Consider the following 114,647-nt stretch of genomic DNA (forward strand, 5'->3'; position numbering starts at 1 on the left):
GCGCCGGCAGCAGCGGACGGACAAGTCCCGCCAAAGGCACAAAGCCAGTCAGGGTTAGAGTCACATCTACTGCCACCAGGCATCAGCCCATCACCTTCCGAGCCGACACGGCTAGCCTCACAGTCAGCGTTCGGCGGCCCCCCGGCCCCGGCGCCCGAACGGCAGGACCTCGGCGTCCTGGCCGTGGCTGAGCAGGTAGCCCTCCACGAAGCCGGCGTTGCGGTCGCCGGTGCGCGTCTCGATCTCGGTGAGCCGGGCCACCAGGAACTCGGTGAGCGCGCTGATCCGGTCGTTGAGCCGTTCGTGCAGCTCGGCGACGACGGCCAGGACGACCGCGGTGCCGGCGGTGGTGAGGGCGAGGAGGTTGGCGACCACGGGAAGCTCCCCGTCGCCGACCACGCCGATCACCACGTTGCCGGTCACGGCCGAGGTCAGCGCCACCGCCGCGACCACGACTGCGAACCACTTCAGGGTCATCGACAGACCCCTCCTTCTGTCCCGCAGGGCTGGGTTCGGCCTTGTCCCGTCCCCCCGCCGACGACGAGCCCAAGCAGTACGGATAGGACGCTAGCGTGCCCGTTCCGGCCCCGGAGCGAAACGATTGGGTACGGCTTGCCGTTCTTTCGCCATCTGAGGAACTAGCCCGCCCGATTACCCCTTTTTCGGACATCTACCGGGAGACTTGGGCGATACGCGAGGTATCTAATGGTTTCTCGGATGTGGAACTTCTCCGCGTCGGAGACGTTGGGGTCGACCAGCCGGCGCAGCAGCGCCTCGACGTCCGGGTCCATCGGGGGCGGTGCGGTGGCCGCCCGTGGGGTGGCGGCGCGCTCCCAGCCCAGGGCCGCGAAGGCGGCCGTCGGGTTGAGGCCGAGCCCCTCGCAGAACGCGACCACCCGTTCGGCCTCGGGGTCGCTGGCCCAGTCGCCACGCACCCAGCGGTTGATGGTCTGCCGGGAGACCCCGGTGCGCCGGGAGACCTCGGTGCCGCTCCAGGCGCGCATGGCCCGGGCGTCGTCGAGGGCCCGGCGGACGAAGGCGGCGAAGGCGATCTTCCTGGCGTGAGCGCTCTCGGTCACCCCGTGACGGTACGGCCAGCCGGATCCACTGGGGACGCCGGGCACGCCTATGTCACGTGAATGAGACACGCGTATCTGGCCGTTCGCGGCCCTTCGTGAGGGCGATTTCAAGGCGTATCACCTGCGCAGGATAGGAGCACGTCAGTGGCGGGGTAATCGGACGAAAAGCTGATACTGTCACGCTCATGGGACAGTTTACCGTGTGTCACGTGCACGAGACGACTGGTGCTCGCCTGCGTCCCTTCCCCGTCCTCAGGGGGGCGCGGTGACCGAACTCGCCACCCGTGAGCAGGCGTTCGGCCTGGTCGCGGAGGGAGTTGCCGCGGGGCTGAGCGCCCCCTGGCGGCTCTACCTCGCCCGCGGCTGCCGCTACCTGTCGCTCAACGTGGGCGACCGGGCGGAGTGGGACGCCTGGCGGACCCACCTCAACTGCCCGGAGCTCAGCGTCCGGGTCTACGACGCCGGCGGCGAGATCCGCCGCTGCTCCGTCGCCGAGCTCGTGCTCGACGGCTGCCGGATCAGCGTCGAGCTGGTCGAGGAGGTCAGCACGGACGACCTGGAGCGGCTCCTGGTCGCCGACCCCGCCGGCCCCGGAGTCGACCCCGCCGGCCCCGGAGTCGGCCCCACCAACCCCGGGGCCGGCCCTACCGGCACCGGACCGGAGGAGCGGTGAGCCCCTTCGTCGCGGTCGTCCTCGTCCTCGTCCTCGGCTCGGCCAGCTACGCCGCCGGGCGGCTGCACGGCCAGCTCAGCTACCGCATCGGCTACCGGTTCGGCTACCGGCAGGGCTACTTCGACGGCGACCGGGGCGCCTGGAACCGCCGCCGCCGGGAGGCCCAGGCCGCCATCGCCTCGGCCCTCGCCGGCCCTCCGCCGGCCGTCCGGCGTGGCCCGACCGCGCGGCAGGGCACCACGTACACCGGCTCCGCCTTCGCCGCCTCCGCCGCGCCCGCCGTCTCCGCGGCGCCCGTCCCCGGCCCGCCGGCGCACCCGGCCGGTGCCGTCGCGGTCGCCACCACGGCGACCGCCGCCGTCCGGGCGACGGCCGGGACCACGGCGGCCGTCGGCGGCCGGCACCCCGCCGTCCTGGTCCGGTGGCAGAACTGAGCCGGCCGACGAACCCGGTGCGACGTCCGCGGCGGACGCGCACCGCCGGGGCCACGTCAGACCGGTGACGGTGGTCCCACCGGCCGGGATGCGCGCAGGGGGCATGCATCCCGGCCGGTCCGCCGTGCCTGTTCACCGGTCCGACTCCCGAGATCCACGGGTCAACCCCTAGCCGGGACGCCGTGGCGCGGCTAGCGTCTAGTCATGGCGCGGGATTCCCCCCGGGCCAGCCGGCCAGCCCGGATCTGCGACCTCGCGCACGGGGCCCGCATCCGACCCCGTGTCCCCGGGCACCGGACGAGGCGGAACGCGGATGGCCGGGTGCCCATTCGCCGGAGCAGGCCTGTGACGACTCGCCGTACCCCCGCCGGTGCCGACCAGACCCCGGCCGCGACTGCCACGACCCGCCGCGCCACCCGGAGCCGCCGCGCGGCGACCCCGGTCGAGCCCGAGGAGCCCCGACCAGCCGGCCAGGCGTTCGTCCTGGACACGTCGGTCCTGCTCTCGGACCCGGCGGCCTTCCACCGGTTCGCCGAGCACGAGGTGGTCCTGCCCCTCGTGGTCATCTCCGAGCTGGAGGGCAAGCGGCACCACCCCGAGCTGGGCTGGTTCGCCCGGCAGTCCCTGCGCATGCTGGACGAGCTGCGCGTGCGCCACGGCCGGCTGGACCGGCCGGTGCCCGCCAACGACGCCGGCGGCACCCTGCGGGTGGAGCTGAACCACACCGACGACGGCGTGCTGCCGCCCGGCTTCCGCAACGAGTCCAACGACGCCCGGATCCTCTCGGTGGCGCTCAACCTGGCCGCCGAGGGGCGGGACGTGACCCTGGTGAGCAAGGACATGCCGCTGCGGGTGAAGGCGGCCTCGGTCGGGCTGCGCGCCGACGAGTACCGGCACGGCCAGGCCAGCGACCCGACCTGGACGGGGATGGCCGAGCTGGCGCTGGGCGACGACGAGATCTCCGCGCTCTACGCCGGCGAGACCCTCGACCTGGACGGCGCGGCGGGGCTGCCCTGCCACACCGGCCTGGTGCTGCACTCCGGGCGCGGCTCCGCGCTCGGCAGGGTGCTGCCCGACAAGACGGTCCGGCTGGTCCGCGGCGACCGGGAGGCGTTCGGCGTGCACGGCCGCTCGGCCGAGCAGCGGGTCGCCCTCGACCTGCTGCTGGACGAGTCGATCGGGATCGTCTCGCTGGGCGGCCGGGCCGGCACCGGCAAGTCGGCGCTGGCGCTGTGCGCGGGCCTGGAGGCGGTGATGGAGCGCCGCCGGCACAAGAAGGTGGTCGTCTTCCGCCCGCTGTACGCCGTCGGCGGCCAGGAGCTGGGTTACCTCCCCGGTTCCGAGACGGAGAAGATGTCGCCCTGGGCTCAGGCCGTCTTCGACACCCTCGGCGCGGTGGTGCACGAGAACGTGCTGGAGGAGGTCATGGCGCGGGGGATCCTGGAGGTCCTGCCGCTCACCCACATCCGGGGCCGCAGCCTGCACGACGCCTTCGTCATCGTGGACGAGGCCCAGTCGCTGGAGCGGGGCGTCCTGCTCACCGTGCTCTCCCGGATCGGGCAGGGGTCGCGGGTGGTGCTCACCCACGACGTCGCCCAGCGGGACAACCTGCGGGTGGGCCGGCACGACGGCGTGACCGCGGTGATCGAGACCCTGAAGGGGCATCCCCTGTTCGCGCACGTCACGCTGAACCGGTCCGAGCGGTCGCCGATCGCGGCGATGGTGACGGATCTGTTGGAGGAGATCCCATTCTGACCGAGATCATGCCTGTCTAGTCACCCTTTAGCGTGATTCTGCCTGTGGCCCAGGTCACAATTGGGGCTGGTGGTTTCCCATCAGCCTCACTGTGCGCGATGGTGTCCATCGAGCGTCCACGCACCGCCAAGATCGTCCGTTCTCGTCGGGCACCCGACGGCGAGGAGCGGCGGGGGCGAGTGCGTCGGCTGCGACCGGCAGGGTCGGGGCGCTCACGGCGCGGGCCGGGTCCCTCCTCGGGCCAGGGTCGCGCCGTGTCCTTGCCCCCGACGAAGGGACCACTTCGTGAGTCGGCTGTGGAGCCGGTTCGGTGCCCGTACCGCCGCCGTCGCACTGCTCTCCGTGGGCGTTGCCGGCGGCTTCTATCTGGGCGAAGACCGCGAAACCCAGCAACAGGGCCTGACCGCACAGGTCGGCCTCCAGGTGGACCAGGCCGAGTTCGACTACCAGCGCGAGCGGCAGGCCCAGCACCGGATCGTCTCCGCCGAGACGCGGGCCGCCGAGTACCAGGCCGAGAAGCGGGCCGCCGCGGCGGCCAAGGAGGCCGCCGAGCGGGCCCGCGAGGCCGAGGCGGCGTCCCGCAAGCGCGAGCGCGAGGCGGCGGCGAAGAAGGCCGCCGAGAAGGCGGCCGCCGCCAAGGCGGGCAAGCCGTACGACGGCCCGATCCCCGCCTCGTGCAGCGAGTACGGCGGCAACCGCAAGATCGGCTGCGCGCTGATGATCGACGCCGGCTTCGGCATCGACCAGTTCCCGTGCCTGGACAAGCTCTGGACGAAGGAGAGTGGCTGGAACCCCAAGGCCCACAACTCCTCGTCCGGCGCGCACGGCATCCCGCAGGCCGTGCCGGGCAGCAAGATGGCCTCGGTCGGCGACGACTGGGAGACCAACCCGGCCACCCAGATCAAGTGGGGCCTCGGCTACATCAAGGGCCGCTACAGCTCGCCGTGCTCGGCGTGGAGCCAGTCGCAGAGCGAGGGCTGGTACTGATCCGCTGAGCACCGCATTCCCGAGCACCGCGACGGCGGGGCGGGCGCGTTTCGACGCCCACCCCGCCGTCGTCGTTTCCGCCGACGGCCCCGCCGCCCGGGTGGCGGCCGGGCGGGATTGCTGATAGCTGTTTGGGCATGACCCTGCACGACGGCCCCCCGGGCGGCGACCCGCGACGCTTCGGCACCGAGGCCTTCTACGCCTCGATCGGCCGCGCCTTCGTCGCCATGTGCGCCGTCGTGCCGGTGCTCTTCCTGGTGGAGGCCCTCGACGTCGGCCTCGGCATCGACCTCGACCTGGCCGGCGGCATCATCCCGCGCCACATCGACGGGCTCGACGGGGTGCTCTTCTCGCCGTTCCTGCACGCCGACTTCAACCACCTCTACAGCAACAGCGTGCCGCTGATCCTGCTCGGCACCTTCGTGCTCGCCGCCGGCTTCCGCCGGTTCATGTGGTCCACCCTGGTCATCGTGCTGGTCAGCGGGCTGGGCGTGTGGTTCACCGGCTCACCCAACTCGGTCGTGGTCGGGGCCAGCGGCGTCATCTTCGGCTACCTGGGCGTCCTGCTCACCCGCGGCGTGGTCGAGCGGAGCTGGTGGAACTTCGCCGTCGTGCTGCTGGTCGGCCTGCTCTACGGCTGGCAGCTGCTCGGCATCCTCCCCACCGACGAGCGGATCTCCTGGCAGGGCCACCTGTTCGGGCTGGTCGGCGGCGTGGTCGCCGCGATCCTCTTCCGGCGCCGCCGAATCGAGGACGACCCGTACGACCTGGGCTCCCCGACGCTGCGGGCGTAAGGAAGGGCCCCCTGTTAACGCCTGCGGTAGAGAAGGGCACCCTTCTCACCCGCCCGCCGGGCCGCACGCGGCCCACGCCCGGCCCACGCCCGGCCCACGCCCGGCCCACGCCCGGCCCACGCCCGGCCCACGCCCGGCCCACGCCCGGCCCACGCCCGGCCCACGCCCGGGCCGCGCCCGGGCCGCACTCGGCGTGAGACGGTGCTTGATCCGGACCCGGCGCGCGCCTACCGTCGGCATCAGCACGCGTTGATCCGTGAGCGGAAAGCGACGGTACGCCATGCCCGAGGTCGATGTCGCAGTGATCGGTGCGGGGCCGACGGGGCTCTTCGCCGCGTACTACGCCGGATTCCGGGGGCTCTCCGTGGCCGTGGTCGACGCGCTGCCGGAGGCCGGCGGCCAGATCACCGCCATGTACCCGGAGAAGCTGATCCTCGACGTGGCCGGGTTCCCGGCCGTCAAGGGGCGGGACCTGGTGGCCAACCTGGTCGCCCAGGCCGCGCCGTTCCAGCCGAGATACCTGCTCGGCACCCGGGCCGAGAAGCTGTCGCACACCGACGGGCAGCCGGTGCTCGGCCTCGCCGGTGGCGAGCAGCTCACCTGCGGGGCGGTGGTCGTCACCGGCGGCCTGGGCAGCTTCACCCCGCGCCCGCTGCCGGTCGCCGACAGCTTCACCGGCACGGGGATCGTCTACTTCGTGCCGGAGCCGGCCGCCCTGGCCGACCGGGACGTGCTGATCGTCGGCGGCGGCGACTCCGCGTTCGACTGGGCGCTGGCGCTGGAGCCGCTGGCCCGCTCGGTGACCCTGGTGCACCGGCGGGAGCGGTTCCGCGCCCACGCCGCCACCGTCGCCCGGGTGCAGCGGTCGTCCGTGCGGATCGTCGTCAACGCCGAGGTAACCCGGCTGCACGGCGACAGCGCGGTGACCGGAGCGGAGATCACCGTGAAGGGGGCGGCGCCCGAGACGTTGCCCGTGGACACGGTGGTGGCCGCCCTCGGTTTCACCGCCGACCTCGGCCCGATCGCCGAGTGGGGGCTGCGGCTGGACCGCCGGCACATCCTGGTGGACAGCGCGATGGCGACGAATCTCCCCCGGGTCTTCGCCGCAGGGGACATCACCGAATACCCGGGCAAGGTGCGGCTCATCGCCACGGGATTCGGGGAGGCCGCGACGGCGGTCAACAACGCCGCCGTCGCCATCGACCCGTCCGCCCACCTCTTCCCGGGCCACTCCTCCGACGCCCCCTGACCGCGCCCCGTCAGCGGGGGAGGCCGATGAGGTCGGCCATCAGGTCGGTCTGGTGCGCGAAATACTCGGCGCGGTGCGGCAGGGTGCGGTCGATCCGGCCGAACAGCTCGAAGCTGATCAGCCCGAAGAGCTGCGTCCAGCCGGCCATGCAGCGGGCGAGCAGCGCCTCGGGCAGCCCCGGGGCGAGGGCGGCGGCGATCTCCGCGAGGTCCGCCCGCAGCGGCTCGGGCAGCCCGCCGGGGTCGGGGGCGGCGATGCGGCCGGCGGCCAGCCCGTCGCGGACGATGCCGACCAGCACGGCCGGTGGGCGCATCGCCGGCCCGAGCGTGTCGGCCGGGGCGGCGTAACCGGGGACCGGGCTGCCGTAGAGCAGGGCGTACTCGGCGGGACGGGCCAGGGCCCAGTCCCGGGCCGACCGGCAGGCGGCGTGCCAGCGCCCGCGCGGGTCGAGCCGGTCCGCGCCCGCGTCGGCCGCCTCCACGGCCGCCCCCAACGCGTCGTACGCCTCGACGATCAGCGCGGTGAGCAGGTCGTCGCGGCTCGGGAAGTAGCGGTAGAGGGCCGAAGAGACCATCCCCATGTCCCGGGCGACCGCGCGCAGGCTGAGGTTGGCGCCGTCGGTGGCGAGGTGGCGGCGGGCGACGGCCTTGATCTCGTCGAGCATCTCGGCGCGTACGCGGGCGCGGATCGAGGGGGCTGGCATGCCCCCACTCTGCCACGCGGGAGAGCGCGGATCAAATAAGAGAGCACTGCTCTTGACGCCGCTCCTCTCCGGGCGTCATGCTGGGTGCACCAGATCGAGAGCAGTGCTCTCGTTTCGTACCCCCGATTTGAAGGGTGACCTGTGATGTCGCTGCATGTGATCGTCGGCGCCGGACCCGTCGGCGCCGCCACCGCCCACCTCCTGGCAGCCGCCGGCGAGCGGGTCCGGGTGGTCACCCGGCGCGGCACCGGCCCGGAGCACCCGGCCGTCGAGCGGGTCGCCGCCGACGCCGCCGACCCGGACCGGCTCGCCGCCCTCGCCGACGGCGCGGTCGCGCTCTACAACTGCGCCAACCCGGCCTACCACCGCTGGCCGACTGACTGGCCGCCGCTGGCCGCCGCGCTGCTCACCGCCGCCGGGCGCGCCGGGGCCGTGCTCGCCACGGTCGGCAACCTCTACGGGTACGGGCCGGTCGACGGGCCGATGACCGAGGACACCCCGACGGTGGCGGGTGGCACGAAGGGGCAGGTCCGCAACCGGATGTGGGCCGAGGCGGTCGCCGCCCACCGGGCGGGGCGGGTCCGGGTGACCGAGGTGCGCGGCTCCGACTACCTCGGCGTCGGCGCGCTGTCGCTGCCGATGATGCTGCTGCCCCCGGTGCTCGACGGACGCCGGGCGGTGCTGCCCGTCGACTTCGACGCCCCGCACACCTGGACGTACGTCGACGACGTCGCGCGTACCCTCGTGCGGGCCGCCGCCGACGAACGCGCCTGGGGTCGGGCCTGGCACGTGCCCAGCCCGCCCGCCGTCTCCGCCCGCGAGCTGGCCGTGCGGGCCGCCGCCCTGGCCGGCGCCCCCGCCCCGAGGCTCACCCGGCTGCCGTACCCGGCGCTGTGGCTGGGCGGGCTGGCCAACCCGTTCGCGCGGGAGCTACGCGAGACGGCGTACCAGTTCGACCGGCCCTTCCTGATGGACTCGACCGCGGCCACCGAGACCCTCGGCATCGAGCCGACCCCGCTGGGCAGCGCGCTCGCGCAGACCGTCGCCGCCCTGCGCGCCGCCCCCGGCCCTCGTCGCCCGGTGCGCTGAGCGGGAGCTGCGGTGAGAAGGGTGACCTTCTCTACCGTAGGCGTTAACAGGGGGCCCTTCCTTAACGGCGGGCCGGGGGCCCGAAGGCGGCGAGCAGCGCGGCGAACAGGGTGAGCGCGGCACCCAGCAGCGTGTTCACCCCCGGGTGCGACGCCGTGGTCGGCAGCACCACGTCCAGCAGGGCCGCGCCGACGACCTGCCCGGCGATGGTGGCCAGGCCGAGCAGCAGCACCCCGGTGAAGCGCACGACGGCGGCGGCGACCGCGATGAAGACGATGCCGACCGGGCCGCCCAGGTAGAGCCACGGCTCGGTCGGGAGGCCGCCGCCCGGGCGGCCCCGGACGGCCACCTCCACCACGAACGCGGCGAGCAGCACCCCGGTGCCGACCGCGAAGTTGACCAGCGTCGCGGCCAGGACGCTGCCGGAGGCCACCCGGACCCGCCCGTTCACCGCCTGCTGCCACGCGAGGCCCACCCCGGCCAGCAGCGGCAGCAGCGCCAGGCCCAGCGTGGCCGGGTCGCCGAGCCGGTCGCCGACCGCCAGCAGCACGGCCAGCACGGTCAGCGCCGCGCCCACCAGACGGTTCGGCGTGACCGCCTGCCGGCCGGCGGGGCCGAGCCCCGCCCGGTCGACGAGCAGGCTGCTGCCGGACTGCCCGGCGACCGCCGCCACGGTGAACACCGCCACGCCGAGCGCGCCGATGGTCAGCCCCTGGGCGGCCACGAAGAGCGCCCCGCAGGCACCACCGAGGCACTCCCACGGCCGCAGCGAGCCGCCCGCGAGCGCCGCCCGCAGCGTGGCCAGGCCCCGCCGCCCGCTCGGGGTGGCCGGCACCAGCACCAGCAGCACCAGCAGGCCCAGGCCGAACGAGACCACGGCGGCGGCGATCCCGTCGGCCAGGCGTACGCCCAGCTCGCCGTTGATCCGGGACTGCACGGCCACGGTGACCCCGGAGGCGGTGGCCAGCCCGACGGCCGTGATCCGGCGGGCGACCGGCAGGGTCGGCGGGGACATCGTCCCGGTGGCGGTCACTCCTGCTCGGCGAGAGGGCGGCCGTCGAAGTCGACGGCCGAGTACAGCGCCAGCTTCTCCAGCCGGTGGTACGAGTCGATCACCCGGATCGTGCCGCTCTTCGAGCGCATGACGATCGACTGGGTGTACGCCCCGCCGGCCCGGTAGCTCACGCCCCGCAGCAGGTCGCCGGAGGTGACCCCGGTCGCCACGAAGAAGCAGTTGTCGCCGGTGACCAGGTCGTCGGTGAACAGCACCCGGTCCAGGTCGTGCCCGGCGGCCAGGGCCTTCTCCCGCTCCTGCGCGTCGCGCGGCCAGAGCTTGGCCTGCATGACGCCGCCCATGCACTTGAGGGCGCAGGCGGCGGTGATCCCCTCCGGGGTGCCGCCGATGCCCATCAGCACGTCGACGTCCGACTCGCCCCGGGCGGCGGCGATCGCGCCCGCGATGTCACCGTCGGAGATGAACCGGATGCCCGCCCCCGTGCGGCGGATCTGGGTGACCAGGTCGTCGTGGCGGGACCGGTCCAGCACGCAGACGGTGACCTCGGACACGTCGGTGCCCTTGACCTTGGCGATCCGGCGCAGGTTCTCGGCGACCCCGGCGTTGATGTCGACCACGTCGGCGTACTCCTGGCCGACGGCCAGCTTCTCCATGTAGAACACGGCGCTCGGGTCGAACATCGCCCCCCGCTCGGCCACCGCGAGGACGGCCAGCGCGTTGGGCATGCCCTTGCTCATCAGGGTGGTGCCGTCGATCGGGTCGACCGCGACGTCGACCTCGGGGCCCGTGCCGTCGCCGACCTCCTCGCCGTTGAAGAGCATCGGCGCGTTGTCCTTCTCGCCCTCGCCGATCACCACGACACCCCGCATCGGGATCGAGTTGATCAGCTTGCGCATGGCGTCGACGGCCGCCCCGTCGCCGCCCTCCTTGTCGCCCCGCCCGACCCACCGGCCGGCGGCCATCGCCGCGGCCTCGGTGACCCGGACCAGGTCGAGGGCGAGGTTGCGGTCGAGATCCTGGGGGGTACGCGTCCTCGTGCTCGTCATGACGGCCTCCTCCTCGCGACGTTGCGGGGTCGACCGGCGGCATGCGGCCGTCGCCGCCGCCAGCTTTGTCGCTGATCCTCACACGTTGGTCAACCTATCGTCGGGCCGGGGCGCTGGTGGCCAGCTTCCCGGCAACCGGGCGGTGGGACGTATCACCCCGGTCACTCGCGCGGTGGCGGTTCGTGGCGGGGCGACCCGGGGCTGGAACAATGGTCGGGTGGATCCCGCCCAGCCCGCCGAGCACCGCCCCGCCGAGCCGACTCCGTCGACTCCGTCGACGCCGAGCCCGTTGCCGCCGGGCCCGCCGGGTCGGGAGAAGGCCCGGTCCGAGCGGTCGCCGAAGGACATGGCGATCTCCCTGCTGGTGCTGCTCGTCCCGATCGCCCTGCTGCTCGCCTTCTACCGGGGCTTTCTCGGCGGTGACCAGCCGAGCACCGTCGACCCGGCCCCCGCCGTGGAGCAGGCCCGGGCGGCCAACGCGTTCCCGGTGAGCCAGCCGGCCGGGCTCGACTCCGACTGGCGGACGGTCAGCGCCAGCTACCGCACCGTCGAGGGCGGGTCCAGCCTGCGGATCGGCTACCTGACTCCGGAGGGGCGGGGCGCCCAGCTGGTGCAGAGCAACGTGCCGCCGGAGCGGCTGCTCCCGGCCGAGCTGACGGCCGAGGGGCAGCCCCAGGGCCCCACCGAGGTGGGCGGGCGCAACTGGCAGCGGTACACCGCCCGGGGCAACGAGCAGGCCCTGGTGCTGCTCGAACCTGGCCGCACGGTGATCGTCGTCGGGGACGCCCGCGAGAACGAGCTGCGCCGGCTCGCCGACGCGGTGCGCTAGCCAGCGCCACCGAGCCGCACCGCGCTGCGTCGAACCGCGCTGCGCCGCACCGCCCGCCGTGCGCCACGCGTCGCCGTGCGCCGTGCCGTGCCGCACCGTCCGCGGCCCGCGGCCTGCGGCCCTCTTGGTCCGCCGTGTCGTGCCGCTTCGGTCCACGACAGCGGCCCTCTCGGCTCGACCTGGTCCGCGCCACCACCGAGCGCGAGTCACACGGCGTGACTCTCGCCGCTCGGCGACCCACCTGCCTCGCGCTCCCCTTTGCTCTGCACCCGAATACGCAACGGGCACGCAGCGCGACGCGGGCACCGTCGCTCCCGTTCCGGCCGTCGCGCGTTTTGCCAGCTCTCCTAGGTGTTGCGTGTGTGGGTGCAGAGCAAAGGGGGGTGTGCGGTGTCTGGCGGGGGCGGCGGGGCGCTACGGGGAGTCAGCTCGGCCGCTCACCCCGGGCCACACCGCAGAGGTCACGGAGAGTGGCCAACTCGGGGCGGGGGGCGGGGCCGGCGGGGGACGGCGAGCGTCCGACCTTTCCGTTAGGCTGCCCCGGCTCGACCCCGGCCGCGCGATACGGCCGGGCAGCCTTTCGGAAAGAGAACGACGTGATCATTCGACGGTGGAGCGTCGGCGTCCTCGCCGCCGCCCTTTTCGTCCCCGCCCTGACCGCCTGCAACAACTCGACGGCCGCCGAGCCGGCTGCCGGTGGGGCGTCCGCCGCCCCGGCCGCGCCCGCCGACCCCAAGGAGGCGCTGCTCGCCTCCACCAAGGAGCTCAGCAAGGGCAACTTCACCTTTGCCATCACCGGCGGCGAGTTCAACGGCAGCGGCACGGTGCACATGCCGTCGAAGAGCGCCGAGATGAAGATGACCGGTGGCGACGCCGCCACCGAGGACTTCTCGATGGACATGCACTTCGTCTTCATCGACACCGACAGCTGGGTGAAGCTGGACATCTCCGGCCCGATGGCCGACGCGATCCCCGGGGCCAAGGAGCGCAAGGGCAAGTACCAGCACCTCGACCGCTCGAAGATCAAGGACGCCAAGGACCTCCAGTTCGACTTCGCCGACGTCGACCCGGCCGGCAGCGAGGCGCTGACCAAGGCGATCACCGACGTCAAGAAGACGGGCGAGGGCACGTACGAGGGCACCCTCGACGCGACCAAGGTCACCGACTCGGACGTCCTCGACGCCGACATCGTCAAGGGCATGGCGGACAAGGCCAGCGCCGTGCCGTTCACCGCGAAGCTCGACGCGCAGGGGCGGCTCACGGAGTTCCTCGTCAAGGTGCCGGCCGCCGGCTCCGCCAAGGCGCAGGAACTGAAGGTCACGTACGCCGACTACGGTGCGGCCACCGCCGTGCAGCAGCCGCCGGCGGACAAGGTCGTCGAGGCCTCCGACCAGCTCTACGAGATGTTCAAGAACTGATCCGGGGCAGGTGAGAGGGCGGCGTCCGCCGCCCTCTCACCTGCGGACGGTGGGTCGGATGAACCGCGTGGGGATTGCGGAACCCGGCAACAGGGAACAGAAGTAGGCGTTCCCTCCGGCGCCCATGCGGGCCGGACGACCCACTTGGAGAGGTTCACGTGACCATTCGACGCTTCAGCGCGGCGGTCTTCGCCGCGACGCTGCTCACTCCTGGTCTGGCCGCCTGCAACAGCACCGGGACCGGCGAGGCGGGGGCCTCCGCGTCCCCCACGGTCTCCGGCAGCGCGGCAGCAGGCAGCGCCTCGCCCGGCAGCGCCTCGCCCGGCACCGGCGACGCCAAGCAGGCCCTGCTCAACTCCACGAACGAGATCCGCAACGGCAACTTCCGGTTCACCATGACCGGCGTCGGCACCACCGCCGAGGGGCAGGTGCACCAGCCCAGCCAGAGCGCCCAGATCAAGCTGAGCATCGGCGACGCCTCCTCGGACGTCTCGATGAAGCTCGACCTGGTGCACCTCAAGCCCGACAGCTGGGTCAAGCTCGACCTCGGTGGCCAGGCGGCCAAGCTGCCCGGCGTGCAGGGCCTCAACCTCGGCAAGTACCAGCACCTCGACCAGAGCCGGATCAAGGGCAACCGCAACCTGGGCTTCGACTTCGAGAAGGTCGACCCGGCGGGCAGCGAGGTGCTGACCCAGGGCGTCACCGAGGTGCGGCAGACCGGTGAGGGCGCGTACGCGGGCACCATCGACGTGACGAAGGCCGCCGAGGCCGGCTCGCTGAACGCCGAGCTGATCAAGGCGCTCGGGCAGCAGGCCCAGTCCGTGCCGTTCACCGCCAAGCTGGACCCGCAGGGCCGGCTCAGCGAACTGGTCGTGCAGATCCCGGCGTCCGGGCAGAACAAGGCCCAGGACATCCGGATCACGTACGCCGACTACGGCGCGGCGACCGCCGCCCAGCGCCCGCCGGCCGACCAGGTCGTCGAGGCCCCGAAGGAGCTGTACAACCTGTTCAACTGACGGGTGTGCCGGGGCGGCGGCAGCGCCGCCCCGCAGCCACGTCCGCCTCAGGCGTCCGGCTGCCGCCGGGCCGCGTCGATGCGGGCCCGCGCGCCGTCGAGCCAGTGCTGGCAGACCTCGGCCAGCTTCTCGCCGCGCTCCCACAACGCCAGCGACTCCTCCAGCGAGGTGCCGCCCGTCTCCAGCCGTTCCACCACCGTGGCCAGCTCGGCGCGGGCCTGCTCGTAGCTGAGCCGCTCGTCCGGCCCGGCGTTCTTCTCGTCAGTCATCCGTCCCATCCCAGCACATCCCGCCCCGCGGTCACGCGCGGCTCAGCCGTCGACCGTGGCGGCCAGCTCGCCCTCGGCGAGGCGGACGCGCAGCGCATCGCCCCGGCCCACCTCGCCGGCCGCCCGCACCACCTGGCCGTCGGCGCGCTGGACGATCGCGTAGCCCCGCTCCAGGGTCGCGGCGGGGGACAGGGCGCGCAGCCGGGCCAGGGTGTGCCGCAGCTCGTCCTGGGCCGCGCCGAGCCGGTGGTGCAGGGTGCGCCCCGCCCGCTGGCGCAGCGCGGTCACGTCGGCGGCCCGCTGCTCCACCATCACCTGCGGCCGGGCCAGCACCGGCCGGGACCGCAGCCCGTCGAGGCGGTGCGCCTCCCGGTCGACCAGGTTGCGGACCGCGCGTTCGACCCGCTGCCGGGCCTGCCGGATCAGGCGCAGCTCCTCGGCCAGGTCGGGCACGACCCGCTTCGCGGCGTCCGTCGGGGTGGAGGCCCGCACGTCGGCGACGTAGTCGACCAGCGGCGCGTCCGTCTCGTGGCCGATGGCGCTGACCACCGGCGTACGGCAGGCGAAGACCGCCCGGCACAGCGCCTCGTCGGAGAACGGCAGCAGGTCCTCGATGCCGCCGCCGCCCCGGGCGATGACGATCACGTCGACGGTCGGGTCGGCGTCGAGCACCTTCAGCGCGTCGACGATCTGCGGCACCGCGCCCGGCCCCTGCACGGCCACGTTGACCGTGCGGAACTCGACCGCCGGCCAGCGCCGCCGGGCGTTGGTCAGCACGTCCCGCTCGGCGGCCGAGGCGCGGCCGGTGATCAGCCCGATCCGGCCCGGCAGGAACGGCAGCCGGCGCTTGCGGGCCCGGTCGAACAGCCCCTCGGCGGCCAGCAGCTTCTTGAGCTTCTCCAGCCGGGCCAGCAGCTCGCCGAGGCCCACCTGGCGGATCTCGTCGGCGCGCAGGCTCAGCGTGCCCCGGGCGGCGTAGAACTCGGGCTTGGCGTGCAGCACCACCCGGGCGCCCTCGCGCAGCTCGGGGGCCCCGGCGTCGAGGACGTCCCGGTTGGTGGTGACCGTGAGGCTCAGGTCGGCCGACGGGTCGCGCAGGGTGAGGAAGACCGTGCTCGCCCCGGGGCGGCGGCTGATCTGCGCCACCTGCCCGTCGACCCACACCCAGCCGAGCCGGGCGATCCACGCGCCCACCTTCTGGCTGACGACCCGCACCGGCCACGGCTCGTCGGAGCTGCTGCGTCCGCTCTCATCCGCACTCACGCCCCCACCCTACGGACGCCGGGAGGGCGGCCCGCGCAGCCGGTGCCGCCTGTCGGGGCGGCAGTACGATGGGCGGGTGACTCAGGCTGAGACGACTCCCCGGACCGGCAAGCGCGTGCTCCTGGCCAAGCCCCGCGGCTACTGCGCGGGCGTCGACCGGGCGGTGCAGACCGTCGAGGAGGCGCTCAAGCTCTACGGCGCCCCGATCTACGTGCGCAAGCAGATCGTGCACAACAAGCACGTGGTGCAGACCCTGGAGGCCAAGGGCGCGATCTTCGTGGAGGAGAACGAGGAGGTGCCCGAGGGGGCCACCGTGATCTTCTCTGCCCACGGCGTCGCCCCGGAGGTCTACGAGCAGGCGAAGGCCCGCTCGCTCAAGGCGATCGACGCCACGTGCCCGCTGGTGACGAAGGTGCACCAGGAGGCCAAGCGGTTCGCCGCCGAGGACTACGACATCCTGCTGATCGGCCACGAGGGGCACGAGGAGGTCATCGGCACCGCCGGTGAGGCCCCCGCGCACATCCAGCTCGTCGACGGCCCGGACGACGCCGACAAGGTCACCGTGCGGGACCCGAGCAAGGTGGTGTGGCTCTCCCAGACGACGCTGTCGGTCGACGAGACGCTGGAGACGGTTGCCCGGCTCAAGTCCCGGCTGCCGCTGCTCCAGTCGCCGCCCAGCGACGACATCTGCTACGCCACCTCCAACCGCCAGCACGTGGTGAAGGAGATCGCCCCCGACTGCGACGTGGTGCTCGTCGTCGGCTCGCGCAACTCCTCGAACTCGGTCCGGCTGGTCGAGGTCGCCCTGGACGCCGGGGCCCGCGCCGGCCACCTCGTCGACTTCGCCCACGAGATCGACGACGCCTGGCTGGAGGGGGCCCGCACGGTGGGCCTGACCTCCGGGGCCAGCGTCCCCGACGAGCTGGTCCAGGAGGTCCTGGCGCACCTCGCCGCGCGGGGCTTCACCGACGTCGACGAGGTGGTCACCGCCAACGAGCGGCTGACCTTCTCGCTGCCGCAGGAGCTCAAGCGCGACATGAAGGCCGCCGCCTCGGCCCGCGCCTGACCGGCCCGCGCCGCCAGGGCGGGAACGGATCGGCGGCGGGAAGCGTCTGATCGGTATGAAGACTCCTCGGACCATCGTCGCCGCGCTGGTCACCTGCGCGGCCCTGAGCGCCTGCGGCGGCCAGGGCACCGGTGACGGCAGCGCCGCCCCCAGCCCCTCCGGAGGAGCCGCGGTGACCGACGCGCCCAGCGCCGACCCGGTCGACCCGTCCGCGCCGTCCGGTTCGGTGCCCCCGGGCCGCCCGAGCCTCCCGCCGAAGCCGGGCAACCCCAGCGTCCCGCCGGGCGTCGGGGCCACCACGCTCACCGGCACCGTCGAGGCGGGCGTGGAGCCCGGCTGCCGCCTGCTGGACGGCTACCAGCTCATCGGCGGCCCCGCCGACGTGCTCACCGCCGGCGCCAAGGTCGAGGTCACGGGGCGGGCCAAGCCCGACCTGCTCACCACCTGCCAGCAGGGCATCCCGTTCGTCGTGGAGTCCGCCCGCAAGTCCTGACGGCGGCCGGGCCCGGCCCGGTGCCGGCAGGAGCCCGCCCCCGCGGGGCGGGGACGGGCTCCTGTGGTGAGGCGGAAGGTGGTCAGGCGGCGCGGATCAGTTGACGGCGCCGATCGCGACCGAGCCGCGGCCGACGACCGCGCCCTCGGTGGTGGTGACGGCCAGGTCGCCGTAGAGCGCCCGACCGGCGGCCGGGGCGGACTGGGCGGTCACCGTGCCGGTGAGGGTGGCGGTGGCGCCGTTGGCCAGGGAGAGCGGGGTGGCCGGAGCGGTCAGCGTGCCCAGCGACGCAGCCGAGAACGAGTCCCGGTAGTCGTAGGCGGTGCTGGTGCCCGGCCCGTCGACGGCGTACCCGTCGACCAGGACGCGGTAGGTGCCGGCCGGCGGGTTGGTCAGCGTCACCGCCTCCTCCGAGTCGCCGTCGGCCGAGCGGCCGACCTCGGTGGTGCCCCGGAAGACGAACAGGTCCAGGTCGGCCCCCAGGTCGGCGGTGTTGCCGATGCGGGCCGTGAAGCTGGCCGCGCCGGCCGGCACCTCGACCAGGTATTCCTGCTGCGCGCCCTCGGCGATCGTCGGCCGCTCGGCGTGCACGCTGGCCAGCGGGCCACCCTGACCGGTCACCGAGACCGGGCCGAAGGTGTTGGCCAGGGACCAGGTGACCTCGGTCGGTGCGCCGGCGGTGACCGACGGCAGCTCGACCACGGCCGGCGAGACGGTGACGCCCTGCACCCGCACCTGGAGCTGGTACGGGTTGTCCAGCGCGGGCGAGGTGCGCCGCGACTCCACCTCGAACTCCCAGACCCCGGCGATCGGCTTCTGGTAGTCCCGCTCCTGCGGCTTGCAGGCGGCGGCGTCGGAGAAGTTGGTGTAGCAGGCGGTGCTCGCGGTGCTCTCCACCGGCACGCCGTACGGGTTGATCGCGATGAACCGGGTCTGCGAGCCGGTGGCGATGCCGGACAGGTTGACCTGGATCGCGCCGGCGCCCGCCGGCACCGTCACGAAGTACGAGGTGGAGCTGTTGCGCTCGACCGAGCCACCGGCCGAGAAGGAGTACGCCGGCTTCGCCACGTCGGTGGCGGCCACCACGACGGTGGAGACCTCGAAGTCGACCACCGAGGTGGCCGGATCGTCGATCACCAGGAGCGCGCCGTGCGCCCCGGCGGTCTTCGGCTTGGCCTTCACGGGAATGGTGAGGGTTTTGTTCAGCGGCAGCCACACCTGCTTCTGCGCGCTGAAGGTGCCGTCGTTGCCGCGCAGCGTCACGGTGTGCAGCAGGCTCTTGTTCGGGCCGCTGGTGCGGGTGACCTTCACCTCGTACGTCTTGGACTTCTTCAGCGGCTGCCCGCCCTGCGCCACGGCGCAGCGGTTGTAGACGCCGGTGCCCCGGTGCGGGTTCGGCACGAAGGCGCCGGTGGCCTTGTCGTACCGGGTCAGGTTCGCCGACAGTTCGGTGCAGACGGGCGCGTCGGAGACGTACGACCGGGTCTGCACGCCCTTGGCCAGCAGCGCCCACGCGCCCGGCACGTCGAACATGCCGTAGCCCTGCGCGTACGTCGCGACGCCCGCGATGGGCTTGGCCGAGGTGTAGACGGCCCGGCGCAGCGCGGCCGGGGTGACCCCCTTGTCGGTTGCCTTGGCGGCCGACAGCAGCAGCGCGGCGGCACCGGCGGCCTGCGGGGACGCCATCGAGGTGCCGTTGAGCATCTGGTAGCCCGGCGGCAGCGGGTAGCCGGCCTCGGGGACGGGGTTGCCGGCCTGCCAGGTCGGCGCGGTGGAGATCGCCGAGCCGGGGGCCGCGATGTTCGGCTTGAAGCCGCCGTCCTCACGCGGGCCGCGCGAGGAGAAGTTGAACAGGGCGTTGTCCTTGGCCACGACCGAGCCGTAGTTGCCCAGCCAGGTGTCCTTGCTGATGCTCGCCGCGACGCTGACCACGTTGTCGGCCACCGACGGGTCGCCGACGGTGTTCAGCCCGGGGCCGGAGTTGCCGGCCGAGATGAACAGCTGCACGCCGTACGTGTTGATCAGCTCGTTGTAGAGCTGGGAGCGGGCGTTCGAGCCGTCGTTGAGCGCCGGCAGGCCGCCGATCGACATGTTGACCACGTCGACCCTGCGGTTGATCACCAGGTCGGCCATGCCGGTGGTGAGCGCCGCGGCGGTGCAGCCGCCGCCCCAGGAGCAGGCGCGGGCCGAGACCAGCTTCGCGCCGGGGGCCGCCCCGTCGAACGCGCTGTTGCCCAGCATGTCGTTGGCGGCGGTGATGCCGGCGACGTGCGTGCCGTGGGTCGACTCGACGATGCCGATGTTGACGTAGTCGACCAGGCCGGGGCCGCCGACCGGCGTCGTGTCGACGTCCTCGCGGTATTCGACGACGAACGGGATCTGCTCGCGGACCGCGGTGGCCGGATTGTCCGTGCCGAAGTGCCCGACCTGGAAGTTCTCCTTGTACGGGCGCATCACCGGGTCGTCGGTGAAGTCCCGGTTGCCGTTGGCGTCGACCCGGATGTCGTGGGTCGTGGCGTCGTAGAGGATGCCGAAGGTGTCGGTGGTGTCGCCGTCGCGGTTGACGTCGCCCTCCGGGTCGCTGCCCGCCGTGATCGACTCGCGGAAGAGGTTGAACCGGTAGCTGCCGGCCGGAGCCGTCCACGTCGCGCCGCCCGCGGTGAAGCTCGGGCCGGCGACCTCGGTGATCATCGCGCGCCAGGTGGCGTCCTCCAGCGGGTCCGTGGCGGTCACCCAGTCCACGATCTTGCGCTCGCCGGTGGTGGTGGTCTGGAGCGCCGGGTGGTCGAGGTCCACACCGGAGTCCATGATGCCGATGGTGACGCCGCGGCCGTCCCACGCCGGGTGCGCGGCCTTGAACGCCTCCGCGCCGGTCTCGTTGGTCGGCATGTACGGGTTCACCGCGCCGGTGTCGACGCCCGGCCCGGCGAGGGTCTCGCCCTGCGCGGCGACCTTCGCGCCGGCCGGCGCGGCCTCCGGGGCCGGGTCGGGGAGCTGGATGGTCTCGTCGAGGTCGACCGCGGCGACGCCGGGGAGCGTGGCGGCCTTGAGCACCTTGGCGGTGGGGACCTTCGCCAGGACGTAGCCGATGGAGTCGAAGCGCCGGCTCACCGTGCCGCCGAGCTGCCGCACCGCGTCCGCGACGTCCTTCGCCTCGCCCTTGTCGGTGGCGACGATCAGGGTGACGGTCTTGGCGTGCTTCGCCTCGGCCTCGCTCAGCAGTTTGGCGTCGTGTGCGCCCAGCGTCTCCACGGCGGTGGCCTGCGGAGCCTCCGTGTCGGTGGTGGGGGCGGCGCTCGCGGTCGCGGCGCCACCGACGCCGGTCATGGCGCCGGCGGCCACGACCGACGCGAAGAGCCCGGCGGAGGTGCGCCGGCTCAGGTTTCGGGGTCTGCTCACGTTCTCTTTTCCTCCAGAGAACAGGGCCCTGAAGTCACAGGGCGCGCGTGAGCGAAATCCTTTGTGCTGGCTGTGGCTGGTGTCACTACCGGCCGGTACGTTGTGACCACTTCGTGACATGCATAGGCGCGCATTGTCACATGTGTGCTGCTATCGAGGCCGGGTCGACGGGTCCACTGGGGACGGCCCGGTCAGGCGGTCGAGCCGCAGGTCAGGCCCGTCGGCCCCGCCGAGCAACTCGGGGGACTGCGGCTGCCGAGGTGCCACCTCCACCTGCGGCGGCGCGGCCAGCTCCCGGTCCGACACGCCCAGCTCGGCGAGCTTGCGGGCGCTGACCAGCACCCGTGCCTCCAGCGAGCCGACCGCCCTGTTGTACGCGGTCACCGCCCCGCCCAGCGACGCCCCCAGCTTGCCCACGTGGTCGCCCAGCGTGGACAGCCGCCCGTACAGCTCGCGGGCCAGCGAGTGCACCGCCACCGCGTTGCGGGCCAGCGCCTCCTGTCGCCACGAGTACGCCACCGTGCGCAGCAGCGCCACCAGGGTCGCCGGGGTGGCCAGCACCACGTTGCGGGCGAACGCGTGCTCCAGCAGCGTCGGGTCGCGCTGCAACGCCACGTCGAGGAACGGGTCGGCCGGCACGAATAGCACCACGAACTCCGGGGTCTGGTCGAACGCCGCCCAGTACGTCTTCGCCGCCAACGCGTCGACGTGCGCCCGCAGGTGCCGCGCGTGCGCGTCGAGGTGAGTGTCCCGCCCCCGCTCGTCGCGGGCCTCCATCGCCGTCAGGTACGCGTCGAAGGGCGCCTTCGCGTCCACCACCACCGAGCGGCCACCGTGCAGCCGGACCACCAGGTCGGGGCGTACCCCCTGGTGGTCCGTCGCGGCGGTGACCTGCTCGTCGAAGTCGCAGTGCTCCAGCAGGCCGGCGGCCTCGACGATGCGGCGGAGCTGGTGCTCGCCCCAGCGCCCCCGCACCTGCGGCGCGCGCAGGGCCGCCACGAGCTGCTTGGTCTCGGTGCGCAGCTCGCCGGAGACCGCGCCCATCGCCCGCACCTGCTCGCGCAGCTCGGCGTACGCGTCGACCCGCGCGTGCTCCAGCTCGGCGACCCGGGACTCGTAGCGGCGCAGCGTCTCGTGCAGCGGCGCCACCGCCCGGGCCACCGCCTCCTGCGACTGCGCCGTCGCCTCGTAGCTCAGCGCCCGCATCGACTGCTCCAGCCGCCCCTCGCCCTCCCGGGTCGCGGTCAGGGTGGCCTCCAGCCGGGCGAGGTCGGCCGCCGACCGGGACCGGGCCGCGAACCAACCCAAGGCGCCGCCCGCGCCCAGACAGAGCACCACCACGGCCAGCGTCGAGAAGCTCATCACCAGAGCTTGCCAAACGCGTACGACGGGCGCGCCCCGGGTACTTTTCAAGGCATGGAAATTCTGCTCGCGGTCATCCTCGTGGCGCTGCTCGTCGGCGGTTTCGTCTGGTGGCGCCGGGAGAGCGCGGCCCGTGAGGCGCGCAGCCTGGCCGACGTGCGCGCCGACGCCCAGCGCTGGTACGAGCGCCTCGGCGGCCAGGTGATGAACCTGCACGGCGACTCCCCGGCCGTGCGGCAGGCCCTCGTCGACGCCGGTGAGCGGTACAACGCGGCGGGCAGCCAGCTGGAGCAGGCCCGCACCGTCCACCAGTACCGGCTGGCCCGGGAGACCGCCCTCGAAGGGCTGGCGTACGCCCGCGCGGCCCGTATCGCGCTCGGCATCGACCCCGGGCCCGAGCTGCCGCCGCTGGCCTCCGCCGAGGGCACCGGCCAGCTCACCCGCGAGCGCGAGGTCAACGTGCAGGGGCAGACGTTCCGGGCCGGCCCGCAGCCCGGCCAGGGCACGCCCTACTACTACCCCGGCGGCCGCTACCAGGGCCGCCCCGTGCCGGCCGGCTGGTACTCCACCCCGTGGTGGAAGACGGCGCTCGGCGCGGGCGCGGGGGTGCTCGGCGGCATGCTGATCGCCGACGCGCTGTTCTCCCCGGCGTTCGCCGACCCCGGGTACGAGGCCGGCTACCAGGAGGGCTTCGGCGACGGCGCGGACTTCGGTGGTGACTTCGGCGGCGGCGATTTCGGCACCGCCGGCGACTTCTCGGGCGGTGGTGACTTCGGCGGCGGCGATTTCGGCGGCGGCGATTTCGGTGGCGGCGACTTCGGCGGCGGCGACTTCTGACGCCGCTCCCGAGGGCCCGCTTCCGAGGGGTCGGGCCCGCCTGCCGGCGGGCGTTAAGAAGGGCCCCCTGCTATGCGGAATGCGTTAACAGGGGGCCCTTCCTTACACCTCAGCCGGTGTTGCGCATGCCGGCGGCGATGCCGTTGACCGTGGTGAGCAGCGCCCGCTCCAGCGCCGTGCCGTCGCTCGGGGCCCGCCGCCCGCCCGGGGCCGTGGCCACCGCCCGGCCCGCCGCGCCGGAGTCGCGGTACTGCTGAAGCAGCGCCACCTGGAGGTGGTGCAGCGGCTCCAGGTAGGTGTCGCGCACCGCGAGGGTGCGCTGGAGCACCGGCGAGTTCTCCAGCAGGGCCGGCGAGGCGGTGACCGCCAGCACCTCCCGCTTGGTCAGCTCGTACTCCTGCTCGATCTTGGCGAAGATCGGGTGCAGCTTCTTCGGCACGAGGGTCTCCACGTACCGGCGGGCGATGCTGAGGTCGGTCTTGGTCAGCATCATCTCGACGTTCGACAGGAACGTGCGGAAGAAGTGCCAGTTGCGGTGCATCTCGGCCAGCACGTCCTCCAGCCCGGCCTCGCGCGCCGCCGCCAGCCCCGAGCCGACCCCGAACCAGCCGGGGACGATCTGCCGGGTCTGCGTCCAGCCGAACACCCACGGGATGGCCCGCAGGCCGGACAGGCCGGCCCCGGTGTTGGGCCGCTTCGCCGGGCGGGAGCCGATGTTCAGCGCGCCGAGCAGCTCGGTGGGGGTGGACGCCCAGAAGTACGCCGGCAGGTCCGGGTCCTCCACCAGCGACCGGTACGACCGGAACGCCGCGTCGGAGATCACGTCCATCGACGCGTCCCAGCGCTCCAGCTGTTCGGCCGGCTGCCGGGGCGCGGTGTGCAGCAGGGTCGCCTGGAGCACGGCGGCCATGGTCAGCTCCAGGTTCTCCCGGGCCAGCGCCGGCAGCGTGTACTTGTCGGAGATGACCTCGCCCTGCTCGGTGACCTTGATCGCGCCGTCGAGGGTGCCGTACGGCTGGGCCAGGATCGCCTCGTGGGTGGGGCCGCCGCCGCGCCCGACGGTGCCGCCCCGGCCGTGGAACAGCCGCAGGTGCACGCCGTGCCGGGCGGCCACGTCCCGCAGCGCCCGCTGCGCCCGGTGGATCGACCACTGGCTGGTGGTGATGCCCGCCTCCTTGTTGGAGTCGGAGTAGCCCAGCATCACCTCCTGCACGTCGCCCCGGGCCGCCACCAGCGACCGGTAGGCCGGCAGCGACAGCAGCTCGTCGAGCAGCTCGCCGCCGGCGTTCAGCTCGGCGGGGGTCTCCAGCAGCGGCACGAAGCCGATCCGGGCCCGGCCGCTGTGCACGTCGACCAGCCCGGCCTCGCGGGCCAGCACGACCGCCGCGAGCACGTCGTCGACGCCGAGGGTCATCGAGATGATGTACGACTCGATGACCTCGGAGCCGAACCGGTCCTGCGCCTCGCGGATGGTGGAGAACACGTCGAACGTCTTGCGCGCGCTCTCGGTCAGCGGCGTGTCCAGCGTCGACAGGGGCCGGCGGCCGGTCAGCTCGTCGGCGAGCAGCTTGGTGCGCTCCAGGCGGGTCAGCGAGGGGTAGTCGGACACCTCGCCGACGGCCCCGTAGAGCTGGGTGAGCACCTCGTGGTGCTTCTCGGCGTGCTCCCGCACGTCCATCGTCGCCAGGTGCAGGCCGAACGCCGACACCGTGCGGATGGTGGAGGCGAGCCGGCCCACGGCGGTGAGCTGGCCGGCGTTGCGAGCCAGCGAGGCGCGCAGCAGCTCCAGGTCGGCGATCAGCTCCGCCGCGCCCTGGTAGTCGCGCCCCGGCACGTGCGGGGTGCCCCGGCGCAGCCGCTCCCGGGTGTTGGCCAGCTTCGCCTTCACGCACCGGGCCTTCAGCCGGTAGGGCTCCTCGGCGTTGACCCGGCGGAACCGGGGGGCCACCTCGGGCAGCGCGTCCAGGTCCGCGGCGAGGCTGGCCGACAGGTCCAGCGACACCCCGCGCAGCCGGCGGGACACGGACACCTCGTTGATCAGGTGCTCCATCGCCGCCTCGGTGGCCGCGATGCCGTGCTCGTGCTGGATGCGCAGCACCTCGCCGGTGACCTGCGGGGTGACGAACGGGTTGCCGTCGCGGTCGCCGCCGATCCAGGTGCCGAACGTCAGCGGGCGGGCCGTCGGGGACGTCTCCACGCCGAGGGTGCGCAGCGTGTCGGCGAAGTCGTCGAGCACCTGCGGGGCGGCCTCGGCGTAGAGATCACGCAGGTAGTAGATGGCGTTGCGGGCCTCGTCGGTCGGGTCCGGCCGGTCGAGCCGCAGCTCGTCGGTCTGCCACATCAGGTCCAGCAGCTCGGCCAGGCGGCGGTTGGCCGGCCCCTCGTCGCTGGCTCCGTAGAGGATCGCGTTGGCGGTCTCGGCGTCCAGCTCGTCGGCGACGGCGCGCAGCTTCGACAGGATCGACCGGCGGGCCGCCTCGGTCGGGTGGGCGGTGAAGACCGGGCGTACGGCGAGCCGGCGGGCCGCCGCCGCGATCTCCTCGGCGGGCACCCCGCGCTCGGCGATCATCTTGGCCGCCTGGTCCAGCCAGCCGCCCTGGACCGCCCGGCGGCGGCGCAGGTCGCGGGCCCGGTGCACCTGCTCGGTGATGTTGGCCAGGTGGAAGTAGGTGGAGAAGGCGCGGGCGAGCTTCGTGCCGGTGGTCACGTCGAGCCCACCGAGGCGCTGCGCGGCGGCCGGGGCGTCGGAACGGACCTGGGCCCGGATCTCCTCGACCAGGTCGAGCAGCGGGCGGCCCTCCTGCCGGGCGAGGGTCTGCCCGAGCAGCGTGCCGAGGCGGCGGATGTCGGCCCGCAGTGCGGCGTCCGGGCCGTCGTGGTCGTGCTGGTCGGTCACGGGTGCGCTCCTTACGCCGGGGACGAAGGACAGCGCTGTCCGACTCCCTGGATCGTATCCGCGCCGCCCCCTTCGAAAGGAAGGGCCCCTTGTTATCGCTTTTTGTTGTACAGGGTGCCCCTGCTAACACCTTCACCCGGCGGGGGGCGCATCGTCGCTGGTGGGAGGCGTGTCGGCCGGGTGGCGGGCGGCGGCGCGCCGGCCCCGGACCAGGGCGGCCGTGAGCAATCCCACGACGCCGACCGCCACCCACAGGGCGAGCCCGGCCAGCGGCCAGCCCATCGACCGGCGGTCGAAGTACACCGCCGACTTGATCAGGTCGGTGGTGAGCCCGGGCACGTTCCACCGGTGCATCCCGCGCAGCCAGGTGGGCAGGAACTCGGGGGCGTAGATTCCGCCGGAGCCCGGGTTGCCGAGCACCACCAGCAGCAGGATGACGAGCCCGGTGCCGAGCAGCCCCAGCCAGCCCTGCACGGCGGAGGCGATCATGGCGGCGGCGAAGACGGCCAGCGCGCCGACCGCCGCCACCGCCGGCACGTCGTGGTGCCAGACGTCCAGCACCGGGCCGACGACGAGCGCGCCCGCCACGCCGAGCACCACCGCGTACGCCGCGAACGCGGCGATGCGCAGCCCGGCGCGGGCGAGGCTGCGGGGCGCGGTGCCGGTGCGCAGGCCCAGCGCGGTGGCGGCGAGGTAGCCGCCGAGGACGTACCCGACCGCGAGGTAGAACGGGACGAGACCGCGCGGGTCGCTCTGCTCCACCGGCACCTCGTCGGTGACCGTCAGCGGCAGGTCGCCCCGCCGGGCGGCCTCGGCGAACACCTGGTCGACCACCTCGGTGGCGGCCGGCGCGGCGGCGCTGGCGGTGGTGAGGAGCAGCCCGCCCTCGGGGGTGGAGGTGAGCACGCCGTACACCTCGCGGCCGGTGAGCCCGTCGTCGGCGGCGGCCGGATCGTCGTACTCGACGGGCTCGATCTTGTCGGTCTCGCGGCGCACGGCGGCCATGACCGCCTGGGCGCGCTGGTCGCCGAGGACCACCCCGACCGGCACGTCGCGCGGGGTCGGGTCGTGCAGCGCCCCCACGTAGGCGGCGATGAACCCCGTCGCCAGGACCAGGGTGCCGAGCAGCAGTGCGGCGGCGCGGGGCAGCCACGCGCGCACCGGGATGTCCGGCTCCTCGTCCACACGGCCAGCCTAGGGGCAAGATGCGCGGATTGCGGTGGTTCGCCGTCCCCGCCGTCGCGGAGGCGAAAAGCGGTGGTGGCGGCCGGTAGCGTCCGATCATGGAGTCGCTGCGTTATCCGCCGAAGCCCCGGCCCGGCGACCGGGTCGCGGTCGTGTCGCCCTCCGCCGGGCTGCCGGCGGTCTTCCCCCACGTGTACGAGCTGGGCCTGCGCCGGCTGCGCGAGGAGTTCGGCCTGGAACCGGTCGAGTACCCGACCACCCGAGCACTGGGCGCGGACCCGCGCGATCGGGCCCGGGACGTCACCGCCGCCTTCGCCGACCCGACGGTCACCGCCGTGCTCGCCACGGTCGGCGGGGACGACCTGATCACGGTCACCCCGCACCTGGACGACGCCGTGCTGCGGGCCAACCCGAAGCCGTACTTCGGCTACTCGGACAACACCAACCTGCTCAACCACCTCCACCGGCTCGGGATCGTCGCGTACCACGGCGGGTCCGTGCTGGTGCACCTCGGCCGGCCCGGCGCGCTGCACCCGGTGACGGCCGACTCGCTGCGCGCCGCCCTGTTCACCCCCGGCTGGTACGACCTCGCGCCGGCCCCCGAGTGGGGCGACCAGCCGAACGACTGGCGCGACCCGGCCACCCTCGCCGCCGAGCCGCCCATGTTCCCCGGCGGCGGCTGGCACTGGCAGGGGCCGGCGCGGGTCGTGCGGGGCCGGACCTGGGGCGGCAACCTGGAGATCCTGCACTGGCTGCTGGCCGCCGACCGGGTCGGCCGGGTCGCCGACCACGCGGGCGAGGTGCTGATCGTCGAGACCTCGGAGGAGCTGCCGTCGGCCACCGAGGTGTACCGGATCCTGCGCAACCTGGGGGAGCGGGGGCTGCTCGCGGGCTTCCCGGCGGTGCTCGTCGGCCGGGCCAAGGCGTGGGACTTCGACCGCCCGCACACGGTGGAGGAGCGCCGGGCGTACGCCGATGCGCAGCGGGCGGCGGTGACCCGGGCGCTCGCCGAGTACGCCCCGGACGCGGTGGTCGTCTTCGACGTCGACCTCGGCCACACCGACCCGCAGCAGATCGTCCCGTACGGGGGCGAGGTCGTCGTCGACGCCGTCGAGCGGCGGATCAGCGTGCGCTACTGACCGCCGCTGGCGGGCGGCAGGGCGCGGGCGGGGCGGGGGTGGGTCCTCCGGTGGGGGCGACAGCTCCACGCACCCACCGGAGGACGTCACGGTCAGGCCGGGTCGTCGTCGAGGACGGTCAGCCAGGCGAAGCCGTCGCCGATCACCGCGCCGACCGGGGCCGAGATGGTGATCTTGTAGCGCAGCGAGGCGGTGTTGGCGGCCGTGTTGCCGGCCAGCGGCACCTCGATCGTCGCGCTGGTCGCCCCCTTCGGGATGGTGACCGGGAACGCCAGCGCCGGCACCTGCCCGGCCGACGCCGAGCCGCTCGCCGCCGTCTGCACCTGGACCGTCGCCGCCTGCTTGAGCTTGCCGCCCAGCCTCAGCCGCATGGTCGCGACGCCGGGTCCGTCGCCCTCCGCCACCGTGGCGTCGGCGAGGTCGACCGCCACCGCCGAGGTGGCCACGCCGCCGCCGACCCCGGGGCTGTCCAGCGCGAGGTCGGACAGGTAGACCCCGCCGGTCACGGTCGCCGGCCGCACCGAGACGGTACGGACGCTGTGCAGGTCCACCCCGGTCAGCGCGTCCAGCGGCAGCCGGACGGTACGCAGCCAGGTCTTGCCGAGCCGGCTGATCCCGTTCGTGGTGTTGGCCGACGACGGGAACGGGGTGAGGGCCGGGCTGACGTCGCCGACCCGTACCGTCGCGGTCGCGCCCCTGCGGTCGACCACGGTGACGTCGAGGTCGACGTCGCCGGCCGCGGTCTCGTCGCGCGCCGCCCGGAAGGTGAGCGCGTCGTACTTGGTCACGTTCCCCTCGCCCGGCCCGAGGTCCACCCGCACCTCAGGCGAGACCGAGGCGGCGCTCCACTGCAGGCGCAGCACCGGGCTGATCGGCACCGACGGGGCGAAGGTGGCCGGGGTCCAGTGCGGCACCTTCGACGTGGCGGTGGTCGCCGAGCACGGGGTGTCGCCGGGGCGGACCCGGGCCGCCACGCCGTAGCAGTACGCGCCGAGGTCGAAGCCGGTGACGGAGACGTCGTCGGCCGGGCCCTCCAGCGGGGCGAGGTCGAGCCGGCGTGCGCCCGGCTGCTGGGCCTGCGCGTACACGACGGCGCGACCGGCCGACGGCACGGTGCCGTTGGTGCCGTCGAACAGCGGGAGGAACGCCGTCTCGCCGCCCTGGGCCAGCCGGAAGAACCCGGCCAGGTACGCGGTGCCGACCGCGCGCTGCTCGGCGGCGGTCAACCGGGACGGGCTGGCGCTGCCGCACACCTCGTCGGTGGCCGGCGACCAGTCGTCGTTGGACGGGGCGATCGAGACGCCGGGGGTCCACTCGGTGTTGAAGAAGTTGTGGTTTGCGCCCATGATCATCAGCGAGGTGCGGAGCACGTTGTCCGGCACCGAGTAGCGGGTGTCGTCGTAGAAGTGCTGCCCCTGCTGGTTGGAGACGTCGCCGTCGCAGTACGGCAGCAGCACCGTCATCGGCACCTCGGGCAGCGTCGGGCGGCCGAAGTCGACCGGGGCCAGCGGCAGGACCGCGCGGATGCCGTACGGGTGCTTGGTCTCGCTGTTGAGCAGCGCGGCCTCGACCACGCCCTCGCCGCCCCGGGAGTGCCCCATCAGGCCGACGTTGGACAGGTCGAGCCGGCCGGCGAGGGGATGCCCGGCGGTGCTGTTCCACTTCTTGAGCAGGTCGAGGTGGTCCATGACCAGCTGACCCCGGGCCAAGGCCCCGTTGTCGTCGGTGAAGCTGGCGTCCTTGGCGTTGATGCCGTTGGCGCTGACCGACACCACGACGTAGCCGTGGGTGGCCAAGGCCTCGGCGGTCTCCGTGTAGCCGAGGTAGCTGTCGATCGGGATGAACCCGGACGCGCACGGCCAGTTGGTGTTGTTGGTCTGCCGGGTGGTGGGGTTGTAGCAGGCCGAGTGGCGGCCGTGCAGGAAGACCACCACGGGTCGGGCACCCTTGGCGCCGGCCGGGGCGTAGACCGCGGAGCGGAGCTCGACGGGCAGGTCGCTGAGGCCGGAGAGCGTGACGGCCGTGTCACCGAGGTCGTAGTCGAGCCGCTGCACCGCGTACGGGCCGGGCTGCGCCGGGTCGGTGTAGAGCTGCTTGCGCCGCAGGCCCTTCGGGGTGACCGGCGCGGCTGCCGACTTCGGCGGGGTGGCCGTGGCGCCCGGCACCTGGCCGTTCCAGGCGACGTCGACGCGTTCGGCCCCGGTGACGCTGGTGTCGCTGGTCTCCACGGTGAGACTCAGCCCGTCGGGGGACTCCTTCGCCGGGCCGACGACCCGGCCGTCGACGGCGATCTCCGGCACGGCGTCGCGGACCGGCAGCGGCTCGTCGAGCCGCAGGGTCACCCGCGCGCCACCGTCGGGAAGCGTCTCGACGGTGAACTCTTCTGCATTCATCGATTGGTCGGTAGGTTCGGTGGCGGAGGCGGAGACGGGAACGATGCCGGCGGCGACGATGCAGCCAGTCAGCGCGGCGACCGACAGTGCGGCCGTCAGTCGGACTCGACCCCGAAAGGGCGCGGTACGGAGCATGCGTGACTCTCCTTCGTGCGCCGAGGGCTTCGGCGCACGCGGAAGTTACGAAGAACGTGTTCCAGCAGGTCGCCGACGCGAAAGCGGGCGGGTTACGAGCTGGCACGGAATGGTTTCCGAACATCGCACCGGTCATGGAAAACGAGAATTCCCGGCTGTTCGGATATCCGGTCGATCTTGGTAGATCCCGACCCCCGGAAGGGCCGTTTGGCACCAGGATCTCCCGGTCGGCACCCTATTCGGCGAGAACTCGGTGCCCTATTCGGTGAGGACGGCGAAGGCGCGGACCGGGAACGTGCCCATTCCCGCCACCATCGGCGGGGCGGCCGTGAACCGGAAGCCGGTCGGCGGCAGCGCGTCCAGGCCGGTCAGGTGCTCCACGATCGGGACGCCGGCCGCCAGCAGGCCGCTGTGCGCCGGCCGCTCGCCCCGGGCCGCCGGGCTCATGTCGTCGATGTTGATCGAGTCGATGCCGACGAGGGTCGCCCCGGCCTCGACCAGCCACGCCGCGCCGTCCCCGGTCAGGTACGGCGCGTCGGGGGCGGCGTACCGGTCGGTGCCGAAGTGCGCGGACCAGCCGGTGTGCAGCAGCACCGCCCGCCCCGCCACCTCGTGCGGGGCGAGCAGCGGACGATCCACGGCGCGGGTGCCGGCGGGCACCCGGACCACGATTCCCGGCAGGTCGGCGAGGCGGTCCAGCCCGACGCCGGTGAGATCGGCCCCGTCGGCCCACCGGTGCGCGGGCGTGTCCACGTACGTGCCGGTGTTGGCGATCATCTCGATCCGCCCGACCTGGAACTCCGTGCCCGGGGCGTAGTTCGCCCGGGACGCCTCCCGGGTCAGCCACTCGGTGACCCGGGGCGCCGGCCAGCCGGGCAGCGTGGTCATGCCATCGCTGATCACGTGGCTCAACTCGACCAGCCGCCGCCGTCCCGTCATGCCCCGGACTCGACCACGTGCCCGGGTCGTCGGTCAAGCGGGGATAGGCTGGGGTGCTGTCGACCCCCCGTCCCCGCCGGGCGCGGGGGCTCCGCCGTGTGCCGTCACCGTGCCACTGGGAAGTGATCAGATTGCTCACCGGACTCTTCGCCGCCGCCCTGGCCGACCCCGGGCTGGCCCGGGCGCGTGACCTGGCCCGTTCCGGTGCCGCGCAGGTCGACGGGCTGGACCTGACCGCCCCGGCGGCGCTGCGCCCGTTCGCCGTGGCCGCCGTCGCCGCCGACCCGGGGGCCGCCGGCCGGGGAGCCGCCGCCGAGCCCGCCGGGGGCGCGGGGCGGCCCGTGCTGGCGGTGACCGCCACCAGCCGGGAGGCCGACGACCTGGCCTCGGCGCTGGGCAGCCTGCTGCCGCCCGAGCAGGTCGCCGTCTTCCCGTCCTGGGAGACGCTGCCGCACGAGCGGCTCTCGCCCCGCTCCGACACCGTCGGCCGGCGGCTGGCCGTGCTGCGCCGGCTCGCCCACCCCGACGCCGCCGACGCGCACGGGCGCACCGGGCCGCTGCGGGTGGTCGTCGCGCCGGTGCGGTCGCTGCTCCAGCCTCAGCTCAAGGGCCTCGGCGACCTGGAGCCGGTGCGGCTGGCCGCCGGCGACGAGGCCGACCTGGAGGAGGTCGCCCGCCGGCTCACCGACATGGCGTACGCCCGGGTCGACCTGGTCACCAAGCGCGGCGAGTTCGCGGTGCGCGGCGGCATCCTCGACGTCTTCCCGCCCACCGACGAACACCCGTCCCGGGTCGAGTTCTGGGGCGACGAGGTGGAGGAGATCCGCACCTTCGCCGTGGCCGACCAGCGCACCATCGAGGCCGCCGGGCTGCTGTGGGCCCCGCCCTGCCGGGAGCTGCTGCTCACCCCGGCCGTGCGGCGGCGGGCCGCCGCCCTGGCGGCCGAGCACCCCGAGCTGGCCGAGATCCTCGACAAGCTGGCCGAGGGCATCCCCGTGGAGGGGATGGAGTCGCTGACCCCGGCGCTGCTCGGCGGCGAGAGCCTGGAGCTGCTGCTCGACTGCATGCCTCCCGGCACCCACGTGCTGCTCTGCGACCCGGAGCGCATCCGCACCCGGGCGCACGACCTGGTGCGTACCTCCGAGGAGTTCCTCCAGGCCAGCTGGGCCGCGGCGGCCGTCGGGGGCCAGGCCCCGGTCGACCTCGGGGCCGCTGCCTTCAAGACCCTGGCCGACGTACGCGCGCACGCCCGCGCCCTGCGCCGGCCCTGGTGGACCCTCGCCCCGTTCGGGCTGGCCGACGCCGACGCGGCGGCCCCCGCCCGGCAGCCCTGGGAGGACGCGCCGGACGAGGTCGACGTCACACCCGACGACGCGATCGCGGTGACCCTGGCCGCCCAGCCGGCCCCGCTCTACCACGGCGAGACCGACCGGGTGGCCGAGGACCTCAAGCGTTGGGCCGGCGACGGCTGGTCGGTCGCGCTGGTCTTCGAGGGCCACGGCCCCGCCCAGCGGGCCGTCGAGGTGATCCGCGACGCCGGCCTCGGCGCCCGGTTCGTCGAGCAGGTGCCAGCCGCGCCCGCCCCCGGCGAGGTGCTGGTCACCTGCGGCGGCCTGACCGGCGGCTTCGTCGCCGAGGCGGCGAGGTTCGTGCTGCTCACCGGCAACGACGTCACCGGCGGCCGGGGCACCTCGACACGCGACATGCGCAAGATGCCCAGCCGGCGGCGCAACACCATCGACCCGCTGGAGCTGAAGGCCGGCGACCACGTGGTGCACGAGCAGCACGGCATCGGCCGGTACGTCGAGCTGGTGCAGCGCACCGTCAACGGCGCGAGCCGGGAATACCTGGTCATCGAGTACGCGGCGAGCAAGCGCGGCCAGCCCGGCGACCGGCTGTTCGTCCCCACCGACCAGCTCGACCAGCTCTCCCGGTACGTCGGCGGCGAGCAGCCCACCCTGCACAAGATGGGCGGCGCGGACTGGCAGAAGTCCAAGGCGCGCGCCCGCAAGGCGGTGCGGGAGATCGCCGCCCAGCTCATCCAGCTCTACGCCGCCCGCAAGGCGTCCAAGGGGCACGCGTTCGCCCCGGACTCCCCGTGGCAGCGGGAGCTGGAGGACGCGTTCCCCTGGCAGGAGACCCCGGACCAGCTGGCCGCCATCGAGGAGGTCAAGCGGGACATGGAGCAGACCGTCCCGATGGACCGGCTGATCTGCGGCGACGTCGGGTACGGCAAGACCGAGATCGCGGTGCGGGCGGCGTTCAAGGCGGTGCAGGACGGCAAGCAGGTGGCCGTGCTGGTGCCCACCACCCTGCTCGTGCAGCAGCACTACAACACGTTCGCCGAGCGGATGAGCCAGTTCCCCGTGCAGATCCGGCAGCTCTCCCGCTTCCAGACCCCGAAGGAGTCCGAGCGGACGCTGGAGATGGTCGGCGACGGCACCGTCGACATCGTCATCGGCACCCACCGGCTGCTCCAGACGGCGACCCGGTTCAAGTCCCTCGGCCTGGTCATCGTCGACGAGGAGCAGCGCTTCGGCGTCGAGCACAAGGAGCACCTCAAGACGCTGCGCGCCTCCGTGGACGTGCTGAGCATGTCGGCCACCCCGATCCCGCGCACCCTGGAGATGGCGATCACCGGCATCCGGGAGATGTCGACGATCGCCACCCCGCCGGAGGAGCGGCACCCGGTGCTCACCTTCGTCGGCGCGCACGACGAGCGGCAGGTGGCCGCGTCCATCCACCGCGAGCTGCTCCGCGACGGGCAGGTGTTCTACCTGCACAACCGGGTCGAGTCGATCGAGAAGGCGGCGCGGAGGATCCGGGAGCTGGTGCCGGAGGCCCGGGTCGCGGTGGCGCACGGCCAGATGGGCGAGGAGGCCCTGGAGAAGGTCATGGTCGGCTTCTGGGAGAAGGAGTTCGACGTCCTGGTCTGCACCACGATCGTGGAGTCGGGCATCGACATCCCCAACGCCAACACGCTCATCGTGGAGCGCGCCGACCTGCTTGGCCTGGCCCAGCTGCACCAGATCCGGGGCCGGGTGGGCCGGGGCCGCGAGCGGGCGTACGCGTACTTCCTCTATCCGCCGGAGAAGCCGCTCACCGAGCACGCCCACGAGCGGCTGGCCACCATCGCCCAGCACACCGAGCTGGGCGCGGGCATGTACGTGGCGATGAAGGACCTGGAGATCCGGGGCGCGGGCAACCTGCTCGGCGGCGAGCAGTCCGGCCACATCGAGGGCGTCGGCTTCGACCTGTACGTCCGGATGGTCGGCGAGGCGGTGCAGGCGTTCAAGGGCGAGCGCCCCGAGGAGGAGACCGACGTCAAGATCGACCTCCCGGTGGACGCGCACCTGCCGCACGACTACGTCGGCGTGGAGCGGCTGCGCCTGGAGATGTACCGCAAGCTCGCCGAGGCCCGAGACGCCGACCGGCTGCGCGAGGTCGTCGCCGAGATGACGGACCGCTACGGCGAGCCGCCCGCCCCGGTGCAGAACCTGGTGGCGGTCGCCCGGTTCCGGCTGCTGGCCCGCCGCTACGGCCTCACCGACGTGAGCATGCAGGGCAAGCACCTCCGGTTCGGCCCGCTGCCGCTGCCCGACTCCAAGCAGCTGCGGCTCAAGCGCTACCACCCCGACTCGGTCTACAAGTCGGCGCTCGACCAGGTCAGCGTGCCCCGGCCGAGCACCCGCCGGATCGGCGGCGAGCCGCTGCGCGACCAGGCGCTGCTGGAGTGGTGCGCCCAGCTGTTGAAGGACGTGCTGGGCGACCCGGCCCCGGTGGCCCAGCCGGCCGGGGCGGGCGCCCGGTGAGCGGGGGCGGGGGCAGGGCCGGGCGGCGGGGCCGGGGCGGCACTGCGTGGTGGGCGGCGTCACGGCCGGTGGGGGCGCATGAGAGAGTGACGGTCATGCGTGCTCGCCGTCTCATCGCCGCCGCCAGTGTCGCGGCCCTCGGTGTCCTCTCCCTCGCCGCGTGCGGGAAGGCCGCGCCGGACGTCGCCGCGTACGTCGGCGACGCGAAGTACTCCGTCGACCGGGTGGACGACATCTACGACGAAGCCCAGGCCAAGTACGCCGACGCGATCCGGGCGCAGGCCGGGCAGGGCGGGGCCACCCCGTCGCCGGAGCAGCTGCGCTCCACGGTCACCCGGCAGGACGTGCTCAACCTGCTGGTCAGCATCGAGCTGGGCAAGCGGGTGGTGGCCGAGCAGGGCGTCACGGTGGCCGACGAGGTCAAGCCGGAGCAGCTGGAGCAGCAGCTCCAGATGCCGGCCTCCACCGAGTACGTCCAGCTCTGGGGCGAGTGGGTGGACATCTCCGGCGCGCTCGGCGCGAAGCTGCCCACGGCCGAGGTGAGCGACGAGGCGGTCATGGCCGTCTACCAGGCCATCGCCAAGACCGGGGCGATCCAGCCCGGCCTGACCGTGGCGCAGGTCCGGCAGGCGTTCGGGGAGAGCGGCGGCCCCGGCAGCCAGGGCGGCTTCGTGCGGGCAGCCACCGCGCTCAGCAACGCCCTCCAGCAGGAGGCCGAGAAGGCCGGCGCGTCGATCAACCCCCGGTTCCGGCCGGTCGGCGTCCCGTCGGTGGTCAGCACCGGCCAGTCGCTGGTCTTCTACTCGCTGCCGTACATCAACCAGAACGGCCCGGTGACCGACATCTCCACCCCGCAGGCCCCGGCGGAGTCGAGCGCCCCGGTCGCGCCCGGGGCATGACCGCCCGGATCGTCCTGCTGGTCACCTCGCCCCGGCTCCCGGTCGGGCTGCTGACGGCGGCGGCCTGGGACGTCGTACGCGGCAACCCGGTGCTGGCCGGCGCGGAGAGCGAGCTGACGGCGGCCGTGCGCGCGGCGGGCGCCGAGGTGACCGTGTCCGACGGCCCGGCGGTGCCGGCGCTGCTGCACGCGGCGGCGGCGCACGGCGCGGCGGTCTGGCTGGCCGGGCCCGCCGGCGACGAGTCGCTGGCCCGGGAGCTGGGCCTGCGGCTGGCCCGCGAGCCGGGCCTGGCCGAGCTGGAGCTGATGTACGGCTCGTGGGACCCGCCGGGCGCCCGGCTGCTCGACGCGGTCGAGGTGATGGACCGGCTGGCCTCGCCGGGCGGCGACCCATGGAAGCGGGCGCAGACGCACCGCAGCCTCGCCGGCTACCTGATCGAGGAGTGCTACGAGGCGTACGACGCGATCGGCGCGGACGACACCGACGCGTTGCGCGAGGAGCTGGGCGACGTGCTGCTCCAGGTGCTGCTGCACGCGCGGATGGCCGAGGAGCTGCCCGACGGCGCGCGGTGGACCGTCGACGACGTGGCCGGCGGCCTGGTGGACAAGATGATCCGGCGCAACCCGCACGTCTTCGCCGACGACCGGGCCACGACGCTCGACGAGATCACCGCCAACTGGGAGCGGATCAAGCGGGCGGAGAAGGCCCGCGACTCCGTGCTCGACGGGATCGCGCCGAGCCTGCCCGCCCTCGCCCTGGCCGCCAAGATCCTCGACCGCGCCGGGCGCGCGGGCCTGACGGTCCCGCTGCCGGCCGCCGCCGCGGAGGCGGGGGTCGACGCGGAGGCGCGGCTCGGCGCGGAGCTGCTGGCCGCGGTGGCGGCGGCCCGGGCCGCCGACCTGGACCCGGAGGCGGCGCTGCGCCGCACCACCCTGGCGTACGCCGACGCGATCCGCGCCGCCGAGCGCACCACCCCCCGCCCCTGACCCGCCGCCGTCCCGTCCGGCCGGCTCGGCCCGCTCGCGAATCTTGGTACGAAAGTGCCCCCAGCGGGGCCGTTTCGTACCAAGATCTCGTCGGGAAGCGGGTGTCGGGGGTGGTCGGTAGGGTTCGGGCCATGGAAGCGTTCGTGCCGCTCGCCGAGCGGATCGTCGAGGCGTTGCTGGAGAGCCGGCCCGGGTTGGCCACCTCCGCCGGGGACCACCGCTACGACGACCGCCTGCCCGACCTCTCCGCCGAGGCGGTCGCCGCCGACCAGGCGATGCTGAGGGACGCGGCAGACGTGCTCTCCGAGATCGACCCCGACTCCCTCGACACCGACGAGAGCGTCGACCACGCGCTGCTCACCGCCCTGGTCGACCGGGAGCTGTTCGAGTCCGACGAGATCCGCAGCCACGAGTGGGACCCGCTGCGGCACAACCCGGCTCCGCTGCTGCACGCCCTGCTCGCCCGGCCGTTCGCCCCGGCCGACGTGCGGCTGACCAGCCTGGCGGGGCGGCTCGCCGCCGTACCGGACGCGCTGGCGACCGCGCGCGCGACGCTGCGGGACGTGCCCCGGGTGCACGCCGAGACGGCGGTGGGGCAGTTCACCGGCGCGGCGGCGCTGGTCCGCGACGAGGTGCCCCGGCTGCTCGCCGAGGAGCCGGGGCTGCACGACCGGGTGGAGCCCGCCGCCACGGCCGCGATCGCCGCGCTGGACGAGTTCGTGGCGTGGCTGCGCGCCGGGCTGGCCGCGGACGCCGGCCCGGGGCGGGACCCGAGGCTGGGTCGGCGGCGCTGGGAGGCCCGGCTGTGGCACACCCTCGACACCGAGCTGGGCGCCGCCGAGGTGCAGCGTCGCGCCTGGGCCAACCTCGACCGGGTCACCGCCGAGCTGCGCGAGGCGGCCGTCGAGCTGGTCGGCGGCCCGGCCGACGACGAGACCGTGCGCCGGGCGCTCGACCTGCTGGCCGCCGAGCACCCCGACGACCAGACGATCGTCGACCTCGCCTCGGTCACCCTCGACGAGGCGACGGACTTCGTCCGGGCGCACGACCTGGTGACGCTGGTCGACGACCCGTGTGTGATCCAGGAGATGCCGGAGTTCGCCCGGGGCGTGGCGGTGGCCTACTGCGACTCGCCCGGCCCGCTGGAGATCGCGCCAGTGCCGACGTTCTACTGCATCGCGCCGACCCCGGCCGACTGGTCGGCGGCCCGGGTCGAGTCGTTCTACCGGGAATACAACGACCACATGATCCGCAACCTGACGGTGCACGAGGCGATGCCGGGCCACTTCCTCCAGCTCGCCCACGCCCGCCGGCACGTCGGCCCCACCCGGGTCCGGGCGCTGGCCAGGTCCGGCCCGTTCGTCGAGGGCTGGGCGGTCTACACCGAGGAGCTGATGGCCGGCCTCGGCTACGGCGGGCTGCCGGTGCGGCTGCAGCAGCTCAAGATGCAGCTGCGGATGACCATCAACGCCCTGCTCGACCAGCTCGTGCACTGCGACGACCTGTCCGAGGCCGAGGCGATGGCGCTGATGACGGGCCGGGGCTTCCAGGAGGAGGGCGAGGCGGCCGGCAAGTGGCGGCGGGCGCTGCTCACCTCGACGCAGCTCTCCACCTACTTCGTGGGCTACAGCGAGGTCGCGGAGATCGCCGCCCTGCGCCCGGCCGACGTGTCGGTGCGCGAGTGGCACGACGCGATGCTCGCCCACGACTGCCCGCCCCCACGCCACCTCCGCACTTTGCTGGGCGCGTAAGGAAGGGCCCCCTGTTAACGCATTCTGTTGTACAGGGGACCCCTCCTAACACCCTGCGCCCCATCAGCGGGTGGTGAAGCGACCGGCCCGCCGGTGGGTGCGCCGCCGTCGGGTCGCCTCCGGCGAACGGCGCGGGCCGGGCGGCGCGGGCACTCCGAGCGGGCCGGTCGCGCCGGGGGTCCGCCCCGGCGGTCGGAGCAGGTCCGAGGAGGCGAACAGGGTCCGCTTCGCCAGCTCCACCAGCCCCAGGTACGCCACGGTCAGCGCCGCCACCACCGGCACGAACAGCGGCGGCAGCGGGCCGAACCCGAGCGGCCCGGCGACCGGCAGGTACGGGATGAGCCAGGCGACCGCCACGGCGGCCAGCGCGGCGACCAGCAGCGGTCGGCTGGGCCGGCTGCGCCAGAACGGGCTGGCCCGGGTGCGGATGGCGAAGACGACGAGGGTCTGGGTGGCCAGCGACTCGACGAACCAGCCGGTGCGGAACTCCGTCGGTCCGGCGTGCAGCACCCCGAGCAGCAGCGCGAACGCCAGGAAATCGAACAGCGAGCTGAGCGGCCCGAAGGTCAGCATGAACCGGCGGATCTCCCGCAGGTCCCAGTGGGCGGGGCGGGCGAGCTGGTCGGCGTCCACCCGGTCGGTGGGGATGGCGATCTGGCTCAGGTCGTAGATCAGGTTGTTGAGCAGGATCTGCCCGGGCAGCATCGGCAGGAACGGCAGGAACGCCGACGCCCCGGCCGCGCTGAACATGTTGCCGAAGTTGCTCGACGTGCCCATCAGCACGTACTTGATGGTGTTGGCGAAGATCCGCCGGCCCTCGGTGACGCCGTCGGCGAGCACGTCGAGGTCCTTGTCGAGCAGCAGCACGTCGGCGGCGTCCCGGGCCACGTCGGTGCCGGTGTCGACGGAGATGCCGACGTCGGCGGCGTGCAGGGCGAGCGCGTCGTTGACGCCGTCGCCGAGGAACGCCACGTCCCGGCCGGCCGTGCGCTGGGCCCGCACCAGCCGGGCCTTGTCCTCGGGCGAGACCCGGGCGAACACGCTGGCCCGTTCGATCGCCGCCGGCAGCGCCGCGTCGTCCAGCCGGGCCAGGTCCGCCCCGGTGAGCACCCCGGTCACGGGCAGCCCGAGCTGCTCGCAGACCCGCACCGCGACGGCCGGATGGTCGCCGGTGATCACCTTTACGGTGACGCCGAGGGCGGCGAGCCGGCGTACCGTGCCCGCCGCGTCGGCCTTCGGCGGGTCGCGCAGCACCAGCAGGCCGGCGAGGCGCAGGTCCCGCTCGTCGGCCGGGTCGAGCCCGGCCAGGTCCGGGGCGGGCCGGCTGGCCACCGCGACCACCCGGCCGCCGTCGGCCAGTCGCGCGTCGAGGGCGTCCCGCGCCTGCTGCGGTACGTCCACACAGAGCGCCAGCAGTTCCTCGGCCGCGCCCTTGGTGACGAGGAGCCGCCCGTGCGGCCCGTCGACGAGGACGCTGACCCGGCGGCGCTGGTGGTCGAAGGGGAGCACCGCCACCCGCCGGTACGCGTCGACCGGCTGGGCGGCGGCGGCCGGGGCCTGCCAGAGCGCCCGGTCCAGCGGGTTGCCGTCCGCGCCGTCCGGCCCGGCCTCGTTGGCCAGCAGCCCGGCGAGCAGCGGTCCGGGGCCGGCGGCGTCGGGCGGGCCGGCGGCGTCGGGCGGGTGGGTGGCGTCGCCCGGGTCGGCCGCGTCCGGCGGGCCGGCGGCCCCGGGCGGTGCCGGGGTGCCGACCGGCTGGCCGTCCGGGCCGAGCGCCTCGGCGAGGGTGAGCCGTCCGTCGGTCAGCGTGCCGGTCTTGTCGGTGAACAGCACCTCGACGTTGCCCAGGTCCTCCACGCAGACCAGGCGCTTGACCAGCACCCGCCGGGCGGCCAGCGCGCGGGTGCCGGCGGCCAGGCTGGCGGTGACGATCGCGGGCAGCAGTTGCGGGGTGATGCCGACGGCGATGGCCAGGCTGAACAGCACGGCGTCGATGACCGGCCGGTGCAGCACCAGGTTGATCACGAAGATCAGCGCGGTGAGCACGCCCGCCACCCGGGCCAGCAGCAGCGAGAACCGGCGCAGCCCCTGCTGGAACTCGGTCTCGCCGTGCCGGGTGCCCAGCCCGACGGCGATCCGGCCGAACGCGGTGTGCCCGGCGGTGGCGACGACCAGGCCGACGCCCGAGCCGGCCCGCACCACGGTGCCCATCAGCGCGCAGGAGGCGAGGTCGTCGGGCGGCGTGCCGGCGGGCACCGGCGCGGTGTCCTTGACGGCGGCGGTGGACTCGCCGGTGAGCGCCGACTCGTCGCACTCCAGCCGGTGGGCCTCGATCAGCCGCAGGTCGGCCGGGACGACCTGGCCCAGCCCGATCCGCACCACGTCGCCGGGGACCAGGTCGACGACGTCCACCGTCTCCACCCGGCCGGCGCGCACCACCGACGCGACGTGCCGGACCCGGTCGTGCAGGGCCGCGCCGGCCCGCTCCGCGCGGTACTCGTTGGCGAAGCCGAGGCCGACGCTGACCGCGAGGATCACCCCGATCACCACGGCGTCGGTGCGCTCGCCGACGAAGAACGAGACCGTCGCGGCGGCCAGCAGCAGGCCGAGCAGCGCCGAGCGGAACTGGCGGGCCAGCACGGCGAGCGCGGACACCCGGTGGGTGCGTACCGCGTTCGGGCCGACCCGGTCGCGCCGTCGGCGTACCTCGTCGGGGGTCAGGCCCTGCGGGTCGCCGCCGAGGGCGGCGAGGGTGTCGGCGACGGTCAGCGCCGCCGCGTCGGTCGCCGCGAGCCACCCCTCGTCCCGTGCCGCTCCGGTCGCGCGCACCGCCACCGCCCCCACCTCGTCCTCCCGCCATTGCACACCGTGGGCGGGCCGCCCGGGTCAGCATCCGTCGGGACGGGCCGGCGCGGTCAGGGCCGGACGGCCCCCGGCGCCGGGGCGGTCAGCCCGCGAGGCGGGCGGCGACGTGGTCGACGAGCCAGCGGGAGATGGAGTACGCGGGCGGCAGCTCCGCCGGCAGCCGGTCGAGCGGGAACCAGCGGGCCTCGGTCAGCTCCCGGCCGTCGACGACCGGCTCGGCGGTGGTGTCGGCGGCGGTCGCGGTGAACCCGGCCAGCAGCACGCCCGGCCCGGACAGCGCCCACGGCTGGCTGCCGAAGTAGGTGAGCCGCCCGAGGCCCAGCCCCACCTCCTCGCCGACCTCCCGGCGCGCGGCGTCCTCCAGCGACTCGCCGGCCTCCACGAACCCGGCGACCAGCGCCCACAGCGCCGTCGGCCCGGACGCGTGCCGGACCAGCAGCAGCTCGTCGGGGCCGCCGGTCGGCCCGGGGCGGGTGATGGCGACCAGGACGGCGGCGGAGAGCCGGATCGGCACGTACAGGTCGCAGCCGGGGCAGCGGCGGGACTGCTCGCCCGGCACGTCGGCCAGCTCGGCCCGGCACGCCCCGCACCAGCGGTGGGTGCGGCGGAAGGTGAGCACGGCAAGCGCCCGGCCGGCCAGGTCGGCCAGCGGGGCGGGCAGCGCGGCGGCGAGCGACCGCCAGCTGCGCCACCTGCCCTCCGGCGGCTGGTCGTCGGTGGCGTCCGCGCCCCAGGCGGGCACGCCGTCGAGCGTGCCGAGAGGCACCCAGTCGGTGCCGGCGGGCAGCTCGCCGACGCGCGGGAAGCGGCCGTCGGGGCCGGTCAGCAGCTTCCGCCCAGCGAGCACCAGGGCGAGGTCACCGGGCTGCGGCGGGCCGTCGTGCGGTGCCCCCGCCACGAACGCGCCCGCGGGGTGTTCCGTCACGAGCCGGTGCGGCGGTCCACGACGCCCGCGCCGGCCGGCAGCTCGAAGCTCGCCCCGTCGACCGTGTCGGTGTAGCGGTCGAGCGCCAGCTCCATCGGGGTGCCGTCCACCTCGCCGGTGAAGCTGCCGAGCACGCCCTCGGTGGTCATGCAGGCGGTGAAGTCGCCGGCCGAGCGCTTGACCTGCACGCAGGCGGCGTGGTGCCCGGCGAGGGTGGTGTCGGTCTCCTTGATGACGGCCTGCGGGTCGAGCGCGGCCTCGGTGAGCAGCCCGACCACCACCGGCGGGGTGACCAGGCCCCGCCGCTTGGCCTCGGTGAACAGCTCGACCGACGGCCGGGCGTTCGGCGGGGGCGGGGCGAGCAGCGTGCAGACGGCCTTCCCCGTGCCGGTCTCGCAGCGGGCGGTGGCGTCGACGGTGACGGTCAACTTCCCGCCCGGCCAGGTGTACGCCGACCGGGCCGGGTCCTGCGCCTGGGCGATGGTGGCGGTCCGGCCGCCGGGGAGCTGGTACTCGGCCGAGTAGGTGAGTTCGAGCGCCCGGTCCAGCCGGGCGGCGAAGTCGTTGACCAGGTCCGACCGCCCGACCGCCTGACCGGCGTCGTCGAGGGCCTGACAGCCGGTGACCGAGAGTGACGCGATGGCCGACAGAGCGAGCGCGCGGAACGTGGTCGAGGCGGCGGGCATGGCCACCAGCCTTGTCGATCGGGTCCACGTCGCGCAAACCCGTTGCCGGTTGAGGGCCGAGAATCCGGGAATGTCCGACCCGCACCGTCCCGCCGGAAGCGCCGGGCGACGCGCCGCGCCGCGCTGTCGCCCGATACGCTGCGTTCAACACCTGCCTCAGCCGCACCGTCGCGGCCCATACCGGACCGGAACCACACAAACGAGGAGCGACTCAGTGGCAACCATCGAGGGAATCGTCGCCCGGGAGATTCTCGACTCGCGGGGCAACCCCACGGTCGAGGTCGAGGTCGGGCTCGACGACGGCACGATCGCCCGCGCCGCGGTGCCGTCCGGCGCCTCCACCGGCGCGTTCGAGGCGGTCGAGCTGCGCGACGGTGACAAGGACCGCTACCTGGGCAAGGGTGTCGAGAAGGCCGTCGCCAACATCGAGGACAAGATCGTCGACCAGCTCATCGGCTACGAGGCCAGCGAGCAGCGGCTGATCGACCAGAAGATGATCGACATCGACGGCTCGGACAACAAGGGCGAGCTGGGCGCGAACGCCATCCTCGGCGTGTCCCTGGCCGTGGCCAAGGCCGCCGCCGGCAGCGCCGAGCTGAGCCTGTTCCGCTACCTGGGCGGCCCCAACGCGCACCTGCTCCCGGTGCCGATGATGAACATCCTCAACGGTGGGGCGCACGCCGACTCCAACGTCGACGTCCAGGAGTTCATGATCGCGCCGATCGGCGCGCCCACCTTCCGCGACGCGCTGCGCTCCGGCGCGGAGGTCTACCACGCGCTCAAGTCGGTGCTGAAGAAGAAGGGCCTCTCCACCGGCCTCGGCGACGAGGGCGGCTTCGCCCCCAACCTGCCCACCAACGCCGCCGCGTTGGACCTGATCGCCGAGGCGGTCGAGAAGGCCGGCTACCGGCTCGGCACCGACATCGTCTTCGCCCTGGACGTGGCCGCCACCGAGTTCTTCGACAACGGCACCTACACGTTCGAGGGCGCGGCGAAGTCCGCCGAGGAGATGAGCAACTACTACACCAAGCTCGCGGGCGACTACCCGATCGTGTCCATCGAGGACCCGCTGGCCGAGGACGACTGGAGCGGCTGGGCCACCCTGACCGCGGCGATCGGCGACCGGGTCCAGATCGTCGGCGACGACCTGTTCGTCACCAACCCGCAGCGCATCGCCCGGGGCATCGCCGAGAAGGCCGCGAACGCCGTGCTGGTGAAGGTCAACCAGATCGGCTCGCTGACCGAGACCCTCGACGCGGTCGAGCTGGCCCACCGGGCCGGCTTCCGGTGCATGATGAGCCACCGCTCCGGTGAGACCGAGGACACCACCATCGCCGACCTGGCGGTGGCCACCGGCTGCGGCCAGATCAAGACCGGCGCACCGGCCCGCTCGGACCGGGTGGCCAAGTACAACCAGCTCCTGCGCATCGAGGAGGAGCTGGCCGACGCGGCGCGGTACGCCGGTGCGGGCGCGTTCCCGCGTTACCGTTCGGCCTGAGACACCCAGTGGGCCTCGGGGGAGGGGTGTGACGATGCAGCAGCGCCGCACACCGGGTGGTCAGCGTCCCGTCCGCCGGCCGGGTCAGTCCGGCCGGCCGGGCGGGGCCCGCGCCCGGGCGTCGGTCCGCGACGGCGTCCGCGTGGAGGCACGCGCCGCCGGCCGGTCACCCGGCTCGGCACGCGCCACCGAGTCGGTACGCTCCGCGAACCGTCCCGCCGCCGCGCGGCGCACCGCCGCCGGTGGCACGGTCAAGCGGCTCTCCGCACCCCACCCCCGACGCTTCACCGGCCGGGCCACCGTGCTGTTCGCGGTGCTCATCGCGCTCGCCCTCGCGTACACCTATCCGGTCCGGGTCTATCTGGACCAGCAGGCGGACATCGAGCGGATGGAGGCGGCCCAGGCCGCCCAGCGGCAGCTCATCGCCGAGCGCGCCGCCGAGGCGGCCAAGTGGCGCGACGACGAGTACATCCGCATCCAGGCCCGGGAGCGGTTCTACATGGTCTACCCGGGCGAGGTACCGGTGATCGTGCTCAACGACCCGGCGGGCGCGGCCCGGGACGCGGGCGGCGGGAAGGCCCCCGCCCGGCCGGAGACCCCCGATCCCTGGTACGACACCCTGTGGTCGAGCGTGCGGGCCGCGAACGCCGACCGCCCCGGCCAGTGAGCGCGCCACCTCCCGCACGCAGACGTTCCCGCGCACCGACGAAAGATGGGCACCGTGACTGTCGTACCCCCGCCCGACCCGGCGGCGGACTCCGTACCCCCGCCGAAGCGGGAGCCGGCCACCGAGGCCGACCTGGCGGCGGTGGCCGCCCAGCTCGGGCGCACGCCGCGCGGCACCCGGGCGGTGGCCCACCGCTGCCCCTGCGGCCTGCCCGACGTGGTGGAGACGACCCCGCGCCTGGCCGACGGCACGCCCTTCCCGACGTTGTTCTACCTGACCTGCCCCCGGGCGACGGCCGCGTGCAGCCGGCTGGAGTCGGCCGGGGTGATGAAGGAGATGGCCGAGCGGCTGGCCGCCGACCCGGAGCTGGCCGCCCGCTACCGGGCGGCGCACGAGGACTACCTGGCCCGCCGCGAGGCGATCGGGCACGTGCCGGAGATCGACGGCGTGTCGGCCGGCGGCATGCCCGGCCGGGTCAAGTGCCTGCACGTGCACCTCGGCCACGCGCTCGGCGCGGGCCCGGGGGTCAACCCGTTCGGCGACGAGACCCTCGCGCTGGTGGAGAAGTGGTGGGCGGCCGGGCCGTGCGTGGACGTCCCGGCGGCGGGGTGAGATGACCACCGACACGGTTCTCGTCCGCCGCGCCCGCACCTCCGACGTGCGCGGCATCCGGCGGCTCGTCGACACCTACACCGACGACCGGCGGCTGCTCAGCAAGGCCACGGTCACCCTCTACGAGGACGTGCAGGAGTTCCGGGTCGCGGCCGACGCCGACACCGTCGTCGGCTGCGGCGCGCTGCACGTGATGTGGGAGGACCTCGCCGAGATCCGCACCGTGGCCGTCGACCCGGCGTACCGGGGGCGGCGGATCGGGCACCGCATCGTCGGCGAGCTGATCGACGCGGCCCGGGAGATCGGGGTGGCCCGCATCTTCGTGCTGACCTTCGAGACCCGGTTCTTCGCCTCGTTCGGCTTCCGCGAGATCGACGGCGCGCCGGTGCCGCAGCCGGTGTACGAGCAGCTCCTGCGCTCGTACGACGAGGGTGTCGCCGAGTTCCTGGACCTGGAACGGGTCAAGCCCAACACCCTCGGCAACACCCGCATGCTGCTGCGCCTCTGATCTCTTGATCACGTGGGGCACGCTGGCGGGATGGGGATCGTCCGTCGCGTGTGCGCGGTGTTGCTGACCGCCGCCGCCCTCCTCGGGGTCGCCCGCCTCGTCGTCCCGGCCACCGCCGGCCCGGACGGCGAGCCGCCCGGGGTGGCCCGGCAGCTCGCCTTCCTGCGCGCCGCCCTCGACGACGGCGCGGGCGAGGACGCCCAGGCGCTGTTCCCGGAGGGCTGGTTCTTCGCCCACGCCCTGTACGGGCTGGCCCGCGTCGAGCTGGGCCTACGCAAGCCGGCGGGGCGGCGGGCCGGCGAGCTGCGGGAGGCCCGCTGGGCGCTGGCCCGGCTGGAGTCGCCCGCCGGCACCGCCCCGTTCGATCCCGGCCTCACCCCCGCGTACGGGATCTTCTGGCAGGGCTGGACGAACTGGCTGCGCGGCGGCATCCTCGCCCTGCAACCGGCCGACCGGCGGGACCCGGCGGAGGTGGCCCGGTTCGTCGAGGCGTCCGCCGCGATCGGGGCGGCGTTCGACGCGTCCGGCACGCCGTACCTGGCCGCGTACCCGGGGCAGGCGTGGCCGGTCGACTCGACCGTGGCGGTGGCCTCGCTGCGGCTGCACGACGCGCTGCTGCCCTCCGGTGCGCCGCCGCCCGATCCGTTGCGGCCCGGCGCGCCGTCCACCGAGGTCCCGCCCGGCGCCCCGCCGCCGCCCCGGTTCGCCGGCACGGTGGCCCGCTGGCTGGACGGCGTGCGGCAGCGCCTCGACCCGCGCACCGGCCTGCTGCCGCACCGGGTCGACCCGGCCACCGGGGCGCCGGCCGAGGTGGCCCGCGCCACCTCCCAGAGCGTCATCCAACGGTTCCTGGTGGACGTCGACCCGGCGTTCGCCCGCGCGCAGTACCTGACCTTCCGGGACCGGTTCGTGGCGTCCCCGCTGGGGCTCGGCCCGGCCGTGCGCGAATACCCGGACGGCCTGGCCGGGCCGGCCGACGTGGACTCCGGGCCGCTGGTGCTCGGGGTGAGCCTGTCGGCGACCGTGGTCACCCTCGGCGCGGCCCAGTCCCAGGGCGACGCGGCGCTGGCCGGCGCGCTGGCCAACTACGGCGACCTCGTCGGCCTGCCCGTCGACACCCCGACCACCCGCCGGTACGCGTTCGGCGTCCTGCCGGTCGGCGACGCGTTCCTCGCCTGGTCGAAGACCGCCCGCCCCTGGGTGGCCGACCAACCGGACCCGCCCCCGGTCACCGTGCGCTGGTGGTGGCGGCTGCCCCTGCTGGCGGCGCTGCTGCTGGTCGGCGCGCTCGGCTGGCTGCCCGAGCTGTTCCGCCGCTCCCGCCACGGCTCTCTCCCCGGGCGGCCCACCGGTGACCCCCGTCGTCCCGTCGCTGCGGGCGCGGCGGGGCCGCTGCCGTAGGGTTGCTGCCGTGACGACGCGTGTGGCCGCCATCGACTGCGGGACGAACTCGATCCGACTGCTGGTCGCCGACCTGCCCGACCCGTCCGCCGGGCCGGACGCGCCGCTGGTCGACCTGAGCCGCCGGATGGAGATCGTCCGCCTCGGTCAGGGCGTCGACAAGACGGGTCGGCTCGCCCCCGAGGCGATCGAGCGGACCCGGGTGGCCCTGGCCTCGTACGCCGCCGAGATCGACACGCTCGGCGTCGACCGGGTGCGGATGTGCGCCACCTCGGCGTCCCGGGACGCCTCCAACGCCGGGGACTTCCGGGCGATGGTGGAGCGCACCCTCGGCGTCGCGCCCGAGGTGGTCACCGGCGACGAGGAGGCCCGGCTCTCCTTCACCGGCGCGGTGCGCGGCCTGCCCGCCGACGCCCTGGAGCCGTACCTGGTCATCGACATCGGCGGCGGGTCCACCGAGTTCGTGGTCGGCACCCGGGCCGGCGGCGTCGAGGCCGCGATCTCGATGGACATCGGCTGCGTCCGGATGACCGAGCGGCACCTGCTCGGCGACCCGCCCGGCCTCGACCAGATCGCCGCCGCGCAGGCCGACATCACCGTCGCGGTGGACCGCGCGCTGGAGGCCGTGCCGGGCCGGCAGGCCGCCACCCTGGTCGGGCTCGCCGGGTCGGTCACCACCGTCGTGGCCATCGCCGAGGGCCTCACGGAGTACGAGCCGGAGCGCATCCACCACGCCCGGGTGTCGTACGGCGCGGTGGCGGAGGTGACCGCCGACCTGCTGGCGAAGACCCGCGAGCAGCGGCTGGCGATCCCGGTGATGCACCCGGGCCGGGCCGACGTGATCGGCGCGGGGGCCCTGGTGCTGCGCACGATCATGGAGCGGGCGGGCATGTCGACGGTGGTGGCGAGCGAGCACGACATCCTCGACGGCATCGCCTGGAGCCTGCAGTAACGGGCCGGCGGGCCGGGCTGACGCCCGGCCCGCTCGGGCGGTCATCCGGTCAGGAGCACCGACGCCCCTCGTTCAGGCAGGCCGCGATCCTGCGCATCTGCTTCTCGGAGTTGACGTTGACGAAGTCGTTGTGGTCCGAGAACGGGTTGTGGTTCTCCTCGGGGAACGAGTCCAGCGCGTACTGGCCCCGGAGCTGCACGGCGCGCGGGATGTCGTAGGAGATGCTGATCCGCAGCTGCGGGATCGCCACGAAGCCCTGCGGGCAGGCCCCGGTCGTCGGGTCGGCGAAGGCCAGGTGGGCCCGGTGGTTCTCGCTGTCGGTGTTCCGGCCGTCCCAGCAGCCGGGGAAGTCCTGCACCCGCATGACCTGACTGCCGTCGGGGCAGATCGGGTAGCGGTCGGACAGCCGGTCGGCGAAGCCCGAGCAGGTCCAGGTGGCGCGGGCGTTGGCCGGGCCCCGGCTGGTGGGCTTGGCGTCGCCGGTCAGCGCGCGCAGGAACCTCGGCATCGCCGTGACCTTCGCGCCGGGGTTGCCCCGGTACTCGATCAGCACCTTCGACGGCTGCACGATCCGGCCGGTGTTGTTCGGCAGCTCCAGGTTGGGCCCCTGCGGCTCCGGCAGCGGCTTCTCCCCGCCGTTGTTGTTGCCGCTGCCGTTCCCGCCGTTGTTCCCGTTCCCACCGTTGCCGTTGTTGCCGCCGTTGTTGCCGCCGGGCTGGCCGCCCACGGGGCGTTCGTCGAGCGTGCAGGGGGCGAGCGCCTCAAGCCCCTGCGGCCGGGGCGCGGTGCGGCCGATCGCGATGGCGATCCGGTCGAGGGTGGCGACGCGCTTGGACTGCAACGGTCCCACGATCGCGTTCAGCGCGAAGTTCGGGCCGCCCTGACCCTTCGTGGTGACCAGCCGTTCGTTCGCCTCCGCGAGCTGCTGGTCGAGCAGGTCGAGGTTGCGGTTGACCTCGTCGAGGGCCGACGCCGGCACCCCGGGCAGCTTGTCGCGGACGCTCGGGCACCGCACGCCGGGGCTGGCGCCGCTGGCCGTCGCCGGTGCCGCGCCGTGCGTGGCGTGCAGGCCGTCGTAGCTGACCTCGCAGTCCACGAGCGACACCAGGCCACGGGGACGGCTGCCGGCGCCACTCATCGTCCGGGAGATCCGCTTGATCGTCTCGGCCCGTTCGGCGCGCAGGGCGCCGATCACGGACTGGTTGAGGCGCTGGTCGATCCGGCCCCGGCTGGCGGCCAGCCTGTCGTTGGCCGACGCGAGCTGCCGGTCGAGGGCGGCCAGGTCCCGCCGTACGCTGTCGCGGGCGGACGCGGGCACCGCCGGCAGCCGGTCGGCGACCCGGGGGCAGGAGACCGCCGGTTGCACCGCGCCCAGCGCCTGCGTGTCCAGGTTGGCCCGCACCGCCTTGTCGATCCGCACGACCGGCCAGAAGTACGACGAGCGGTCCCCGTTGCGGCAGGTGGTCCCGGACGCGGCCAGCACCGCGTCGGGGGTGTTGGCGTCGATCGCCAGGTTGCCGACGAAGTCGTGCAGGTGTTCCGCCCCGTTGCGGATTCCGGGCTGGGCGACGGGATTGTCCGGGCTGAACTTGCCGTTGCGGTTGGTCCCGCAGTCCACGGTCAAGACGCCCTTGGACGCGTTCGGGCCCAGCCGCGGTGTCGGCACGTTGACGGCGACCCGCTCGATGGGGACGAAGTCGTTGAGGTTGGCCTCCGCCGAGGCGCTGCCCCGGCCGCCGCCGGAGACGAACGTGACCGTGAGCGCGCCGACCGCCCCGACGGCCGCCACCACCGCCACCACCCGGCTGCCCCGGACCCGTCTCCGCTTTCCGCTGCCCGCCATCGGGTTCCTCCGTCGTGCCGGGCACTTCGCCGTGAAGTGCCGTCCGCCCGGGGGTACGGCCCTACCGGCTCCTCACGATCGACCCGGCCGCGACGCGTAATCGACAGGTAAGAAAGGCGCTCAGGATCGCGCTCGATCCGGGGTCGCTCAATCCGACGCGAGCTCGGGCCGGTGCTGCTTGATCCACGCCTGCACGTCGGCCTTCAACCACACCTTGCCCATCGCCAGGACCGCGACCGGCTCGGGGAAGTTCCGCTGGTTGGCGATCACACTGGCCCGTTGCCGCGACACGTTGCCGAGCATCTCCCGGATCTCCGACACGCCCACCAACTCCATGGGTTGACGATGGCAGCGCCGCAGTCCTCGCTCGGCGACAACGACGCAGAATGTTGACAAAGGCAATAGACGGCGTCAGTATGGGGGTGTGTCGACTTCCAATCGCTCGCCCGTGCACGACCGGCAGGGGCGGGCCGTCCGGCCGCACACGGCGATGCGTCCGCTCTGGCTGTGCCGGGTGTGTGCCGCGCCCTGGCCCTGCCAGCCGGCCCGGCTGCTGCTGCTCATGGAGTACCGCCGCGACCGGGTCGGGCTGTCGGTCTACCTGGCGGGGCAGTTGTTCGAGGCGACCGGCGACCTGGTCCGGCTCAACCCGAACCCGGCCCCCACGCCGCAGGAGTTGTTCGAGCGCTTCATGGCCTGGACGGCCGAGGCCCGGGGCGTCGTGTGAAAGGCACTTCGACCCCTGCTGCCGAATCCGGTTCGGGCGACGAGGGCGTGGTGCGGGTCGCGGGGGTGGAAGGTCGGTTGCCGGCCGCCGCGTTGCCTCAGTGTTCCAGCAGGTCCCGAAGTGTGCGGCGAAGCTGATCGGCCGCACCGGGGCTGACGGGCGCGAGGAGCGCGTTCTCGGCGTCCTGGTACGCGGCCTCTGCGGCGTCGAAGGTTCGCCGGCCCCGATCGGTGAGCTCGACGATGTTGCGGCGTCGGTCGGTCGGGTCCGGTCGTCGTACGACGATGCCCTTGCGTTCGAGATCGTCGAGTACCGCGACCATCGTCGTGCGGTCGACGCTGAGCTTCTGTGCCACCTGTAGTTGCGAAGCTGGTTCGCCGTGGGCCAGCACGCGCAGCGTCCCGAAGTCCTTGCTGTCGATCCCGAGGTGCTCCAGGGCCGCGTCCGTCAGCGCGGTGAGCCGCAGGTGCGCGTGCTTGAAGAGATAGCCGAGGAGGTTGCGCGGATCCGCGGCGGCACTGTTGTCGGTGGACACGGTCCCATGTTACGGCTAACCTGATCGTCAGTAACACTGACGATCAGAGAAGCGACCGGAGTTGTCATGATCCTTATTACCGGAGGCGCCGGCTTCATCGGCTCCCACACCGTCCGCGCCCTCGCCGAAGCCGGCCAGGAGTGCGTCCTGCTGCAGCGCCGGGCTCCCGTGGTGCCCGCTCCGCTCGCCGACCTGCCCGTGCACGCCGTGCAGGCCGACATCGCCGACCTCGACGCCCTGCTCGCAGTCGGCAAGCGGCACCCGATCACCGGGATCGTGCACCTCGCCGTCACCCTGCCGTGGTCGGACGACGACGCCGACCCGATCGACGCGTCGGCGCGGTCGCTGGAGGGATACCTCAACATCGTTCGCGCCGCGCAGGCATGGGGTGTGAACCGCATCGTGGCCGCGAGCACCATCGGCGTCTACGGCTTCGCGAAGGCGGGCGCGCTCGCCGAGGACATGCCGCTGCCGATGGGCCACGTCCACGCCATCCCCACGTTCAAGAAGATCTTCGAGCTGCTCGCCGGCCACCTGTCGGACGCAACCGGAGTCCAGATCGTCAACGCCCGGATCTCCGGCACCTGGGGGCCCGGAGGGCACCTGCCCGACCCGTTCTTCGCCGCGCCGACACTCGCCCACGCCGCAGCTCGGCGCAGCGAGCCCGACCTCTCCGGGCTCATCGCGCCCCCGCACGCCGAGGACGCGCTCGACCTGCTCTATGTCAGGGACACCGGCCGCGCGCTCGCGCTCCTGCAGCTCACCGACGGGCTGCGGCACGCGACCTACAACGTCGCCTCCGGTCACGCCACCAGCAACGCCGAGGTCATCGCCGCGCTGCGGTCCGTCGAGCCCAGCTTCCGGTGCGAGCTTCCCTCGGCTGGCGACCGCCCGCAGACCTGGCTCGACATCACCCGGTTGCGCGAGGACACCGGGTTCGAACCCCGGTACGACGCCGCCACCGCCGCCGCCGACTACATCGCCTGGCTGCGCGCCGGGAACGCCCGGTAACCCCTGCCACGCGGGCGGCGCACGGTCGGACAGCCCGCGCGGCCGGCCCGCTTCTCAGGGGCTGCTCGACATCGCCGCGCCGGCATCGACTCTCGCCGCCTTGCGTAGACCCGTACCCGCGCAGCTGACGCTTTCGTGCTGGCCGCAGCCGGTATGATTGTCCGGCCGGCCACCGTGGTGTTCGGTCAGGAGGCGTATCCCGAGCTGTGGGGCAAGGCCGCCGCGCTGCTGCACTCGATCTGCATGAACCGCGCGCTCATCGACGGCAACAAGCGCCTCGCCTGGGCCGCCGCCCGGGTCTTCCTCGCTCTCAACGATGTGCCGGTGCGAGACGTTGACGTCGATCAGGCCGAGTCGCTGGTCATGGCGGTCGCCAGCGGGGCGATGACGGAGGTTCCGGACATCGCCCGCGAGTTGCGCAAGCTCTATCTCTGACTGGGCCCAGCTGACGCCTTCGTCGGCATGTCGCTGAGGTAGGCGTTCGTGCTGGAGGCGACCGACCGTGACGCCGAGCGGAGCACGGGTTACGCGATGGCGGCGATGTCGCCGTCGTCGAAGTAGATCGCCTGATGCAGACGCCCACCGATGGCGGCGGCGTAGCGCGCGAGAACGTCTTGGCCGGAGATCTTGCCTTGTTCGATCTGTGAGATGCGGCCCTTGGTGACGCCCATACGGTCGGCAACCTGCTGCTGGGTGAGGTTGCGGGCCCGACGTACCTCGGCGAGGCGGTGCCCAACCACGCTGGCGAGCAGTTCCTGCTTGCCGGCCTCGACCGCCTGTTCGCCGCCGGCCCGTTCGACGTGGGCAGCGCGGATGTCCTTCCACCGGACGTAGTTGCTGCTCATGACTGGCGGCCCTCCTCTTCGGCGCGTTCCTTCAGATAGACCTCGTAGCGGTGCTCGGCCAGGGGGATGGCTTCGGCGTACCACTGATTCCATCGTCCGGCCTTGTCTCCGGCGACCAGGAGGATGCTGGAGCGCCACGGGTCGAAGGCGAACAGGATCCGTACGCTGCCAGGTCGTAGCTCCTTGAGGTCAACGAAGTAGATCTGCCACTCCTCCGTGACCACGCAGCGAGTATGGCAATTGGTAAACCCAGGCTGGCCGGGGTTCGGGGTCCGCCGGCGCCGTTGTGCCGTTTGACGGTACTTCGCACTGCGCAGTAGTGTGCGATGCGTGGATACCACGCAGCTCCTGAAAGGCGTGCTGGATCTCGCGGTCCTCGCCGTGCTCCGGGAGGAGGACGGCTACGGCTACGACATCCTGCGCCGCCTCCGCGAGGCCGGCCTGGACGAGGTCGGCGACGCCTCCGTCTACGGCACGCTGCGGCGACTCTTCGCCGCCGGCCTGCTGACCACGTACGTCGTGCCGAGCGAGTCCGGCCCGCACCGCAAGTACTACTCGCTCAACGCCGCCGGCCGGGACCAGCTGACCCGCTCCGGCAAGCTCTGGCGCTCGTTCGCCACCACCATGGACACTCTGCTCGACGATCGGGGGATGGCAGCGTGACTGTCATGGAGCAGGAGATCGCGGACTACGTGACCCGGGTCCGGGCCGCCCTGGCGGACCTGCCGCCCCAGGTCCGCGACGAGTTGACCGAGGACCTTCCGGAGCACCTCGCCGAGGTCGCCGCCGAGGGGGACGGGTCGCTGGTCGACCGGCTGGGCGCGCCCGAGGCGTACGCCATGGAACTGCGCACGGCGGCCGGCGCGGGGGGTCCGGCCGCCGCGCGCAACCTGGACCAGCGGGCGGCCGCCGCCGTGGCCCAGGTCCGCGCCCGGCTGCGCGCGGCCGACGTCCGGGTCGGCCCGATCCTCGGGTACGCCTCGGCGAGCGAGTACCTGCGCCTGCTCCGCCCCGCCTGGTGGGTGCTGCGTGGCTACCTGGCGGCCATGCTGATCACCGTCGTCACGACGGGTGTGCCGTTCGGGCTGCTGCCCAGGCTGGGCGGGAGCACGCTCGCGGCGCTGCTGCTGCTCGGCGTCTGCGTGGTCGCCTCGGTGTGGCTGGGCAGGCGCACCGCCGCGCTGACCCGCTGGCCCCGGATCGCCCTGTGGGCCGGCACGGCGATCCTGGCGGTCTTCGCGTTCGTCGGCTTCGTCGACGCGGACGACCGGCTGGGCTGGAACGAGTCCGGCTACGAGTCCACCTCGGTGGATGCGCCGTACATCGGCGACGTCTTCGTCTACGACAGCGAGGGCCGTCTCGTCGAGAACGCCCGGCTGTTCGACCAGAACGGCAACCCGATCCGGATCGGCTACCCGGAGTGCGAGCGCGCGGGGCTGCCGGAGTCGGGCCCGGCTCTGCCCGTCTACCCGTACTGCCCGGAGAACGCCCCGTTCCAGGCCGGACCGGTCGGGGCGCGCCCGGCACCCGCGGCGCCGCCCATCAACCCGCCGCTGACCACGACGCCGACCGACGGCGCTGCGCCCGCGCCGGTGGCCCCGACGCCGACCGGTGACGGGACGACGGCACCGCCCGCCCCGACGCCGACCGGCGACGCAACGACGGCACCGCCCGCCCCGGTTCCGCCCGGTGAGCCGGCCGGGCGGGCCCCGGCCCCGCCCGGCGAGGCCACGCTCGGGCCACTGCCGACCGCCACACCCACCTCGACGCCCTCCCGCTGACCGCCCGCCAACGTCGACAGCTCCAATTCTTGGACACTCTCCGTTCTCAACGAACACGAAGCGTCCAAGATCCACCGGTTCCCCCGTGCCTCGGGTGCGGGGGAACCGTCGCGGGTGCGCGCGTACGTACGTGCGCGTGCGTGCGCTCGGGCGGGTGCTTCGGCGGCGTGCGGGGCGTTAGGAAGGGGCCCTTCCTATACAGAAAGCGTTAACAGGGTGCCCTTCCTTACAAATGGCTGAACGGACGAGTCGTGCGGGACCACCTTCTCCGATCTTGGTCGCTACGGTGTCGTCTGCTCGTCCAACCCCTCGGAAGGAACTCCCGTGCCAGAGCCGGTCGCCCCGCACCCCGCCGCGCCGCCCGAGGACGCGCCGCGCCCCGCCGACCCGCCTGCGGCCCGGGACCCCGAGCAGTCCGAGCCCGAGCAGCCCAAGTCCGAGCAGGCCGGGAACGGGCCGGCGGCGGCCGAGGCCGCGCAGGTCAAGGGTGAGACCGGGCAGGGCGGGAGCGGAGCTGAGCAGGGTGCGGGCGCGGTGGCGGAGCAGCAGGACGGGCCGGGCGAGGACGGGGGCGGGCCGTCGGAGCCGAGGCGGTCCGTGGCCCGCAAGGTGGTCGGCGTGGTCGCCGCGCTGCTCGCCGTCGGGGTGGTGGCGGCGCTGAAGTTCGGCCTCGGCGGTGCCGTGGCCGCCGCCCTGGACGAGGACGCGACCGCGAAGGCGAAGGCCGGTGACTGCCTCGCCGAGCTGCCGGACGTGGCCGAGGGCGAGCGGAAGGACGCCCGCGGCGCGGAGGTGGTGGCCTGCACGTCGACGGAGGCGGTGTACACGGTGGTCGGTCGTCTCGACGGGCAGACGGAGGCGCAGGCGCGCACGGGCGAGGCGTGCGAGCCGTTCCTCCAGCCCGGGCAGGCGGGTTACTTCTTCTACAACATCAAGCCGGGCAGCACCGGCTACCTGCTCTGCCTCACCCGCAAGGCGGCCTGACCCGGGAGTCACCGGCAGCGAAACAGGAGGTGAACGCCACTGCTCGGGCGTCTTCCGGCGGCGGTCGCGGCGTGGCAGGCTCACGGCACGTAGGAACACCCTGCGACCAGCCAACGATGACTGACCGCGAGGAGGACGGGCCGATGGGCGAGATGGTGAGCTTCGCCAGCAACGGGGGGACGAGCGAGGGGTATCTCGCGATACCCTCCGGCGGTGCGGCCAACCCGGCGGTCATCGTCATCCAGGAGTGGTGGGGTCTCGTGCCCCACATCCGGTCGGTGGCGGACCGCTTCGCCGAGGCCGGTTTCGTGGCGCTCGCCCCGGACTTCTACCACGGCGAGTCGACCGGCGAGCCGGACGAGGCCCGGCGGCTGCTGATGGGCCTGCAGATGGACGAGGCGGCGAAGGACATCGCCGGCGCGGCGGAATACCTGGCGGGGCGGCCCGAGGTGGCGGGCAAGGTCGGCTGCGTCGGCTTCTGCGCGGGCGGCAGCCTGGCCCTGTGGTCGGCGACGCTGTCGGAGCGGATCGTCGCCACGGCCGGCTTCTATCCGATGCTGCCGTGGGAGAAGATGCGCCCCGAGTGGGCCGACTACGCGGGCAAGTCGGCGATCATCCACTGCTCCGAGGAGGACGGCACCTCGGCCGCGCCGGGCGTGCAGACGGCCCGTGCCGCGATCGAGGCGGCCGGCGGCACCTGCACCCTCTACGACTACCCGGGCAGCCGGCACGCGTTCTTCAACGACGACCGGCCGGAGGCGTTCGACCAGCGGGCCTCGGCCAGCGCCTGGGCCCGCACCCTCGAGCTGTTCCGGGCGAAGCTTGGCTGAGGCCCGTACCCCCGACGAGGTGGTCGCCCGCGCCGCGCGGGCGACCGACCTGGTCGACCTCGACGGCGCGGTCAGCGACTGCTTCGCGTGCCCCCGCCTCGTCGCCTGGCGGGAGGAGGTCGCCCGCACGAGGCGGGCGGCCTTCCGCGACCAGACCTACTGGGGGCGGCCGGTGCCCGGCTTCGGCACCGCCGACGCCCGGATCGGCATCCTCGGCCTGGCCCCCGCCGCGCACGGCGGCAACCGCACCGGGCGCATCTTCACGGGCGACCGCTCCGGCGACGTGCTCTTCGCCGCCCTGCACCGCGCCGGCCTGGCCAACCAGCCGACGAGCGTCGCCGCCGACGACGGCCTCGCGCTGCGCGACACCCGGATCTTCGCCGCCGTGCGCTGCGCGCCGCCGGACAACAAGCCGACCCCGGAGGAGCGGGACACCTGCGCGCCGTGGCTGCGCCGGGAGGTCGCGCTGATCCGACCCACCCTGCGCGTCGTGGTCGCGCTGGGCGCGTTCGCGTGGGCCGCGTGGTGGCCGGCGCTCCGCGAGGTGTACGGCGTGCGCCCGCCCAGCCCGCGACCGGCGTTCGGGCATGGGGCACACTGGTCCGGCACGGCCGCACCGGCGCTGCTGGGGTGTTACCACGTCAGCCAGCAGAACACGTTCACCGGGCGGCTGACACCGGGGATGCTGGACGACGTGTTCGCCCGGGCGAAGCAACTGGCCGGAGTGGACTGACGGGCGTGGGGCGGTGCCGATGGACCTCAGCGTGCTGCGCAGGTGGTGGCCGATCGCCGCGGTGACGGCCCTGCTCGCCGCCGCCGCGGTGGCCGCCGGACACTCGTCGCTCGGCGCGAGCCGCATCCCGCCCGCCGCCGACAACATCCCGTACGTGCCGGAGTACCCGACGGCGCAGCCGCCGCCGTCGATCCCGGTGGAGCCGCGCGACGCCGGGGAGGCCACCCGCGCGCACATCCCCGAGTGGCTGGGCACCGTCGCGATGGTGCTGCTCGGCCTGGCGATCGTCGTCGCCCTGGGCTACGTCGGCTGGACGCTGCTGCGCGGGGTGGCCCGCCGCACCACCCGGGCGCTGCCGGCCGACCGGGCGCGGCGTACCGCCGAGGGCACCGCCCGCGAGGTGGTGGCCGCGCTCGACGCCGGCCTGGTCGAGCTGGACGACGCCGACGTCGACCCGCGCACGGCCGTGATCGCCTGCTGGGTGCGCCTGGAGGAGGCCGCCGACGCGGCCGGGGTGGCCCGGCACACCGGAGACACGCCTACCGACCTGGTGACCCGCCTGCTGCGCGGCGACCCCGACGCCGGGGTGCCGGCGATCGTCAGCGCCGACGTGCTGGCCGAGTTCGCCCACGTCTACCGGGAGGCCCGGTACGCGACCCGCCCGGTCGACGAGCGCACCCGCGACCAGGCCCGCGCCGCGCTGCGCCGGCTGCGCGGCGAGCTGACGGCGGTAGCGGCCGGGGCTGCCGGAGCGGGCACCGCCGCCGGGGGGCCGGCGTGAGCACCAGCATCGACGACCTGCTCGGCTCCGCCGAGGAGGAGCCCGCGCAGGAACGGGCCACCCGGGGCGGCCGGGTCGGCGGCGCGCTGAAGACTCTCGCAATCGCCGGGGCGCTGACCGCCGTGGTGGTGGCCGGGCTGCGGGCCGTCGGGTTGCAGCTCTCGCTGTGGGTGGTCGTCGCCGGGGTCCTCGCCCTGCTCGCCGTGCGTCGGGTCACCGCCGCGCTCGCCCCGCTGCCACCGCCCCGGTCGGGGGCCCGCATCCCGGCGGGCGAGGAGGACGGCCACTACCACTGGGCCGCCCGGGACGCGCTGCGCGCCGCGATCAACGGCTGGGAACGGCCGCTGGACTGGTCGTCGGGCAACCCCCAGCGGTTCGCCGAGCGGATCCTGCCCCGCCTCGGCGAGCTGGCCGACGAGCGGCTGCGTCAGCGGCACGGCGTGACCCGCGAGTCCGACCCGGCCCGGGCCCGCGCCCTGCTGGGCGACCGGCTCTCGACGTTCCTGGACACCCCGCCCCGCCGCACCCCGTCGCCGCGCGACCTCGCGGCGATCGTCGCCGAACTGGAGAAGATCTGATGAAGGACGTGGACCGGACCATGCCCGCCGCCGAGGTCGGCCGCCTGGCCCGGGCGGTGCTGGACGCGGTCGGCTCGGTCGTCGTCGGCAAGCGGGACGCCCTGGAGCTGGTCCTCGCCGGCATCCTGGCCGGCGGCCACGTGCTGCTGGAGGACCTGCCCGGCCTGGGCAAGACGCTGACCGCGCGCTCCTTCGCCCAGGCGCTCGGGCTGGACTTCCGCCGGCTCCAGTTCACCCCCGACCTGCTCCCCGCCGACGTGACCGGCTCCTTCCTCTACGACCAGCGCAGCGGCGACTTCTCCTTCCGCGCCGGCCCGGTCTTCACGAACCTGCTGCTCGCCGACGAGATCAACCGGACGCCGCCGAAGACCCAGTCGGCGCTGCTGGAGGCGATGCAGGAGAAGCAGGTCTCGGTGGAGGGCGTGACGTACCGGCTCGACGAGCCGTTCCACGTCCTGGCCACCGCCAACCCGATCGAGTACGAGGGGACGTACCCGCTGCCGGAGGCGCAGCTCGACCGGTTCCTGCTGCGGGTGTCGTTCGGCTACCCGGACGGCGAGGAGGAGTGGGAGGTGCTGCGCCGGCGGATGGGCCGCCGCCGCGAGGAGGCCGAGATCGCCCCGGTCGTCGACGCCGCCACCCTGCGGGCCATGCAGGTCGCCCTGGAGAACGTGGTGGTGGAGGACTCCATCGGCCGCTACATCGTGGCGCTCACCGCGGCCACCCGGGAGCACCCGTCGGTGCTGGTCGGGGCGTCGCCGCGCGGCTCGCTGGCGCTGCTGCTGCTGGCCCGCGCCCGGGCGGTCTTCGCCGGCCGGGACTACGTGGTGCCCGAGGACGTCAAGGAGGTGGCCGCGCCGGCCCTGGCGCACCGGATCACGCTGCGCCCGGAGATGTGGCTGCGCCGCGTCGACCCGTCCTTCGTGGTCGGGGAGGTGCTCGACCAGACCCCGGCCCCGGCCAGCGGCGCGCTGCCGAGCTACGCCGCCGGCCGGCCGGGGCGCTGACGGCCGTGTCCACCCCCGAGGGGCCGCAGGCGGCGGGCTGGGCGCCCACCCGGGCGCTGGGCCGGGCGGTGCTGCTGGCGGGCCTGCTGCTGATCGCCGGGGTGCTGCTCGGCCGGGTCGACCTGGTCGTGCTGGCCGCGCCGTTCGCGCTCGGCACCGCGTACGCGCTGCGCCGCCGGCCCACGGCGGGCCCGCAGCTGTGGATCACCGCCGCCGACGGGCACCTCGTCGAGGGCGGCGAGTTCACCGGCACGGTCAGCGTCGGCAACCCGGACACGGTCGGCTACGACGTGGCGGTGGTGCGCACCCGCGTCTCGCCGTGGCTGCTGGTGGAGCGGGCCGGCGTCGGCGGGGCCCGGGTCGACCTGTCCCGCAGCGGCGTGGACCGGCCCTTCGTGACCGTCGTCGACACGGGCACGGCCGTCGACCTGGAGCTGGCCGGGAAGGCCCGGCGCTGGGGCCGGCACCCGATCGGCCCGGCCGGGGCGAGGGTCGCCGCCGCCGGGGGGATGCTGGTCTCCCGGGCGGCGATCACCGAGCCGGTCCGGTTCCGGGTGTACCCGAAGACGGAGCCGTTCGAGGCGGTGGAGGCGATGCCCCGCGCCGCCGGCCTGGTCGGCGCGCACCACTCCCGCCGGCCCGGCGAGGGCGGCGAGCTGGCCGGGGTGCGGGTCTTCGGCCCCGGCGACCGGCTGCGCCGCGTCGACTGGCGGGTGTCGCTGCGGGCCCGGCAGCTGCACGTGGCCGCCACCCTGTCGGACCGGGACGCCGAGGTGGTCGTCCTGCTCGACGTCCTCGCCGAGGCGGGCCGCTCCGGTGGCGTCGGCGGGGCCGCGTCGGTGCTGGACACCACCGTGCGGGCCGCCGCCGCGATCGGCGAGCACTACCTGCACCGGGGCGACCGGGTGGCGCTGCTGGAATACGGCCCGGCGGCCCGTCGGCTGCGCCCCGCCACCGGCCGCCGGCAATACCTCACGCTGCTGGAGTGGCTGCTCGACGTGCGCGCCGAGGCGTCGCCGCACGAGCCGTACGACCAGGTCTTCGGGCCGCAGATCCTCTCCTCGGACGCGCTGGTGGTGGTGCTCACCCCGCTGCTGGACGAGCGGTCCGCCCAGATGCTGGCCCGGATGGCCCGTTCCGGGCGGTTCGTGGTGGCGGTGGACACGCTCCCGGACGGCCTGCCGCCGCCGGGCCGGCAGGGCTGGTCCGAGGTGGCGTTCCGGCTGTGGCGGATCGACCGGGACACGATGATCGGCCAGCTCCGCGAGCACGGCGTGCCGGTGGTCCGCTGGGCGGGCGCGGGCAGCCTCGACCAGGTGCTGCGCGACGTGGCCCGGCTCGCCACCGCCCCGAGGGTGGGCGGCCGGTGAGCGGGGCAGGGCGGCCGGTGAACGGGGCAGCCCGGCCGACGGGTGACGAAAGGCGGTGCCGGTGAACCCGGTCGAGGTGGTGACCGAACGCGCCCGGGCGGCCCGCTCGGCGGTCAACCGGGTCAGCGCGGCCCCGCTGCTGGTGCGCGCCGGAATCTTCGGCGCGGCGCTGGCGGGGCTGCTGCTGGCATACCCGGCGCAGGTCCTCACCGGCCGGCCGCTGGCCGCCCTCGCGCTGGTGGCGCTGCTGCCGGCGATCGGGCCGCGTCGGATCTGGCCGACGTTCGCCGCCCTCGTCGCGGTCGGCGGCTGGCTGCTGGCCACCGAGGGATACGACCGCCCGGTCGCGCTGTGGCGGCTGCTCGCCGTGGCGGCGGCCCTCTACCTCGCCCACTCGCTGGCGGCGCTGGCGGCGCTGCTGCCGTACGACGCGGTGGTGGACCCGGAGCTGGTCGTGCGCTGGCTCACCCGGGCCGGCGGGGTGCTGCTCGCCTCGGCGGTGCTGGGGGTGCTCCTCGTCCAGGTCGCCGACGCCGGGCCCGACCGGGGGCACCTCGGCGTGACGGTCGCCGGGTTGCTGGTGGCGGTGGCGGTGGCCGCGTTGCTGGGGTGGCTGCTGCGTCGCAAATGACGGAACGGGAATGCACGTTGTGCAGGTCACAGGTGTTGTGCTCCGTCACAAAGGGGGGTCTCGAAAGGGGTTAGCGGAGCCGGCCGGGGAAAGATGGTAGGCGTGAATCCGAAGCGGATCCTTGTCGTCGGTGCCGGGCACGTCGGTCTCTACGCCGCCCTTCGCCTGTCGAAGAAGCTTTCCTCGCGTGAGGCGGAGGTCGTCGTCGTCGACCCGCAGCCGCACATGACGTACCAGCCGTTCCTTCCGGAGGCGGCGGCCGGCAACATCTCCCCCCGGCACTCCGTGGTGCCGCTGCGGCGGGAGTTGCGGCGGTGCAAGGTGGTGGCCGGCACGGTCACCCGGATCGAGCACGACCGCAAGGTCGCCACCGTGCAGCCGATCAGCGGCCCGACCCGGGAGATCCCCTACGACCACGTCGTGGTGGCCCCCGGCTCGGTCTCCCGCACGCTGCCGATCCCCGGCCTGCACGAGCACGGCATCGGCTTCAAGACCATCGGCGAGGCCATCTACCTGCGCAACCACGTGCTGGACCGGCTCGACGTGGCGGCGGCCACGCAGGACGCGCAGGTGCGCCGCAGCGCCCTGACGTTCACCTTCGTCGGCGGCGGGTACGCGGGCATCGAGGCGCTGGCCGAGATGGAGGACATGGCCCGCGACGCGCTGCGCTACTACCCGGAGCTGGAGCCGGAGGACATGCGCTGGGTGCTCGTCGAGGCGACCCAGCGGGTGCTGCCCGAGGTCGACCGGGACATGGGCGCGTACACGGTGCAGCAGCTGCTCAAGCGGAACATGGACATCCGGCTGGACACCCGCCTGGAGTCCTGCGTCGACGGGGTGGTGAAGCTCTCCGACGGCGACAGCTTCCGCTCCGACACGATCGTCTGGACGGCCGGCGTCAAGCCGTCGCCGATGCTGGACGCCACCGACTTCCCGCGCGACGAGCGCCGCCGCGTCACCTGCCTGCCGACCCTCCAGGTCGTCGACGGCGACCGGCTGGTCGAGGGCGCGTGGAGCGCCGGCGACTGCGCGGCGGTGCCGGACCTGACCAAGGAGCCGGGCAACTTCTGCTCGCCCAGCGCCCAGCACGCGGTGCGCCAGGCCGCCCGGATGGCCGACAACATCGCCAACGTGATCCGTGGCCGTCAGCCGGTGGACTACAAGCACAAGCACGCGGGCAGCGTGGCCAGCCTCGGCCTGCACAAGGGCGTGGCCCAGGTCTACGGCATCAAGATGACCGGCTGGCCGGCGTGGTTCATGCACCGGACGTACCACATGTCCCGGATCCCGTCGTTCAACCGCAAGGTCCGGGTCGTGGTCGACTGGTCGCTGGCGTTCTTCCTCAAGCGTGAGGTGGTCGCGCTCGGCCAGCTGCACGACCCGCGCGAGGAGTTCGCCGAGGCGTCCCAGCCTCGGTAAGGAAGGGCCCCCTGTTAACGCTTTCGGTATAGCAGGGGCCCCTTCTTAACACCTGGGCGGGCTTAACACCTGGGCGGGCGCGGGCTCAGACCCGCCAGATCCAGGCGTCGGCGACCCGCTCGGCCGGCCCGTAGAGCTGGTCCAGGGTCGCCCGCAGGTCGTCGGCGTGGCGGGTGCCGTCGGCCACCGCGAAGCAGGACGCGCCCCAGCGGTCGGCGTCCCGGGCGGCCTGCCGCCGCTCCCGGTCGCCGATCGCCGGCCGGCCGCCCCGCTTCGCCACCTCGCTGAGCAGGTACGACGTGGGGCGCTTCCAGGTGCCCATGGCGGCCGTGCCGCCCCTGCCGTACGGGGCGATGAAGAAGCCCTCGGGCAGGCCGAACGCGGCGTCGGCGGCCGTGGCCCAGCGCATCGGCCACGGCTCCTTCGGCGTGGGCAGCGGCACCGGCACCAGCACCCCGCCGGGGCGGACGCACTCCCGCCAGTGGCCGGCCGAGATGAACTCCGGCAGCGCCGGCCGCTCGGCCGTGGGCAGGGGGGCCGGCAGGACCGGCAGCAGCGCGAGCCCGACCGCCGCCGGGACCAGCCGCCGGGCCCGGCCGGTGCCGCGCAGCGCCCGGTCCACGGCCAGCACCAGCAGGGTGCCGGCCAGCGGCAGCACCGCCAGGGCGAACCGCATCGGCAGCGCCCCGTCCACCACTGGCAGGCCCGCCAGCAGGGCGTACGGGCCGGGGATGCTGGTCCGGTCACCGCGGACGACCACGTCCGGGCCGAGCGACAGGGCGGCCATGACCAGCGCCCCGGCCGCGCAGGCGAGCACCAGCGGGCGGCGGCCCAGCCAGACCGCGCAGCCGAGGGTGACCACGAGCAGGGGCCAGCCGAGGAAGGTGTTGTATTCGGCGGGGCCGGTGGTGAGCCGGGCCGCCTCGTCGCTGCCGGCCGCCGACAGCGGGGAGAGCGTCCACCAGCTGACCAGGTCGGCCGAGAAGTAGTGCGGACTGAACATGCCGTCGGCGACGCCCTGCGGGCCGGCGAACTGGAACCACAGCGGGTATCCCAGCACGAGCAGGGCCAGCCCGGCGGCGACCAGCATCCCCCCGGCGAAGCCGGGCAGTGCCCGGCGCAGCAGCGCCCGGTCGGCCAGCGCGTACGCGACGGCCATCACCAGCAGCGTCAGCGCGCAGAGGAAGAGCACCTCCTCGCCGACGAACACCTGGACGCTGACCACGACGGCGAGGCCGACGGCGGAGGTGAGCATGCGGCGGCGGTCGGGGCCGACCCGCGCCGGGCCGCCGCCGGAGGCTTCGTCCGAGCCCTTGCCGCCGCCGAGGCGGCCCGCGCGGCCCCGCGGGTCGGCCGCGCGCAGCAGCCGGACCACCAGCCAGACGATCACCGGCACCAGCCACTGGGCGGTCATGTGCAGGTGGCTGTTGGTCTGCGAGACGATGCCCGGCCCGAAGCCGCACAGCCCGGCCCCGAGCGCGGCGGCGAGCCGTTGTGCCCCGAGGACGCGGGTGAAGAGCAGGTACCAGGCGAGGGCGGTGCCGGCGAGGTTGAGCCCGGCGAGCAGGGCGAAGGTGACCGGGGCGCCGAACAGCAGGGTGACCGGGGCGAAGGCCACCCCGAGCGCGATGACCGTGGTGTTGGCCATCAGGTTGACCCCGTCCGGGGCGTTGAGCCGGTCGGTGAGCAGCCCGAAGTCGCCGAGCAGGGCGCGCGAGTCGACGGCCAGGAACCACTCGTACAGCGTCTGGTCCTCGGGGTTGAGCGCCAGCACCCGGCCGGACGGGTCGGGCCAGAGCCCGTGGGTGACCCAGCCCGCCAGGGCCGTGAACAGCAGCCCGACGAGCAGGTCGGCCCGGTGCCGGGCGACGGCGGCCCGCAGCCGGACCCACCGGCCTGCGGCCCGGGCCGGTACGTCGGAACGGACTGCCTGCTCGGGGGCGGCGTCGGGGGCCGTGGGGGCTGCGCTGCTCACGGGTCGACCCTAGTGCGGGAGTGCCGGCGGGGTACGCCGGGTCGTGGCGGACCCGCTACGGTGACACTGCACCGGCGCGTGGGCGACGCGCGGGGCCGCCCAGCCCGGGTGGTGGAACGGCAGACACGGCCGCCTTAAAAGCGGCTGCCGCAAGGCGTGCGGGTTCGACCCCCGCCCCGGGCACGCGCAGCACGGTGACCGCGCCGGTGAATGCGACCGTCGGTGGCGGCGAGGGCGTCACCTGCGGGTCTCTCAGCTTCTTCACAGCTCCTGCGCCGGTCGGTGATCTCCACGGCGTCGAGCGGGGCGTCTACCCTGGAAGGGCACGTTCACGTGCGACGACCCCCTGAGGGAGGCCTGACAGTGAAGACTTCGAACCCGGTGCTCGCCCGACTCGGCCAGGCGGCCGAGCGGGAACGGGCCACCGGGTACGCCCCGACCGGGCCCTACGGGCAGCCCGGCTATCCGCAGCAGTACCCGGGCGCGACGGGCTACCCGGCCGCGCCGCCCACCGTGACGCCGATGTCGATCGACGACGTGGTGGTCAAGACCGTCGTGTTGCTGGGCATCCTCGGCGCGTCCGCCGCGGCGGCCTGGGTGCTCGTTCCGGACGCGCTGCTCGGCGTGGCCTGGATCGGCGCGGCGGTCGTGGGCCTGGTCCTCGGCCTGATCATCTCGTTCTCCCGGATGGCGAACCCGGCGCTGGTCATCGCGTACGCCGTCGTCGAGGGCGTCTTCGTCGGCATGGTGAGCAAGGCGTTCAACTCGCTCTACGACGGCATCGTGCTCCAGGCCGTGGTGGCCAGCTTCGGCGTGTTCTTCCTGATGACGATGCTCTACAAGGCGCGGGTCATCCGGGCCACCCCGAAGTTCGTCCGGGGCATGGTCGCGGCGATGGTCGGCCTGTTCGCGGTCATGTTGATCAACCTGGTGCTGGCGCTGTTCGGCGTCAACACCGGCCTGCGCGACAGCAGCCCGCTGGCCATCGGCTTCAGCCTGGTCTGCATCGTGGTCGCCTCGCTGAGCTTCGTGCTCAGCTTCGCGGAGGTCGAGGAGGGCGTCCGGATGGGGCTGCCCCAGCGCTACTCCTGGACGGCGGCGTTCGGCATCCTGGTCAGCCTGGTCTGGCTCTACATCGAGATCCTGCGCCTGCTGAGCTACTTCCAGGGCGACGACTGACCCTCGTCGCTCGACGGCGCCCGCCCCGCGATCTCGCGGCGGCGGGCGCCGTCGTGTTCCGGCCCGGCCGACCCGCCCCGGGCGTCCGCCGGCCGCCGCCGACTGCGCCAGGCATGCGGCGACCGCAGGGGGTACGTCGGCCCGGCGTCCGTAGACTCGGCGCGGTGAGCGCAGCGGAACTGGGCCGGGCGGTGGAGCTGCTGGTCCGTCAGGTCGGGCACTGGCAGCAGCCGCGCTGGGCGGCCTCGGCCGGCGGCGGCAACGTGCCCCGGGCCGATCTGGTGCACCGGCTGGTGCAGGAGATCGCGAACCTCGCCGCCGACGCCGAGGGGCAGCCCCGCCGGGCGGTGCCCCGGCTCGACAACGACCTCGCCCTGCCCGACCAGCTCCGGGTGGTCGCCGCCGACCTGCTGGCGGCGGCCCCGCCGGACGCGGTGCTGCACCGGGCCGCCGCCGAGGTGACGGCGACCCGGTCCGCGCTCTGACCCCCCGCGTTCCCGGTCACCCGCGCTTTAAGGCCCGCGTTCCCGGCCACCCGCGCGGCCAGCGCGAGCGCCGGGAGGCGCCGCGCAGCTCAGCTCAGGCGTTCGAGGACCATGGCCATGCCCTGGCCGCCGCCGACGCACATCGTCTCGAGACCGATGCTCTTGTCGTGCCACTGGAGCGCGTTGAGCAGCGTGCCGGTGATCCGGGCGCCGGTCATGCCGAACGGGTGGCCGACGGCGATCGCCCCGCCCATCACGTTCAGCTTCTCCTCGTCGATGCCGAGCTGCCGGTAGGAGGGGATGACCTGGGCGGCGAACGCCTCGTTGATCTCGACCAGGTCGACGTCGTCGATGGTCATCCCGGCGCGTCGCAGGGCCTGCTTCGACGCCTCCACCGGCCCGAGGCCCATGATCTCGGGGGAGAGGGCGGTGACGCCGGTGGAGACGATCCGCGCCAGCGGGGTGAGGCCGAGGTCCCGGGCCCGCTGGGCGCTCATGATCACCACAGCGGCGGCCCCGTCGTTGAGCGGGCAGCAGTTGCCGGCGGTGATCCGGCCGTCGGGGCGGAACACCGGCTTGAGCCCGGCGACGCCCTCCAGGGTCACCCCGGGACGGGGGCCGTCGTCGGTGTCGACGACGGTGCCGTCGGGCGTGGTGACCGGGGTGATCTCCCGGGCCCAGAAGCCGTCGGCGATCGCCTTCTCGGCCAGGTTCTGGCTGCGTACGCCGAACGCGTCCATGTCGGCGCGGCTCACGTCGTACGCCTGGGCCAGGTTCTCGGCGGTCTGCCCCATGGTCAGGTAGATGTCGGGCAGCTCCCCGGTGGAGCGGGGGTCGGTCCAGACCTCCGCGCCGCCCTCGGCCCGCCGCGCCGAGCGCTCCCGGGCGGCGGCGAAGCGCGGGTTCTCCCAGCCGCCGCCGACCAGCGCCTGTGCCTCCGGCGGGAGCGCGTCGGAGTTGCCGCGCGCGTACCGGGAGACGGTCTCCACCCCGGCGGAGACGAACACGTCGCCCTCGCCGGCCCGGATCGCGTGCATCGCCATCCGGGTGGTCTGCAGCGACGAGGCGCAGTAGCGGGTGAGCGTGGCGCCGGGCAGGCCGTCGAGGCCCAGCAGGGTGGCGACCACGCGGGCCATGTTGAAGCCCTGCTCGCCGCCGGGCAGGCCGCACCCGAGGTAGAGGTCGTCGATCTCGGTGGGATCGAGCTGGGGGACCTTGTCCAGGGCGGCCCGGACGATGGTGGCGGCGAGGTCGTCGGGGCGGACGTCGCGCAGGGAACCCTTGTGCGCCCGACCGATGGGGGAGCGGGCGGTGGCGACGATGACGGCGTCGCGGGACGACTCAGTCGGCATGAACCAACGTTAACTTGGCGGTAACCTACCGGGAAGCGGAGCGACCAGCGGGAAATGTCACCCCGGCCCGCCGCGCACCGGGGCCGGCCCGATCACTGGCGGGAGGCGACGTTCGCGGCGGCGGCGACGGCCGGGAGCAGGGCGTGCGCCCAGATCCGGTACCCGTCGGCGGACGGGTGGAAGCCGTCGTGGCAGAGCGTGCCGGCGTCGGCCCGGAACACCGGACCGGTCTCCGTGCCCAGGTCGACCACCGTGCCGCCCGCGTCGAGCGCGGCGGCCGTCTGCGCGCGGGCGATCCGCCGGCCGGACCAGCCGACCAGCTGCCGCAGCGGCGGCGCGATCGCGCGGGCCGCGCCGAGATCCGGGCAGGTGCCGACGACCACCTCGACCTGCGCCTCGCGCAGCCGCCGCACGGCCGACCCGAGGTAGGCCCCGGCCTCGGCCGGGCTGCGCAGCGCGGTCGCGTCGTTGGCGCCGATCAGGACCACCGCCACGTCGGGGCGCGGGCCGAGCAGCGCCCGGGCCACCTGGGTGGCCAGGTCGGTGGAGCGGGAGCCGGACACCCCGACGCTGGACAGGTGCACCCGCCGGCCGGCCGGCCCCTCGGCGAGCAGGTTGGCCAGTTGGCCGCCGACGGTGTCGCCGAGCCGGGCCACCCCGACCCCCAGCGCGGACGAGTCGCCGAGCAGGACCAGCCGCAGCGGCGGCGCGCCAGCCCGGCCGATCGTGGCGCGCAGGGCCAGGCCCAGCTCGGGCTGCGCGTACGGGCGGTTGCGGGCCAGGAACGCCTCGCCGGCCAGGACGGCCGCGCCGCCGATCGTCCCGGCGACCAGGGACACCGCCGCCGCCCGGCCCAGCCGGACGGCGAGCTCCGCGCCGAGCCCCCGGTCACCACCACCGCGCCTGCCGCCCTGCTCGGTCATGGCCGTCCTTCCAGTGTGGGTGAGTCGGCGGTCGGGCCGGCCTGCGGCACCGCGCCGACGCCGAAGAAGGCCCGCCGACGCAGCTGCGCCCACCGCCCGCCCGGCCCGCGGTCGCGGCCCCGGACCTGGGTGGCGCTGACCTCCGTGCCGGCGTGCCGGGCCGCCTCCTGGGCCGCCTCCGGCAGCGACCGGACACCCTCGCCGCGGGCGAGCCCGGTGCGGCGCTCCTGCACCCCGCCGAGCGCGGAGAGCACCGTCGGCAGCAGCGCGGCGGCGGCCACCGCATACCCCTCTGCGGAGGGATGGAACCGGTCCCAGGCGAACATCCGGGTCGGCTCGGCGACGAAGCGGGGGCCGAGCAGGTCGCCGAGGGAGACCGTCCAGCCGCCCGCCTCGACCACCGCCACCGTCTGGGCGGCGGCGAGCTGCCGGCTCCACCGCCGGGCCAGCCAGCGCAGCGGCGGCTGGATCGGCTGGATCGCCCCGAGGTCGGGGCAGGTGCCGACCACCACCTCGCAGCCGACCCCGCGCAGCGCGCGGACCGCGTCGACCAGGTAGCGCACCGCCAGGGCCGGCGGGGTGCGGTTGGTGACGTCGTTGCCGCCGATCAGGATCACCGCGACGTCGGGCGACACCTCCAGCGCGGCCTCCACCTGCGGCTTCAGGCCGGAGGAGATGGCGCCCACCACGGCGAACCGGTGCAGCCGGACCGGCCGGTGCAGCCGGCGGGACAGCCCGGTGGCCAGCAGCGAGCCGGGCGTCTCCCGGCGGCGGTGCACGCCGTAGCCGGCGGCGGAGGAGTCGCCGAGGACGACCATGGTCAGCGGTGGGCCGGGGAGCTTCGCGCCGTAGACGCCGTCGCAGCGGGGCGGGGGCGCCTCGGCCATCGGGATGGTGCGGCGGGCCTGCCGGGCCTGGCCGAGCAGGACGCCCGTCGTCGCCGCGGCGGCCGCCGCGGTGGCGCCCGTGCCGATCGCCGCGACGCGGGCCACCCGCCGCGCACGCTGCCAGCGTGGGCCGAGCTGCCAGCGCGGAGCGGACTGCTCGCGCGGACCGGCCGGTGCGACGGAACCAGCGACCCCAGCGACCCCCATGCACCGACATTATCGCGCCGGTACGACACGCCGCTGTCGTCGTACTGCCCGGTTTCTGGCTGGGAGGCGACTGTTGCGGGTACCCCTTGCGGGGACACGGCACGCTGTGGAGTCGGAAGGGGCGTGGAGATGGGGAAGACACTGAAGCGCGGCGCGGCGTTCGCGGCGCTGGCCCGGGCACTGACCGCCGGGGCGCGGGGCGGCCCGTCGCTGGGGGCCCGGCTGGCGGCGCTGCCCCGGATGATCCGGGCCACCACCCGCGGCGAGTACGACGGCGGCCTCCGGCTGGCCCTGATGACCGCGGCGACGGCGTACATCGTCTCGCCGATCGACCTGCTCCCGGAGATCCCGCTGGCGGTCTTCGGCCTGGCCGACGACGCGGTGATGGTGACCTGGCTGGCCGGCGCGGTGCTCGCGGAGACCGAGCGGTTCCTGGAGTGGGAGGTCCGCCGGGCCTCCGTCATCCCGGGGCATGTGGTGCCCTGACGGGACGTACCCTGGGCGTCGAATCAACGTCTGCCCGGCCGCCGTCGCCGGCGCCGCAACGAAGGGCACAACGAGGTGCACTACTACGACAACGTCGTCGAGATGATCGGCAACACCCCGCTGGTGCGGCTGCGCAACGTGACCGAGGGCATCCGGGCCACCGTGTTGGCGAAGGTGGAATACCTCAACCCGGGCGGCTCGGTGAAGGACCGCATCGCGCTGCGCATGGTCGAGGACGCCGAGGCCGCCGGCATCCTCGGGCCCGGCGGCACGATCGTCGAGCCGACCAGCGGCAACACCGGCGTCGGCCTGGCCCTGGTGGCGCAGCTCAAGGGCTACCGGTGCGTGTTCGTCTGCCCCGACAAGGTCAGCCAGGACAAGCAGGACGTGCTGCGGGCGTACGGGGCGGAGGTGGTGGTCTGCCCGACCGCCGTCGCGCCGGAGGATCCGCGCTCCTACTACAACGTCTCCGACCGGCTGGCCCGCGAGATCCCGGGCGCGTGGAAGCCCGACCAGTACAGCAACCCGGCCAACCCGCGTTCGCACTACGAGACCACCGGCCCCGAGCTGTGGAAGCAGACCGGCGGCCAGCTCACCCACTTCGTCGCCGGGGTCGGCACGGGCGGCACCATCTCCGGCATCGGTCGCTACCTGAAGGAGGCCTCCGACGGCCGGGTGAAGATCGTCGGGGCGGATCCGGAGGGCTCCGTCTACTCCGGCGGCACCGGCCGGCCCTACCTCGTGGAGGGCGTCGGCGAGGACTTCTGGCCCACCACGTACGACCGGGACATCGCCGACCAGATCGTGGAGGTCTCCGACAAGGCGTCGTTCGAGATGACCCGGCGGCTGGCCCGCGAGGAGGGGCTGCTGGTCGGCGGCTCCTGCGGGATGGCCGTGGTCGCCGCCCTGGAGGTGGCGCGCGAGGCCGGCCCGGACGACGTGATCGTGGTGCTGCTGCCCGACAGCGGCAAGGGCTACCTGTCGAAGATCTTCAACGACGCGTGGATGGCCCGGTACGGTTTCCTCGACAACTCCGGCACCGAGCCGACCGTCGCCGATGCGCTCGCCGGCAAGCCCGGCGGGCTGCCCGAGCTGGTGCACGTGCACCCGACCGAGACGGTCCGCGACGCCATCGACTACATGCGCGAGTACGGCGTCTCCCAGCTCCCGGTGCTCAAGGCCGAGCCGCCCGTGGTCACCGGTGAGGTGGCCGGTTCGGTAGCCGAGAAGGACCTGCTCGACGCCCTGTTCACCGGCCAGGCGCACCTGCACGACACCATCGAGCGGCACACCGCCGACCCGCTGCCGATGATCGGCGGCGGTCAGCCGGTGAGCGAGGCGGTGGCCCTGCTGGAGAAGTCCGACGCGGCGCTGGTGCTGGTCGACGGCAAGCCCAAGGGTGTGCTCACCCGGCAGGACCTGCTGGCCCACCTCGGCGCCCGCTGAAGCTGTAAGGAAGGGCACCTTATTAACGCTTTCGGTAGAGGAAGGGCCCCTTCTTAACGCCGGCCTTGGCAGCGGCAGCCGCCGGTCACGCGCGACGCCTCGGCTGAGCCGAAGTCCGCGTGACCGGTGGGCTGGGCGGGGCCGGTGCCCTCGCGGCGTGGTTCAGCCACCGCAGTCCCGCCGGCCGGACATAGATCGAGCGACGGTCCACGGCATCTCCTCTGGAGTCCATCTGGTAGCCGTCGAGCCAGAGCCAGCCGTGGTAGGTGTGCCAGTCGTCGTGAACGCGGATGACGCGGAAGAAGATGGGTCGGACGAACTGGACGCTGGCGGCGCGGGTGACGTGCAGAAGGTCGCCTGGCATCGGCCTTCTGGGCGGCGCGGCCTCAGACATCACCGCTGCGCTGTTCGCCCTGCGCGGGCAGGACCATCTCGAGCCACCCCAGGTGCCGCAGCTCCATGCCCGGGTCGGGTGGCAGGCCGCGCCGCTGGCGCTCCTCGACCCCCAGGCGGTACCAATCCCCCATGTACGCCACGAGCAGTTCGCCCCGGCCGGCGAACTCCACGAGGGTCGACAGTTGCTGCTCGAAGCACGGCCACGGCTCGCCGCAGACGAAGCACGGGCCGCCCGCGTACCTCGGCGGGTGTGCGGCCATCACCGCTCCCGCGCCTCGGGCCCCGGGCGGGCCGTCGGGCGTCAATGATGGCCTGTACCCGGACCATCACGACGCGCTCGCGCCACGGCGTTCCGTCGGGGCGCAACTCCAGTCCTTCGAGCCGCACCCACCGCGACGCCAGGAAGTTCGCGTACCGAGGAACGTAGGTGACCTGCAACGACAGCACCGTCTGCCCGATGCAGTAGTCGCACGGTTGGAGGGTGAGCACGTCGCCGGCGGTGACCAGCGGGTTCACTCTCGACGCCTGTCCCCGTTCAGGGCTCACTCCCTCTCCTCCTCGTGGCGTAGGCGGGGGTCGCCAGCTCGCGGAAGGACCGGGCGACCCCCGGCGCAGAACTCGCCTCCGCCTCCGGGCCGAAAGCGAATCCGCGTGGTGACAGTCTGGTGATGGCGTCGTTACTCTCGATACGTGCTCGCTCGGTCCGCGCAGGTCAGCGGCCTGACCGGGCGGGCGTGCGGGACACGCCGACGAGGACGAGCCGAAACTGGGGGATGGGTGGGCACTGCCACGAACTACGTGCTCGGGGAGCTGCGACTGTTCCGAGCGTCGCTCGGGACCAGCCAGGAAGAGTTCGGCCGGGCCATCGGTTACTCCGGCTCGCATGTCAGCTCCGTCGAGACGGGGGGACGCCCGCCGACGAAGGAGTACATGAAGGCGGTCGACGACCACTACCAGCTCGGTGACCGCTTCGGCCGGATGCTCCGCGAACTGGCCAAACTGGACGCCGAGCCGGTCTGGCTGCGCGAATGGATCGAGTTCGAGCGCGAGGCGACCACGCTGCGGTGGTTCGAGCTGTCGTACCTCCCGGGCCTGCTCCAAACCGAGCGGTACGCGCGGGCGACGCTCGCGGGCGGGCGGTTCACCGCCGACGAGGTGGAGCGGATCGTCGCGTCCAGGCTCAACCGGCAGGAGATTCTGGAGCGCGAGCGCCCGCCGCAGTTCATCGCCGTGGTGGACGAGAGCGTGCTGCGCCGACCCGTGCTCGATCAGCCGGGGCTCATGGCGGAACAGCTCGACCACCTTGCCGAACAGTCGACGCGGGAACACGTCCAGGTGCACGTCGTGCCCGTCGATGCCGGCATGTACCTGGGGCTGGCCGGCCAGTTCATCATCGCCGAGCTGCCCGACGGCGCGCGGGTGGCGCACGCGGACAACCAGCTCAACGCGCAGATCGTCGATGCGCCCGCCGACGTTGCTAGGCTCGCGAAGACGTGGGAGATCGTGCGGAACGAGGCGCTTTCCCGCCGGCAGTCCATCGAACTGATCAAGGAGGTGGCCAAGTCATGGAGTCGATGACGACCCCGCGGTGGCGGAAGTCGACCAGGTCCGGCGGCAACGGCGGGTCCTGCGTCGAGGTCGCGGACAACATGCCGGGCGTCGTGCTGGTGCGCGACACCAAGGACCGCGACGGCGGCACCCTCCGCTTCACCCCCGGCACCTGGCAGTCCTTCGTCGACCTGGCGAAGAAGAGCAGCCCGCTGGGCTGATTCCCCCGAACGCCGCCGAAGGTCCCCAGCGTGAAGCTGGGGACCTTCTCCGTTCGGGGAGGACGGCCGCCGCGGCGACCCCTCAGCCGAACTGCCAGCCGATCAGGTTCCACTGCCAGCAGAACCAGGCCAGGGCCCCGACCCCGGCCAGCAGCACCCCCTGGTGGACGCGTGCCGCGACGGATGCCTCACGCCAGCCGGTGATCGCGGTGCCGGCGGCACCGAGCCCCAACGCGAACACCACGATCGGTACGACGAGCAGGGCGCGCAGGCCCACAGGCACGCCGGGCAAAAACGTGCTGGTACTGCCGGACAGGGCGATTGCCAGCCCGGCCAGGAACCCGAGCCCCAGCACCATCGCCAGGGCCGCCAACCCGCGCGACAGCCGCCACGAACGTGCGCCGTCGGCACGGCCACGTACCCGGCGTACCACCGAGGCACCTGGCACCACCAGCGCACTGAGCGCCACGACCACGAATCCGGCAAGCACCGCGAGGTTGACCGGCAACGTCTGCGCGCCACTGATCCGCTCGAACGCGGCCCCGTCGGTCATCACGTACCGGCCCCCGTCCACGACCACCAGACGGTCGTCGCCGGCCCGGTAGGAACCGTCACCCTGGGGCGTCCACGTCTTTTCTCTGAACCGGAGCGCTCCGGCGTCGGTCACCGTCAAACGCGCCGGATCGAGCAATGTGAGCAGTTTCTCGACGCCGGTGACGTTACGCCGGGCCGGGGCGTAGAAGCCCGCCTGCGGCACCACGGCGCGCTGCGACCCGGACACCGCTGGCGGCGATCCGGGCGCGAACCGGTCGAGGAACCCGTGAACGACCTCGTTCAGCGCGCCGGCCCCCTCCAGCGAGTTGACCGACAGGAAGAGCCCCAGCCGGCAGTCCGGCACCAGCACCAGCACGCTTTCAAACCCCTCCCAGTCGCCGCCGTGCATGAGCACCCGATGCCCGTTGAGCACCCGGTCCATGAAGCCGTGCGCGTACCCACCGACCCGGGGATCCGCGGGAAACGACCGGGTCCGCATGAGCGCGGCCGTCTGCGGCTTCAGGATGCCTTCGCCCCGGCCGAGCTGCGCGATCATGAACTTCGCCAGGTCCGATGCCGTCGCGCTGACCGAGCCGTCCGGCGTGAGCTGGTCGAACATGAACGGTACCGGCGCGCCACCCTCGCCGTAGCTCTTCGCGAGGTCGGGGGCCAGCGCCGCGGGCAACGGCTCGGACGCGGTGCTGTGCGTCATGCCCAGCGGCGTCAGCAGATGCCGCTGCACGTAGGCGTCCCACGGCTCACCGCTGACCTGCGTCACGAGATAACCGGCCAGTGCCGCCCCGTAGTTCGAATACGCCGGCACCACTGCGGGCGGCCGGATCCGCGCCGGGACGTTCTTCGCCAGGTACTCGCCCAGCGGCACGACGCCGTCGGCGGTGCGGGCGCCGGTGCCGATGAGGCGATCCTCGAAACCCGCGGTGTGGTCGATCAGGTCACGCAGCCGGATCGGCTGCGGGTAGGTCTGCGGGATCTGGAACGTGGTGAGGTACGAGTTCACGTCCGCGTCCAGGTCCAGTCGACCGGCTTCGACCTGCTGCATCACCGCCGTCGCCGTGAACAACTTCGTGATCGACGCGATACGTACGAGGGTCCGCTCCGGATCCATCCCGGTGCCGGCAGCCACGTCGGCGTGACCGAAGCCGTGGGCGTATGCGACGTCTGTACCGGAGACCACCGACACGACCGCTCCCGGCGTCCCCGTCCTACGCAACTGTTCCGGCATCACGGACTCGAAGTACGCGGAGGCCGCGCTCGTGGTCGGTGCGGCACAACGGGGCGGGGCTGCGTACGCGGGGGCGGCCCATACCACGCCCGCCACGCCCGCAACCAATGCCCCCAACACGCCCGCCACCAACCCCAGCCCCACCACGCCCGCCGCCAGCGCCTGCACCGTGCCGGCACCGCCCTGCGGTCTTCGCCGGGCCGGCTGTTGCCGCCGGGGGAGTGTTCCGCCAGGCGCGGACGGTGGGGTCGAGTCGCTTCGAAGACGCACAGGTCCTCCTTCTCCGGGGGCAGGGCGCAGCCAGTGTCGCGGTCGGCCCGAGCCGGGCGCATCGCCGCGCGGTCGAGGCCGGACCGCGATCAAAGTCGGAGTACGGCCTAGACCTGAGGGGCAGGTGACGCGGGGCGCGGCATGCCTATGCTGCGACCCATGCGGCTGACGTCCTGGCGAACGACACGATCCTGGTTCGGCCGCCAGCGGGTGGGTGACGCGCTGATCGTGGCCGCCTGCCTGGTCCTCACCACGCTGGCGGTCACGACGCCGTGGTCGCCGCTTCCCTTGCCTGTCGTCGGGGCCGCGGGCACGCTGGCCGCACTCGCCACGTGGTGGCGCCGGAGCCACCCGTACGCCGTCGTGGTGATCGCAGCGCTGGGTTACGCGCTGTCGGGCAACGAGGGGCCGCTGCTGGTCGGACTGTTCGCCGCCGGGCTCTACGCATCCCGCCGCCACGTCTGGTGGCTGGTGGTGGTCGGCTGGGCCGGGGCGAGCGGCCTGAACTCGGTGAAGGCCGGGCGTCTGGACTGGTGGGACGCCGAGTTCGCCGCCGTCGTGGCCGCCGCGACCGTCGGGCTCGGCGTCCACCTGGGCACCCGCCGGGCACTGCGGGAGGCGTGGCGCGAGCGGGCCGAGCGGGCCGACGCCGACTTGGCGGTACGCGAGGAACGTGCCCGTATCGTGGAGCGCAACCGCATCGCCAGGGAGATGCACGACGTGCTGGCGCACAAGGTTTCGCTGATCGCCCTGCACGCCGGGGCGCTGGAACTGACCGTGGACGGTGGCGTCGAACGCGTCCGGGAAGGCGCCGGGCTGATCCGGGTGACCGCCCGCGAGGCGCTCGTCGAGCTGCGTAGCGTGCTCGGTGTTCTGCGGGCCGACGCGCAGCCGTACGCGGACCTGAACTCCGTGGTCGCCGACGCCCGGTCGGCCGGGCAGCGCGTGGTGGTGCGCGACAGTGCGGGGCCGTTGCCGGCGCCGGCGGCGCGGGTGGTGCAGCGGGTCGTGCAGGAGGGGTTGACGAACGCGCGGAAGCACGCGCCCGGTGCGGAGGTGACCGTGACCGTCGTACGGTCGGTCGACGCGGTGACGGTGACCGTGGCCAACCCGGTGAGCGAGGCGGCGCTGGACCTGCCGGGTTCCGGGGCGGGGTTGGTGGGGTTGGCGGAACGCGTGCGACTGGCCGGTGGAACGCTGACGGCCGGCCCGGCCGGGACCGGGTGGCGGCTGTGGGCGCAGATGCCGGTCGTGATGTCCGCCGGGGATTTCGGGGTGCTTCCGGCGGGAGAGCCGCAGGACGTGGAAGCCCGATGATCTCGGTCCTGCTCGTCGACGACGAGGCGCTGGTGCGTGCGGGTCTGCGGCTGATTCTGGAGACCGCGGACGACCTAACCGTCGTCGGCGACGCGCAAGACGGACGCGCCGCGCTGGACGCGGTGACCCGGCTCCGTCCGGATGTCGTCCTGATGGACGTCCGCATGCCTGGGATGGACGGTGTCGCCGCGACGGCGGCGCTCCAGACCCGGACGAACCCGCCGCCGGTGATCATGCTGACCACGTTCGACACCGACGACGACGTGTTCCGGGCCCTGGAGGCCGGTGCCTGCGGTTTCCTGCTGAAGGACACACCGCCGACCGAACTGCTGCGCGCGGTACGCCTGGCCGCGACGGGAGACGGAATGTTGTCACCCAGCGTCACCCGGCAGGTCATCGCACGGATCACCGCGGACGACCGCACCCGCCGCCGGCGCGAGGCCCTGGCCCGGCTGGGCGGCCTCACCGGACGAGAACGCGAGGTCCTGGTCGAGATCGGACGGGGGGCGACCAACGCGCAGATCGCGAGGTGCCTGCGGATGAGCGAGGCGACCGTGAAGAGCCACGTCACCCACCTCTTCGAGAAGCTCGCGGCCGGCAACCGGGTCCAACTGGCGATCACCGCGTTCCGCGCGGGGCTGGTCGACTGAAGGCCCTTGCCGACACGGTGAAGAACACTTCCGCGAAGTAGCCCGGCCGCGGCCAACCCGCCACCGGCGGCCCGGGCGAGCAGGTCCCGGGCGCGCGCCGACCACAGCCGGGCACCCATCCGGTCGAAGATCGCCAGCGCCCGGTCGAGGTGCTCCCGGGCCGCTGCGGGCTCGCCCCGGGCCAGGAACAGGGTGCCGAGGCTGGTCCGGGTGTACGCCTCCCAGCGCAGGTCGGCGTGCGCGACAAACCCCGCCAGGGCGGCTGCCAGCTCCGCCTGCGCCTCGTCCAGCCGGCCGGACCCGGTGAGCGCGTCGCCCAGCGTGCGCTTCCGGGTTGATCGTCGGGCCGACCGGCGGGGCGACCATTCACAGCCCGGCCACAAGCGGGCCACAGAGGGCGCCGGCCGGGCGTGTCTAGCGTCGGGACCAGCCGACGAACACCGCCCCCGGGAGGAACCCATGCGCCACGACCTCGACCACCACGAAGGGCAGCGGGTCAGCCGCCGCCGGCTGATCGCCGGGATCGGCTCGGTCGGGCTGGCCGGCCTGCTGGCGGCCTGCGGCCGGGACGGCGGCACGGTCACCACGTCCACCGGCGAGACCGTCTCCCCGCAGGCCACCGCCAGCACGTCGACCGACCTGACCGCGCTGTTCGGCGAGGCCAACACGTGCACACTGACCGCGAGCACCACCCAGGGCCCGTACTACTTCGACGCCGACAAGATCCGCAGCGACATCCGGGAGGACCGGGAGGGCACCCGGCTGCGGGTGGCGGTCCGGGTGCAGGACAGCGAGCAGTGCGGGCCCCTGGCCAACGCCGTCGTGGAAATCTGGCACTGCGACGCCGAGGGGCTCTACTCGGGCGCGGAGGCGCAGTCGTCCGGCGCGGGCGGCGCGCCGGGCGGGGCCTCGGGCGGGGGCACCCCGCCGAGCGGCACCGGGGCCCCGGGCGGCACCCCGCCCAGCGGCGGGCCGGGCGGTGGCACCCCGCCGAGCGGCGCGCCCGGCGGCGGTGCGGCACCGGGCGGCGGCTCGGAGGGGTCGGCGGCCGACCTCACGCCCACCGACGACAAGCGCTATCTGCGCGGGGCCCAGGTCACCAACTCCGACGGGATCGTCGAGTTCACCACCATCTGGCCGGGCTGGTACCGGGGCCGCACCACGCACATCCACGCCATGGTGCACGTCGACAACAACCGGGTGCTGACCACCCAGATGATGTTCGACGAGGCCCTCAACACCAAGGTGTACGCCGCGGCGCCGTACTCGGCGCACACCGGGCGGGACACCTTCAACGACAACGACACGATCTACGCCGACAGCATGCTGATGAAGGTCGTCGAGGACGGCGACGGCTACCTCGGCGTGCTCAACTTCTCGGTCGACTCGGACCAGGACGGCGCGTGAGCCCGCCCCGCCCCGCCCCCGCCGGGGGCGGGGTAAGAAGGGGACCCTTCTCTACCGTATGCGTTAACAGGGGGCCCTTCCTTACACAGCACGCGCGTAGCGGAGCTGGCGGGTGAGGGCCGTGCCGATCCGGTCCTCCCGGCGTTCGCCGGTGGGCCGCCAGCCGCCCCGCTCGTAGAAGCGCCGGGCCGGCGCGTTGCCCTCCAGCACCCACAGCGCCGCCCGCGTCCGGCCCCGGTCGCGCATGGTGGCCAGCGCGTCGTCCATCAGCGCCCGGCCCGTGCCCCGGCCCCGCTCGCCGGGGTCGAGGTGGATGGCGTTGAGCAGCCCCGTCGCCGGGTCGCCCGCGTCGTCCGGGCCGACGTAGCTGAAGCCGACCAGCCGGCCGTCGCGCTCGGCGACGGTCATCAGGTGGTCGTCACGCTCCCAGGTCCACCGCTCCACCCAGTACCACCCCATCGCCTCCTCCGTCGGGTCGGCGAGGGCCTCTGCCGGCAGGAACGACGAGTACGCCGCCACCCGGGAGCGCTGGTGCAGCGCCCCCACGGCGCGCAGGTCGTCGCCGGTGGCGTGGCGGAGGGTGATCGTCACCCGGCCGAGGGTACCCGCCGGGGCGGCACCGGGACGGTCGTCAGGTCCTCGGCGACGACCAGCTCACCGGCGAAGTGCTCCCGGGCCTCGTCGGCGAAGCGCCGGACGTCGCCGTAGCGCTGGGAGAAGTGGGTGAGCACCAGCGTGCGTACCCCCGACTCGGCCGCCACCCGCGCGGCCTGGCCCGCCGTGAGGTGCCCGACCTCGGCGGCGAGCGCGGCCTCGCTCGCCAGGAACGTCGACTCGATGACCAGCAGGTCGGCGTGCTCGGCGAGGGCGTACACGTTGTCGCAGAGCCCGGTGTCCATCACGAACGCGAACCGCTGCCCGGGGCGGGTCACGCTCACCTCGTCGCGGGTGACGCGCCGCCCGCCGACGTCGAGGTGGCCGACGCGCCGCAGCTCGCCGACGGCCGGCCCGGCGATCCCGTACGCGGCCAGCCGCTGCGGCAGCATCCGGCAGCCGTCCGGCTCGACGAGGCGGTAGCCGTACGTCTCGATGGGGTGCCGCAGCCGGCGGGCCTCCAGGGTGCCGCCGCCGCGCAGGGCGATCCGCTGCCCGTCGGCGCTGATCGGCTCGACGGCCAGCTCGGCGGTCTCGTGGAAGGAGCTGGCGTGCCGCAGCCGGGCGAAGTAGTCGGCCCCGCCGGCCGGGAAGTGCACCGCCACCGGGCGGGGGACCCGGTCCAGGGAGAGCCGCTGGATGGTGCCGGGCAGGCCGAGGCAGTGGTCGCCGTGGAAGTGGGTGACGCAGATCCGGGTCAGGTCGGTGGCGGTGACGCCGGTGTGCAGGAGCTGCCGCTGGCTGCCCTCACCCGGGTCGAGGAGGATCACCTCGTCGTCCCAGCGCAGCACGTACCCGTTGTGGTTGCGCGCCCGGGTCGGGGTCTGGCTGGCCGTCCCGAGCACCACCAGTTCACGCATGGACACGGCGTTCTCCCCGGCGGATACATGAAGCGACCCCCGGGGCTTCCGTGCTCGCGCACGGGCCGGCTGGACTTGGCCGGCACCCCGGGGGTCGGGTGGCTGTCGTGGTTTCGCCGCACCGCTGCCACACGGTCTCGACGATCGTGCACCCGCCTCGCGGCGGGCAGGTTCTCACTGTCGAGGACAGCGGCTAGCGGACAGCCACCTCACGAGTCCGATTGCTATACAAGTCTGGACCACCTCCTTTCCCGTGTACCGCCACGCTATCCACTTCCCGGGGGCGTCGGCAACGGATTTCGACCAGCGGCTCAGGCGCGGTCGGCCGGCGTGGCCGGGGCGGACCCGACGAGCGCTGCCGGAGCGGCCCTCACGGCGCTGCCGGAGCGGTCAGTCGGCGATGCCGATCGGGCCCTCGCGCGGCCCCTCCTCGCTGGCCGGCTGCACCGCCAGCGACGGGAAGTCGGCCAGGTCGCCCTCCGGCTCGGCGTCCCACTCGGGGAACACCAGCTCGCTCTGGAGGTAGAGGCAGAGCAGCTGGGTGAGGTGACCCAGCCCGTCGAGGTGGGTGCGCTCGTGGCCGTGGGTGGCGTCCACCCCGAAGCCGAGCAGCGCCACCCGGGCGTGCGCGCCCGCCTCCACCGCCGCCGCCACGTCGGAGCGGTAGAACTCGAAGACGTCGCGGACCAGGTCCACCCCGTGCTCGCGGGCGATCGCGGCGAGGTTGCGGGTCAGGTGGTAGTCGAACGGCCCCACCCCGTCGCCCATGGCCAGGGTGGCCGCGTTCTCCCGGGACTGCTGCCCGGGGGCGACCACCGCGGCGTCCACGGAGACGATCTCGGCGACGTCCGGGTCGAGGCCGTGGCTCGCCCCGTGGCCGATCTCCTCGGTGACCGTCACCAGCAGGTGCGCGGTCACCGCCGGGGTGACGCCCGCGTCGACCATCGCCTTGAACGCGGTCAGCACCGCCGCCACCCCGGCCTTGTCGTCCAGGTGCCGGGACTTGACGTACCCGCTCGGGGTGATCGTCGGATTCGGCAGGAACGCCACGAAGTCCCCGACGTCGATGCCGAGCGCCCGCAGCCCGGCCTCGTCGGCCACGGGCTCGTCGACCCGCACCTCGACCTGCTCCCAGCCGACCCCCTGGAGGTCGACGGCCTCGTTGTAGCGGTGCCCGCTGGCCTTCAGCGGCAGCACCTGGCCGCTGATCACCCGGTCCAGGTCGTCGGTGAAGATCCGCACGTGCGCGCCCTCGGCGAACCGGGCGCTGTGCGTGCCGACCTGCATCAGCTCCAGCCGGCCGTTCTCCTTGAGCCGCTTCACCATGCCGCCGATGGTGTCGGTGTGCACCACGATCGCCCGGTCCGCCCCGGTCTCCCGGGGCCCCGGCAGGCAGGCGCTGAGCGCGCCGCGCCGGGTCAGCGTGGAGGAGATCCCGAGCGCGGAGAGGCGCTCGCCCACGTACTGCTGCACGTGGTCGGTGCGCCCCGACGGGCTCGGGATCTCCAGCAGCTCCACCAGCACCTGGCGGAGGTAGTCCAGGTCGATCTTCAGGGGGACGGGTTTGCGTGCGGTCATGCCTGAGAGCTTGCCGCACCCGCCGGGGTCCAGAGGCGTTGCGGTGCCCGCGTGCCGGGGAAGAGGAGGTCGACGAAGCGCTCGGCGGTCGGCTGCGGCTCGTGGTTGGCCAGGCCCGGCCGCTCGTTCGCCTCGATGAACACGTGCTCCGGGCCGTCCGGGGCGCTGACCAGCAGGTCCAGCCCGGTCACCGGGATGTCCAGCGCCCGGCTGGCCGCCACGCACGCCTCGGCGATCGCCGGGTGCAGCTCGCCCGTCACGTCGTGGATCGTCCCGCCGGTGTGCAGGTTCGCGGTGCGGCGCACGGCCAGCACCGTGCCCTCGGGCAGCACGTCGCTCAGCTCGTAGCCGGCCTCGGCGACGACCTCCCGGGTCATGTCGTCGACGGGGATGCGCGACTCGCCCCCGGTGGCGGCGGCCCGGCGGCGGCTCTGCCGCTCGATCAGCTCGGCGACGTCGTGCACCCCGTCGCCGGTGACCTGGGCGGGCCGCCGGACGGCGGCGGCCACCACCTCGTGGTCGATGACGATCACCCGCAGGTCCTCGCCGTCGCGCATCTGCTCGATCAGCACGTCCGGGCAGAAGCCGCGGGCCAGGGCCACGGCGGCGGTCAGCGCCTCCGGCGTGCGTACGCCGACGGTGATGCCGTTGCCCTGCTCGCCGCGCGCCGGCTTCACCACCACCCGGCCCACCTCGGCCAGGAACGCGACGTCGGCGTCGTCGCCGGTCGCGGTGCGCCCGGCCGGCACCGACAGGCCCGCCTCGGTGAGGATGCGCCGGGTGACCCGCTTGTCGTCGCAGCGGCTCATCGCCACCGCCGAGGTCAGCTCGGACAGCGACTCGCGGGTGACGATCGTCCGGCCGCCGTTGCTCAGCCGCAGCTCGCCCCACTCCGGGTCGGTGACCTCCACCCGGATGCCCCGACGCATCGCCTCGTCGGCGACGATCTTCGCGTACGGGTTGAGCCGGTCGTACCCCTTCGGGGCGGCCGGCAGGAACAGCCGCTCGTTGATCGGGTTCTTCCGCTTCACGCAGAGCGTCGCGGTGCGGTAGAAGCCGAGCCGCTCGTACAGCCGGATCGCCCCGGTGTTCTCGGCCAGCACCGACAGGTCGACGAACGCCCGGCCGCGCGCGGTGAGCCGGGCCGCCAGCTCGGTCAGCAGCGCCTGGCCGGTGCCGGGCGGCGCGGTGTTGAAGTCGACGGTGAGGCACCACAGGCTCGCCCCGTTGTCCGGGTCGGCGAAGACCGCGACGTGGTCGACTCCGGTGATCGTGCCGACCACGTCCCCGGTGGCGTCCTCGGCGACCAGGTGCAGGAACCGTTCGGTGCGGGCGTTGTCGACCAGCACGTCGACCGGGGCGGTGACCATGCCGTTGCGGGCGTAGATCCGGTTCACCGCGTCCGCGTCGTCGGCGTCGCGCAGCGTCCGGATCCGCAGGCCGGGCAGCCCGTCGCGGTCGTCGGCGGCGGCCGGGGCCGCGGGCAGCCGCAGCCGGTACGTCAGCGACGGGTCGATGAACAGCTCGTCGGGCAGCCGGGACACCAGCACGTGCGGGTCGCGCAGGTAGATGCAGATGTCCCGCGCCCCGGCCGCCTCCGAGCGCAGCACCGCCGCCACGGCGGCCTGCTCGCTGAACGTCTGGCCGAACACCAGCCGCCCCCAGCCGCAGTCGAGCACCACGCCGCCGCCGGTCGGCTGTTCCCCCTCGGCCTGCCCGTCCGGGTCGTCCGGCGGGGCCGGGGCGGGTGCCACCGGGTCGCCGCCCGGCCCCACCCGCTCGCGGCGGCGGCCCAGCACCCGTTCCCGGTCGGTGCGCGCCGTCCCGGTCGCCAGGGTGTCGCTCACGGTCAGTCGATTCCGTGGCTCTGGAGCCACATTTCCAGGAGTCCCAGCTGCCACAGCTTGTTTCCGTTCAACGGGGTGAGTTCGGCGTTCGGGTCGGCCAGCAGCGCGTCGACGTACTCGGTGCGGAACAGGTTGCGGTGGCGGGCGGCGGGCGCGTGCAGCGCGTCGCGTACCCGGTCGAGGAGCTTGCCCTCCAGGTGGGTGAGGCCCGGCACGGGGAAGTAGCCCTTCGGCCGGTCGATGACCTCGTGTGGCAGGACCCGGCGGCCGATCTCCTTCAGCACGCCCTTGCCGCCCTGGGCCAGCTTCAGCTCCGGCGGGCAGGTCGCGGCCAGCTCCACGAACTCGTGGTCGAGGAACGGCACCCGGGCCTCCAGCCCGTGCGCCATGGTCATGTTGTCGACCCGCTTCACCGGGTCGTCGGTCAGCATGATCTGGGTGTCGATCCGCAGGCCCGCGTCGACGGCGGTCTGCGCGCCGGGCCGGGCCAGGTGGGCGGCCACGAACTCGCGGGCCGGGTCGCCGTCGGCCAGCCACGCCGGGTCCAGCACCCGGGCCAGCCCGGCCGCGTCCCGGTCGAGGAACGCCTTCGCGTACGTCTCGACGGCCCGCTCCCGGTCGACGCCGGCCAGCGGCGGGTACCAGTGGTAGCCGCCCAGGATCTCGTCCGCTCCCTGACCGGACTGGACCACCTTGACGTGCCGCGACACCTCCTGGCTGAGCAGCCAGAACGCCACGCAGTCGTGGCTGACCATCGGCTCGCTCATCGCCGCCACGGCCGCCTCCAGCGGGGGCAGCAGGTCCCGGGCGGCCACCCGGATCTGGTGGTGGTCGGTGTCGAACGTCTTCGCCACGATGTCGGAGTAGACGAACTCGTCGCCGGAGCGGCCGCCGACGGCGTCGAAGCCGATGGAGAAGGTGGCCAGGCCGCGCTGCCCCTGCTCGGCGAGCAGGGCGACGACCAGGCTGGAGTCCAGCCCGCCGGAGAGCAGCACGCCGACCGGCACGTCGGCGACCATCCGGCGGCGCACCGCCGTGGTCAGCGACTCCAGCAGGGCGTCCTCCCAGTCGCGGGCGGACCAGCCGGCCCGCTCGTCGCGCCGGGTGAACGCCGGGTCCCAGTAGACCCGCTCGTGGGTGGAGCCGTCGGCCTCGTAGACCCGGACGGTGGCCGGGGGCAGCTTGGCGACCCCGCGCAGGATGGTGCGCGGCGGCGGCACGATGCTGTGGAAGCTCAGGTAGTGGGCCAGCGCCACCGGGTCGATGGCGGTGTCGACGCCGCCGCCGGCCAGCAGCGCGGGCAGGGTGCTGGCGAAGCGCACCACGCCCGGGGACTCGGCCACGTACAGCGGCTTGATGCCGAGCCGGTCGCGGGCCAGCACGAGGCGGCCGGTGTCCCGCTCGCTGATCGCCACGGCGAACATCCCGACCAGGTGGTCGACGAAGTCGAGCCCCCACTCGGCGTACGCCTTGACGACCACCTCGCTGTCGCCGGAGGAGAAGAAGCGGTGCCCCCTGGCCTGCAACTCCTCGCGCAGCTCGCGGTAGTTGTAGACGCAGCCGTTGAAGACGCCGGTCAGCCCCGACGCCGGGTCGACCAGCGGCTGCCCGCTCGCCGCCGACAGGTCGATGATCTTGAGGCGGCGGTGGCCGAGGGCGACCGCCCCCTGGGACCACACGCCGCTGTCGTCGGGGCCCCGGTCGCTCATCGTGGCCGCCATGCGTTCCACCGCCGCGACGTCGGCCCGCGAGCCGTCACGGCGGAACTCCCCAGCCAGTCCGCACATGCCAGACAATGCTGCCAGAGGTGAGCCCCGCTCGCCTGTTGAGATGATGTCGTCGGCGTTACGTGCTTGCTAAGATGCGCGCCGTCGCGTCCCGGTGGGCCGCAGCCCGCCGGCACCGCCGCCCGGTCCCACCGCCGCCCCGCGTGGCTGCCCGCCCAGCCTGCCCGGCCGGTTGTGAGAAACCCCGCATCGGTGCGACGCCGCCGGGCCCACGGCCGACCGCGTCCGACCGGACGGTCGCGCCGCGCCCGCCGCCGGTGCCCCGTTGTCCCCCGGACGGGGCATTCAGCGCCGAACGTCGCCGTGCCAGGGTGAGATCGGGCCCACGAGGAGGCGATGACCATGGTCGCGACGCGACGGACAGGCGTGCGGACCGGACGCGGCGTGCGTACCGCCGGCCGGCTGGCGCTGGCGACGGTGGTCGCGGCGGCCGGCGTGCTGGCCGGGGTCGCCCCCGCGCAGGCCGTCGCCACCCGCACCGTGGCCTTCTGGAGCATGGACGAGCCGACGGGCGCCACGGTGCTCACCGACAGCAGCGGCAACGGCCGGCACGGCCGCGTCGGCGACGAGGTGGTGGCCGGGACGCGCTACGACGGCGCCACCGCCCACCGCTTCGCCTACCACAACCCCGCCGACAAGGAGTACGTGCCGGGGCACGTCAACCTGGTGCCGGCGAGCAACGACTTCAACCCCGAGGCCGGCGACTTCTCGTTCTCGATCCGCTACCGCACCACGAAGTCCTTCGGCAACATCATGCAGAAGGGCCAGGGCGGCACGGCCGGCGGCTACTGGAAGTTCGAGGCCCCCGAGGGCAAGCCCCGGTGCATGTTCCGGGGCGGCGACGGGTCGACCCGCACCGGCTACACCGGCACGTCCATCTCCGACGGGCAGTGGCACACCGTCACCTGCAACCGCACCGCCAGCTACGTCGAGATGTACGTCGACGGCGTGCGCACCAGCCGGCTCACCGGCCCCACCGGGACGATCGCCAACAACTGGCAGTTCTCGATCGGCGGCAAGAGCTCCTGCGACGGGGTGAACGTCACCTGCGACTACTTCGCCGGGGACATCGACTGGATCCGGCTCGTCAAGGGCACCGGCGGCGCGGCCAACACCCCGCCCAGCGCCGACCTCGCCGCGTCCTGCTCCGGGCTGGTGTGCGCCTTCTCCGCCGCCGGCTCCACCGACCCCGACGGCGCGGTCCAGGACCACGCCTGGGACTTCGGCGACGGCGCGACCGCCGACACCGCCAGCGTCCCGACCACCACCCACACGTACGCCCAGGCCGGCACCTACCGCGTCGCCGTCACCGTCACCGACGACCGGGGGGCCACCGGCACCGCCACCCGGGACGTCACCGTCGCGCCGCTGCCCGAGCTGATCTCGTACGTCGGGCAGGCCACCGCCAACGCGAACGTCACCAACCACTCCGTCGTCGTGCCCGCCGGAGTCCGGCCGGGGGACACCCTGCTGCTGTTCCTCAGCCAGAACACCCACGCCGACACCGGGGAGCCCACCGGCGTGACCGGCTGGACGCGGCTGGACCGCCTCGACGGGGGCTACGCCACCACCACCGCCTGGTGGAAGATCGCCGCCACCGGTGACGCCGGGACGACCCTGCGGGTCACCCTCGGCAAGCAGTCGAAGGGCAACCTGGTGCTCGCCGCCTACCGGGGCGCCGACCCGACCGCCCCGGTGGCCGCGTTCGCCAGCGCCGCCGACCCGGCCAGCTCCGCCACCCGGGTCACCCCGACCGCCCCGGTCGCCGCCGAGCGCGGGTGGGGCGTGTCGTACTGGCTGCACGGCGACGCCACGTCGACCGCGCTGACCCCGCCGCCCGGGGTGCAGGTGCGCAGCAACAGCTCCCAGACCGGCGGGGGGCGGGTCACCGGGCTGCTCGCCGACTCGGGCGCGTCGGTGCCGACCGGCGCGTACGGCGGCCTCGGCGCGACCGCCGCGGCGGCCAGCACCACCACGACCACCTGGACCGTCGTGCTCCGCCCCGCGTGACGCCGGTCGGCCTACCTCTGCTCCAGAGAACGACTGAGGTCGCGCCGCCACTGCGCGAACCGTTCCCGCAGGCCCGGCAGCTCAGCGGGAGAGACGCCGTAGCAGTCGAAGTCCGCGTCGGTGATCTGCGTCAAGGCGCCCAAGGCGTCAACGAAGGCCGCCACCTCAAACCCGGGATCGGCGTTCATCGCCAGATCGAGGAGACGCCCCCGGGTGTAGCGGCCACTGCTGAGCGCTGCATCCACGTCGAGGAAGTCCCGCGCCTCGGCGCGGCCGAACAGGGCACACATCTTGTTGGCGACGGCGTCGTCCGGATGAAGGACAGGGCCGACTGGCGACGGGACCGGAGGATGGGCACGCCAGTCCGCCGACATCTCCAGTTTCTCCGGCTCGCTCCCGGGTCTGGACCGATCAGCGAGAAGGAGACGGGCGAAGGTCTCGTTGCGGATGACAGCGGTCACCTCGAAGCCGTTCGCGTCGAACGCCTTGACGACCTCGTCAACGGCACGCGGGGAACTCGGCGCGAGTCTGCCAGGCGGTGAAGAGATCCACGTCCCAGCTCAGTCGGGCACCCATCCCATGGACGCTCACCGCGTATCCGCCCGCCAGAGCAAAGCCGTAACGGCCCGCGACAGCGAGTGCGATCTCGGCGATGAGGGCGTGTTGCTGCTGCATGACCTCAGGCGGCAACCTGGCGCGTCCGCCGAAGTTCGGGGAAACGACTCTCCCACGACTCCCGCACGGAAGTAGGCAGCCACATCGAGGGCCACAACCGGATCAAGGTCTGACGGTCGAGGAACGTGTGCAGGTCCTCGGGGGCGGCGGCCTCGTTGAGTACCGTGCGGTACAGGTCAAGGATGCGGCCGGGGTCCGCGAGGTCGTAGCGGGCGTTTCCCGACCACTTGAGGTGTCGGGGAAGGTCGACGACGCCGCTGGTCGGACCGTCGAGCCGATCGAGGGAATCGGGCACGACGACCGGCTTGGCGTATCCGCGTGGGCGGATGTCACCGGCCATCGTGCCCTCCTAGACGTCTCTGTCAGGGTAACGGGTCAGGGCTGCCGGAGGTGCGGGCCAGCCTGTCCCTTTCAGGCGGTGCGGGCCACGCCCACCGGGCAGCTCAGCCCGTTCGGCCCGTGGTTGCAGTACCCGTTCGGGTTCTTCGTCGGGGCCAGGTACTGCTGGTGGTAGTCCTCGGCGAAGTAGTAGCCGCCGAGCCGGTCGATCTCCGTGGTGATCTCACCCTTGCCGGCCCGCGCCACGATCGGCGCGAACGCGTCCCGCGACGCGGTGGCGGTGGCGAGCTGCTCGTCGGTGCTGGCGTAGATCGCCGACCGGTACTGGGTGCCCACGTCGTTGCCCTGGCGCATGCCCTGGGTCGGGTCGTGGTTCTCCCAGAACACCTTCAGCAGATCCTCGTAGCTGATCACGGTGGGGTCGTAGACGACCTGGACGACCTCGGTGTGCCCGGTCATGCCCGAGCAGACCTCCTCGTACGTCGGGTTCGGGGTGATCCCGCCCGCGTAGCCGACGGAGGTGGTGAGCACGCCGGGCAGGGTCCAGAACAGCCGCTCGGCGCCCCAGAAACAGCCCATCCCGAACACGGCGACCTGCGCGCCCGCCGGGAACGGCCCCTTCAGCGAGGAGCCGAGCACCTCGTGGCGGTCGCCGATCGGCATCGCGATCGGGCGGCCGGGCAGGGCCCGGTCGGGGGTGGGCAGCTCGGCGGGCATGCGACGAAGGAACACGGTGGAACTCCTCTCGTACCTCTCCCCGCGTGCAACACCGCCGGGCCCCGGTTCCTTACCCGCCCCGGCGGTGGGTAACCGACGCCCGTCGGGCGGGGCCTCAGGCCAGGGCGGCGGCGACCTGGGCGGCGTACGCCCCGGCCTCGGCGTCGTCGGCGTAGCGAGTGCGGGGCCAGAAGAACCCGCGCAGGCCGTCGCCCTTCGTCCTCGGCACGACGTGGGTGTGCAGGTGCGGCACCGACTGGGACACCTTGTTGTTCATCGCCACGAACGTGCCGCCGGCCCCGAGCCCCGCCTCGACGGCCACGGCGAGCCGCTGCACCAGCCCGAAGTAGCCGGGCAGGTCGCCCGCCGGCAGGTCGGCCAGGGTCACCAGGTGGGTGCGCGGCACCACCAGCACGTGGCCCTTGAACACGGGCCGGGTGTCGAGGAACGCCACCCCCTCCGGGGTGTCGGCGACCCGGAACGCCGGGACGTCACCGGCCACGATCCCGCAGAACACACACCCGCCCATCCGGCCAGGCTAGCCCCGTGCCCCGCCCACCGCCGCACCGCGAACTGCGGCTCCGCGTCGCACATCGCCCCGGCGACGTCACCACCGATCGAGATAGGTGTCCCACTCGTCGTCGGCAACGCCTGCCGGGCCGGTCTCACCGTTCGCCAGGCGAGCCCTGATGTCGGCCTCCCACCGCAATGCCCAGCGTCGCAGCGGTGTGACGCGCGCCGAGAGCCTCAAGCTCGGTCCAGCTGAGTTGTGCGTTCGCGGCGTGGATGTCGATGAAGTCCCGGTGCGCGGCTCGATCGTGCAGGGCTCGCACCTTCAGCCCGACCGCGTCCTCGAAGGCGAGAACGGGGCCAATGCTCAGCATCGGCCAGCCGGCTCACCACGGTCGAAAGCGGCAGCGCCGAGGCGGTGGCGAAGTCGATGTCCTGTGACGGCCGGCTCACCAGCTCGTGCGCGCACATGGCGTAGCCACCCGCCAACACCAGACCGAGATCGTCACCAGCGGCGAAACCGATTCTCAGCAACTGGCGGTGCAGCTCCTCCATCAGAGGGCGGCGAGACCGGGCAGCCGGCGTTCCCAGAGAGCGATCAGGCGTCGAGCGGTCAACCGGCGGATGCGGGGCCAGTCGTGTCGGAGCAGAGTGGCGTTGACGTACCGGATCAAGTCGTCCCGCTGGCCGCAGTCGAGCAACAGGCAGTAGAGCGTCAGGCGCTCACGAGGGTCGCTGACGTCGAAGTCAGCCGGACCGGACCAGGCCAGCCGCACCGGAAGGCTGACCCGCCCGTGCTCCGGGCCGGCCAGCAGCCCCAGGGAGGACGGGATCCGGTCTGCTGCGCCGACCAGGCGCGAGGGCAGCGGCACGGTCGAGGTCACCCGCCAAGTATGGAACACCGGTCGGACAACCTCACGAAGGCGCGGCCGGCTCGGGAGGCGGTGAGCGGGGAACCCTTCTCTACCGTAGGCGTTAACAAGGGGCCCCTCCTTCCCACCGGCTAACGTCTGCGGCATGAACCACGGCTTCGAGACGCTCGCGATCCACGCCGGACAGGACCCGGAGGCCCGCACCGGCGCGGTGATCCCACCGATCTACCAGACCAGCACGTACGCCCAGGACGCCGTCGGCGCGCCCCGGCAGGGCTACGAGTACAGCCGATCCGGCAACCCGACCCGCGACGCCCTCCAGGAGTGCCTCGCCGCGCTGGAGGGCGGCCCTGTCGGGCTGGCCTTCGCCAGCGGCCTGGCCGCCGAGGACGCCCTGCTGCGTACCGTCTGCAAGCCGGGCGACCACGTGGTCATCCCCGACGACGCGTACGGCGGCACGTACCGGCTGTTCGCCAAGGTGGCCGAGCGGTGGGGGCTGACGTACACCCCGGCGAAGGTCTCCGACGTCGACGCCGTGCGGGCCGCGATCCGGCCCGGCGCGACCCGGATCGTGTGGCTGGAGACGCCGACCAACCCGCTGCTCGGCATCGCCGACATCGCCGCCCTGGCCGCCGTCGCCCACGACGCGGGCGCGCTGCTGGTGGTCGACAACACGTTCGCCTCGCCGTACCTGCAGCAGCCGATCGCGTACGGCGCGGACGTCGTGGTGCACTCCACCACCAAGTACGTCGGCGGGCACTCCGACGTCGTCGGCGGGGCGTTGGTCGCCGCCGACCGGACGCTCGGCGAGGAGCTGCGCTACCACCAGAACGCGATGGGCGCGGTCAACGGCCCGTTCGACGCGTGGCTGACGCTGCGCGGCATCAAGACCCTCGGCGTACGGATGGACCGGCACTGCGACAACGCCGAGCGGATCGCCGCGTACCTCGACGGGCACGCGAAGGTCGCCCAGGTGATCTATCCGGGCCTGCCGTCGCACCCCGGTCACGAGGTGGCCACCAAGCAGATGCGCCGCTTCGGCGGCATGATCTCGTTCCGGGCGGCCGGCGGCGAGGAGCACGCCGTCGAGATCTGCAACCGGGCCAAGCTGTTCGTGCTCGCCGAGTCCCTCGGCGGGGTGGAGTCCCTGATCGAGCACCCGGGCCGGATGACACACGCAAGTGCCGCCGGCTCGCCGCTTGAAGTTCCCGGTGATCTCGTGCGACTGTCTGTCGGCATCGAGACGGTCGACGACCTGCTCGCCGATCTGGAGCAGGCACTGGGCTGACCGCTGGTGAGGGAGGGTGGCCGTGCAGGACCTCATGCCGACCTGGGTGGGCGCGACCGCGAAGCAGATCGCCCGCGGCGTACGCCGGGGTGACGTCTCCGCCACGCAGGTCGTGGCCGACCACCTCGACCACATCGCCCGGGCCGACGCCGACCTCGCCGCGTTCCGCACGGTGCGCGGCGGCGAGGCGATCACCGAGGCGGAGAAGGTCGACGAGCAGGAGGAGCTGGCCAACCTCCCCCTGGCCGGCGTGCCGGTCGCGGTCAAGGAGAACACCGCCGTCGCGGGCCTGCCCACCTGGCACGGCTCGGCGGCGGTGCGCAGCGCCGTCGCCGAGGCCGACCACGAGGTGGTCCGGCGGCTGCGCGGCGCGGGCGCGGTGATCCTCGGGGTGACCCGGATGCCCGAGCTGGGCCTCTGGGCGCTCACCGACGACGCGAGCGCGGTCACCCGCAACCCGTGGGACCCGCGGCGCACCCCCGGCGGCTCGTCCGGCGGCGCGGCGGCGGCGGTGGCCGCCGGGCTGGTGCCGATGGCGCACGGCAACGACGGCCTCGGCTCGATCCGCATCCCGGCGGCCTGCTGCGGCCTCGTCGGGCTCAAGCCGGGCCGGGGCGTGGTGCCCTGCCAGCTCGGCGCCGACGACTGGTTCGGCCTCACCGAGCACGGCATGCTGACCTCCACGGTCGCCGACGCGGCGGTCGGCTTCCAGGTGCTCGCTGGCCGCCCGCAGGAGAAGCTGGTCCCGCCGCAGCGGCTGCGGGTAGGTGTCTCGCTGCGGTCCCCGGTGCGCGGCGTCGCCCCGGACGCGCCGAACCGTGACGCGGTCGCCGCCGCCGGCCGGCTGCTCGCCGCCGCCGGCCACGACACCGTGCCCGCCGACCCGGTCTACCCGACCCGCCTCGGCCTGGCCGGCATCGCCACCTGGTTCGCCGCTGCCGCCGCCGACGTGCGGGCCGCCGGGCTCGACCGGCGCAGCCTCCAGCGGCGCAACCGCCGGCACGTCGCGCTGGGGGAGTGGGCGCAACGCCGGGGGTACGTCCGCGAGTCCGACCGGGTCGCCTGGCGCGAGCGGTCCATCGGCTTCTTCGCCGACCACTCGGTCGACCTGCTGCTCACCCCGGCGCTGGCCGGGCCGCCTCCGGAGGCCGTCGGCTGGTCGGGCCGGTCCTGGGCGGCGAACATGAAGGCCAGCATCCGGTACGCCCCGTTCGCCGCCCCGTGGAACATCGCCGGCCTGCCCGCGATCGTGGTGCCGGTGGGCCGCCGCCCCGACGGGCTGCCGGTGGCGGTGCAGCTCGTCGGCCCGCCCGGCTCGGAGCTGCTGCTGCTCGGCGTCGCCGGCCAGTTCGAGATGCAGGCCCCGTGGGCCCGGCACGCCCCCGGCTACCCCCGCGTCGGCACGGGGTCGCCGGCCGCCGCGTGACCGCCTAGCGTGTGTGCGTCCCGCACGCACACACCCTGGGCGGTTCCGAAGTGCAATGCCACACCTGCGGGGACGCCACGTCCCCGGAAGACCCCGACTGCCAGCGCTGCGGCACGCCGTTCGGTCAGCCCTCGGTGCTGCCCAACGTGCCTACGTACCCCGTCCGGGGTCTCGGCACCGCAGCGGCGGTCGCCGTCGGCGCGGCCACCGTGCTCTACCTGCCCGGCGCGTTGTTCCCGCTGGTCGGCGAGCGGATGGCCCGCGTCGCGGGCGAGCGGGAAGACCGGGACCTGGTGATGGTCGCGGCCCTCGCCGAGGTGCTGCTCGGGCTGCCGTACGGCCTGGCCGGGGTGGTCGCCTCGGTTCTGGTGATCATCTGGACGTGGCGGGCGCGGACGAACCTCGACGCGTTCCCGGGTGCCCTGCCGAGCCTCGGCGCCGGCTGGGCGATCGCCGGCTGGTTGGTGCCCTTCGCCAACCTCGTCGTACCGGCCCGGATGGTGGCGAACGTGGCCCGAGACAGCCTGCCGCGCCGGACCACGCCAGCCCTGGTCGGGATCTGGTGGGCCGCCTGGCTGACCTTCACCGTCGGCGACATCCTCGTCGCCCAAGACGACAGCCGGCGGTACGAGCGGCTGACCGAGTGGCCCCGCAACGACGTGGAGTTCGGCAGCTATGTCCGCTACTACCAGGACACGCTCGACACCCGGCTGCTCCTCTGCGCCGCCTGCCTGGTCGCCGGGGTCTCGTTCATCGTGCTGCTCCGCCGGATATCCGCCGCCCAGCAGGACCGGATCGCCCGGGCCGCACCCGCCTGGCCCGGTCACCCCGGCTGGTCGCCGGGCGGGGCGTCGGGGATGTCCCCGCAGCTCCCGCAGGGGGCGGGTGGCACGATCGGGGCATGACGGAACTGGTCGGCCTCGCCGAGGTACGCGCCGCGCGGGAGCTGCTCGCCGGCGTCATCCGCACCACCCCGCTGGAGCCCTCCCGCCCGCTGAGCGCCGCGCTCGGCGGCCCGGTGTGGCTCAAGTGCGAGAACGTCCAGCGCGCCGGCTCGTACAAGGTGCGCGGGGCGTACGTGCGGATCTCCCGGCTGTCGGCGGCGGAGCGCGACCGGGGGGTGGTGGCCGCGAGCGCCGGCAACCACGCCCAGGGGGTGGCCCTCGCTGCCGGGCTGGTCGGCACGCACTCGACGGTCTTCATGCCGGTGAACGCGCCGCTGCCGAAGGTCGCCGCCACCAAGGGCTACGGCGCGCAGGTCGAGCTGATGGGCAACACCGTCGACGAGTCGCTGGTGGCGGCGCAGACCTTCGCCGAGCGGACCGGGGCGATCCTCATCCACCCGTTCGACCACCCGGACGTGATCGCAGGGCAGGGCACCGTGGCGCTGGAGATCCTGGAGCAGTGCCCCGACGTGCGGACGATCGTCACCGGGGTCGGCGGCGGTGGTCTGATCTCCGGCATGGCGGTGGCGGCGAAGGCGTTGCGGCCCGACGTGCGGCTGGTCGGGGTGCAGGCGGCGGGCGCGGCGGCCTACCCGCCCTCGCTGGCGGCCGGCGAGCCGGTACGCCTGCCGGCGTTCAGCACCATCGCCGACGGCATCGCGGTGGGCCGCCCGGGGGAGATCACCTTCAACCACGTCCGCAAGCTCGTCGACGAGATCGTCACGGTTTCCGAGGAGGACATCTCCCGGGCGCTGCTGATGCTGCTGGAACGGGGCAAGCAGGTCGTCGAGCCGGCCGGCGCGGTCGGGGTGGCGGCGCTGCTGGCCGGCGTGCTGGAGGTCGAGACGCCGGTGGTGGCGGTGCTCTCCGGCGGCAACATCGACCCGCTGCTGATGCTGCGCGTCATCGAGCACGGGCTCGCGGCGGCCGGACGCTATCTGCGGGTGACCGTGCGCTGCTCGGACCGCCCCGGGCAGCTCGCCTCGCTGCTCAGCGAGATCGCCGAGCACCGGGCGAACGTGGTCGACGTGGAGCACCAGCGGGCCAACCCGCACCTGCGGCTCGGCGAGGTCGAGGTGGCGTTGTCGGTGGAGACCCGGGGCGTCGAGCACTCCGACACGCTGATCAGCGCCCTGCGGGCCAGCGGCTACCAGGTGGTCTTCGCCGCCGACCGCTGAGCTGCTACCGGTGCAAGGAAGGGCCCCTTGTTAACGCATTCCGTTGTACAAGGGGCCCTTGTTAACAGTTGTTCGGCTCGACGGCCGGGTCAGCCGGTGAACGGCTCGAAGCTGACCACCGTCACCTTGATGTCCGCGCCGCTCGGCGCGGTGTAGGTCACCGTCTGGCCGGGCCGGCTGCCCAGGATCGACTTGCCCAGCGCCGACTCGGGGCTGTAGACGGTCAGCTCCGTGGTGGAGGAGATCTCCCGCGAGCCGAGCAGGAAGGTCTCGGTGTCGTCGGTGTCGTCGTCGAAGTAGATCGTGACGACCATCCCGGGGGAGACCGTGTCGGCGCTCGGCGCCTCGCCGACCTTGGCGGTGCGGAGCAGCTCCTTCAAGTAGAGGATCCGCCCCTCCTGCTTGCCCTGCTCCTCGCGGGCGGCGTGGTAGCCGCCGTTCTCCCGGAGGTCGCCCTCCTCGCGCCGCGCGTTGATCTCGGCCGCGATCACGGGCCGGTTGGCGATCAGCTCGTCGAGCTCAGCCTGGAGGCGGTCGTGCGCGTCCTGGGACAGCCAGGTGGCGGGCGCCTCGTTCCCTTTGTTGGACACAGGCGATCTCCTCGGTTGTGCGGACTGGCTGACGGGTGAACTACCAAGTTACCAGTGCCGTGCCCGTCCGGGTGCAGACGATCACCGCGGGTGCCGGCGGCGGGGCCCGCGGTGCGCGTGGCGCGGTGGCGTCTCAGCAGCTCAGTCGGCCGGTCGGCAGCGCACCACCTCACCGATGAAAGGGCGGGCCGTGGTGGCCAACCGGTGCCGGGCGGCGGCCTGGGACTCGCCCGGCCGGGCGGCCACGGTGACCTCCTCGCGGGCCACCTCCGCCCCGTCGTGCGAGCGGGCCCGCAGCACGCAGGTCGCCGAGCCGCCCGCCGGGACCGTCACCCGGAAGTCGACCACCACCTGGGAGTCGGTGATGTCCGTGTACGTGATCACCTGGGCGTCGTAGGTCGGGTCGCCGTACTTGCCGTACATGCTGAACGCCGCCAGCCCGAGTGCCGCCACCAGGGCTGTCGCGAGCAGCGCGACCAGCGCCGGCCGGCGTCGGCCCGGCTCCCTGCGCCGGCCGTAGCGGCCCGGCGGGAACACGGGCGCACCCGGCGTGATTGTGGCGTGCGTCTCGGTCACCGGCGGCGGTCTCCTGGCGTTGTTGTCGGCCCCATCGGCAAGAATGGCAGAGTCCAATCTTTCCAGCCCGGCGCCGGCTCGTGGACGAGTCCTCAGTCACCTTCGCTGAGGTAAGGATGACAGGTCGGCGGGCGACGCCGGCAGGCAGCGCCGGTGGGCACAGACGAGGAGCGCCGCAAGTGGCAGAGCAGCTGCGTCTCATGGCCGTCCACGCGCATCCCGACGACGAGTCGAGCAAGGGTGCCGCGACCATGGCGAAGTACGTCGCCGAGGGGGTCGACGTGCTGGTCGTGACGTGCACCGGTGGCGAGCGCGGCAGCGTGCTCAACCCCAAGATGGACCGGCCGGACGTGTGGGCCAACATCGCCGAGATCCGCCGCGCCGAGATGGACGCCGCCCGCGCCATCCTCGGCGTCGAGCAGGCCTGGCTGGGTTTCGTCGACTCGGGGCTGCCCGAGGGCGACCCGTTGCCGCCCCTGCCCGAGGGCTGCTTCGCCCTCCAGGACGTCGAGGTGGCCGCGGGCCCGCTGGTGCGGCTGATCCGGCAGTTCCGTCCGCACGTGATCACCACGTACGACGAGGAGGGCGGCTACCCGCACCCCGACCACATCATGACCCACAAGGTCACCGTGGCCGCGTTCGACGCCGCCGGCGACCCGGAGCGCCACCCCGACCTCGGCGACCCCTGGCAGCCGCTCAAGCTCTACTACGACGTGGGCTTTTCCAAGGGCAAGATCCTGGCGCTGCACGAGGGCATGCTCGCCGCCGGCCTCGCGTCGCCCTACGAGGAGTGGCTCAAGCGCTGGGACGACCGCCCCGACAAGGGCCCCCGGATCACCACCCGCGTCGAGTGCGCCGACTACTTCCCGGTCCGCGACGACGCGCTGCGCGCCCACGCCACCCAGATCGACCCGGACGGCTTCTGGTTCCACGTGCCGATGGAGCTCCAGCGGCAGGCATGGCCCACGGAGGACTTCCAGCTCGCCCGCTCGGTGGTGGACAGCCCGCTGCCCGAGTCCGACCTCTTCGCCGGGGTACGCGAGACGGCCCATGCCTGCTGAGCCGGCCGTGCCGGCGGGAGCTGCACGGGCCGCACGGCCCGTGCAGCTCACCGAGCCGGCCGTGACCGCCGATCCGGCGCCGGGCTACCCTGGGGTCCTGCCACGACCCGGAGGAACACCATGCTGACCGCCGCCCAGGTGCTCGCGCAGAACAACTTCGGTGACACGCGTACGGGTGGCCTGGCCGGCCCGATGGGCCTCTTCCTCATCGTGCTGCTGGGCACCGCCACCGTGCTGCTCATCCGCAACATGAACTCCCGGCTGCGCCGCCTGCCCGACCACTTCCCCGCGCCCGGTGAGTCCGCCGACGCGGGCCGGGTGGACGCCGCCGTCGGGGGCGGGCCAGCGGCCACCGACGCGGGGCGGGCCGACGCCACAGTCGTCGATCCGACAGACGGGACCTTGGGGCACGACTCACGCTCGACCGCCCCGAAGGGCCCCCAGCAGCACGGAAACGGGTGATCGGGGCGTGATTCACGCCGAAGCCGGCCGTCGCCCCCTGTTGCGCTCCCCGGCTTTGGCTTAGCCTTCCGCCGGGGGACCAAAAGTCCCCGGGCCGCGCGCGGGAGGGGGCACCGATGACCGGGTCAGCGACGGCTGCCCGCTGTGCGGTGCGACGGGCTGTCCGTCTTGCGGCGCTCTGCCCGGCTGCCTGCGGTGCGGCGCGATCGGCTGCCCGCCGCCACGCGGTGCGACCGGCTGCCCGCGGCGCGGTGCGGCGACCGGCGGACGGGGGAGGTCGGTGACCTCCGCCAGGGCCGACGATCCGCTCGGCCTGCCGGAGCCGGCCAGCGCCGATCCCGGCCCGTCGGGGCGGGCCGGCACCGAATCCGACCCGCAGTTGCGGGCCAGCACCGAATCCGGTCCGCCGGGGCGGGGCGCCGCCGGAGACCCCGACCGGTCGGCGGAACGGAGCACCCCTCACCGGGTCCTCGCCCTGACCGTCGCCGTGGCGCTCACCGCCCTCGTGGCCGCCGCGATCGGGCTCACCCTCCCCACCCACCTGCCGCCCGACGACCCGCTCCCGGCACCCGCCCGGTTCGGCATCGGCGTCGCCGTCGTCGTGGTCGCCCAGCTCGCCCGGCTGCGCTTCCGCACCGCCTCCGGAATGGTGAGCACCACCTGGGGCGAGGCGGCCCTCGTCGTCGGGCTCCACCTGGTCCCCGCCGGCTGGCTCCCGGCCACCACGCTCGTCGGCGCCGGGCTGGCCTGGGCGCTGCTCTCCCTGGCCGCCGACCGTCAGCCGCCGCTGGAGACCGTCCGCATCGCCGCCTCGCTGAGCGCCGCCACCGCCCTCGCCGTCGCGGTCACCAGCGCCCTCGGCGCGCCCCTGCTGGCCACCCCCACCCCGGAGCTGGCGCTGGCGCTGGCGGCCGGCGCGGTGACGTACCTGTTCGCCACGGCCTGGCTCGGCGGGGTCGCCGTCGCCCTGCGGCACGGCGTGCCGATGGGCCCGCCGCTGCTCGCCGCGCTGCGCGGCAAGCTGCTCATGTTCGTCGGGAACGTGGCCGTCGGCCTGGCCGCCGTGGCGCTGCTGGAGCTCGACGCCCGCTGGCTGCTCGCGTTCCCGCCCGTGCTCTGGCTGCTCCAGCAGACCTACCGGCACCGGCTGCGGGCCGACCAGGAGCGGCGCACCTGGCGGGCCTTCGCCGAGGCCACCGCCGCGCTCAACCAGCTCGACGAGCGGGGCGTCGCCACCGCGGCCGTCACCGGCGCGCTGACCCTCTTCGGCGCCGAGCTGGTCGACGTGGACGTGGCGCGGGGCGACGGCCGGTGGCGACGCTACCGGGGCGACAGCGGCGGCCGGGTGACCGACCGGGAGATCGACCCGCCCACCGGCTCCGCCGCCGGCCCGCACGAGCTGGTCCGCCCGCTGACCGTCGGCAGCAGCCGGGTCGGCGAGCTGCGCGTCCGGTTCCCCGGCTCGGCGCCACCCGACGCCCGCGAGCAGGACGCCGCCGCCGCATACTCCGACGCCCTCGCCGCCGCCCTGCACGACGCCGCCACCCACCGCGAGCTGCGCCTCGTCACCGCCCGTTCGTCGTACGAGGCGGTGCACGACCCGCTGACCGGCCTGCTCAACCGGGCCGCCATGCTCGGCAAGGGCGACCAGGCGCTGCGGCAGCGCGCGCACGACCACCCCGTGGCCCTGCTGCTGCTCGACATCGACCAGTTCAAAGAGGTCAACGACACCCTCGGGCACGCCGCCGGCGACCAGCTGCTGCGGCTGACCGCCAACCGGCTCGGCGCGCTGACCCGCTCCGGGGACCTGCTCGGCCGCCTCGGCGGCGACGAGTTCGCCCTGCTGCTGACGTCGGTTCCGGTGGTCGGTGCCCGGACCGCACCCATGGCGTACGCGCTGCGCCAGGCCCGGGAGATCGCCGAGCGGCTCGCCGCCCCGACCGAGGTGGCCGGGGTGCGGATGTCCGTCGAGGTGTCCGTGGGGGTGGTGGTGGCCGACGCCGGCACCGCCGACCTGACGGAGCTGCTGCGCCGGGCCGACATCGCGATGTACCAGGCGAAGGAGGGCGGCGGCAGCGTCGCCGCGTACGACAGCTCGAAGGACGCCGCGAGCACCGACCAGCTCGCGCTGCTCGCGGAGCTGCGGGAGGCCCTCGCCGCCGACGACCAGCTGGTGCTGGCGCTCCAGCCGGCGGTGGACCTCGCCACCGGCGCGCCGACCGGGGTGGAGGCGCTGATCCGCTGGCGGCACCCGCGCCGGGGCTGGCTCGGCCCCGGCGACTTCATCCGCCCGGTGGAGAACAGCGAGCAGCTCGGCACGTTCACCCGGTACGTGCTGGACAAGGCGCTCACCGTGGCCGCCGAGTGGGCCCGCGCCGGCCTCGACGTGCCGATCTCGGTGAACCTGTCGGCCCGCAGCCTGCTCGACCCCCGGCTGCCCGCCGAGATCGGCGAGGCGCTGCGCCGCCACCAGGTGCCGCCGCAACGGCTGGTGCTGGAGATCACCGAGACGGTGGTGATGAGCGAGCTGGAGGTCATCGACGAGGTGCTGGCCACCCTGCGGTCGATGGGCGTGCAGCTCGCCGTGGACGACTTCGGCACCGGCTTCTCGTCGCTGGCGTTCGTGACCCGCATTGCCGTGGACGAGCTGAAGGTCGACCGGTCGTTCGTGATCCGGATGGCGGACTCGCCGGAGGCGGCGGCCATCGTCCGGGCGACCGTCGGCCTCGCCCACGAGCTGGGCCTGCGGGTGGTCGCCGAGGGCGTGGAGACCGCCGAGCAGCGGCTCGCCCTGGCCGAGCTGGGCTGCACGGCAGCCCAGGGCTACCACTTCTTCAAGCCGATGCCGGCCGACAAGATCAGCGCGGTGCTCGGGTCGCTGGTGGACACGTCCCAGGCGAACGTCGTGCCGCTGCGCGCAGACGGCGCCTCCTGACCCGTACGGGAAGCGGCCTCGTGCTCGTCGAGCACGGGGGCGGCTTGTTCACACCGTGATCAGATAGTCCGGGTGCGGGTCCAGCGTCACGCGGCGGCCCAGAGCACTCCGGTCGATCCGGACCGGTGGACGACCTTCACGCCCGGTGGGGACTGCCCGCCAGGTTGGTCGTCCCGGCCGTACCGCTCGACGGCGGTGATGTCCGGGTGCTCGGCGGCCCGAAAGAGGGCTTCCATGAGGTCCAGGGCCTGGGATAACTGCACGGTTGCGCTTTCCTGAGGATCGAGAATCGGGGCAGCTCACGGGCCAGATCAGTCTATCGGCGGGGCGGCGCTCCGCCGCAGACCCGCGCCTCAGGCCCGTGGCCACCCGGGTAGTCCGGCACGCCGGCCGGGGAACGGTGGCTGCCTCCGGTACACGACACGCCGACGTGTTTCCATCGCAACCGGCCAACGAACCGTGCGAAACGTGGTGCAGCCCGGTGATCTCGTCGCCCTGAGGGTCGTAGATGACCAACCCATGCCGCTCGGCCAGGTGACACACTGCGGCCACGGCCTCGCCGCCGGGAGCCGAATGGGCTGATGCTCATGCCGACGTGATCGATGCCGACGGCGAGGGGCGTCGAGTTCCAGGGCGACTCTGCGCCGCAGGCGGTTGATCCGGGAACCGCTGCCGCAGTTCGTCGTAGAAGCCCTCGATCCGCGGGTCAATGTCCCCCTCCGGATGCGCCAGACCGGTGCAGTGTTGGATCATCTCGCGTACGCGGTCGGGTGAGGCGGCATCTCCGACTGCCAGCACCAGGAGGTCCCACCCAGGCAGCGGGTCAGCCGCGGGGGAGGACGTCGTCGACCACGCTGGGCAGGGCCGCCCAGTCGGCCGAGGCGATGCTCGCGTGGGCCCGCGCCAGTTGCGCCACCCGGGCCGCCGCCGCCTCGGGGTCGGTGTTCCCCACCGCCGGGGGTACGTTCTGCGCGTCGGTCATCACGAGCACGTAGTGGTTGGTGTCGTACCAGGCGGTGTCGATGCCGCCGGTGACGTACGCCGACGCGTCGCCGTCGAAGACGACGAACCAGGGGCGCAGGGCGGTGTCGGCGTAGCGGGTGCGGGGGTCGCCGGCCTGGGCGCGGTGCACGGCCGGGAACGCCTGCGCCGAGCCGAGGGTGCCGGCGGCGGCGAGCGCGGCGAGGTGCTGGGCGTACTCGATGTCGGTCCACAGCTTGTCGGTGGGGTTGCCCTCCTCGACGGTGCCGGGGATCAGGTGCACGACGACCCGGCCGGCGAGCTGCTGCCGGGTGGGCCAGTTGTCGGCGCGGGCGGCGGCGTCGAGGCTGGCGTGCCCGCCCTTCAGGTCGGCGGGGCGGAACACGGCCGGGCCGAGCCGGGCGGCGAGCAGCGCGTCGAGCTGCGCCGGCCCCTGCCCGGTGCGGGCGCTGAAGCCGGTCTTCAGCTCCAGTTTGAGGTGCAACGGGCCGGCGTCGGGGTGGGCGGCGAGCCAGAGCCGGATGTCGTCGAGGCAGTGTTCGAGGTTCTTGTTGCGGGTGCCGGTGTAGAGCTGGGCGGCGCTGGTGGCGGCGACGCAGTTGTTGTTGTTGCCGAGCGGGTTGGAGTGGCTGACCCGCCACTGGTTGGCGACGATGTCGGGCCACACGTCCAGCTCGATCATCCCGGGCCGGGCGTCGAGGGCCTGCGCCAGGTAGTCGTACGTCCCCTTGTCGTACGCGTTGTGCGTGCCGACGGCGGTGGTCGCCGAGACCCGGGCACCGGGGTCGACGGCGGCCTCGGCGGGGCCGGCGGCGACGAGCGCCGCGAGCACCGCGATCGACGTGAGCGCGGGCAGGGAACGGGATCGGCGCATGCGTGCCTCCTCGGCGGGCCGGCGACCGTCGCCGGGCATGCACCGATATAAATACATGAACGTGAATGGGGGAAGACCTGCGGGCGGCCGGAGCGGGACCGCCGCCCGGTGGATATGGTCGACGGGTGAACCGACTCGCGAGCGCCACCAGCCCGTACCTCCTCCAGCACGCCGACAACCCGGTGGACTGGTGGCCGTGGTGCGACGAGGCGTTCGCCGAGGCGAAGCGGCGCGACGTGCCGGTGCTCGTCTCCGTCGGCTATGCCGCTTGCCACTGGTGCCACGTGATGGCGCACGAGTCGTTCGAGGACGAGGCCGTCGGCAAGCTGCTCAACGACGGCTTCGTGGCGATCAAGGTGGACCGCGAGGAGCGCCCCGACGTCGACGCCGTCTACATGACCGCCACCCAGGCGATGACCGGGCAGGGCGGCTGGCCGATGACGGTCTTCGCCACCCCGGACGGCACCCCGTTCTTCTGCGGCACCTACTTCCCGAAGCCCAACTTCGTCCGGCTGCTGGAGTCCGTCGGCACCGCCTGGCGGGAGCAGCGCGAGGCCGTGCTGCAACAGGGCTCCGCCGTGGTCGAGGCGATCGGCGGGGCGCAGGCCGTCGGCGGCCCGACCGCCCCGCTCACCGCCGACCTGCTCGACGCCGCCGCCGCCCAGCTCACCCGGGAGTACGACCGGGAGAACGGCGGCTTCGGCGGGGCCCCGAAGTTCCCGCCGCACCTGAACCTGCTCTTCCTGCTGCGTCACCACCAGCGCACCGGCTCCGCCGAGAGCCTGGAGATGGCCCGGCACACCGCCGAGGCGATGGCCCGGGGCGGCATCCACGACCAGCTGGCCGGGGGCTTCGCCCGCTACTCGGTGGACGGGCACTGGACGGTGCCGCACTTCGAGAAGATGCTCTACGACAACGCGCTGCTGCTGCGCGTCTACACCCACCTGTGGCGGCTCACGGGCGACCCGCTCGCCCGGCGCGTCGCCCGCGACACCGCCCGGTTCCTCGCCGACGAGCTGCACCGGCCCGGCGAGGGCTTCGCGTCCGCGCTGGACGCCGACACCGAGGGCGTCGAGGGGCTCACGTACGCCTGGACCCCGGCCCAGCTCGTCGAGGTCCTCGGCGAGGATGACGGCCGCTGGGCCGCCGACCTCTTCGCGGTCACCGAGTCAGGTTCGTTCGAGCACGGCACGAGCGTGTTGCGGCTGGCCCGGGACGTCGACGACGTCGACCCGGCGGTCCGGGGCCGCTGGCGCGACGTCGTGGGGCGGCTCCTCGCGGCCCGCGACACCCGCCCCCAGCCGGCCCGCGACGACAAGGTGGTGGCCGCCTGGAACGGGCTGGCGATCACCGCGCTCGCCGAGTTCGTCCGCCTCGTCGAGACCCTCGTCGAGACCCTCGGCACCGGCACCGGCACCGGCGCGGGCGTGGGCGGCGACGAGGCCGACGCCAACCTGCTGGAGGGTGTCACGATCGTCGCCGACGGCGCGCTGCGGGACGCCGCCGAACACCTGGCCACCGTGCACCTCGTCGACGGCCGGCTGCGCCGGGTGTCCCGCGACGGGGTGGTCGGCGAGCCGGCCGGGGTGCTGGAGGACTACGGCTGCGTGGCCGAGGCGTTCTGCGCCATGCACCAGCTCACCGGCGAGGGGCGCTGGCTGGAGCTGGCCGGCAACCTGCTGGACACCGCCCTCGCCCGGTTCGCCGCCCCCGGCGGCGGGTTCTACGACACCGCCGACGACGCCGAGCAGCTCGTGGCCCGGCCGGCCGACCCGACCGACAACGCCACCCCGTCCGGCCGGTCCGCGCTCGCCGCCGCCCTGGTCACGTACGCGGCCCTGAGCGGGGAGGCCCGCTACCGGGAGGCCGCCGAGGCGGCCCTCGCCACCGTCGCGCCGATCGTCGCCCGGCACGCCCGCTTCACCGGGTACGCGGCGGCGGCCGGCGAGGCGCTGCTGTCCGGCCCGTACGAGATCGCCGTGGTGACCGACGACCCGGCCGGCGACCCGCTCGTCGCCGCCGCGTACCGGCACGCCCCGCCGGGCGCGGTGCTGGTCGCGGGCCGGCCCGACCAGCCGGGCGTGCCGCTGCTCGCCGACCGGCCGATGCGCGACGGGCGGCCCACCGCGTACGTCTGCCGGGGGTTCGTCTGCCAACGCCCGGTCACGACCGTCGACGACCTCCTCGCCCAGCTGTAAGGAAGGGCCCCTTGTTAACGCGTTCGGTATAGCGGGGTACCCCGCTCACCCCTCGCCCCGATGGCGGCGGAGCCGCCGCTAGGCTGGCCCGCGAGATGGATACCCGAACCGGTCTGCCAGTTGTCGGCATGGTGGGGGGCGGCCAGCTGGCCCGGATGACCCACCAGGCCGCGATCGCCCTCGGTCAGTCGCTGCGCGTGCTCGCGCAGGCCCCGGACGACGGGGCGGCCCTCGTCGCCGCCGACGTCCAGTACGGCGACCACACCGACCTCGCCGCCCTGCGCACCTTCGCCAAGGGCTGCGACGTGGTCACCTTCGACCACGAGCACGTGCCGACGGAGCACATCCGTGCCCTCGCCGCCGAGGGGGTGAAGCTCTTCCCTCCGGCCGACGCCCTGCTGCACGCCCAGGACAAGCAGGTCATGCGGGAGCGGCTCGGCGAGCTGGGCGCACCCAACCCGGCGTGGCGGCCCGTCGCCGAGCCGGCCGACCTGGTCGCCTTCGGCGACGCGCAGGGCTGGCCGGTGGTGCTGAAGGCGGCCCGGGGCGGCTACGACGGTCGGGGCGTCTGGCTGGTCGACGACGCCGTGCAGGCCGCCGAGCTGGCGGCCACCCTGCTCGCCGGCGGCACCCGGCTGATCGTCGAGGAGCGGGTGGCGCTGCGCCGGGAGTTGGCCGTGCAGGTGGCCCGCTCGCCGTTCGGGCAGGTCGCCGCGTACCCGGTGGTGGAGACCGTGCAGGTGGGCGGCATCTGCGTCGAGGTGCTCGCCCCCGCGCCGGGCCTGCCCGAGGAACTGGCCGTCGCCGCCCAGCAGCTCGCCATCGACCTGGCCACCGCGCTCGGCGTGGTCGGCCTGCTCGCCGTGGAGCTGTTCGAGACCCCGGCCGGGCTGGTGGTCAACGAGCTGGCCATGCGCCCGCACAACTCGGGCCACTGGACGATCGAGGGGGCCCGCACGTCGCAGTTCGAGCAGCACCTGCGGGCCGTGCTCGACTATCCGATGGGCGACACCTCGCTCGCCGCCCCCGTCGTGGTGATGGCGAACGTGCTCGGCGGGCAGCCGGGCGGCATCTCCATCGACGAGCGGCTGCACCACCTCTTCGCCGCCGAGCCGGGCGCGAAGGTCCACCTGTACGGCAAGCAGGTGCGACCCGGCCGCAAGATCGGGCACGTCACGGTGCTCGGCGACGACCTGGCGGACGTGCGGGCGCGGGCCGCCCGGGCCGCCCACTGGCTGACGGAAGGGACGCCGGCATGACCACCGTCGGTTTGATCATGGGCAGTGACTCCGACTGGCCGACCATGAAGGCCGCCGGGGAGGCCCTCGCCGAGTTCGGGGTCGGCTACGAGGTGGGCGTCGTCTCCGCCCACCGCACCCCGGGCAAGATGATCGAGTACGGTCGCACCGCCGCCGACCGGGGCCTCAAGGTGATCATCGCCGGGGCGGGTGGGGCCGCCCACCTGCCCGGCATGGTCGCCTCGGTCACCCCGCTGCCGGTGATCGGCGTGCCGGTGCCGCTCAAGCACCTCGACGGGATGGACTCGCTGCTGTCCATCGTGCAGATGCCGGCCGGTGTGCCAGTGGCCACCGTGTCGATCGGCAACGCCCGCAACGCCGGGCTGCTCGCCGTCCGCATCCTCGCCGCCGCCGACGAGGGGCTGCGGGCGCGCATGGTGGCCTACCAGGCGAGCCTGGAGCAGTTGGTCGCCGACAAGGAAGCCGCCCTCCACGCCACCCTGACCTGATCGATCGTCATCTCATGCCGCGCAGGGCCGTCTGGAGGCGGTCCTGGGCGCGGCGGCGGCGCTCGTTGCTCGCGCCGAGCACCAGCAGCACCAGCCCCACCGGGATCAGCACCAGCCAGGGGCCGAGGCTGAACAGCGCGTGCACCGCCGCGATGGCGGTGACCGTCGCGCCGACGATCACCGGGGCCTGCTGCTGGCTGGTGGTGCCGAAGATCAGCACCGCCACCGCGCCGAGCAGCAGCAGCACCTGCCGCAGCATGCTGGAGTCGGTGGCCAGCACGATCGCCAGGGTCGGCACGAACGCGGCCACCAGCGCGGGCCCGTACGCCACCCAGCTCGACAGGTCCGGCCGCTGCCGCAGCTCCAGCACCCCCACCAGCAGGGCCAGCGCCGCGAACGGCAGGGTGTAGGCCTCCGGCAGCGCCACGTCGGCGACCCGCATCAGGATCCACCAGGCGACGATCTCGCAGAAGACCACCGCCCAGAACAGGATCCGCCGCTCCACCGGCTGCCGCCCTGGCCGGGCCGCCGCCACCCCGAGCACGGCACCCCAGGCGGCCAGCAGCGCGGCGATGTGCCGGGGCGAGTCGAAGGCCAGCGCCAGGGCGATCAGCGCGGCGGCGAACCCGCTCCACTCCACCGTGGCCGCCTCGCGCCGGGCCTCCGGCCGACGCAGCCGGGGCAGGGTCGCGGCGAACACCTGCAGGGCCGCCCCGACGGCCAGCACCCCGAACGCGGACCAGACCGCGGCCAGGCCCGCCACCAGGCCGACGACCAGCACGAACAGCTGCGCCGTCAGCGAGGCGAACAGCCAGCCGAGGATCCGGGCCCGCTGCGTGGTGCCGTACAGGGCGGCGACGACGCCCACGCCGACCGCCCCGCCGAGCGTGAACAGGGTCAACTCCCGGGTGGCCAGGCTGCCCAGCAGCCCGGCCCCGCCCCCGGCCAGGCCGATCACGAAGACCAGCACCCGGGCGGTACGCAGCGACCGCGCCCGCTCCGCGATCGGCGGGGGCGGGCTGAGCGCCAGCCCCAGCATCGAGATCGTGAACACCGACAGGGCGGCCAGCACGCTCACCGGCCAGCCGTGGCCCAGGGCGGTCGGTGTGATCAGCAGGGTCACCGCCGCCCCGGGCAGCACCACCGGCACCGCCCGGGACCGTCGCCCGCCGCTGAGCCCGACGGCGGCCAGCGCCGCGGTCAGCGTGAGCAGCAGCGCGGTCAGCACGTGCGTCGGGTCGACCGCGTCGGCGGGCGGGGCGAGCAGTTCCGGCGGCGGCCCCTGCCACACCCGCTTCAGCGCCCGGTACGGCTCGACCAGCGCCACCTCCAGCGCGGGCGCGAGCGAGAACACGGCCAGCGCGACGGGCAGCGCCGCGGCGGCCAGCGCCCCCGCCGCCGGGCTGACGCGCCAGCGCACCGCCGTGCCGTCGTCGTCGGGGGCCCGGCGCAGCGCGCCGTCGAGCAGCACCGTCCAGCGCCGGACCCGTTGCGCCGAGCCGGCCGGCGGCACGGTCGACGCGCGGACCAGCTCGGCGAGCACCCCGAGCAGCGCGGCGGCCGCCGCGTACACGCCGGAGGGCAGCCCGGCCACGATGGCGGCGGCGGCACTGACGGTCGCGCCGCCGACGATGGCCGCGCTGGCGTACGGAAGATATTGCGGGACCTGCCGGCGGACCGCGGCGATCGCGGCCAGGCCCAGGCTCGACGCGGCCAACGCGGCCGTCAGCACCACCTCGGGTGACCGGCCGAAGTCGGCGGCCAGGGCGGCCACCGCGCCGGGGAGCGCGAGCAGCGCGGCCCCGGCCGCGATCCCCCCGATCTGCACCAGGTGCGGCGGCATCCCGTCCGCTTCCACGTCGTCCACCAACGGGGCGGCGAACACCCGGGACAGGGCCGCCACGACCACGCCGACGAGCACGATCCCGCCCAGCGCCAGCGCGGTCGTCCACGGCCGGACCAGCCCGGCGCCGGCCGCGTGCAGGGCGACCGCCCCGGCGACGGTCGCCCGGGACAGCCCGGCGCGCGGGTCGAGCGACGCGGCGGCGGCTGTCCCGAAGGCGGTGGCGACCGCCAGGCCGACCACCACCGGGGACCACCAGGGCAGGTCGAAGGCGGCCGGGAGGCTGATGGTGGCGAGGACGGCGGCGGCACCCGAGACGTCGTGCCTCCACGGATGCGGCAGCAGCACCCCGGCGGCGATGCCGAGCAGGGCCAGGGCGACCGGCGCCTGCCAGGTGGACCCGCCGGTCGGCGCGGCCGGCCAGCCGGACAGGTCGCCCGCCCAGATCGGGCCGGGGGTGGCCAGCACGCCCCAACCGCCGCGCAGCGCGCTCCAGCCCGCGAGCAGCCCGATCAGGGCGCCGCCGACGGCCAGGCCGAGGATCGGCCCGCGCCGCCACTCCTCCGGCATCGCCCGTGCCACCGCCGCGACCGCCGCCACCAGCGCGGCGGCCACCACGAGCTGCCCGCCCGGGGTGAGCACCGCCGCGACCCGGACCAGCGTCGCGACCAGCGCCGCGGTGACCGCCGCCGTGGCCAGGTCGGAGCCGTCGAGCGTCACGTCCGCACGCCGCCCCGCGTCGATCGACGGGGCGAGGAAGACCAGCAGGCCGGCCACGAACAGCAGCGCGCCCACCCAGGCGTCGGCGGCGGTGGCCCCCGGCGCGGTGAACGCGGCGGCCGTCACCACCAGCGCCCCGAGCCCGGTGCCCAACGCCAGCGGCATGGGGATGCGCCGCTCGGAGACCTGCACCAGGGCCGCGTAGCCGAGGGTGACGCAGACCGCGAGGAAGCTCGCCGCCAGCACCGGCACGGTGACCACGCGCAGGCTCGCCGGGGTCGGCGTCGGGTCGGTCGGCACGGTCGCGGCGACGAACGCCGCCACCGCCCCCGGCAGCGCGAACGCCGCCCCGCCCGCGGCCCAGTTGGCGACGGTGTCCGCGGCGGCTGCGGCGGTCATCCGGACCCGGGGCACCACCGCGACCAGCGCGCCGCCCACGAAGAGGGCGAGCAGCACGGCGGCGGTCAGCGCCGGCCGGGCCAGCCCGGCGCCCGCGCCGAGCAGGCCGACGACGGTGGCGGCGACCGCGTGCACGGTGGCGGACCGGGCCGTCGTGGCGGTGAGCCCGACCGCGCCGATGCCGACGGCGGCGACCACCATCGGCCACGGCGCGGCCGCCCAGCCCAGGCCGAACGACGCGGGGACGGCCAGCGCGGTCAGCGCCGCCCCGGCCACCGCGAACTCGCGGCGGATCTGCGGGGGCAGCGCCAGCACGGCGGCGACGGTGAGCAGGAAGGCGCTGGCGGCGAGCTGCCAGGCCGCCGGGCCGACGGAGGCGGCCAGCTCGGCGGGGTAGCGGTCGAGGTCGGCCGCCCAGGCCGGGGTGGCCGCGAGGGCCGGGGCCAGCCCGGCGCGCAGCGCGCCGACGGCCACCACCAGGCCGCTGACCGTGAGCGCCGCCGCCGAGGCGAGCTGCGGGCCGCGCCGGGCGGCCTCCGGCAGGGCCCGCACCGCCAGGCCGGTGACCGTGATGACGGCGGCGACGAGCAGCAGGGCCCGCCCGGGGAGGGCCACCGCCGCGACCCGGCCCAGCGCGCCGACCACCGCGAGGGTGAGTACGCCGGCGGCCACGTCCGGCAGGGGCGGCCGGCGCAGCACCAGCGCGCCGCCCAACCCCACCAGGGCGGCCAGCAGCAGCGCCGCGCCCGCCCCGGCCGCCGTCGGCACCGAGGCGGCGCGCAGCAGCGCGGTCACCGCGTACGCCAGGGCCAGCACCACCGCGACGCCGTGCAGCAGCCAGGTCAGCTCGCGCAGGGCCGGCACCGGGCGGGTGGGCGGCTCGCCCGCCGGCACTCCGCCGGAGGCGTCGAGCACCTCGCCGGCCTCCTCCGGGTCGCCCTCCGGCCGCCGCTCCCCGCCGGGCCGGCCGCCCCGGGTGGGCCGGTCCTGCACGGCGTCCCCGGCGGACGGTTCGGCTCCGGCGGGCCGGTCGTCCTCGCTGGGCCGCCGGGGCGGCGGGGCGGGCGGGGCGATCCGGCCGCCCGGCAGGTCCTGACGCACCGGCCGCTCCACCGTCACCGGGGACCGGGCCAGCCAGAGGTCGACCATGGCGACGACGGTCAGCACCAGGGCCCAGCCGGCCGGCCCGGACACCCGGTCGTACGCCAGCAGCGGCAGCACCGGCTGCGCGGCCAGCACCGTGGCGAAGCGGGGCGCGCGCAGCCCCGTGAAGAGGGCGTAGCCGAACCCGACGGCGGCGGTGACCAGGAAGATCACCCCGGCGAAGACCGCACCGGACGCGCCCCCGCCGCCGATGAGGTCCACCGCCCACAGCGCGTACCCGGCGAGGGGCACCAGCAGCAGGCCGACGGCGGAGATCGTCTCGGCGGTCGAGGTGAGCCCGCGCCGGGCCAGCACCGGCGGGGCGAGCAGCAGCAGCACCGTGGCGACGAGCAGGACCCCGAGCCGGGACAGGGCGTCCATCGAGCTGGTGGCCACCACGGCGAAGACCACCGCGGCCACGGCGAGCAGCAGCGCGCCCAGCCCGAGGGGGATGTTCTGCACCTCGCGGGACGACGCCTCCGGCGGATTCTCGGGGTCGTCGGCGTCCAGCCAGCGGGCGGCCGACGGGGGTGGGGGCGGCGGGTCCTGCGGCGGGGGCGGGGCGGCGCCCTGGCGGGGCACCCGGGGCGGGGCTCCCGTCGTCGCGGTCGGCGGGCGGCGGCCGGGGCGGCGGCGCAGCACCCGCCGGGGGCGGGCGGCCTGCTTGAGGCGTTCCTCGGTGGCGTGGCTCAGGATGTCCCGCTGGAAGAGGGCGGCCTGCATCTTCGCGGCGATCTGCCGCTGCTCGGCGGCGATGGCGGCCTCGCGGGCCTTCATCTCCGCGATCGAGCGCTCGACCTCCGCGAGGTGACCGGCCCACTGGGGCTGGTGCGCGCCGCAGTGCGGGCACTGCGCGGCCGGCTTGATCTCCCGACTGCACGAGGAGCACTGAAAGGTCTGCACGACACCCCTCCACCCGGCCGGCCCGCACTGTGGACTACCACTGTCGCAGCATGCCCTGAGCCGGCGCGGATTTCGACACCTGTCGGCGGTTCGGCGGTGACGAATGGGTGACCGGGGACGCCACCGGGCCGACCGGGGCGGCCGACGGGGTGACCGGGGCGGCCGAGCGGTGGCCCCGACGTGCGACGGCCGGCCCCGGACGAGGTCCGTGGCCGGCCGTCACCGGTGTCGGTCGGGGTTCAGGGGCGGCCCATGCCCCGGTATTCCCAGCCGGCCTGGCTCCACAGTGTCGCGTCGAGGCAGTTGCGGCCGTCGACCACGCGGCGGCCGGCGACCAGCTCGCCGAGGGCCACCGGGTCGGCGTTGCGGAAGTCGGCCCACTCGGTGAGCACGCAGACCAGGTCCGCCCCGGTCACCGCGTCGGCCATCGTGGACTCGTACGTCAGCTCGGGGGCCACCCGGCGGGCGTTCTCCGCGCCCTGCGGGTCGAACACGTGCACGTCCGCCCCGGCCTTGCCGAGCAGCCCGGCGACGGCGAGCGCCGGTGCGTCGCGTACGTCGTCGGTGTTGGGCTTGAACGTGGCGCCGAGCACGGCGATCCGGGTGCCGGACAGGTCCGGGCCGGCGGGCCCGGCGCGGCGGCCCAGCAGCTCGGCGGCCAGCGCGATCACCCTGGTCCGGCGGCGCAGGTTGATCAGGTCGACCTCGTGCAGGAAGCGCAGCGCCTCGCCGGCCCCCAGCTCCTGGGCGCGGGCCTGGAACGCGCGGATGTCCTTGGGCAGGCAGGCGCCGCCGAACCCGAGGCCGGCCTGGAGGAACCGGTTGCCGATGCGGGGGTCGTACCCGATGGCCTTGGCGAGCTGGGTGACGTCGCCGCCGGCGACCTCGCACACCTCGGCCATCGCGT

100 protein-coding genes, 1 tRNA gene and 4 pseudogenes (1 of these 105 running past the window's edge) are annotated in these 114,647 nt (G+C 74.1%); 59 read left to right on the plus strand and 46 right to left on the minus strand.

Features of this window, described 5'->3' with window-relative positions; all coding sequences use genetic code 11:
• Positions 1-123: 123 nt before the first annotated feature.
• Both LPA42_RS17130 and LPA42_RS17135 read right to left on the minus strand, forming a co-directional pair.
• Positions 124-477, minus strand: a complete 354-nt coding sequence (locus LPA42_RS17130; protein ID WP_043961892.1) for a hypothetical protein — start codon at positions 475-477, stop codon at positions 124-126.
• 161 nt (positions 478-638) lie between these two features.
• Complete coding sequence (locus LPA42_RS17135; RefSeq protein WP_043961893.1) at positions 639-1,079, minus strand: helix-turn-helix transcriptional regulator; 441 nt, start codon at positions 1,077-1,079, stop codon at positions 639-641.
• A gap of 265 nt (positions 1,080-1,344) precedes the next feature.
• On the opposite strand from LPA42_RS17135, the gene LPA42_RS17140 reads away from it, so the two are divergent.
• The 6 genes from LPA42_RS17140 (at position 1,345) to LPA42_RS17165 (ending at position 6,971) form a co-directional block, all read left to right on the plus strand.
• Positions 1,345-1,752 (plus strand): hypothetical protein, encoded by a 408-nt coding sequence (locus tag LPA42_RS17140; RefSeq protein WP_228986679.1) that lies wholly within the window; start codon positions 1,345-1,347, stop codon positions 1,750-1,752.
• Positions 1,749-2,186, plus strand: coding sequence for a hypothetical protein (locus LPA42_RS17145; protein ID WP_077936147.1), 438 nt, complete (start codon positions 1,749-1,751; stop codon positions 2,184-2,186). The genes LPA42_RS17140 and LPA42_RS17145 overlap by 4 nt, the downstream gene beginning before the upstream one ends.
• A gap of 345 nt (positions 2,187-2,531) precedes the next feature.
• The gene (locus LPA42_RS17150; protein ID WP_077936148.1) at positions 2,532-3,941 is read left to right on the plus strand and encodes a PhoH family protein; all 1,410 of its coding nucleotides are present in this window, start codon (positions 2,532-2,534) and stop codon (positions 3,939-3,941) included.
• Between the two features lie 285 nt (positions 3,942-4,226).
• Entirely contained in the window at positions 4,227-4,928 is a 702-nt protein-coding gene (locus tag LPA42_RS17155; protein WP_077936149.1) for a lytic transglycosylase domain-containing protein, read from the plus strand.
• A 137-nt stretch (positions 4,929-5,065) separates the two neighbouring features.
• Positions 5,066-5,722 carry a rhomboid family intramembrane serine protease gene (locus LPA42_RS17160; RefSeq protein ID WP_077936150.1) on the plus strand — a complete coding sequence of 219 codons (657 nt, stop codon included), beginning with the start codon at positions 5,066-5,068 and terminating at the stop codon, positions 5,720-5,722.
• Between the two features lie 280 nt (positions 5,723-6,002).
• Entirely contained in the window at positions 6,003-6,971 is a 969-nt protein-coding gene (locus LPA42_RS17165) for an NAD(P)/FAD-dependent oxidoreductase (RefSeq protein ID WP_077936151.1), read from the plus strand.
• Positions 6,972-6,981: 10 nt separating this feature from the next.
• On the opposite strand, the gene LPA42_RS17170 is transcribed toward LPA42_RS17165, so the two are convergent.
• Entirely contained in the window at positions 6,982-7,674 is a 693-nt protein-coding gene (locus LPA42_RS17170) for a TetR/AcrR family transcriptional regulator (RefSeq protein WP_077936152.1), read from the minus strand.
• 144 nt (positions 7,675-7,818) lie between these two features.
• Here LPA42_RS17170 and LPA42_RS17175 point away from each other — a divergent pair, with 144 nt between their 5' ends.
• Complete coding sequence (locus LPA42_RS17175) at positions 7,819-8,763, plus strand: NAD-dependent epimerase/dehydratase family protein (protein ID WP_077936153.1); 945 nt, start codon at positions 7,819-7,821, stop codon at positions 8,761-8,763.
• A 61-nt stretch (positions 8,764-8,824) separates the two neighbouring features.
• Here LPA42_RS17175 and LPA42_RS17180 read toward each other — a convergent pair whose 3' ends face one another.
• Together LPA42_RS17180 and glpX are read right to left on the minus strand one after the other, a co-directional pair.
• Positions 8,825-9,778, minus strand: coding sequence for a DMT family transporter (locus LPA42_RS17180; protein WP_043963949.1), 954 nt, complete (start codon positions 9,776-9,778; stop codon positions 8,825-8,827).
• A 14-nt stretch (positions 9,779-9,792) separates the two neighbouring features.
• Positions 9,793-10,824: a class II fructose-bisphosphatase gene (glpX, locus tag LPA42_RS17185; protein ID WP_043961901.1), complete on the minus strand. Its 1,032-nt coding sequence runs from the start codon at positions 10,822-10,824 to the stop codon at positions 9,793-9,795.
• 217 nt (positions 10,825-11,041) lie between these two features.
• Here glpX and LPA42_RS17190 point away from each other — a divergent pair, with 217 nt between their 5' ends.
• The 3 genes from LPA42_RS17190 to LPA42_RS17200 all read left to right on the plus strand — a co-directional run bounded on the left by LPA42_RS17190 (position 11,042) and on the right by LPA42_RS17200 (position 14,087).
• Positions 11,042-11,653, plus strand: a complete 612-nt coding sequence (locus LPA42_RS17190) for a DUF4245 domain-containing protein (RefSeq protein WP_077936154.1) — start codon at positions 11,042-11,044, stop codon at positions 11,651-11,653.
• 596 nt (positions 11,654-12,249) lie between these two features.
• Positions 12,250-13,071, plus strand: a complete 822-nt coding sequence (locus LPA42_RS17195; protein ID WP_077936155.1) for a hypothetical protein — start codon at positions 12,250-12,252, stop codon at positions 13,069-13,071.
• 158 nt (positions 13,072-13,229) lie between these two features.
• Positions 13,230-14,087 carry a hypothetical protein gene (locus tag LPA42_RS17200; protein WP_043961903.1) on the plus strand — a complete coding sequence of 286 codons (858 nt, stop codon included), beginning with the start codon at positions 13,230-13,232 and terminating at the stop codon, positions 14,085-14,087.
• A 47-nt stretch (positions 14,088-14,134) separates the two neighbouring features.
• Here LPA42_RS17200 and LPA42_RS17205 read toward each other — a convergent pair whose 3' ends face one another.
• Both LPA42_RS17205 and xseA read right to left on the minus strand, forming a co-directional pair.
• Positions 14,135-14,356: an exodeoxyribonuclease VII small subunit gene (locus LPA42_RS17205; protein ID WP_043961904.1), complete on the minus strand. Its 222-nt coding sequence runs from the start codon at positions 14,354-14,356 to the stop codon at positions 14,135-14,137.
• A gap of 42 nt (positions 14,357-14,398) precedes the next feature.
• Entirely contained in the window at positions 14,399-15,619 is a 1,221-nt protein-coding gene (gene xseA / locus LPA42_RS17210) for an exodeoxyribonuclease VII large subunit (protein ID WP_077936156.1), read from the minus strand.
• A 76-nt stretch (positions 15,620-15,695) separates the two neighbouring features.
• Between xseA and LPA42_RS17215 the strand changes: the two genes are divergently transcribed.
• Positions 15,696-16,685, plus strand: a complete 990-nt coding sequence (locus LPA42_RS17215; RefSeq protein WP_077936157.1) for a 4-hydroxy-3-methylbut-2-enyl diphosphate reductase — start codon at positions 15,696-15,698, stop codon at positions 16,683-16,685.
• 55 nt (positions 16,686-16,740) lie between these two features.
• The gene (locus LPA42_RS17220) at positions 16,741-17,178 is read left to right on the plus strand and encodes a hypothetical protein (protein WP_077936158.1); all 438 of its coding nucleotides are present in this window, start codon (positions 16,741-16,743) and stop codon (positions 17,176-17,178) included.
• Positions 17,179-17,274: 96 nt separating this feature from the next.
• On the opposite strand, the gene LPA42_RS17225 is transcribed toward LPA42_RS17220, so the two are convergent.
• Together LPA42_RS17225 and LPA42_RS17230 are read right to left on the minus strand one after the other, a co-directional pair.
• Entirely contained in the window at positions 17,275-20,577 is a 3,303-nt protein-coding gene (locus LPA42_RS17225; RefSeq protein ID WP_077936159.1) for a S8 family serine peptidase, read from the minus strand.
• Between the two features lie 150 nt (positions 20,578-20,727).
• Complete coding sequence (locus LPA42_RS17230; RefSeq protein ID WP_228986680.1) at positions 20,728-21,939, minus strand: DNA recombination protein RmuC; 1,212 nt, start codon at positions 21,937-21,939, stop codon at positions 20,728-20,730.
• Positions 21,940-21,993: 54 nt separating this feature from the next.
• On the opposite strand from LPA42_RS17230, the gene LPA42_RS17235 reads away from it, so the two are divergent.
• Positions 21,994-22,776 (plus strand): hypothetical protein, encoded by a 783-nt coding sequence (locus tag LPA42_RS17235; RefSeq protein ID WP_077936160.1) that lies wholly within the window; start codon positions 21,994-21,996, stop codon positions 22,774-22,776.
• 109 nt (positions 22,777-22,885) lie between these two features.
• Here LPA42_RS17235 and ppc read toward each other — a convergent pair whose 3' ends face one another.
• Positions 22,886-25,672, minus strand: coding sequence for a phosphoenolpyruvate carboxylase (ppc, locus tag LPA42_RS17240; protein ID WP_077936161.1), 2,787 nt, complete (start codon positions 25,670-25,672; stop codon positions 22,886-22,888).
• A 132-nt stretch (positions 25,673-25,804) separates the two neighbouring features.
• On the minus strand, positions 25,805-26,857 hold the full coding sequence (locus tag LPA42_RS17245) for a hypothetical protein (RefSeq protein WP_077936162.1): 1,053 nt from the start codon (positions 26,855-26,857) through the stop codon (positions 25,805-25,807).
• A gap of 98 nt (positions 26,858-26,955) precedes the next feature.
• Between LPA42_RS17245 and LPA42_RS17250 the strand changes: the two genes are divergently transcribed.
• A complete protein-coding gene (locus tag LPA42_RS17250; RefSeq protein WP_077936163.1) occupies positions 26,956-27,996 on the plus strand; it encodes a S66 peptidase family protein in 1,041 nt (346 codons plus the stop codon).
• A 92-nt stretch (positions 27,997-28,088) separates the two neighbouring features.
• Here the strand turns inward: LPA42_RS17250 and LPA42_RS17255 are convergent, their stop codons facing one another.
• A complete protein-coding gene (locus LPA42_RS17255) occupies positions 28,089-30,389 on the minus strand; it encodes a hypothetical protein (RefSeq protein ID WP_077936164.1) in 2,301 nt (766 codons plus the stop codon).
• A 393-nt stretch (positions 30,390-30,782) separates the two neighbouring features.
• Entirely contained in the window at positions 30,783-31,463 is a 681-nt protein-coding gene (locus tag LPA42_RS17260) for a cyclase family protein (protein ID WP_077936165.1), read from the minus strand.
• A 131-nt stretch (positions 31,464-31,594) separates the two neighbouring features.
• Between LPA42_RS17260 and mfd the strand changes: the two genes are divergently transcribed.
• The 4 genes from mfd to LPA42_RS17280 all read left to right on the plus strand — a co-directional run bounded on the left by mfd (position 31,595) and on the right by LPA42_RS17280 (position 38,911).
• The gene (gene mfd / locus LPA42_RS17265; protein WP_228986697.1) at positions 31,595-35,275 is read left to right on the plus strand and encodes a transcription-repair coupling factor; all 3,681 of its coding nucleotides are present in this window, start codon (positions 31,595-31,597) and stop codon (positions 35,273-35,275) included.
• A 95-nt stretch (positions 35,276-35,370) separates the two neighbouring features.
• Positions 35,371-36,174: a hypothetical protein gene (locus LPA42_RS17270; protein ID WP_077936167.1), complete on the plus strand. Its 804-nt coding sequence runs from the start codon at positions 35,371-35,373 to the stop codon at positions 36,172-36,174.
• A complete protein-coding gene (locus LPA42_RS17275) occupies positions 36,171-37,160 on the plus strand; it encodes a nucleoside triphosphate pyrophosphohydrolase (protein WP_077936168.1) in 990 nt (329 codons plus the stop codon). Before LPA42_RS17270 ends, LPA42_RS17275 begins: the two co-directional genes overlap by 4 nt.
• Before the next feature lie 131 nt (positions 37,161-37,291).
• Positions 37,292-38,911: a DUF885 domain-containing protein gene (locus LPA42_RS17280; RefSeq protein WP_077936169.1), complete on the plus strand. Its 1,620-nt coding sequence runs from the start codon at positions 37,292-37,294 to the stop codon at positions 38,909-38,911.
• A 63-nt stretch (positions 38,912-38,974) separates the two neighbouring features.
• On the opposite strand, the gene LPA42_RS17285 is transcribed toward LPA42_RS17280, so the two are convergent.
• The 3 genes from LPA42_RS17285 to LPA42_RS17295 all read right to left on the minus strand — a co-directional run bounded on the left by LPA42_RS17285 (position 38,975) and on the right by LPA42_RS17295 (position 43,384).
• Positions 38,975-41,743: an HAD-IC family P-type ATPase gene (locus LPA42_RS17285; protein ID WP_198956451.1), complete on the minus strand. Its 2,769-nt coding sequence runs from the start codon at positions 41,741-41,743 to the stop codon at positions 38,975-38,977.
• Between the two features lie 112 nt (positions 41,744-41,855).
• On the minus strand, positions 41,856-42,698 hold the full coding sequence (locus LPA42_RS17290; protein WP_077936170.1) for an NAD(+) diphosphatase: 843 nt from the start codon (positions 42,696-42,698) through the stop codon (positions 41,856-41,858).
• A complete protein-coding gene (locus tag LPA42_RS17295; RefSeq protein WP_077936222.1) occupies positions 42,695-43,384 on the minus strand; it encodes a hypothetical protein in 690 nt (229 codons plus the stop codon). Before LPA42_RS17295 ends, LPA42_RS17290 begins: the two co-directional genes overlap by 4 nt.
• Positions 43,385-43,598: 214 nt before the next feature.
• On the opposite strand from LPA42_RS17295, the gene eno reads away from it, so the two are divergent.
• The 6 genes from eno to LPA42_RS17325 are packed head-to-tail and all read left to right on the plus strand — an operon-like array spanning position 43,599 to position 49,022.
• Positions 43,599-44,882: a phosphopyruvate hydratase gene (gene eno, locus LPA42_RS17300; RefSeq protein ID WP_077936171.1), complete on the plus strand. Its 1,284-nt coding sequence runs from the start codon at positions 43,599-43,601 to the stop codon at positions 44,880-44,882.
• 34 nt (positions 44,883-44,916) lie between these two features.
• Positions 44,917-45,549, plus strand: coding sequence for a septum formation initiator family protein (locus LPA42_RS17305; RefSeq protein ID WP_077936223.1), 633 nt, complete (start codon positions 44,917-44,919; stop codon positions 45,547-45,549).
• Positions 45,550-45,603: 54 nt separating this feature from the next.
• The gene (locus LPA42_RS17310) at positions 45,604-46,161 is read left to right on the plus strand and encodes a DUF501 domain-containing protein (protein WP_077936224.1); all 558 of its coding nucleotides are present in this window, start codon (positions 45,604-45,606) and stop codon (positions 46,159-46,161) included.
• Between the two features lies 1 nt (position 46,162).
• Positions 46,163-46,669 (plus strand): amino-acid N-acetyltransferase, encoded by a 507-nt coding sequence (locus tag LPA42_RS17315; RefSeq protein ID WP_077936172.1) that lies wholly within the window; start codon positions 46,163-46,165, stop codon positions 46,667-46,669.
• A 30-nt stretch (positions 46,670-46,699) separates the two neighbouring features.
• Positions 46,700-48,070, plus strand: coding sequence for a hypothetical protein (locus LPA42_RS17320; RefSeq protein ID WP_096761581.1), 1,371 nt, complete (start codon positions 46,700-46,702; stop codon positions 48,068-48,070).
• Positions 48,071-48,092: 22 nt separating this feature from the next.
• Positions 48,093-49,022 carry a Ppx/GppA phosphatase family protein gene (locus LPA42_RS17325; protein ID WP_043961925.1) on the plus strand — a complete coding sequence of 310 codons (930 nt, stop codon included), beginning with the start codon at positions 48,093-48,095 and terminating at the stop codon, positions 49,020-49,022.
• Between the two features lie 49 nt (positions 49,023-49,071).
• Here the strand turns inward: LPA42_RS17325 and LPA42_RS17330 are convergent, their stop codons facing one another.
• Complete coding sequence (locus tag LPA42_RS17330) at positions 49,072-50,865, minus strand: DUF1996 domain-containing protein (protein WP_077936174.1); 1,794 nt, start codon at positions 50,863-50,865, stop codon at positions 49,072-49,074.
• 147 nt (positions 50,866-51,012) lie between these two features.
• Positions 51,013-51,201 (minus strand): hypothetical protein, encoded by a 189-nt coding sequence (locus tag LPA42_RS17335; RefSeq protein WP_198956452.1) that lies wholly within the window; start codon positions 51,199-51,201, stop codon positions 51,013-51,015.
• Between the two features lie 88 nt (positions 51,202-51,289).
• On the opposite strand from LPA42_RS17335, the gene LPA42_RS17340 reads away from it, so the two are divergent.
• Positions 51,290-51,592: a hypothetical protein gene (locus tag LPA42_RS17340; protein WP_077936175.1), complete on the plus strand. Its 303-nt coding sequence runs from the start codon at positions 51,290-51,292 to the stop codon at positions 51,590-51,592.
• Between the two features lie 97 nt (positions 51,593-51,689).
• Here the strand turns inward: LPA42_RS17340 and LPA42_RS17345 are convergent, their stop codons facing one another.
• On the minus strand, positions 51,690-52,127 hold the full coding sequence (locus LPA42_RS17345) for a MarR family winged helix-turn-helix transcriptional regulator (RefSeq protein WP_077936176.1): 438 nt from the start codon (positions 52,125-52,127) through the stop codon (positions 51,690-51,692).
• Between the two features lie 66 nt (positions 52,128-52,193).
• Here LPA42_RS17345 and LPA42_RS17350 point away from each other — a divergent pair, with 66 nt between their 5' ends.
• Together LPA42_RS17350 and LPA42_RS17355 are read left to right on the plus strand one after the other, a co-directional pair.
• The gene (locus tag LPA42_RS17350; RefSeq protein ID WP_077936177.1) at positions 52,194-53,138 is read left to right on the plus strand and encodes an NAD(P)-dependent oxidoreductase; all 945 of its coding nucleotides are present in this window, start codon (positions 52,194-52,196) and stop codon (positions 53,136-53,138) included.
• Positions 53,139-53,273: 135 nt separating this feature from the next.
• Positions 53,274-53,573: a type II toxin-antitoxin system death-on-curing family toxin gene (locus LPA42_RS17355; RefSeq protein WP_228986681.1), complete on the plus strand. Its 300-nt coding sequence runs from the start codon at positions 53,274-53,276 to the stop codon at positions 53,571-53,573.
• An 89-nt stretch (positions 53,574-53,662) separates the two neighbouring features.
• Here LPA42_RS17355 and LPA42_RS17360 read toward each other — a convergent pair whose 3' ends face one another.
• Entirely contained in the window at positions 53,663-53,983 is a 321-nt protein-coding gene (locus LPA42_RS17360) for a helix-turn-helix domain-containing protein (protein WP_077936179.1), read from the minus strand.
• Positions 53,980-54,174, minus strand: a pseudogene (locus LPA42_RS17365) (type II toxin-antitoxin system RelE/ParE family toxin); the annotation flags it as partial. The pseudogene LPA42_RS17365 and the gene LPA42_RS17360, both read right to left, overlap by 4 nt.
• A gap of 139 nt (positions 54,175-54,313) precedes the next feature.
• On the opposite strand from LPA42_RS17365, the gene LPA42_RS17370 reads away from it, so the two are divergent.
• The 11 genes from LPA42_RS17370 (at position 54,314) to LPA42_RS17420 (ending at position 64,097) form a co-directional block, all read left to right on the plus strand.
• The gene (locus LPA42_RS17370; protein WP_036374274.1) at positions 54,314-54,646 is read left to right on the plus strand and encodes a PadR family transcriptional regulator; all 333 of its coding nucleotides are present in this window, start codon (positions 54,314-54,316) and stop codon (positions 54,644-54,646) included.
• Positions 54,643-55,764, plus strand: a complete 1,122-nt coding sequence (locus LPA42_RS17375; protein WP_228986682.1) for a hypothetical protein — start codon at positions 54,643-54,645, stop codon at positions 55,762-55,764. Before LPA42_RS17370 ends, LPA42_RS17375 begins: the two co-directional genes overlap by 4 nt.
• Before the next feature lie 324 nt (positions 55,765-56,088).
• A complete protein-coding gene (locus LPA42_RS17380) occupies positions 56,089-56,748 on the plus strand; it encodes a hypothetical protein (RefSeq protein WP_228986683.1) in 660 nt (219 codons plus the stop codon).
• A gap of 143 nt (positions 56,749-56,891) precedes the next feature.
• The gene (locus LPA42_RS17385; RefSeq protein WP_043961930.1) at positions 56,892-57,578 is read left to right on the plus strand and encodes a dienelactone hydrolase family protein; all 687 of its coding nucleotides are present in this window, start codon (positions 56,892-56,894) and stop codon (positions 57,576-57,578) included.
• Entirely contained in the window at positions 57,571-58,311 is a 741-nt protein-coding gene (locus tag LPA42_RS17390; protein ID WP_305076020.1) for a uracil-DNA glycosylase, read from the plus strand. The genes LPA42_RS17385 and LPA42_RS17390 overlap by 8 nt, the downstream gene beginning before the upstream one ends.
• A 19-nt stretch (positions 58,312-58,330) precedes the next feature.
• Complete coding sequence (locus LPA42_RS17395) at positions 58,331-59,092, plus strand: DUF4129 domain-containing protein (RefSeq protein WP_077936183.1); 762 nt, start codon at positions 58,331-58,333, stop codon at positions 59,090-59,092.
• A complete protein-coding gene (locus tag LPA42_RS17400; RefSeq protein ID WP_077936184.1) occupies positions 59,089-59,670 on the plus strand; it encodes a hypothetical protein in 582 nt (193 codons plus the stop codon). Before LPA42_RS17395 ends, LPA42_RS17400 begins: the two co-directional genes overlap by 4 nt.
• Positions 59,670-60,677, plus strand: coding sequence for a MoxR family ATPase (locus LPA42_RS17405; protein WP_077936185.1), 1,008 nt, complete (start codon positions 59,670-59,672; stop codon positions 60,675-60,677). Before LPA42_RS17400 ends, LPA42_RS17405 begins: the two co-directional genes overlap by 1 nt.
• On the plus strand, positions 60,674-62,047 hold the full coding sequence (locus tag LPA42_RS17410) for a DUF58 domain-containing protein (RefSeq protein WP_077936226.1): 1,374 nt from the start codon (positions 60,674-60,676) through the stop codon (positions 62,045-62,047). The genes LPA42_RS17405 and LPA42_RS17410 overlap by 4 nt, the downstream gene beginning before the upstream one ends.
• A 61-nt stretch (positions 62,048-62,108) precedes the next feature.
• Positions 62,109-62,678: a hypothetical protein gene (locus LPA42_RS17415; protein WP_077936227.1), complete on the plus strand. Its 570-nt coding sequence runs from the start codon at positions 62,109-62,111 to the stop codon at positions 62,676-62,678.
• 102 nt (positions 62,679-62,780) lie between these two features.
• A complete protein-coding gene (locus tag LPA42_RS17420; protein WP_077936186.1) occupies positions 62,781-64,097 on the plus strand; it encodes an NAD(P)/FAD-dependent oxidoreductase in 1,317 nt (438 codons plus the stop codon).
• A gap of 85 nt (positions 64,098-64,182) precedes the next feature.
• On the opposite strand, the gene LPA42_RS17425 is transcribed toward LPA42_RS17420, so the two are convergent.
• Positions 64,183-66,072 (minus strand): hypothetical protein, encoded by a 1,890-nt coding sequence (locus tag LPA42_RS17425; protein WP_077936187.1) that lies wholly within the window; start codon positions 66,070-66,072, stop codon positions 64,183-64,185.
• Between the two features lie 102 nt (positions 66,073-66,174).
• On the opposite strand from LPA42_RS17425, the gene LPA42_RS17430 reads away from it, so the two are divergent.
• The 3 genes from LPA42_RS17430 to LPA42_RS17440 all read left to right on the plus strand — a co-directional run bounded on the left by LPA42_RS17430 (position 66,175) and on the right by LPA42_RS17440 (position 67,736).
• A tRNA-Leu gene (locus tag LPA42_RS17430) sits at positions 66,175-66,255 on the plus strand.
• A gap of 180 nt (positions 66,256-66,435) precedes the next feature.
• On the plus strand, positions 66,436-67,251 hold the full coding sequence (locus tag LPA42_RS17435; RefSeq protein ID WP_077936188.1) for a Bax inhibitor-1/YccA family protein: 816 nt from the start codon (positions 66,436-66,438) through the stop codon (positions 67,249-67,251).
• Between the two features lie 191 nt (positions 67,252-67,442).
• Positions 67,443-67,736 carry a hypothetical protein gene (locus LPA42_RS17440; protein ID WP_228986699.1) on the plus strand — a complete coding sequence of 98 codons (294 nt, stop codon included), beginning with the start codon at positions 67,443-67,445 and terminating at the stop codon, positions 67,734-67,736.
• An 89-nt stretch (positions 67,737-67,825) separates the two neighbouring features.
• On the opposite strand, the gene LPA42_RS17445 is transcribed toward LPA42_RS17440, so the two are convergent.
• From LPA42_RS17445 to LPA42_RS17455, 3 genes are all read right to left on the minus strand, one after another.
• A complete protein-coding gene (locus LPA42_RS17445; RefSeq protein WP_077936190.1) occupies positions 67,826-69,088 on the minus strand; it encodes an acetyl-CoA C-acetyltransferase in 1,263 nt (420 codons plus the stop codon).
• A 92-nt stretch (positions 69,089-69,180) separates the two neighbouring features.
• Positions 69,181-70,011, minus strand: coding sequence for an SGNH/GDSL hydrolase family protein (locus tag LPA42_RS17450; RefSeq protein ID WP_077936191.1), 831 nt, complete (start codon positions 70,009-70,011; stop codon positions 69,181-69,183).
• Complete coding sequence (locus LPA42_RS17455; protein ID WP_228986684.1) at positions 70,008-71,105, minus strand: SGNH/GDSL hydrolase family protein; 1,098 nt, start codon at positions 71,103-71,105, stop codon at positions 70,008-70,010. Before LPA42_RS17455 ends, LPA42_RS17450 begins: the two co-directional genes overlap by 4 nt.
• A gap of 129 nt (positions 71,106-71,234) precedes the next feature.
• Between LPA42_RS17455 and LPA42_RS17460 the strand changes: the two genes are divergently transcribed.
• Both LPA42_RS17460 and LPA42_RS17465 read left to right on the plus strand, forming a co-directional pair.
• Positions 71,235-71,591, plus strand: coding sequence for a YkvA family protein (locus tag LPA42_RS17460; protein WP_043963969.1), 357 nt, complete (start codon positions 71,235-71,237; stop codon positions 71,589-71,591).
• A 75-nt stretch (positions 71,592-71,666) separates the two neighbouring features.
• The gene (locus LPA42_RS17465) at positions 71,667-73,037 is read left to right on the plus strand and encodes a cystathionine beta-synthase (protein ID WP_077936193.1); all 1,371 of its coding nucleotides are present in this window, start codon (positions 71,667-71,669) and stop codon (positions 73,035-73,037) included.
• A gap of 85 nt (positions 73,038-73,122) precedes the next feature.
• Here LPA42_RS17465 and LPA42_RS17470 read toward each other — a convergent pair whose 3' ends face one another.
• Positions 73,123-73,401, minus strand: coding sequence for a hypothetical protein (locus tag LPA42_RS17470; RefSeq protein WP_077936194.1), 279 nt, complete (start codon positions 73,399-73,401; stop codon positions 73,123-73,125).
• A 22-nt stretch (positions 73,402-73,423) separates the two neighbouring features.
• On the minus strand, positions 73,424-73,693 hold the full coding sequence (locus tag LPA42_RS17475) for a hypothetical protein (RefSeq protein WP_144082540.1): 270 nt from the start codon (positions 73,691-73,693) through the stop codon (positions 73,424-73,426).
• 517 nt (positions 73,694-74,210) lie between these two features.
• Between LPA42_RS17475 and LPA42_RS17480 the strand changes: the two genes are divergently transcribed.
• Together LPA42_RS17480 and LPA42_RS17485 are read left to right on the plus strand one after the other, a co-directional pair.
• Positions 74,211-75,011 carry a helix-turn-helix transcriptional regulator gene (locus LPA42_RS17480; RefSeq protein WP_043961944.1) on the plus strand — a complete coding sequence of 267 codons (801 nt, stop codon included), beginning with the start codon at positions 74,211-74,213 and terminating at the stop codon, positions 75,009-75,011.
• Positions 75,008-75,202: a DUF397 domain-containing protein gene (locus LPA42_RS17485; RefSeq protein WP_043963970.1), complete on the plus strand. Its 195-nt coding sequence runs from the start codon at positions 75,008-75,010 to the stop codon at positions 75,200-75,202. Before LPA42_RS17480 ends, LPA42_RS17485 begins: the two co-directional genes overlap by 4 nt.
• An 82-nt stretch (positions 75,203-75,284) precedes the next feature.
• On the opposite strand, the gene LPA42_RS17490 is transcribed toward LPA42_RS17485, so the two are convergent.
• A complete protein-coding gene (locus LPA42_RS17490) occupies positions 75,285-77,147 on the minus strand; it encodes a serine hydrolase (protein WP_144082541.1) in 1,863 nt (620 codons plus the stop codon).
• A 261-nt stretch (positions 77,148-77,408) separates the two neighbouring features.
• Here LPA42_RS17490 and LPA42_RS17495 point away from each other — a divergent pair, with 261 nt between their 5' ends.
• Both LPA42_RS17495 and LPA42_RS17500 read left to right on the plus strand, forming a co-directional pair.
• Complete coding sequence (locus tag LPA42_RS17495) at positions 77,409-78,566, plus strand: sensor histidine kinase (RefSeq protein WP_158229378.1); 1,158 nt, start codon at positions 77,409-77,411, stop codon at positions 78,564-78,566.
• A complete protein-coding gene (locus tag LPA42_RS17500) occupies positions 78,563-79,216 on the plus strand; it encodes a response regulator transcription factor (protein WP_077936198.1) in 654 nt (217 codons plus the stop codon). The genes LPA42_RS17495 and LPA42_RS17500 overlap by 4 nt, the downstream gene beginning before the upstream one ends.
• Positions 79,217-79,353: 137 nt before the next feature.
• On the opposite strand, the pseudogene LPA42_RS34740 reads toward LPA42_RS17500, so the two are convergent.
• Positions 79,354-79,677, minus strand: a pseudogene (locus LPA42_RS34740) (hypothetical protein); the annotation flags it as partial.
• Here LPA42_RS34740 and LPA42_RS17505 point away from each other — a divergent pair.
• A complete protein-coding gene (locus LPA42_RS17505) occupies positions 79,676-80,623 on the plus strand; it encodes a protocatechuate dioxygenase (protein WP_077936199.1) in 948 nt (315 codons plus the stop codon). The pseudogene LPA42_RS34740 and the gene LPA42_RS17505 overlap by 2 nt on opposite strands.
• A gap of 81 nt (positions 80,624-80,704) precedes the next feature.
• Here the strand turns inward: LPA42_RS17505 and LPA42_RS17510 are convergent, their stop codons facing one another.
• The 5 genes from LPA42_RS17510 to LPA42_RS17530 form a co-directional block, all read right to left on the minus strand.
• Complete coding sequence (locus LPA42_RS17510) at positions 80,705-81,214, minus strand: GNAT family N-acetyltransferase (RefSeq protein WP_077936200.1); 510 nt, start codon at positions 81,212-81,214, stop codon at positions 80,705-80,707.
• Positions 81,211-82,143 carry a ribonuclease Z gene (locus LPA42_RS17515; RefSeq protein WP_077936201.1) on the minus strand — a complete coding sequence of 311 codons (933 nt, stop codon included), beginning with the start codon at positions 82,141-82,143 and terminating at the stop codon, positions 81,211-81,213. Before LPA42_RS17515 ends, LPA42_RS17510 begins: the two co-directional genes overlap by 4 nt.
• A gap of 384 nt (positions 82,144-82,527) precedes the next feature.
• Positions 82,528-83,715 (minus strand): osmoprotectant NAGGN system M42 family peptidase, encoded by a 1,188-nt coding sequence (locus LPA42_RS17520; protein ID WP_077936202.1) that lies wholly within the window; start codon positions 83,713-83,715, stop codon positions 82,528-82,530.
• The gene (gene ngg, locus LPA42_RS17525) at positions 83,712-85,562 is read right to left on the minus strand and encodes an N-acetylglutaminylglutamine synthetase (RefSeq protein ID WP_077936203.1); all 1,851 of its coding nucleotides are present in this window, start codon (positions 85,560-85,562) and stop codon (positions 83,712-83,714) included. Before ngg ends, LPA42_RS17520 begins: the two co-directional genes overlap by 4 nt.
• A gap of 2 nt (positions 85,563-85,564) precedes the next feature.
• Positions 85,565-87,349 (minus strand): N-acetylglutaminylglutamine amidotransferase, encoded by a 1,785-nt coding sequence (locus LPA42_RS17530; RefSeq protein ID WP_077936204.1) that lies wholly within the window; start codon positions 87,347-87,349, stop codon positions 85,565-85,567.
• A 366-nt stretch (positions 87,350-87,715) separates the two neighbouring features.
• Between LPA42_RS17530 and LPA42_RS17535 the strand changes: the two genes are divergently transcribed.
• Positions 87,716-89,359, plus strand: coding sequence for a PKD domain-containing protein (locus tag LPA42_RS17535; protein ID WP_228986685.1), 1,644 nt, complete (start codon positions 87,716-87,718; stop codon positions 89,357-89,359).
• A gap of 11 nt (positions 89,360-89,370) precedes the next feature.
• Here the strand turns inward: LPA42_RS17535 and LPA42_RS34485 are convergent.
• From LPA42_RS34485 to LPA42_RS17570, 6 genes and pseudogenes are all read right to left on the minus strand, one after another.
• Positions 89,371-90,034 (minus strand): annotated as a pseudogene (locus LPA42_RS34485) (nucleotidyl transferase AbiEii/AbiGii toxin family protein).
• A gap of 4 nt (positions 90,035-90,038) precedes the next feature.
• A complete protein-coding gene (locus LPA42_RS17550) occupies positions 90,039-90,374 on the minus strand; it encodes a hypothetical protein (RefSeq protein ID WP_077936205.1) in 336 nt (111 codons plus the stop codon).
• A 71-nt stretch (positions 90,375-90,445) separates the two neighbouring features.
• The gene (gene msrA, locus LPA42_RS17555) at positions 90,446-91,105 is read right to left on the minus strand and encodes a peptide-methionine (S)-S-oxide reductase MsrA (RefSeq protein ID WP_077936206.1); all 660 of its coding nucleotides are present in this window, start codon (positions 91,103-91,105) and stop codon (positions 90,446-90,448) included.
• Between the two features lie 100 nt (positions 91,106-91,205).
• Positions 91,206-91,619, minus strand: a complete 414-nt coding sequence (locus LPA42_RS17560; protein WP_077936207.1) for an HIT family protein — start codon at positions 91,617-91,619, stop codon at positions 91,206-91,208.
• Positions 91,620-91,755: 136 nt separating this feature from the next.
• Entirely contained in the window at positions 91,756-91,974 is a 219-nt protein-coding gene (locus tag LPA42_RS17565; RefSeq protein ID WP_198956453.1) for a hypothetical protein, read from the minus strand.
• A gap of 180 nt (positions 91,975-92,154) precedes the next feature.
• Positions 92,155-92,484 (minus strand): hypothetical protein, encoded by a 330-nt coding sequence (locus LPA42_RS17570; protein WP_077936208.1) that lies wholly within the window; start codon positions 92,482-92,484, stop codon positions 92,155-92,157.
• 133 nt (positions 92,485-92,617) lie between these two features.
• Here LPA42_RS17570 and LPA42_RS17575 point away from each other — a divergent pair, with 133 nt between their 5' ends.
• The 4 genes from LPA42_RS17575 to ilvA all read left to right on the plus strand — a co-directional run bounded on the left by LPA42_RS17575 (position 92,618) and on the right by ilvA (position 97,308).
• Positions 92,618-93,760 (plus strand): cystathionine gamma-synthase, encoded by a 1,143-nt coding sequence (locus LPA42_RS17575; protein WP_077936209.1) that lies wholly within the window; start codon positions 92,618-92,620, stop codon positions 93,758-93,760.
• A gap of 16 nt (positions 93,761-93,776) precedes the next feature.
• Positions 93,777-95,186: an amidase gene (locus tag LPA42_RS17580; RefSeq protein ID WP_077936210.1), complete on the plus strand. Its 1,410-nt coding sequence runs from the start codon at positions 93,777-93,779 to the stop codon at positions 95,184-95,186.
• Positions 95,187-95,332: 146 nt separating this feature from the next.
• Complete coding sequence (locus LPA42_RS17585; protein ID WP_228986688.1) at positions 95,333-96,091, plus strand: DUF4328 domain-containing protein; 759 nt, start codon at positions 95,333-95,335, stop codon at positions 96,089-96,091.
• Positions 96,088-97,308, plus strand: a complete 1,221-nt coding sequence (gene ilvA / locus LPA42_RS17590) for a threonine ammonia-lyase (RefSeq protein WP_077936212.1) — start codon at positions 96,088-96,090, stop codon at positions 97,306-97,308. The genes LPA42_RS17585 and ilvA overlap by 4 nt, the downstream gene beginning before the upstream one ends.
• 89 nt (positions 97,309-97,397) lie before the next feature.
• Here ilvA and greA read toward each other — a convergent pair whose 3' ends face one another.
• Positions 97,398-97,898, minus strand: coding sequence for a transcription elongation factor GreA (gene greA / locus LPA42_RS17595; protein ID WP_077936213.1), 501 nt, complete (start codon positions 97,896-97,898; stop codon positions 97,398-97,400).
• Positions 97,899-98,039: 141 nt separating this feature from the next.
• Positions 98,040-98,474 carry a DUF4307 domain-containing protein gene (locus tag LPA42_RS17600; RefSeq protein WP_077936214.1) on the minus strand — a complete coding sequence of 145 codons (435 nt, stop codon included), beginning with the start codon at positions 98,472-98,474 and terminating at the stop codon, positions 98,040-98,042.
• Between the two features lie 179 nt (positions 98,475-98,653).
• Here LPA42_RS17600 and mca point away from each other — a divergent pair, with 179 nt between their 5' ends.
• From mca to LPA42_RS17615, 3 genes are all read left to right on the plus strand, one after another.
• Complete coding sequence (gene mca, locus LPA42_RS17605; RefSeq protein WP_077936215.1) at positions 98,654-99,535, plus strand: mycothiol conjugate amidase Mca; 882 nt, start codon at positions 98,654-98,656, stop codon at positions 99,533-99,535.
• Positions 99,536-99,655: 120 nt separating this feature from the next.
• Positions 99,656-99,997, plus strand: coding sequence for a hypothetical protein (locus LPA42_RS17610; protein WP_077936216.1), 342 nt, complete (start codon positions 99,656-99,658; stop codon positions 99,995-99,997).
• 487 nt (positions 99,998-100,484) lie between these two features.
• Positions 100,485-102,932 carry a bifunctional diguanylate cyclase/phosphodiesterase gene (locus tag LPA42_RS17615; protein ID WP_198956455.1) on the plus strand — a complete coding sequence of 816 codons (2,448 nt, stop codon included), beginning with the start codon at positions 100,485-100,487 and terminating at the stop codon, positions 102,930-102,932.
• A 70-nt stretch (positions 102,933-103,002) separates the two neighbouring features.
• Here LPA42_RS17615 and LPA42_RS17620 read toward each other — a convergent pair.
• Both LPA42_RS17620 and LPA42_RS17625 read right to left on the minus strand, forming a co-directional pair.
• Positions 103,003-103,195, minus strand: a pseudogene (locus LPA42_RS17620) (hypothetical protein); the annotation flags it as partial.
• Positions 103,196-103,755: 560 nt separating this feature from the next.
• On the minus strand, positions 103,756-104,787 hold the full coding sequence (locus LPA42_RS17625) for a phosphatidylinositol-specific phospholipase C domain-containing protein (protein ID WP_228986690.1): 1,032 nt from the start codon (positions 104,785-104,787) through the stop codon (positions 103,756-103,758).
• A 125-nt stretch (positions 104,788-104,912) separates the two neighbouring features.
• Here LPA42_RS17625 and LPA42_RS17630 point away from each other — a divergent pair, with 125 nt between their 5' ends.
• The 3 genes from LPA42_RS17630 to purE all read left to right on the plus strand — a co-directional run bounded on the left by LPA42_RS17630 (position 104,913) and on the right by purE (position 108,732).
• A complete protein-coding gene (locus LPA42_RS17630) occupies positions 104,913-106,985 on the plus strand; it encodes a thioredoxin domain-containing protein (RefSeq protein ID WP_077936218.1) in 2,073 nt (690 codons plus the stop codon).
• A gap of 95 nt (positions 106,986-107,080) precedes the next feature.
• Positions 107,081-108,244 (plus strand): 5-(carboxyamino)imidazole ribonucleotide synthase, encoded by a 1,164-nt coding sequence (locus LPA42_RS17635; RefSeq protein ID WP_077936219.1) that lies wholly within the window; start codon positions 107,081-107,083, stop codon positions 108,242-108,244.
• Positions 108,241-108,732, plus strand: coding sequence for a 5-(carboxyamino)imidazole ribonucleotide mutase (gene purE / locus LPA42_RS17640; RefSeq protein ID WP_077936220.1), 492 nt, complete (start codon positions 108,241-108,243; stop codon positions 108,730-108,732). Before LPA42_RS17635 ends, purE begins: the two co-directional genes overlap by 4 nt.
• Before the next feature lie 7 nt (positions 108,733-108,739).
• On the opposite strand, the gene LPA42_RS17645 is transcribed toward purE, so the two are convergent.
• Both LPA42_RS17645 and LPA42_RS17650 read right to left on the minus strand, forming a co-directional pair.
• Positions 108,740-113,740 carry an SCO7613 C-terminal domain-containing membrane protein gene (locus tag LPA42_RS17645; RefSeq protein WP_228986691.1) on the minus strand — a complete coding sequence of 1,667 codons (5,001 nt, stop codon included), beginning with the start codon at positions 113,738-113,740 and terminating at the stop codon, positions 108,740-108,742.
• A gap of 239 nt (positions 113,741-113,979) precedes the next feature.
• Positions 113,980-114,647, minus strand: partial view of a UDP-glucose/GDP-mannose dehydrogenase family protein gene (locus LPA42_RS17650; protein WP_043961973.1) — the 3' end only. 760 nt of this gene lie beyond the right edge of the window; only the last 668 of its 1,428 coding nucleotides appear in the window; the start codon falls outside the window, past its right edge; the stop codon is at positions 113,980-113,982.

The sequence above is a fragment of the Micromonospora sp. DH13 genome, assembly GCF_020873825.1.
GTDB classification, from domain to species: Bacteria; Actinomycetota; Actinomycetes; order Mycobacteriales; family Micromonosporaceae; genus Micromonospora; species Micromonospora haikouensis.

What these genes read in the sequence shown, in the direction of transcription:
- LPA42_RS17220 (WP_077936158.1), top strand. Translation starts at nt 16,741, where the DNA reads ATGAAGACTCCTCGGACCATCGTCGCCGCGCTGGTCACCTGCGCGGCC.
- LPA42_RS17470 (WP_077936194.1), bottom strand. Translation starts at nt 73,401, where the DNA reads ATGCCAGGCGACCTTCTGCACGTCACCCGCGCCGCCAGCGTCCAGTTC.
- LPA42_RS17360 (WP_077936179.1), bottom strand. Translation starts at nt 53,983, where the DNA reads ATGAGCAGCAACTACGTCCGGTGGAAGGACATCCGCGCTGCCCACGTC.
- LPA42_RS17500 (WP_077936198.1), top strand. Translation starts at nt 78,563, where the DNA reads ATGATCTCGGTCCTGCTCGTCGACGACGAGGCGCTGGTGCGTGCGGGT.
- LPA42_RS17530 (WP_077936204.1), bottom strand. Translation starts at nt 87,349, where the DNA reads ATGTGCGGACTGGCTGGGGAGTTCCGCCGTGACGGCTCGCGGGCCGAC.
- LPA42_RS17550 (WP_077936205.1), bottom strand. Translation starts at nt 90,374, where the DNA reads ATGGCCGGTGACATCCGCCCACGCGGATACGCCAAGCCGGTCGTCGTG.
- LPA42_RS17485 (WP_043963970.1), top strand. Translation starts at nt 75,008, where the DNA reads ATGACGACCCCGCGGTGGCGGAAGTCGACCAGGTCCGGCGGCAACGGC.
- LPA42_RS17160 (WP_077936150.1), top strand. Translation starts at nt 5,066, where the DNA reads ATGACCCTGCACGACGGCCCCCCGGGCGGCGACCCGCGACGCTTCGGC.
- LPA42_RS17505 (WP_077936199.1), top strand. Translation starts at nt 79,676, where the DNA reads ATGCGCCACGACCTCGACCACCACGAAGGGCAGCGGGTCAGCCGCCGC.
- LPA42_RS17230 (WP_228986680.1), bottom strand. Translation starts at nt 21,939, where the DNA reads ATGAGCTTCTCGACGCTGGCCGTGGTGGTGCTCTGTCTGGGCGCGGGC.
- LPA42_RS17610 (WP_077936216.1), top strand. Translation starts at nt 99,656, where the DNA reads ATGCTGACCGCCGCCCAGGTGCTCGCGCAGAACAACTTCGGTGACACG.
- LPA42_RS17330 (WP_077936174.1), bottom strand. Translation starts at nt 50,865, where the DNA reads ATGGCGGGCAGCGGAAAGCGGAGACGGGTCCGGGGCAGCCGGGTGGTG.
- LPA42_RS17560 (WP_077936207.1), bottom strand. Translation starts at nt 91,619, where the DNA reads ATGGGCGGGTGTGTGTTCTGCGGGATCGTGGCCGGTGACGTCCCGGCG.
- LPA42_RS17250 (WP_077936163.1), top strand. Translation starts at nt 26,956, where the DNA reads ATGGAGTCGCTGCGTTATCCGCCGAAGCCCCGGCCCGGCGACCGGGTC.
- LPA42_RS17235 (WP_077936160.1), top strand. Translation starts at nt 21,994, where the DNA reads ATGGAAATTCTGCTCGCGGTCATCCTCGTGGCGCTGCTCGTCGGCGGT.
- LPA42_RS17635 (WP_077936219.1), top strand. Translation starts at nt 107,081, where the DNA reads ATGGATACCCGAACCGGTCTGCCAGTTGTCGGCATGGTGGGGGGCGGC.
- LPA42_RS17520 (WP_077936202.1), bottom strand. Translation starts at nt 83,715, where the DNA reads ATGACCGCACGCAAACCCGTCCCCCTGAAGATCGACCTGGACTACCTC.
- LPA42_RS17575 (WP_077936209.1), top strand. Translation starts at nt 92,618, where the DNA reads ATGAACCACGGCTTCGAGACGCTCGCGATCCACGCCGGACAGGACCCG.
- LPA42_RS17460 (WP_043963969.1), top strand. Translation starts at nt 71,235, where the DNA reads ATGGGGAAGACACTGAAGCGCGGCGCGGCGTTCGCGGCGCTGGCCCGG.
- ilvA (WP_077936212.1), top strand. Translation starts at nt 96,088, where the DNA reads ATGACGGAACTGGTCGGCCTCGCCGAGGTACGCGCCGCGCGGGAGCTG.
- LPA42_RS17385 (WP_043961930.1), top strand. Translation starts at nt 56,892, where the DNA reads ATGGGCGAGATGGTGAGCTTCGCCAGCAACGGGGGGACGAGCGAGGGG.
- LPA42_RS17335 (WP_198956452.1), bottom strand. Translation starts at nt 51,201, where the DNA reads ATGGAGTTGGTGGGCGTGTCGGAGATCCGGGAGATGCTCGGCAACGTG.
- LPA42_RS17455 (WP_228986684.1), bottom strand. Translation starts at nt 71,105, where the DNA reads ATGGGGGTCGCTGGGGTCGCTGGTTCCGTCGCACCGGCCGGTCCGCGC.
- LPA42_RS17320 (WP_096761581.1), top strand. Translation starts at nt 46,700, where the DNA reads ATGGGGATCGTCCGTCGCGTGTGCGCGGTGTTGCTGACCGCCGCCGCC.
- LPA42_RS17395 (WP_077936183.1), top strand. Translation starts at nt 58,331, where the DNA reads ATGGACCTCAGCGTGCTGCGCAGGTGGTGGCCGATCGCCGCGGTGACG.
- LPA42_RS17165 (WP_077936151.1), top strand. Translation starts at nt 6,003, where the DNA reads ATGCCCGAGGTCGATGTCGCAGTGATCGGTGCGGGGCCGACGGGGCTC.
- LPA42_RS17280 (WP_077936169.1), top strand. Translation starts at nt 37,292, where the DNA reads ATGGAAGCGTTCGTGCCGCTCGCCGAGCGGATCGTCGAGGCGTTGCTG.
- LPA42_RS17180 (WP_043963949.1), bottom strand. Translation starts at nt 9,778, where the DNA reads ATGTCCCCGCCGACCCTGCCGGTCGCCCGCCGGATCACGGCCGTCGGG.
- LPA42_RS17270 (WP_077936167.1), top strand. Translation starts at nt 35,371, where the DNA reads ATGCGTGCTCGCCGTCTCATCGCCGCCGCCAGTGTCGCGGCCCTCGGT.
- purE (WP_077936220.1), top strand. Translation starts at nt 108,241, where the DNA reads ATGACCACCGTCGGTTTGATCATGGGCAGTGACTCCGACTGGCCGACC.
- LPA42_RS17275 (WP_077936168.1), top strand. Translation starts at nt 36,171, where the DNA reads ATGACCGCCCGGATCGTCCTGCTGGTCACCTCGCCCCGGCTCCCGGTC.
- LPA42_RS17255 (WP_077936164.1), bottom strand. Translation starts at nt 30,389, where the DNA reads ATGAATGCAGAAGAGTTCACCGTCGAGACGCTTCCCGACGGTGGCGCG.
- LPA42_RS17405 (WP_077936185.1), top strand. Translation starts at nt 59,670, where the DNA reads ATGAAGGACGTGGACCGGACCATGCCCGCCGCCGAGGTCGGCCGCCTG.
- LPA42_RS17170 (WP_077936152.1), bottom strand. Translation starts at nt 7,674, where the DNA reads ATGCCAGCCCCCTCGATCCGCGCCCGCGTACGCGCCGAGATGCTCGAC.
- LPA42_RS17205 (WP_043961904.1), bottom strand. Translation starts at nt 14,356, where the DNA reads ATGACTGACGAGAAGAACGCCGGGCCGGACGAGCGGCTCAGCTACGAG.
- LPA42_RS17305 (WP_077936223.1), top strand. Translation starts at nt 44,917, where the DNA reads ATGCAGCAGCGCCGCACACCGGGTGGTCAGCGTCCCGTCCGCCGGCCG.
- LPA42_RS17315 (WP_077936172.1), top strand. Translation starts at nt 46,163, where the DNA reads ATGACCACCGACACGGTTCTCGTCCGCCGCGCCCGCACCTCCGACGTG.
- LPA42_RS17625 (WP_228986690.1), bottom strand. Translation starts at nt 104,787, where the DNA reads ATGCGCCGATCCCGTTCCCTGCCCGCGCTCACGTCGATCGCGGTGCTC.
- LPA42_RS17260 (WP_077936165.1), bottom strand. Translation starts at nt 31,463, where the DNA reads ATGACGGGACGGCGGCGGCTGGTCGAGTTGAGCCACGTGATCAGCGAT.
- glpX (WP_043961901.1), bottom strand. Translation starts at nt 10,824, where the DNA reads ATGACGAGCACGAGGACGCGTACCCCCCAGGATCTCGACCGCAACCTC.
- LPA42_RS17175 (WP_077936153.1), top strand. Translation starts at nt 7,819, where the DNA reads ATGTCGCTGCATGTGATCGTCGGCGCCGGACCCGTCGGCGCCGCCACC.
- LPA42_RS17475 (WP_144082540.1), bottom strand. Translation starts at nt 73,693, where the DNA reads ATGGCCGCACACCCGCCGAGGTACGCGGGCGGCCCGTGCTTCGTCTGC.
- LPA42_RS17445 (WP_077936190.1), bottom strand. Translation starts at nt 69,088, where the DNA reads ATGCCGACTGAGTCGTCCCGCGACGCCGTCATCGTCGCCACCGCCCGC.
- LPA42_RS17450 (WP_077936191.1), bottom strand. Translation starts at nt 70,011, where the DNA reads ATGACCGAGCAGGGCGGCAGGCGCGGTGGTGGTGACCGGGGGCTCGGC.
- LPA42_RS17295 (WP_077936222.1), bottom strand. Translation starts at nt 43,384, where the DNA reads ATGCCCGCCGCCTCGACCACGTTCCGCGCGCTCGCTCTGTCGGCCATC.
- LPA42_RS17495 (WP_158229378.1), top strand. Translation starts at nt 77,409, where the DNA reads ATGCGGCTGACGTCCTGGCGAACGACACGATCCTGGTTCGGCCGCCAG.
- LPA42_RS17565 (WP_198956453.1), bottom strand. Translation starts at nt 91,974, where the DNA reads ATGCTGAGCATTGGCCCCGTTCTCGCCTTCGAGGACGCGGTCGGGCTG.
- LPA42_RS17130 (WP_043961892.1), bottom strand. Translation starts at nt 477, where the DNA reads ATGACCCTGAAGTGGTTCGCAGTCGTGGTCGCGGCGGTGGCGCTGACC.
- LPA42_RS17350 (WP_077936177.1), top strand. Translation starts at nt 52,194, where the DNA reads ATGATCCTTATTACCGGAGGCGCCGGCTTCATCGGCTCCCACACCGTC.